This window comes from Arenimonas daejeonensis (assembly GCF_007993735.1).
In the GTDB taxonomy this organism is placed as follows: domain Bacteria; phylum Pseudomonadota; class Gammaproteobacteria; order Xanthomonadales; family Xanthomonadaceae; genus Arenimonas; species Arenimonas daejeonensis.
In genome coordinates this window covers 2511723-2623859 of the sequence record NZ_CP042453.1, presented here as the reverse complement: position 1 = coordinate 2623859, position 112137 = coordinate 2511723, and the positions used below count along the sequence as shown (strand labels likewise).

90 protein-coding genes, 1 tRNA gene and 37 pseudogenes (2 of these 128 running past the window's edge) are annotated in these 112137 nt (G+C 68.8%); 61 read left to right on the top strand and 67 right to left on the bottom strand.

Annotated elements, in window-relative coordinates; all coding sequences use genetic code 11:
• The 6 genes and pseudogenes from FRZ33_RS12805 to FRZ33_RS12780 form a co-directional block, all read left to right on the top strand.
• A pseudogene (locus FRZ33_RS12805) lies at positions 1-807 on the top strand (aminodeoxychorismate synthase component I); it begins 536 nt to the left of the window's first position.
• Positions 804-1664 carry an aminodeoxychorismate lyase gene (gene pabC / locus FRZ33_RS12800; protein ID WP_146910071.1) on the top strand — a complete coding sequence of 287 codons (861 nt, stop codon included), beginning with the start codon at positions 804-806 and terminating at the stop codon, positions 1662-1664. Before FRZ33_RS12805 ends, pabC begins: the two are co-directional and overlap by 4 nt.
• Complete coding sequence (mltG, locus tag FRZ33_RS12795; protein WP_227977882.1) at positions 1634-2665, top strand: endolytic transglycosylase MltG; 1032 nt, start codon at positions 1634-1636, stop codon at positions 2663-2665. The genes pabC and mltG overlap by 31 nt, the downstream gene beginning before the upstream one ends.
• Positions 2662-3301 (top strand): annotated as a pseudogene (gene tmk / locus FRZ33_RS12790) (dTMP kinase). Before mltG ends, tmk begins: the two are co-directional and overlap by 4 nt.
• Positions 3298-4292: pseudogene (locus tag FRZ33_RS12785) on the top strand (DNA polymerase III subunit delta'). Before tmk ends, FRZ33_RS12785 begins: the two co-directional pseudogenes overlap by 4 nt.
• Positions 4292-4647: pseudogene (locus FRZ33_RS12780) on the top strand (PilZ domain-containing protein). The pseudogenes FRZ33_RS12785 and FRZ33_RS12780 overlap by 1 nt, the downstream one beginning before the upstream one ends.
• A gap of 51 nt (positions 4648-4698) precedes the next feature.
• Here the strand turns inward: FRZ33_RS12780 and FRZ33_RS12775 are convergent.
• From FRZ33_RS12775 to FRZ33_RS12755, 6 genes and pseudogenes are all read right to left on the bottom strand, one after another.
• Positions 4699-5841 carry an RNA polymerase sigma factor gene (locus tag FRZ33_RS12775; RefSeq protein WP_146910070.1) on the bottom strand — a complete coding sequence of 381 codons (1143 nt, stop codon included), beginning with the start codon at positions 5839-5841 and terminating at the stop codon, positions 4699-4701.
• A 61-nt stretch (positions 5842-5902) separates the two neighbouring features.
• Positions 5903-6574 carry a hypothetical protein gene (locus tag FRZ33_RS15535; protein ID WP_174754924.1) on the bottom strand — a complete coding sequence of 224 codons (672 nt, stop codon included), beginning with the start codon at positions 6572-6574 and terminating at the stop codon, positions 5903-5905.
• Positions 6571-7158 (bottom strand): hypothetical protein, encoded by a 588-nt coding sequence (locus tag FRZ33_RS12770; RefSeq protein WP_158637229.1) that lies wholly within the window; start codon positions 7156-7158, stop codon positions 6571-6573. Before FRZ33_RS12770 ends, FRZ33_RS15535 begins: the two co-directional genes overlap by 4 nt.
• A 102-nt stretch (positions 7159-7260) precedes the next feature.
• Positions 7261-7656, bottom strand: coding sequence for a pathogenicity-like protein (locus FRZ33_RS12765; protein WP_146910066.1), 396 nt, complete (start codon positions 7654-7656; stop codon positions 7261-7263).
• Positions 7649-8536 (bottom strand): annotated as a pseudogene (gene tesB, locus FRZ33_RS12760) (acyl-CoA thioesterase II); the annotation flags it as partial. The pseudogene tesB and the gene FRZ33_RS12765, both read right to left, overlap by 8 nt.
• 73 nt (positions 8537-8609) lie before the next feature.
• Positions 8610-9185: an N-acetylmuramoyl-L-alanine amidase gene (locus FRZ33_RS12755; RefSeq protein WP_146910065.1), complete on the bottom strand. Its 576-nt coding sequence runs from the start codon at positions 9183-9185 to the stop codon at positions 8610-8612.
• A gap of 38 nt (positions 9186-9223) precedes the next feature.
• On the opposite strand from FRZ33_RS12755, the pseudogene FRZ33_RS12750 reads away from it, so the two are divergent.
• The 3 genes and pseudogenes from FRZ33_RS12750 (at position 9224) to rlmKL (ending at position 12378) form a co-directional block, all read left to right on the top strand.
• Positions 9224-9729: pseudogene (locus FRZ33_RS12750) on the top strand (MOSC domain-containing protein).
• A pseudogene (locus FRZ33_RS12745) lies at positions 9726-10243 on the top strand (alpha/beta hydrolase). Before FRZ33_RS12750 ends, FRZ33_RS12745 begins: the two co-directional pseudogenes overlap by 4 nt.
• The gene (gene rlmKL, locus FRZ33_RS12740; protein WP_146910063.1) at positions 10243-12378 is read left to right on the top strand and encodes a bifunctional 23S rRNA (guanine(2069)-N(7))-methyltransferase RlmK/23S rRNA (guanine(2445)-N(2))-methyltransferase RlmL; all 2136 of its coding nucleotides are present in this window, start codon (positions 10243-10245) and stop codon (positions 12376-12378) included. The pseudogene FRZ33_RS12745 and the gene rlmKL overlap by 1 nt, the downstream one beginning before the upstream one ends.
• Positions 12379-12385: 7 nt before the next feature.
• On the opposite strand, the gene FRZ33_RS12735 is transcribed toward rlmKL, so the two are convergent.
• Entirely contained in the window at positions 12386-12688 is a 303-nt protein-coding gene (locus tag FRZ33_RS12735; RefSeq protein WP_227978350.1) for a DUF6491 family protein, read from the bottom strand.
• Between the two features lie 200 nt (positions 12689-12888).
• On the opposite strand from FRZ33_RS12735, the gene FRZ33_RS12730 reads away from it, so the two are divergent.
• Positions 12889-13518: a class I SAM-dependent methyltransferase gene (locus FRZ33_RS12730; protein ID WP_146910059.1), complete on the top strand. Its 630-nt coding sequence runs from the start codon at positions 12889-12891 to the stop codon at positions 13516-13518.
• A gap of 71 nt (positions 13519-13589) precedes the next feature.
• On the opposite strand, the gene FRZ33_RS12725 is transcribed toward FRZ33_RS12730, so the two are convergent.
• Together FRZ33_RS12725 and FRZ33_RS12715 are read right to left on the bottom strand one after the other, a co-directional pair.
• On the bottom strand, positions 13590-14732 hold the full coding sequence (locus tag FRZ33_RS12725) for a polyamine ABC transporter substrate-binding protein (RefSeq protein ID WP_174754969.1): 1143 nt from the start codon (positions 14730-14732) through the stop codon (positions 13590-13592).
• A gap of 80 nt (positions 14733-14812) precedes the next feature.
• Positions 14813-15430: a GNAT family N-acetyltransferase gene (locus tag FRZ33_RS12715; RefSeq protein WP_146910057.1), complete on the bottom strand. Its 618-nt coding sequence runs from the start codon at positions 15428-15430 to the stop codon at positions 14813-14815.
• 178 nt (positions 15431-15608) lie between these two features.
• On the opposite strand from FRZ33_RS12715, the pseudogene FRZ33_RS12710 reads away from it, so the two are divergent.
• Both FRZ33_RS12710 and FRZ33_RS12705 read left to right on the top strand, forming a co-directional pair.
• Positions 15609-16457 (top strand): annotated as a pseudogene (locus tag FRZ33_RS12710) (pirin family protein).
• 29 nt (positions 16458-16486) lie between these two features.
• On the top strand, positions 16487-16885 hold the full coding sequence (locus FRZ33_RS12705) for an OsmC family protein (protein WP_146910055.1): 399 nt from the start codon (positions 16487-16489) through the stop codon (positions 16883-16885).
• Between the two features lie 55 nt (positions 16886-16940).
• Here FRZ33_RS12705 and aqpZ read toward each other — a convergent pair.
• The 6 genes and pseudogenes from aqpZ to FRZ33_RS12675 all read right to left on the bottom strand — a co-directional run bounded on the left by aqpZ (position 16941) and on the right by FRZ33_RS12675 (position 23609).
• Positions 16941-17647 (bottom strand): annotated as a pseudogene (gene aqpZ / locus FRZ33_RS12700) (aquaporin Z).
• A 116-nt stretch (positions 17648-17763) separates the two neighbouring features.
• A pseudogene (locus FRZ33_RS12695) lies at positions 17764-18610 on the bottom strand (pirin family protein); the annotation flags it as partial.
• Between the two features lie 84 nt (positions 18611-18694).
• Entirely contained in the window at positions 18695-19162 is a 468-nt protein-coding gene (locus FRZ33_RS12690) for a SixA phosphatase family protein (protein WP_158637228.1), read from the bottom strand.
• Between the two features lie 38 nt (positions 19163-19200).
• Positions 19201-19476 (bottom strand): hypothetical protein, encoded by a 276-nt coding sequence (locus tag FRZ33_RS12685; RefSeq protein WP_146910052.1) that lies wholly within the window; start codon positions 19474-19476, stop codon positions 19201-19203.
• Between the two features lie 63 nt (positions 19477-19539).
• Positions 19540-22991: pseudogene (gene mfd, locus FRZ33_RS12680) on the bottom strand (transcription-repair coupling factor).
• Positions 22992-23030: 39 nt separating this feature from the next.
• A complete protein-coding gene (locus FRZ33_RS12675; protein WP_146910050.1) occupies positions 23031-23609 on the bottom strand; it encodes a GNAT family N-acetyltransferase in 579 nt (192 codons plus the stop codon).
• Positions 23610-23747: 138 nt separating this feature from the next.
• Here FRZ33_RS12675 and chrA point away from each other — a divergent pair, with 138 nt between their 5' ends.
• From chrA to FRZ33_RS12660, 3 genes are all read left to right on the top strand, one after another.
• On the top strand, positions 23748-25016 hold the full coding sequence (gene chrA, locus FRZ33_RS12670) for a chromate efflux transporter (RefSeq protein WP_146910048.1): 1269 nt from the start codon (positions 23748-23750) through the stop codon (positions 25014-25016).
• A 253-nt stretch (positions 25017-25269) separates the two neighbouring features.
• Positions 25270-27657, top strand: coding sequence for a diguanylate cyclase domain-containing protein (locus FRZ33_RS12665; protein WP_146910046.1), 2388 nt, complete (start codon positions 25270-25272; stop codon positions 27655-27657).
• Between the two features lie 39 nt (positions 27658-27696).
• Positions 27697-29355 (top strand): isovaleryl-CoA dehydrogenase, encoded by a 1659-nt coding sequence (locus FRZ33_RS12660; protein WP_146910044.1) that lies wholly within the window; start codon positions 27697-27699, stop codon positions 29353-29355.
• Between the two features lie 30 nt (positions 29356-29385).
• Here FRZ33_RS12660 and FRZ33_RS17815 read toward each other — a convergent pair whose 3' ends face one another.
• Positions 29386-29673 carry a helix-turn-helix domain-containing protein gene (locus FRZ33_RS17815; protein WP_227977878.1) on the bottom strand — a complete coding sequence of 96 codons (288 nt, stop codon included), beginning with the start codon at positions 29671-29673 and terminating at the stop codon, positions 29386-29388.
• Positions 29674-30560: 887 nt separating this feature from the next.
• On the opposite strand from FRZ33_RS17815, the pseudogene FRZ33_RS12650 reads away from it, so the two are divergent.
• From FRZ33_RS12650 to fdhD, 3 genes and pseudogenes are all read left to right on the top strand, one after another.
• Positions 30561-32816 (top strand): annotated as a pseudogene (locus FRZ33_RS12650) (FdhF/YdeP family oxidoreductase).
• Entirely contained in the window at positions 32816-33052 is a 237-nt protein-coding gene (locus FRZ33_RS15285) for a hypothetical protein (protein ID WP_158637227.1), read from the top strand. Before FRZ33_RS12650 ends, FRZ33_RS15285 begins: the two are co-directional and overlap by 1 nt.
• A pseudogene (gene fdhD, locus FRZ33_RS12640) lies at positions 33031-33836 on the top strand (formate dehydrogenase accessory sulfurtransferase FdhD). The gene FRZ33_RS15285 and the pseudogene fdhD overlap by 22 nt, the downstream one beginning before the upstream one ends.
• 72 nt (positions 33837-33908) lie before the next feature.
• On the opposite strand, the gene FRZ33_RS12635 reads toward fdhD, so the two are convergent.
• Positions 33909-34100: a hypothetical protein gene (locus FRZ33_RS12635; protein ID WP_146910039.1), complete on the bottom strand. Its 192-nt coding sequence runs from the start codon at positions 34098-34100 to the stop codon at positions 33909-33911.
• A 31-nt stretch (positions 34101-34131) separates the two neighbouring features.
• On the opposite strand from FRZ33_RS12635, the gene FRZ33_RS12630 reads away from it, so the two are divergent.
• The 7 genes from FRZ33_RS12630 (at position 34132) to FRZ33_RS12595 (ending at position 38491) form a co-directional block, all read left to right on the top strand.
• A complete protein-coding gene (locus FRZ33_RS12630; protein WP_158637225.1) occupies positions 34132-34773 on the top strand; it encodes a hypothetical protein in 642 nt (213 codons plus the stop codon).
• Positions 34770-35339 carry a DUF2268 domain-containing putative Zn-dependent protease gene (locus FRZ33_RS12625; RefSeq protein ID WP_158637224.1) on the top strand — a complete coding sequence of 190 codons (570 nt, stop codon included), beginning with the start codon at positions 34770-34772 and terminating at the stop codon, positions 35337-35339. Before FRZ33_RS12630 ends, FRZ33_RS12625 begins: the two co-directional genes overlap by 4 nt.
• A 93-nt stretch (positions 35340-35432) precedes the next feature.
• Complete coding sequence (locus tag FRZ33_RS12620; protein WP_146910033.1) at positions 35433-35666, top strand: hypothetical protein; 234 nt, start codon at positions 35433-35435, stop codon at positions 35664-35666.
• Positions 35667-35809: 143 nt separating this feature from the next.
• Entirely contained in the window at positions 35810-36145 is a 336-nt protein-coding gene (locus FRZ33_RS12610) for a toll/interleukin-1 receptor domain-containing protein (protein WP_146910032.1), read from the top strand.
• 8 nt (positions 36146-36153) lie between these two features.
• Positions 36154-36717: a hypothetical protein gene (locus FRZ33_RS12605; protein WP_146910030.1), complete on the top strand. Its 564-nt coding sequence runs from the start codon at positions 36154-36156 to the stop codon at positions 36715-36717.
• Positions 36718-36722: 5 nt separating this feature from the next.
• Entirely contained in the window at positions 36723-38126 is a 1404-nt protein-coding gene (locus FRZ33_RS12600; protein ID WP_146910028.1) for a tetratricopeptide repeat-containing protein, read from the top strand.
• On the top strand, positions 38039-38491 hold the full coding sequence (locus FRZ33_RS12595; RefSeq protein WP_146910026.1) for an adenylate/guanylate cyclase domain-containing protein: 453 nt from the start codon (positions 38039-38041) through the stop codon (positions 38489-38491). The genes FRZ33_RS12600 and FRZ33_RS12595 overlap by 88 nt, the downstream gene beginning before the upstream one ends.
• A gap of 88 nt (positions 38492-38579) precedes the next feature.
• Here the strand turns inward: FRZ33_RS12595 and FRZ33_RS12590 are convergent.
• The 6 genes and pseudogenes from FRZ33_RS12590 to FRZ33_RS12575 form a co-directional block, all read right to left on the bottom strand.
• Positions 38580-40041, bottom strand: a pseudogene (locus tag FRZ33_RS12590) (efflux transporter outer membrane subunit).
• The gene (locus tag FRZ33_RS17810; RefSeq protein ID WP_425480637.1) at positions 40034-40567 is read right to left on the bottom strand and encodes an efflux RND transporter permease subunit; all 534 of its coding nucleotides are present in this window, start codon (positions 40565-40567) and stop codon (positions 40034-40036) included. The pseudogene FRZ33_RS12590 and the gene FRZ33_RS17810 overlap by 8 nt, the downstream one beginning before the upstream one ends.
• Before the next feature lie 73 nt (positions 40568-40640).
• A pseudogene (locus FRZ33_RS12585) lies at positions 40641-43203 on the bottom strand (efflux RND transporter permease subunit); the annotation flags it as partial.
• 157 nt (positions 43204-43360) lie between these two features.
• Positions 43361-44535, bottom strand: a pseudogene (locus FRZ33_RS12580) (efflux RND transporter periplasmic adaptor subunit).
• Between the two features lie 41 nt (positions 44536-44576).
• Positions 44577-44717: a hypothetical protein gene (locus FRZ33_RS15275; protein ID WP_158637223.1), complete on the bottom strand. Its 141-nt coding sequence runs from the start codon at positions 44715-44717 to the stop codon at positions 44577-44579.
• Positions 44708-45253, bottom strand: a complete 546-nt coding sequence (locus FRZ33_RS12575; RefSeq protein ID WP_146910025.1) for an SDR family oxidoreductase — start codon at positions 45251-45253, stop codon at positions 44708-44710. Before FRZ33_RS12575 ends, FRZ33_RS15275 begins: the two co-directional genes overlap by 10 nt.
• Positions 45254-45508: 255 nt before the next feature.
• On the opposite strand from FRZ33_RS12575, the gene FRZ33_RS12570 reads away from it, so the two are divergent.
• Positions 45509-46534, top strand: a complete 1026-nt coding sequence (locus tag FRZ33_RS12570) for a LysR family transcriptional regulator (RefSeq protein WP_146910023.1) — start codon at positions 45509-45511, stop codon at positions 46532-46534.
• A gap of 19 nt (positions 46535-46553) precedes the next feature.
• Here the strand turns inward: FRZ33_RS12570 and FRZ33_RS12565 are convergent.
• The 5 genes and pseudogenes from FRZ33_RS12565 to FRZ33_RS12545 all read right to left on the bottom strand — a co-directional run bounded on the left by FRZ33_RS12565 (position 46554) and on the right by FRZ33_RS12545 (position 50689).
• Positions 46554-47632 (bottom strand): annotated as a pseudogene (locus FRZ33_RS12565) (ABC transporter permease).
• Positions 47629-48558: an ABC transporter ATP-binding protein gene (locus tag FRZ33_RS12560; protein WP_146910651.1), complete on the bottom strand. Its 930-nt coding sequence runs from the start codon at positions 48556-48558 to the stop codon at positions 47629-47631. The pseudogene FRZ33_RS12565 and the gene FRZ33_RS12560 overlap by 4 nt, the downstream one beginning before the upstream one ends.
• 14 nt (positions 48559-48572) lie before the next feature.
• Entirely contained in the window at positions 48573-49412 is an 840-nt protein-coding gene (locus tag FRZ33_RS12555; RefSeq protein ID WP_227977874.1) for an HlyD family secretion protein, read from the bottom strand.
• Positions 49413-49523: 111 nt separating this feature from the next.
• The gene (locus FRZ33_RS12550) at positions 49524-50129 is read right to left on the bottom strand and encodes a TetR/AcrR family transcriptional regulator (RefSeq protein ID WP_158637222.1); all 606 of its coding nucleotides are present in this window, start codon (positions 50127-50129) and stop codon (positions 49524-49526) included.
• A gap of 134 nt (positions 50130-50263) precedes the next feature.
• Positions 50264-50689: a hypothetical protein gene (locus tag FRZ33_RS12545; protein ID WP_146910019.1), complete on the bottom strand. Its 426-nt coding sequence runs from the start codon at positions 50687-50689 to the stop codon at positions 50264-50266.
• A 270-nt stretch (positions 50690-50959) separates the two neighbouring features.
• On the opposite strand from FRZ33_RS12545, the pseudogene FRZ33_RS17805 reads away from it, so the two are divergent.
• A pseudogene (locus tag FRZ33_RS17805) lies at positions 50960-51382 on the top strand (aspartyl protease family protein); the annotation flags it as partial.
• A 682-nt stretch (positions 51383-52064) separates the two neighbouring features.
• The gene (locus tag FRZ33_RS12535) at positions 52065-52457 is read left to right on the top strand and encodes an OsmC family protein (protein ID WP_146910650.1); all 393 of its coding nucleotides are present in this window, start codon (positions 52065-52067) and stop codon (positions 52455-52457) included.
• A 60-nt stretch (positions 52458-52517) separates the two neighbouring features.
• Here the strand turns inward: FRZ33_RS12535 and FRZ33_RS12530 are convergent, their stop codons facing one another.
• From FRZ33_RS12530 to FRZ33_RS12505, 7 genes are all read right to left on the bottom strand, one after another.
• The gene (locus FRZ33_RS12530; RefSeq protein ID WP_146910018.1) at positions 52518-53225 is read right to left on the bottom strand and encodes a pirin family protein; all 708 of its coding nucleotides are present in this window, start codon (positions 53223-53225) and stop codon (positions 52518-52520) included.
• Positions 53225-53521 (bottom strand): DoxX family protein, encoded by a 297-nt coding sequence (locus tag FRZ33_RS12525; protein ID WP_322618998.1) that lies wholly within the window; start codon positions 53519-53521, stop codon positions 53225-53227. The genes FRZ33_RS12530 and FRZ33_RS12525 overlap by 1 nt, the downstream gene beginning before the upstream one ends.
• 299 nt (positions 53522-53820) lie before the next feature.
• Positions 53821-54447, bottom strand: coding sequence for a dienelactone hydrolase family protein (locus FRZ33_RS12520; RefSeq protein WP_227977873.1), 627 nt, complete (start codon positions 54445-54447; stop codon positions 53821-53823).
• On the bottom strand, positions 54381-54716 hold the full coding sequence (locus FRZ33_RS16445) for a hypothetical protein (RefSeq protein WP_227977872.1): 336 nt from the start codon (positions 54714-54716) through the stop codon (positions 54381-54383). The genes FRZ33_RS12520 and FRZ33_RS16445 overlap by 67 nt, the downstream gene beginning before the upstream one ends.
• A gap of 67 nt (positions 54717-54783) precedes the next feature.
• The gene (locus FRZ33_RS12515) at positions 54784-55284 is read right to left on the bottom strand and encodes a MerR family transcriptional regulator (protein ID WP_227978349.1); all 501 of its coding nucleotides are present in this window, start codon (positions 55282-55284) and stop codon (positions 54784-54786) included.
• A gap of 11 nt (positions 55285-55295) precedes the next feature.
• Positions 55296-55763 carry a hypothetical protein gene (locus tag FRZ33_RS12510; RefSeq protein WP_146910014.1) on the bottom strand — a complete coding sequence of 156 codons (468 nt, stop codon included), beginning with the start codon at positions 55761-55763 and terminating at the stop codon, positions 55296-55298.
• 68 nt (positions 55764-55831) lie between these two features.
• Positions 55832-56809 carry a polysaccharide deacetylase family protein gene (locus FRZ33_RS12505; RefSeq protein ID WP_146910012.1) on the bottom strand — a complete coding sequence of 326 codons (978 nt, stop codon included), beginning with the start codon at positions 56807-56809 and terminating at the stop codon, positions 55832-55834.
• A gap of 214 nt (positions 56810-57023) precedes the next feature.
• Here FRZ33_RS12505 and FRZ33_RS12500 point away from each other — a divergent pair, with 214 nt between their 5' ends.
• The 6 genes from FRZ33_RS12500 to FRZ33_RS12485 are packed head-to-tail and all read left to right on the top strand — an operon-like array spanning position 57024 to position 60869.
• A complete protein-coding gene (locus FRZ33_RS12500; protein WP_158637221.1) occupies positions 57024-57704 on the top strand; it encodes a YIP1 family protein in 681 nt (226 codons plus the stop codon).
• 25 nt (positions 57705-57729) lie between these two features.
• Positions 57730-57915: a hypothetical protein gene (locus FRZ33_RS16440; RefSeq protein ID WP_227977870.1), complete on the top strand. Its 186-nt coding sequence runs from the start codon at positions 57730-57732 to the stop codon at positions 57913-57915.
• Between the two features lie 20 nt (positions 57916-57935).
• Entirely contained in the window at positions 57936-58961 is a 1026-nt protein-coding gene (locus tag FRZ33_RS12495; RefSeq protein WP_265468633.1) for an efflux RND transporter periplasmic adaptor subunit, read from the top strand.
• Positions 58958-59653, top strand: coding sequence for an ABC transporter ATP-binding protein (locus FRZ33_RS12490; protein WP_146910007.1), 696 nt, complete (start codon positions 58958-58960; stop codon positions 59651-59653). Before FRZ33_RS12495 ends, FRZ33_RS12490 begins: the two co-directional genes overlap by 4 nt.
• Positions 59650-59835: an ABC transporter permease gene (locus tag FRZ33_RS16435; protein WP_227978367.1), complete on the top strand. Its 186-nt coding sequence runs from the start codon at positions 59650-59652 to the stop codon at positions 59833-59835. The genes FRZ33_RS12490 and FRZ33_RS16435 overlap by 4 nt, the downstream gene beginning before the upstream one ends.
• A complete protein-coding gene (locus tag FRZ33_RS12485; RefSeq protein WP_227978346.1) occupies positions 59817-60869 on the top strand; it encodes an ABC transporter permease in 1053 nt (350 codons plus the stop codon). The genes FRZ33_RS16435 and FRZ33_RS12485 overlap by 19 nt, the downstream gene beginning before the upstream one ends.
• 27 nt (positions 60870-60896) lie before the next feature.
• On the opposite strand, the gene FRZ33_RS12480 is transcribed toward FRZ33_RS12485, so the two are convergent.
• From FRZ33_RS12480 to FRZ33_RS12470, 4 genes are read right to left on the bottom strand one after another with little or no spacing between them, the layout of a single operon-like run.
• Positions 60897-61538, bottom strand: coding sequence for a PIN domain-containing protein (locus tag FRZ33_RS12480; RefSeq protein ID WP_146910004.1), 642 nt, complete (start codon positions 61536-61538; stop codon positions 60897-60899).
• Between the two features lie 20 nt (positions 61539-61558).
• Positions 61559-61825, bottom strand: a complete 267-nt coding sequence (locus FRZ33_RS16430) for a zinc-binding dehydrogenase (RefSeq protein ID WP_227977868.1) — start codon at positions 61823-61825, stop codon at positions 61559-61561.
• Positions 61794-62582, bottom strand: coding sequence for a zinc-dependent alcohol dehydrogenase family protein (locus FRZ33_RS12475; protein WP_227977866.1), 789 nt, complete (start codon positions 62580-62582; stop codon positions 61794-61796). The genes FRZ33_RS16430 and FRZ33_RS12475 overlap by 32 nt, the downstream gene beginning before the upstream one ends.
• Positions 62583-62585: 3 nt before the next feature.
• Positions 62586-63446 carry a 23S rRNA (adenine(2030)-N(6))-methyltransferase RlmJ gene (locus FRZ33_RS12470; RefSeq protein WP_146910002.1) on the bottom strand — a complete coding sequence of 287 codons (861 nt, stop codon included), beginning with the start codon at positions 63444-63446 and terminating at the stop codon, positions 62586-62588.
• Between the two features lie 86 nt (positions 63447-63532).
• Between FRZ33_RS12470 and FRZ33_RS17800 the strand changes: the two are divergent.
• Both FRZ33_RS17800 and FRZ33_RS12460 read left to right on the top strand, forming a co-directional pair.
• Positions 63533-65351: pseudogene (locus tag FRZ33_RS17800) on the top strand (DUF885 domain-containing protein).
• A complete protein-coding gene (locus tag FRZ33_RS12460; protein ID WP_146910000.1) occupies positions 65348-65947 on the top strand; it encodes a GNAT family N-acetyltransferase in 600 nt (199 codons plus the stop codon). Before FRZ33_RS17800 ends, FRZ33_RS12460 begins: the two are co-directional and overlap by 4 nt.
• Before the next feature lie 455 nt (positions 65948-66402).
• On the opposite strand, the gene FRZ33_RS12455 is transcribed toward FRZ33_RS12460, so the two are convergent.
• Positions 66403-66945: a phosphatase PAP2 family protein gene (locus tag FRZ33_RS12455; protein WP_425480591.1), complete on the bottom strand. Its 543-nt coding sequence runs from the start codon at positions 66943-66945 to the stop codon at positions 66403-66405.
• Positions 66942-68082, bottom strand: a pseudogene (locus tag FRZ33_RS12450) (glycosyltransferase family 4 protein). The gene FRZ33_RS12455 and the pseudogene FRZ33_RS12450 overlap by 4 nt, the downstream one beginning before the upstream one ends.
• Positions 68083-68331: 249 nt before the next feature.
• Here FRZ33_RS12450 and FRZ33_RS12445 point away from each other — a divergent pair.
• Together FRZ33_RS12445 and FRZ33_RS12440 are read left to right on the top strand one after the other, a co-directional pair.
• Positions 68332-70613, top strand: a pseudogene (locus FRZ33_RS12445) (TonB-dependent receptor).
• Positions 70614-71130: 517 nt separating this feature from the next.
• Positions 71131-71409 (top strand): hypothetical protein, encoded by a 279-nt coding sequence (locus tag FRZ33_RS12440; RefSeq protein WP_146909998.1) that lies wholly within the window; start codon positions 71131-71133, stop codon positions 71407-71409.
• Here the strand turns inward: FRZ33_RS12440 and ppx are convergent.
• The 5 genes and pseudogenes from ppx to FRZ33_RS12415 all read right to left on the bottom strand — a co-directional run bounded on the left by ppx (position 71396) and on the right by FRZ33_RS12415 (position 78892).
• Positions 71396-72915: pseudogene (gene ppx, locus FRZ33_RS12435) on the bottom strand (exopolyphosphatase). The gene FRZ33_RS12440 and the pseudogene ppx sit on opposite strands and share 14 nt — an antisense overlap.
• 3 nt (positions 72916-72918) lie before the next feature.
• Positions 72919-74998, bottom strand: a pseudogene (gene ppk1, locus FRZ33_RS12430) (polyphosphate kinase 1).
• A gap of 67 nt (positions 74999-75065) precedes the next feature.
• Complete coding sequence (gene phoR / locus FRZ33_RS12425) at positions 75066-76391, bottom strand: phosphate regulon sensor histidine kinase PhoR (RefSeq protein ID WP_322618997.1); 1326 nt, start codon at positions 76389-76391, stop codon at positions 75066-75068.
• A 19-nt stretch (positions 76392-76410) separates the two neighbouring features.
• Positions 76411-77103, bottom strand: coding sequence for a phosphate regulon transcriptional regulator PhoB (gene phoB / locus FRZ33_RS12420; protein ID WP_146909996.1), 693 nt, complete (start codon positions 77101-77103; stop codon positions 76411-76413).
• Positions 77104-77288: 185 nt separating this feature from the next.
• Positions 77289-78892, bottom strand: a pseudogene (locus tag FRZ33_RS12415) (M48 family metalloprotease).
• A gap of 173 nt (positions 78893-79065) precedes the next feature.
• On the opposite strand from FRZ33_RS12415, the gene grxC reads away from it, so the two are divergent.
• The 3 genes from grxC to FRZ33_RS12400 all read left to right on the top strand — a co-directional run bounded on the left by grxC (position 79066) and on the right by FRZ33_RS12400 (position 80903).
• Positions 79066-79311 (top strand): glutaredoxin 3, encoded by a 246-nt coding sequence (gene grxC, locus FRZ33_RS12410; RefSeq protein WP_146910647.1) that lies wholly within the window; start codon positions 79066-79068, stop codon positions 79309-79311.
• Positions 79308-79700, top strand: coding sequence for a carboxymuconolactone decarboxylase family protein (locus FRZ33_RS12405; RefSeq protein ID WP_146909994.1), 393 nt, complete (start codon positions 79308-79310; stop codon positions 79698-79700). The genes grxC and FRZ33_RS12405 overlap by 4 nt, the downstream gene beginning before the upstream one ends.
• Positions 79701-79871: 171 nt before the next feature.
• Positions 79872-80903, top strand: coding sequence for an isocitrate dehydrogenase (locus FRZ33_RS12400; RefSeq protein ID WP_146909993.1), 1032 nt, complete (start codon positions 79872-79874; stop codon positions 80901-80903).
• 43 nt (positions 80904-80946) lie between these two features.
• Here the strand turns inward: FRZ33_RS12400 and FRZ33_RS15530 are convergent, their stop codons facing one another.
• Together FRZ33_RS15530 and FRZ33_RS15525 are read right to left on the bottom strand one after the other, a co-directional pair.
• Positions 80947-81096 (bottom strand): CPBP family glutamic-type intramembrane protease, encoded by a 150-nt coding sequence (locus tag FRZ33_RS15530; RefSeq protein WP_174754922.1) that lies wholly within the window; start codon positions 81094-81096, stop codon positions 80947-80949.
• A complete protein-coding gene (locus FRZ33_RS15525; protein ID WP_174754967.1) occupies positions 81093-81593 on the bottom strand; it encodes a CPBP family intramembrane glutamic endopeptidase in 501 nt (166 codons plus the stop codon). Before FRZ33_RS15525 ends, FRZ33_RS15530 begins: the two co-directional genes overlap by 4 nt.
• A 103-nt stretch (positions 81594-81696) precedes the next feature.
• Here FRZ33_RS15525 and FRZ33_RS12390 point away from each other — a divergent pair, with 103 nt between their 5' ends.
• A complete protein-coding gene (locus tag FRZ33_RS12390) occupies positions 81697-82359 on the top strand; it encodes a TetR/AcrR family transcriptional regulator (protein ID WP_158637220.1) in 663 nt (220 codons plus the stop codon).
• Here the strand turns inward: FRZ33_RS12390 and FRZ33_RS12385 are convergent.
• From FRZ33_RS12385 to FRZ33_RS12345, 10 genes and pseudogenes are all read right to left on the bottom strand, one after another.
• A complete protein-coding gene (locus FRZ33_RS12385) occupies positions 82308-82787 on the bottom strand; it encodes a YdeI/OmpD-associated family protein (protein WP_146909989.1) in 480 nt (159 codons plus the stop codon). The two genes, FRZ33_RS12390 and FRZ33_RS12385, sit on opposite strands and share 52 nt — an antisense overlap.
• Before the next feature lie 90 nt (positions 82788-82877).
• Positions 82878-83444 carry a class I SAM-dependent methyltransferase gene (locus FRZ33_RS12380; RefSeq protein WP_227977863.1) on the bottom strand — a complete coding sequence of 189 codons (567 nt, stop codon included), beginning with the start codon at positions 83442-83444 and terminating at the stop codon, positions 82878-82880.
• A 92-nt stretch (positions 83445-83536) separates the two neighbouring features.
• Positions 83537-84293, bottom strand: a pseudogene (locus FRZ33_RS12375) (Bax inhibitor-1/YccA family protein).
• Between the two features lie 62 nt (positions 84294-84355).
• Positions 84356-85174 carry a bifunctional hydroxymethylpyrimidine kinase/phosphomethylpyrimidine kinase gene (gene thiD / locus FRZ33_RS12370; protein ID WP_146909985.1) on the bottom strand — a complete coding sequence of 273 codons (819 nt, stop codon included), beginning with the start codon at positions 85172-85174 and terminating at the stop codon, positions 84356-84358.
• A 49-nt stretch (positions 85175-85223) separates the two neighbouring features.
• A complete protein-coding gene (locus FRZ33_RS16425; protein WP_227978344.1) occupies positions 85224-85682 on the bottom strand; it encodes a sodium-independent anion transporter in 459 nt (152 codons plus the stop codon).
• A 159-nt stretch (positions 85683-85841) separates the two neighbouring features.
• A pseudogene (locus FRZ33_RS12365) lies at positions 85842-86809 on the bottom strand (SulP family inorganic anion transporter); the annotation flags it as partial.
• A 137-nt stretch (positions 86810-86946) separates the two neighbouring features.
• Positions 86947-87204 (bottom strand): helix-turn-helix domain-containing protein, encoded by a 258-nt coding sequence (locus tag FRZ33_RS12360; protein ID WP_146909983.1) that lies wholly within the window; start codon positions 87202-87204, stop codon positions 86947-86949.
• A gap of 108 nt (positions 87205-87312) precedes the next feature.
• On the bottom strand, positions 87313-88710 hold the full coding sequence (locus FRZ33_RS12355; protein WP_146909981.1) for a PhoH family protein: 1398 nt from the start codon (positions 88708-88710) through the stop codon (positions 87313-87315).
• 162 nt (positions 88711-88872) lie between these two features.
• The gene (locus tag FRZ33_RS12350) at positions 88873-89346 is read right to left on the bottom strand and encodes a peroxiredoxin (RefSeq protein WP_146909979.1); all 474 of its coding nucleotides are present in this window, start codon (positions 89344-89346) and stop codon (positions 88873-88875) included.
• Between the two features lie 7 nt (positions 89347-89353).
• A complete protein-coding gene (locus FRZ33_RS12345; RefSeq protein ID WP_227977861.1) occupies positions 89354-89914 on the bottom strand; it encodes a glycine cleavage system transcriptional repressor in 561 nt (186 codons plus the stop codon).
• Positions 89915-90029: 115 nt separating this feature from the next.
• On the opposite strand from FRZ33_RS12345, the gene dapA reads away from it, so the two are divergent.
• Both dapA and FRZ33_RS12335 read left to right on the top strand, forming a co-directional pair.
• Complete coding sequence (gene dapA, locus FRZ33_RS12340; protein ID WP_146909975.1) at positions 90030-90920, top strand: 4-hydroxy-tetrahydrodipicolinate synthase; 891 nt, start codon at positions 90030-90032, stop codon at positions 90918-90920.
• A gap of 74 nt (positions 90921-90994) precedes the next feature.
• Positions 90995-91540, top strand: coding sequence for a hypothetical protein (locus FRZ33_RS12335; protein ID WP_146909974.1), 546 nt, complete (start codon positions 90995-90997; stop codon positions 91538-91540).
• A 64-nt stretch (positions 91541-91604) separates the two neighbouring features.
• On the opposite strand, the pseudogene fdxA reads toward FRZ33_RS12335, so the two are convergent.
• A pseudogene (gene fdxA / locus FRZ33_RS12330) lies at positions 91605-91929 on the bottom strand (ferredoxin FdxA).
• Positions 91930-92043: 114 nt separating this feature from the next.
• Positions 92044-92119: transfer RNA gene (locus FRZ33_RS12325), tRNA-Glu, on the bottom strand.
• 112 nt (positions 92120-92231) lie between these two features.
• Here FRZ33_RS12325 and pcnB point away from each other — a divergent pair.
• The 6 genes and pseudogenes from pcnB to pgi all read left to right on the top strand — a co-directional run.
• A pseudogene (gene pcnB, locus FRZ33_RS12320) lies at positions 92232-93445 on the top strand (polynucleotide adenylyltransferase PcnB); the annotation flags it as partial.
• 153 nt (positions 93446-93598) lie between these two features.
• Positions 93599-94099: a 2-amino-4-hydroxy-6-hydroxymethyldihydropteridine diphosphokinase gene (gene folK / locus FRZ33_RS12315; RefSeq protein WP_146909972.1), complete on the top strand. Its 501-nt coding sequence runs from the start codon at positions 93599-93601 to the stop codon at positions 94097-94099.
• Positions 94100-94123: 24 nt separating this feature from the next.
• Positions 94124-94739: pseudogene (panB, locus tag FRZ33_RS12310) on the top strand (3-methyl-2-oxobutanoate hydroxymethyltransferase); the annotation flags it as partial.
• A complete protein-coding gene (locus FRZ33_RS17985; protein ID WP_484463044.1) occupies positions 94666-94947 on the top strand; it encodes a 3-methyl-2-oxobutanoate hydroxymethyltransferase in 282 nt (93 codons plus the stop codon). The pseudogene panB and the gene FRZ33_RS17985, both read left to right, overlap by 74 nt.
• A 6-nt stretch (positions 94948-94953) precedes the next feature.
• Positions 94954-95803 (top strand): annotated as a pseudogene (gene panC, locus FRZ33_RS12305) (pantoate--beta-alanine ligase).
• 40 nt (positions 95804-95843) lie between these two features.
• Positions 95844-97357 (top strand): annotated as a pseudogene (gene pgi / locus FRZ33_RS12300) (glucose-6-phosphate isomerase).
• A gap of 9 nt (positions 97358-97366) precedes the next feature.
• Here pgi and queG read toward each other — a convergent pair.
• A pseudogene (gene queG, locus FRZ33_RS12295) lies at positions 97367-98426 on the bottom strand (tRNA epoxyqueuosine(34) reductase QueG).
• Positions 98427-98437: 11 nt separating this feature from the next.
• On the opposite strand from queG, the pseudogene FRZ33_RS17980 reads away from it, so the two are divergent.
• The 8 genes and pseudogenes from FRZ33_RS17980 to FRZ33_RS12265 form a co-directional block, all read left to right on the top strand.
• Positions 98438-98940, top strand: a pseudogene (locus FRZ33_RS17980) (NAD(P)H-hydrate epimerase); the annotation flags it as partial.
• A 72-nt stretch (positions 98941-99012) separates the two neighbouring features.
• On the top strand, positions 99013-99915 hold the full coding sequence (locus FRZ33_RS17975) for an NAD(P)H-hydrate dehydratase (RefSeq protein WP_484463048.1): 903 nt from the start codon (positions 99013-99015) through the stop codon (positions 99913-99915).
• Positions 99912-100375, top strand: a pseudogene (tsaE, locus tag FRZ33_RS12285) (tRNA (adenosine(37)-N6)-threonylcarbamoyltransferase complex ATPase subunit type 1 TsaE). Before FRZ33_RS17975 ends, tsaE begins: the two are co-directional and overlap by 4 nt.
• Positions 100376-100483: 108 nt before the next feature.
• Positions 100484-101134 (top strand): AMIN domain-containing protein, encoded by a 651-nt coding sequence (locus FRZ33_RS16420; protein ID WP_227977857.1) that lies wholly within the window; start codon positions 100484-100486, stop codon positions 101132-101134.
• A complete protein-coding gene (locus FRZ33_RS16415) occupies positions 101020-101835 on the top strand; it encodes an N-acetylmuramoyl-L-alanine amidase (RefSeq protein ID WP_227978343.1) in 816 nt (271 codons plus the stop codon). Before FRZ33_RS16420 ends, FRZ33_RS16415 begins: the two co-directional genes overlap by 115 nt.
• A 52-nt stretch (positions 101836-101887) precedes the next feature.
• Positions 101888-103659 (top strand): annotated as a pseudogene (mutL, locus tag FRZ33_RS12275) (DNA mismatch repair endonuclease MutL).
• Positions 103659-104624, top strand: a complete 966-nt coding sequence (locus FRZ33_RS12270; RefSeq protein WP_227977856.1) for a DUF1684 domain-containing protein — start codon at positions 103659-103661, stop codon at positions 104622-104624. Before mutL ends, FRZ33_RS12270 begins: the two are co-directional and overlap by 1 nt.
• A gap of 23 nt (positions 104625-104647) precedes the next feature.
• The gene (locus FRZ33_RS12265; protein ID WP_227977855.1) at positions 104648-105526 is read left to right on the top strand and encodes a TraB/GumN family protein; all 879 of its coding nucleotides are present in this window, start codon (positions 104648-104650) and stop codon (positions 105524-105526) included.
• Between the two features lies 1 nt (position 105527).
• On the opposite strand, the gene rsxB is transcribed toward FRZ33_RS12265, so the two are convergent.
• The 3 genes and pseudogenes from rsxB to metG all read right to left on the bottom strand — a co-directional run bounded on the left by rsxB (position 105528) and on the right by metG (position 108789).
• Positions 105528-106076 carry an electron transport complex subunit RsxB gene (gene rsxB / locus FRZ33_RS12260; RefSeq protein ID WP_146909969.1) on the bottom strand — a complete coding sequence of 183 codons (549 nt, stop codon included), beginning with the start codon at positions 106074-106076 and terminating at the stop codon, positions 105528-105530.
• Entirely contained in the window at positions 106073-106660 is a 588-nt protein-coding gene (gene rsxA, locus FRZ33_RS12255; RefSeq protein WP_343195849.1) for an electron transport complex subunit RsxA, read from the bottom strand. The genes rsxB and rsxA overlap by 4 nt, the downstream gene beginning before the upstream one ends.
• Before the next feature lie 6 nt (positions 106661-106666).
• A pseudogene (metG, locus tag FRZ33_RS12250) lies at positions 106667-108789 on the bottom strand (methionine--tRNA ligase).
• An 89-nt stretch (positions 108790-108878) separates the two neighbouring features.
• On the opposite strand from metG, the gene apbC reads away from it, so the two are divergent.
• The 3 genes and pseudogenes from apbC (at position 108879) to dcd (ending at position 111346) form a co-directional block, all read left to right on the top strand.
• Positions 108879-109970 (top strand): iron-sulfur cluster carrier protein ApbC, encoded by a 1092-nt coding sequence (gene apbC, locus FRZ33_RS12245; RefSeq protein WP_146909967.1) that lies wholly within the window; start codon positions 108879-108881, stop codon positions 109968-109970.
• Positions 109971-110120: 150 nt separating this feature from the next.
• Positions 110121-110744 (top strand): DUF1287 domain-containing protein, encoded by a 624-nt coding sequence (locus tag FRZ33_RS12240; RefSeq protein ID WP_227977853.1) that lies wholly within the window; start codon positions 110121-110123, stop codon positions 110742-110744.
• Between the two features lie 34 nt (positions 110745-110778).
• Positions 110779-111346, top strand: a pseudogene (gene dcd, locus FRZ33_RS12235) (dCTP deaminase).
• A 33-nt stretch (positions 111347-111379) separates the two neighbouring features.
• Here dcd and FRZ33_RS12230 read toward each other — a convergent pair.
• The 3 genes in view from FRZ33_RS12230 to FRZ33_RS12220 are tightly spaced (at most 8 nt apart) and all read right to left on the bottom strand, a layout consistent with a single transcriptional unit that may run on beyond the window.
• Entirely contained in the window at positions 111380-111667 is a 288-nt protein-coding gene (locus FRZ33_RS12230; RefSeq protein ID WP_146909965.1) for a hypothetical protein, read from the bottom strand.
• Positions 111668-111675: 8 nt separating this feature from the next.
• Positions 111676-112101 carry an HIT domain-containing protein gene (locus FRZ33_RS12225; protein ID WP_146909964.1) on the bottom strand — a complete coding sequence of 142 codons (426 nt, stop codon included), beginning with the start codon at positions 112099-112101 and terminating at the stop codon, positions 111676-111678.
• Position 112102: 1 nt separating this feature from the next.
• On the bottom strand, positions 112103-112137 hold the 3' end of the coding sequence (locus tag FRZ33_RS12220) for a dienelactone hydrolase family protein (protein WP_146909962.1). Its footprint extends 628 nt past the window's final position; only the last 35 of its 663 coding nucleotides appear in the window; its start codon lies off the right edge, out of view — the gene reads right to left on this strand; its stop codon occupies positions 112103-112105.

Sequence of the window (112137 nt, the reverse complement as noted above, 5' to 3'; positions counted from 1 at the left end):
CCGCCGCAGCGTTTCCTGGACGGCGTGGCCCGAATCCACGACTACCTGCGCGCCGGCGACGTGTTCCAGGTCAACCTCTCGCGCGCCTGGCGCGCGGAATTCGACCGCGCTCCCGATCCCGCCGCCGTTTACGAGCAACTGCGGAAGGCCAATCCCGCTCCATTCGCCGGCCTGCTGCGCCACGGTGACGCGGCCCTGCTCAGTTCCTCGCCGGAACGGCTGGTTTCGGTACGCGGTCGCCGTGCCGAAACCCGGCCGATCGCCGGCACCCGGCCACGCTTTCCCGGCGACGACGAAGCCGCGCGCATCCGCGACCTGGTCGGCAACCCGAAGGAGCGCGCCGAACACGTGATGCTGATCGACCTCGAGCGCAACGACCTGGGCCGTGTCTGCAAACCCGGCAGCGTGCGCGTGGACGAGCTGATGACGGTTGAGAGCTACGCGCACGTGCACCACATCGTCTCCAACGTCGGCGGCCAACTGCGCGACGGCGTGACGCCCGGCGATGTCATCCGCGCCGTGTTCCCCGGCGGCACGATCACCGGCGCACCGAAGGTCCGTTGCATGGAGATCATCGCCGAGCTCGAGGGCGAAGGACGCGGCCCCTACACCGGCGCACTCGGTTACCTGAACCGCGACGGCGATCTCGACCTCAACATCCTGATCCGCAGCGCCTGGCTGCAGGGCAGGGAGCTGCAGTTCCGCACCGGCGCCGGCATCGTGGTCGATTCCGATGCGGCGCACGAACTCGACGAAACCCGGGCCAAGGCCCGCGGCCTGCTGCGCGCGCTGGGAGCGGCCGGGTGAGCGCGCTCGCGACAGTGATCTACCGCGGCCGCGAACGGGTGCCTGCGCCGGATCCCGCCGACCGCGGCCTGGCCTACGGCGACGGCCTGTTCGAAACCGTGCTCGTGCATGCGCGACGTGCCGTGTGGTGGCCGCAGCACTGGGAACGGCTGGCGCACGGTGCCGGCACGCTGGGCATCGGCCTGCCACAGCGCGAATGGCTGGAGGCCGAACTGGGCGTGCTGCTGCCCAAGGCGCCTGACCGCGCCGTACTCAAACTGATCCTCACGCGCGGCACCAGTGGCCGTGGCTACGCCGCCGATCCGCAGGCCGACCCGACCCTGGTCATCAGCATGCATGCGGTGCCGGCGACGCCGGTGGAGCCGCTGCGACTGCGCTGGTGCGAGACGAGGCTGGCGATCCAGCCGGCACTGGCCGGCCTGAAACACCTCAACCGGCTGGAACAGGTGCTGGCCCGCGCGGAATGGCAGGACCCCGGCATCCACGAGGGCCTGATGCTCGACACCGCCGGCCAGCTCGCCTGCGCCACGGCCGCCAACGTCTTCGTCCGCATCCAGGGGCGTTGGCTGACGCCACCGGTGTCGCGGCGCGGCGTCGCCGGCGTGACGCGTGCCTGGGTGCTGGCGAACGTGCCCGACGCGGCCGAGGCTGAGCTGGAGCGGGCCGACGTGGAGTCGGCCGAAGCGCTTTTCCTGTGCAACGCCGTGCGCGGTATCCTCCCGGTGGGCAGCCTGGGCGAGCGTCGCTGGGCTGCGCATCCGGCGCTGGACGAACTGCGCCGGCGGCTGGCCCGCTCCGAGCCGGCCTTTGATCCAGGAGTTAGGTTTTGGCGAAAAAATCCTCGCACCGGGTGCTAAAGGCACTGATCGCATTGACCCTGCTGGTGAGCGTCGCCGTCGGTGGCTGGCTCTGGCAGCGTTACCAGGGCTTCGCCAGCACGCCGATCGCGCTGTCCGGCACCGAACGCATCCTCAGCGTCGAGTCCGGCGACGGGTTCCAGGACATCCTGGGCAAACTGCGCGCCCTGGGCGTGCAGGAAGGCAGCGACCTGGAATGGAAGGCGCTGGCGCACGAGATGCAGGTCATTTCCCGGCTGCAGGTCGGCGACTACACCATCCGCCACGGCATCACTCCGCGCGAGCTGCTGCTCAAGCTCGAGAGCGGCAAGGTGATCCAGCACCGCTTCACCATCGTCGAAGGCTGGAGCCTGCGCGAGCTGCGCGCCGCGCTGGCGAAACACGAGGTGCTGGTGCAGAAGGCGCGCGACCTGGACGATGCCGCCCTGATGGCGGCGCTGGACCGCCCCGGCCAGCATCCCGAGGGCCGCTTCCTGCCCGAGACCTACCACTTCACCCGCGGCCAGTCCGACCTGGACGTGCTGCGCCGCGCCGCACTGGCGATGGACAAGGCCGTGGCCGACGTCTGGGCCATGCGTTCCGACGACGTGCCGCTGGAGACGCCGGAACAGCTGCTGATCCTGGCCTCGATCATCGAGAAGGAAACCGGCAAGGTATCGGAGCGTCCGGAGATCGCCGGCGTGTTCAGCCGCCGCCTGAAACTCGGCATGCGTCTGCAGACCGACCCTACCGTGATCTACGGCATGGGCAGTGCCTACGCCGGCAACATCCGTCGCAGCGACCTGACCACCGACACGCCCTACAACACCTACACCCGCGCCGGCCTGCCGCCGACGCCAATCGCGATGCCGGGCCGTGCCGCGCTGATGGCCGCCGCCAACCCGGCGCCAGGCGACACGCTGTACTTCGTTTCCCGCGGCGACGGCAGCCACGTGTTCTCCGCCACCCTGGCCGAACACAACCGCGCCGTCGCCTGCCACCAGCTGAGGCGCTGCCGATGAGCATTTCCAGCGGCGGGCTGTTAATCAGCATCGAAGGCGGCGAGGGCGCCGGCAAGTCCACCGTCATCGCGACGCTCAGCGACCTGCTGTCGGCCGATGGCCGCGAAGTGGTGCTGACCCGCGAACCCGGCGGCACGCCGGAAGGCGAGGCCATGCGCGGCGTGCTGCTGGACCCGGCCAACCACGTCGTGCCCGAGGCCGAACTTCTGCTGATGTTCGCCGCGCGCGCCCAGTTGGTGCGCCAGCTGATCCGACCGGCGCTGGCACGTGGCGCCGCGGTGGTTGCCGACCGTTTCACCGATGCCAGCTATGCCTCTCAGGGGCGGCGGTCGCGGCCTGGACATGGGCCGCATCGCCGAACTCGAACGCTGGGCGGCCGGCATCAAGCCCGATCTCACCTTTCTGCTGGACGTCGGCGTCGCCGAGGGACTGGCGCGGGCGCGTTCGCGTGGCGGCGAACCGGACCGGATCGAACGCGAGCGCGAGGATTTCTTCGAACGCGTGCGCGGCGTCTACCTGGCGCGCGCTGCTGCCGAGCCCGCCCGTTTCCGCGTGATCGACGCCAGCCAGCCGGCCGAGGCGGTACAGGCGGCGGTGCGTGCCGCGCTGGCCGACTGGCTGCAGGCGCGCCCGTGACGGCGCTCGCGCCCTGGCAGCAGCGTGTGCTCGACGGCGCCCTGGCGGCGTTGGGGAAGGCCGCCTGGGCCACGCACTGCTGTTCGCTGGCGCGCCGACGATGGGCAAGGGGCGCGTGGCCGGATTGCTCGCCCGTCGCCTGCTGTGCCGGACGCCAGGCGCCGATGGCCTGGCCTGCGGCCGCTGCCGTGGCTGCGAATTGTTCGCGGCCGGCACCCATCCCGACTTCAAGCCGGTCAGCTTCATTCCCAACGACAAGGGCGACAAGCTGCGCAGCGAACTGGTGGTGGACCAGATGCGCGAGCTCGGCCAGTGGTTCTCGCTGACGCCGCAACTGGGTGGCGCGCAGGTGGCCCTGATCACGCCGGCCGACGCCATGAACCTAAATGCATCGAACGCCCTGCTCAAGACCCTGGAAGAGCCGGCGCGCGAGCGTTACCTGCTGCTGGTCACCGACCGTCCCGGGCGACTGCCCGCGACCATCCGCAGCCGCTGCCAGCGGCTCGAATTCCGCCCGCCGTCGCAGGCCGAGGCCGTTGCCTGGCTGCGCAGCGAGGGGCATTCCGACAAGGCGCTGGAACCGGCGCTTGCCGCGGCCCGCGGCCATCCAGGACTGGCCGCGCAGTGGCTGGCCGAGGGCGGGCTGGGCTTGCGGCGCGAGGTGGTGGCGGACCTGAATGCCCTGGCGGCGGGAAAACAGCCGGCGGTCGAGTTGGCCCAGCGCTGGCTCGCCGATGACAATGCCGAACTGCGCCTGCGTTTCGCCGCCGAACTGGCCCTGGACGGCGCCGCGCACCGCCTGGCGGGCGCGCCGGCGCCGGGCTTGACCCTGCCGGAGGATTTCCAGAAGCTCAGCCTCTGGTTCGACGGCATGAACCGCGCACGGGAACAGTTGGCCGTGCCGGTACTGCGGCACGACCTGGCCCTGGCCGGTCTGCTGCTGGAATGGCGTAGCCTATTCATTGGTTCAGCGATGCAGGGAGCACGGTGATGGTCGGTGGCGCAGGCGCAAGGCAGGGCATCCTTTCCCTGGCGATCAAGGACAAGGCGGCGCTCTACAACGCCTACATGCCCTTCGTGAAGGGGGCGGCATCTTCGTGCCCACCACCAAGCGTTATGCGCTGGGCGACGAGGTCTTCATCCTGCTTTCGCTGATGGAGGAGAAGGACCGCCTGCCGGTGGCCGGCAAGGTCGTCTGGATCACCCCGGCCGGTGCGCAGGGCAATCGTGGCGCAGGCATCGGCGTGCAGTTCGCCGACACCGCCGAGGCCGAAGCGGTGAAGGGCAAGATCGAAACCTTCCTGGCCGGCACGCTCGAGGCCGACAAGCCCACGCACACGATGTAGATCGCGCTTCCGCAATCACCAGAATCCCCGCCCGAGCAGGGGATTCTGGTTTCAGCCCATCCGGCCACTCATCCACAGGCCCAGCGCCACGCCGCAGCTCGCCAGCACCAGGCCCGCGGCTGCGCCGATGCGTCCCAGCAGGCGCTCATGGCGTTGGCGCCGGGCCGCGCCGACCGGATCCATCGCCAACTCGTGCGCACGTCGGCGGGCGAGGATGCGCGGGAACCACCAGCCGCAGGCGAACACCATGCCCGCGGCAAATCCGACCGAGGCCGCCAGGTGCGGGATCCAGCCCGGCACACGGGCCAGCAGGGTGATGCCGATGCTGAAGCTCACCGTGAGTGCGCTGGTGAACAACGCATAGGCCATCACCCCGCGCCGTTCGCGCTCGTCGAAGGGCTGCCGCAGCAGCTTGCGTACGCCGAACCAGACGCCCCACAAGCCGCCGACGATGCCCGCGAACGCGCCGCCGAGGGCGCCGATGCCGAGCTTGGTCGCGCCATTCACCGCACCCAGCGCACCGGCGCCGAAAGCGGTGGCCGCGGCGGCCGGCGGAGCGCCGACCATCAGCATCGCCAGCACCGCGGCGCTGAAGCCGGCGCCGGGCGCGGTGGATTTGGCGAACTCGCCCAGGCGCTGCAGCAGTTCCTCGCGCACCCGTTCGCGCGCCCGTGACAGGCGCTTGCGCACCGCCGCGTCCTGCAGGCCCAGCAGGCCGGCGACCTGGCGCGAACTCTGGCCCTCGCGGTAATACAGCAGCAGCACTTCGCGCGATTCCTCGGGCAGGCTGTCTATGACGGCGGCGGCAATGGCGTGGTCCCGGGCGTCGCCCAACTGTTCGGCAGGACCCGGGTGCGGATCGGCCACCGAGGCGATCAGGGACTCGACGTCGCCGCCCGGCGGGGCGCGGCGATATTGGGAGCGGAGATGGTCGCGCGCCAGGTTGCGCGTGATCTGCCGCAGCCAGGGCAGGAAACTCGCGGCATTGTTGAGCTTGCGCAGGTTCTGCCAGGCGCTGAGGAAAGCCTCCTGGGCGATGTCCTCGCTGGCGTGCACGTCGCGCACGATGGCCAGCGCGATGCTGGTGACGGTGGACTGGCAGCCGGCGACGATGCGGCCATAGGCGTCCCGGTCGCCACGGGCGGCGGCCGGAAGCTGACTGTGGATCAGGGTTTCGAGGACTTCGGTGCTCATGGCGCGCTCCGGGGCATGGTATCCCGAAGACGCGCCGGGGCAGCGGATGTGACCGCCCGGATTACTCCGGCGCCGACTGGTACTTGGCCTTCATGAAGTTGTGGTAGATCCAGCCGTAGCGCTGGTACCAGTCGGTTTCGCCATAGTTCTCGGCCTCGCAGCGACCCAGCTTCTTCAGTGATCCCTCGAGGTTGCGCAGGTAGATCGCCGCCTTGTCGGTGTAGGTCTTCTTCAGGTCGCGCACCGCTTCCTCGATCTGCGGCTTGCCGCCCAGCGACCAGGACAGTCCGGTGACGCCGTGCACGCCGGAGCTGGAGTCGCCGAAGGCCATCGCCGAATTGGCCATCCTGATGTTGGCAGCGGTGATGCAGCGCGCCCGCTCGATGTAGTAGCGGTTGAAGTTGATGGCGGTGACGGCCTCGGTATAACACTCGCTGCAGCTTTCGTCCTCGGCGCAGTGCGAGGGCACGGTCGGGCCGGAGCTGTCGGAATAGGCGGAACCGCAGGCGGCTTCTTCACTGTCCAGGGCTTCCCAGTCGCGCAGGAACTGGTCGGCGTCGCGCGCGGGATCCAGCACCTCGCTGTCGGAGAAGATGTCGATAAGGTCGAGCGTTCCGGGGAGGTCGATACCGTCGCTGAAGCCCGTCCAGCCGGTGCCGGTGGGGCTTGCGAAGGCGAGGCCCGGCACCAGCAGCAGGGGCAGCAGGCAGCGGCCGAGAGTGATTCGGATCATGACGACTTCCTCCGGAAAGCGATGAAGGCGACCAGGCCGACCAGCAGCACCAGGGCGCCGGCGATGACCCACAGCACCAGCGAGCCCCCGCCGCCGCCTTCGCCCTCGAACTCGCTGGCCTTGACCACGACGGGCGCGAAATCGGGTTTGGTCTCGTCGCCCACCCATACCATCAGCCGGTAGTCGGTGCCGGGCTCGGGTGCGGTGACGCTGATCTGGAATTCGCCCTCGGTGCGGAAGCCGTAGCGCAGGATGTCGCCATCGGTGTCGCCCTGGCGCAGCGGGCTGTTCCAGGCGTATTTGGTGATCGCCAGCTCGACCCGGTTGCCCTTGTCCACGGGCCGCAGGGCCACGCCGACCGGGTTCATGAACGACAGGCCGTCCACCAGGAAGCGGTGCGCTTCCGGACCGGCCTTGCCCTTCACCACCACGGCCTTGCCGCGGTCCAGGCCTTCCATGGGTTTGGGTTCGAGCCGGATGATCCGCGGGCCGGCGTCGGGGGCCGGCGCCTGGGCCACGGCGGGTCCGGCCAGGCCCATGACGAGCAGGCAGGGCAGGGCGGAGCTGAGCAGGACTCGGGTCATCGCGGCCACCGGAAGGGAACGGACCACCAGGAGTATCGGCGTCTGCCCCTGCAGACGGCCACCGCAGTCTACCCCGGGTCCGGGCCCGGGGCAAGCGCCCGGTCAGGCCATGAAAATGCGCAGCAGCAGCAGGCCGCCACCCACCGCCACGGCGCCGAGCAGGATCATGCGGAAACGCGCCATGCGCGCCTGTGGACCGGCCGCCGGCGCGTCGCGGAACTTGAGCGCCTCGGGCACGTAGGAGTTGTCGCGGGTGGCTTCCAGCAGGCCGGCGTCGTGCAGGATTTCCCGCGCGCGCTTGAAGTCGTCGGGTTTGATCACCCACAGCGCCGGCTGCTGGCTGGGGTCGTGGTTCTTGTTGCTGTAGCTGAACTCGCGCCGGCTCACGCCCTTCCAGCTGCGGCCGCCGGTGATCTTGGTGGTGATGCCTTCCGCGTTGAGCAGGCGCTCGACGTTCTCGACGTTCTCCAGCCGCACCGATGTGAATACCTGGCGCATCAGCGGGCCTCCTGGTTTCGGGCAGAACGCGGATCAGGCCTTCCTGCGCGGTGGACGCCACCAGGCGGCCATCGCGGCTGTAGATCATGCCGCGCGACAGGCCACGTGCGCCCTGGGCGCTGGGGCTGTCGAGCGAATACAGCAGCCAGTCATCGGCGCGGAAGGGGCGGTGGAACCACATCGCGTGGTCCAGCGAGGCCATCTGCACGTTCGGCTGGTAGTAGCTGATGCCGTGCGGGAAGGTCGCCGTGCCCAGCAGGTGGAAGTCGGACGCGTAGGCCAGCAGCGCCTGGTGCAGGACCGGCGAATCACCGACCTCGCCGGTCAGCCGGAACCAGACATGCTGGAACGGCGGGCGTTTTGGCGGCCGCAGGTCGTCACGCGGGTAGACCGGGCGGATCTCGAACGGCCCCATCCGGCTCAGCCAGCGCTGCGCCTTGGGCGGCAGCTGCGCGAGCTGCTCTGCGCTCGGCGCCGGCACCGCCTCGATGTCTTCGGGCTGCGGCACCTCGGGCATCGACAGCTGGTGTTCGGCGCCCGGCTCCGGCTCCTGGAACGAGGCCGAGGTGAAGAAGATCGGCTGGCCGTGCTGGATCGCGGTGACCCGCCGCACCGAGAAGCTCTTGCCGTCGCGCGCCCGGTTGACGTCGTAGACGATCGGGTGGTCGACATCGCCGGCACGCAGGAAGTAGGCATGCAGCGAGTGCACGTGGCGGCCATCGTCCACGGTCTGCTGTGCCGCGGCGAGCGCCTGCCCCAGCACCTGGCCACCGAAGACGTACTTGGTGCCGATGTCGCGGCTCTGGCCGCGGAACAGGTTGTCCTCGAGGCGTTCGAGGCGTAGCAGGTCGACCAGTTCGGCGACGACGGGTGCGGTCATGGGGACTCCGGGTTTCAGCCGCCGATTATACCTGCCGCATCAGGGACGCCGTGGTCCGGCCCCGGCCCGCGGTTCAGGGGCGGATGCGGTCGAGCGGCACCGTGTCGAGCACGCGCGACCAGGGAAAACGCGGTCCGGGGTCGCGCTTGCGGAACACCAGCTGGTGCAGGTTGTCGCTCGACGGCACGCGGGCCTGGTCCAGGTCCTCGTGGCCGGCGATGAATTCCAGTGTCGGGATCTCGCGCCGTAAACGCTGCAGCAGGGCCAGCAGGGCGTCCACCTGGGCGTCGGTGTAGGGCTCGTCCATGGTCTGCCGGCGCGAGTCCAGCCAGTCCGGGTAACGGCCGGCGTTCACCAGTTCGATGCCGACCGAACGCTCGTTGTAGCCCTTGGTGTGGTGCGCGACGCGCTCGGGCTTCACGAACACATGGATGCTGCCGTCGCGGTCGATGTAGTAGTGGCCGCTGTTGCCGGTGCCGCTGTCGTAGAGCTCGCGCTGGCCGTATTCGCGTGCCAGGGCCAGGTCGGGCAGTTCGGTGCAGTGGATGACCACCAGGTCCACGGTGTCCAGCGGGCGCGCCTCCAGCCGCTGCTCGTAGGGCAGCGGCCAGTCGTTGATCGTGGGGTCTGGCGGCAGGTCCGGGCTCATGGCCGCATGCTAACATCGCGGCCTTCCCGGAGCCCCCGATGCCCTTTCCCGCCGACTCCGCGCTTGGCGCCCTCATGGCCACGCTGCCGCGTCCGGGCAGGTGCGCTGGATCGGCCTGCGTCCGGCGCGCGACGTGGCCATGGTGGACGTCGCCCGGGTCGAGGCGGTGGCGGGCAAGGGGCTGGTCGGTGACCGTTACACCAGCGGCAGCGGCAAGCGCGGCATCACCCTGATCCAGGCCGAACACCTGCCGGCCATCGCCACGCTGAGCGGTCACGATTCCATCGCCCCGTCGCTGCTGCGTCGAAACGTGGTGGTGTCTGGCATCCCCCTGATCGCGCTGAAGGGCCGACGGTTCCGGATCGGCCAGGCCCTGTTCGAAGGCACGGACGAGTGCGACCCGTGCTCGCGCATGGAAGCGGCATTGGGACCCGGTGGTTACAACGCGATGCGCGGCCACGGCGGCCTGTGCGCGCGCATCCTGGAAAGCGGGCTGATCGCGGTCGGCGACCCGGTGGTGCCGGTCGTGGAGGAGGGCGCATGAGCGGCCACATCATCATTTCCCATGGGCTCGACAGCGGACCGGACGCCACCAAGGCCACGGCGCTGGCCAAGGTCGCCAGCCAGATGGGCTGGACCCACGAACGCCCGGACTACCGCGACCTCGATGTGATCGGCCCCTTGGGCGACGTGCCCGGCCGCATCCTGCGCCTGGGCGCGCGTGCCCACGCCAATACCCGCAAGCCGCTGGTGCTGGCCGGGTCGAGCATGGGCGCCTACATCTCGGCGCATGTGTCGCGGGAAGTGCCGGTGGCCGGCCTGTTCCTGATGGCGCCGCCGATCGCGCTGGACGCGAACCCGCGTTATCTCAAGGCCGCGATGGTGCCCACGCGCATCGTGCATGGCTGGGAGGACGAACTGATTCCCGCCATGGACGTCGTGCGCTGGGCCCAGCGCCGCCAGGACACCTGGTGCTGGTGCCCGACAGCCACCGCCTGGCCGCGCACGTGGAGTTCTGCGCCGAGGAGTTCGGCCGCTTCCTGCAGATGCTTTCCTGATGCGGTTCTTCGTCGCCTGCGCCAAGGGCCTGGAATACCTGTTGGCCGATGAACTGGTGGCACTGGGCGCGGGCAAGGCCACCGCCGCACTGGCCGGCGCCAATGCCGAAGGCGAACCCGGGGCCGCCTACCGTGCGGTGATGTTCTCGCGCCTGGCCAGCCGCGTGCTGTGGCCGTTGGCCGAGTTCGACTGCGCCAACGAGAACGACCTCTACCACGGCGTGCACGCGATCGACTGGAGCACGCACCTGGATCCCGAAGGCACGCTGGCGGTGGACGCGCACGTCTCCGGTCCGGCGCTGACGCATGAACGTTACGCCGCGCAACGCGTGAAGGATGCCGTGGTCGACCGCCTGCGCGCCGCTCATGGCGTGAGGCCGTCGGTGGACACCGAGAACCCCGACCTGCGCCTGAGCCTGGTGGTGCGCAAGGGCAAGGCCATCGTTTCGGTGGACCTCGGCGGTGGCCCGCTGCACCGGCGCGGCTGGCGCCAGTCGCAGGGCGAGGCGCCGCTGAAGGAAAACCTGGCGGCGGCGATGCTGCTGCGCGGTGGCTGGCCGAAGATCCATGCCGAAGGCGGCGCGCTGCTGGACCCGATGTGCGGCAGCGGCACCCTGCTGATCGAAGGCGCGCTGATGGCCGCCGACGTGGCGCCCGGCCTGCAGCGCCTGCAGGGTGCGCTGCCGACGCGCTGGCGTGGTTTCGACGAGGTCTTGTGGAACCGCATCGAGCTCGAAGCACGGCAACGTGCGGAAGCCGGACGCGCCGCGTTGCAGCCGGTGTTCTTCGGTGCCGACTCCGACCCCGCGGCCCTGCATTCGGCCCAGGCCAATGCCGACCGCGCCGGCGTGGGCGACCTGATCCGTTTCGATCGCGCCGCGGTGAAATCGCTGCGGGCGCCGGGCCACGCCCGAGGGCTGGTCGTCTGCAATCCACCTTACGACGCGCGCCTGGCGGCGGATGCAGCGCTGTACCGCGAGCTGGGCGACGCGCTGCGCGGCGCCGTGCCCGAATGGCGCGCGGTGCTGCTCTGCGGCTCCGGGGAACTGGCCCAGGCCACCGGCCTGCGTGCGGCCAAGCGCTACGAATTCTTCAATGGCGCGATCGCCTGCACCTTGCTGCTCTGTGATCCGCTGCAGCCCCCGGCACGCGAACCGCGCGAGGCGAAACCGCTGTCGGAAGGCGCGCAGATGGTCGCCAACCGCCTGCGCAAGAACCTCAAGCGCTTCAAGTCCTGGCGAGAACGCGAGGGCATCACCTGTTACCGCGTCTACGATGCCGATCTGCCGGAATATTCCGCCGCCATCGACATCTATCGCGAGGACGGCGGCGAAGCGCGCGAATTCGTGCACGTGCAGGAATACGAAGCGCCGTCCAGCATCCCCGAGGCCGACACCCGCCGGCGTTTCGGCGAACTGCTGGACGCCACCCGCGAGGTGTTCGCGGTGCCGCCGGCCCAGGTCGCCATCAAGACCCGTGCCCGCGGCAAGGGCGGCAGCAAGTACGGGAAGATGGACAAGCGCGGCGAGTTCATCACCGTGCGCGAGGGCAAGGTGCGGCTGCAGGTGAACCTGCACGACTACCTCGACACCGGCCTGTTCCTGGACCATCGCCCGGTACGGCTGCGCATCGGCCGCGAAAGCGCCGGCAAACGTTTCCTGAACCTGTTCGCCTACACCGGCGTTGCCAGTGTGCATGCGGCGGCCGGCGGCGCGGCGGAAACTACCAGCGTCGACCTGTCGGGTACTTACCTGGAATGGGCCGGCCGCAACCTGGCGCTCAATGGCGCCACCGGCCGCCAGCACCGGCTGGTGCAGGCCGACGCGATGGCCTGGCTGGCCGCCGACCGCGGCCAGTACGACCTGGTCTTCTGCGACCCGCCGACCTTCTCGAATTCCGCCCGCGCCGAGGACTTCGACACCCAGCGCGACCACGTGCGCCTGCTGCGCGCGGCCATGGCCCGGCTGGCGCCCGGCGGCCTGCTGCTGTTCTCGAACAATTTCCGCCGTTTCCGGCTGGACGAAGCCGCGGTGGCGGAGTTCGCCGTGTGCACTGAAATCAGTCCGCGCACGATCGACCCCGACTTCGAACGCAACCCGCGCATCCACCGCTGCTGGGAACTGCGGCGGACCTGACCCGGGTTCAGTCGGTCGACGCGGACGTGGAGACCTCGCCCTTCCGGCCGTCGGTGCTGGCCTTGTAGGTTTCCGCATCGATGATCTCGATGCGTTCGATCCGGCAGCTCATGCTCTTGACCTTGACGGCCTCGGCGACATTGCCGCAGACGCGGCCGCCGATGCTGTCGCCCTTGAAGCTGATCTCGGCGCCGTAACCGAGTTCGGTGCAGTACTCGGCCAGCGTGATGCGATATTTCCGGCGCCCCGCATCCACCAGCAGCTCCGTGCCCGAGACATAGTCCCAGGTCCGCGCCGAGGTCGGGTCCAGGCAGTCGGCCCCCGCAGTGGCGTACGCGCCGGCGCGTCGGGGTTTTCATCGGCCGCCGACCCGGCGACCGGCATCAGGACAAGTGCTGAAAGCAACAGGACAGCGCGCATGGGCCGGGCCTCGGGCGGGGCAAGGGACGCCAGTCTTGCGCGATAGGGCTTAACCCGCGCGAAACACGTCCGGGGCATTATGCTGTCGCCATGGCACCCCAGAACAACAACGCCCTCGCACATGGTTGGACCTTCTTCCGGCAATGGTTGAAGAACCCGCTCGGCGTGGCGGCGATCTCGCCGTCCAGCCCGCAGCTGGCGCGCCAGATGATGTCGGAACTGCCGCGTGGCGCCCGGCGCGTGATCGAACTGGGTGGCGGCACCGGCGTGTTCACCCAGGCCCTGCTCGACCACGGCATCGCGCCGGCCGATCTGCTGGTGCTGGAGCTCAACGAGGAACTGCACCAGCACCTGCAGAAACACTTCCCTACCGTGCAGGTGGCCTGCGCCGATGCCCGCGACCTGGGCGACGTTGCCGCGGCGCGCGGTTTCGGCCCGGACGCGCCGGCGGACGCGGTGATCTCCGGCCTGGGGCTGCTGTCCATGCCCAAGGCGACGCAGCAGGCGATCCTCACTGCAGCCTTCGATGTCATGCAGCCGCAGGGGCGTTTCGTGCAGTTCACCTATGGGCCGGCCAATCCGGTGGCCAAGGAAGTGATCGAGGCCCTGGACCTGAACGCACGCCGTGGCAGTTTCACCTGGTGGAACGTGCCGCCGGCCACGGTGTACGTATATTCGCGACGTGTCTCGCGGGCCATCGCGCCGCGCTCCATGCGCTAGCAGCCGCGGGCATGCCGTGAACAAAAAAGGCGCCCCGAAGGGCGCCTTTTCCATGGTTCCCGGTCCGGGCTTCAGCGCCCGGTCTTGATCGTGGTCCAGGCGCGCACGCGTTCGCGCGTGACCTCGGGCGCGAAGGTGGCCGGGTCGACCAGCTTGGCCATGACCTCGGCCGGCGGATAGATGGCCGGGTCGCCCGAGATTTCCGGGTCCACCAGCGGCGTCGCGGCGGTGTTGGGGTTGGCGTAGGCGACGTAGTCGGTGATGCTTGCCGCCACTTCGGGCTCGAGCAGGTAGTTGATGAAGGCGTGCGCGTTGTCGGCGTGCGGCGCGTCCTTGGGGATCGCGATCAGGTCGAACCAGCGCACGGCGCCTTCCTTCGGGATCACGTACAGGATCTCCATGCCGTTCTCGGCTTCGGCCGCGCGGTCGCTGGCCATGAAGACGTCGCCCGAATAACCCATGGCCAGGCACAGGTCGCCGTTGGCCAGGTCGTCGATGTACTTGGACGAGTTGAAGTAGCGGATGTGCGGGCGGATCTTCGCGTAGGCGTCGGTGACCACCTGCACCTCATCGCCACCGGTGGCGTTGGCGTCACGGCCGGCATGGATCAGGGCGGCCGCGAAGGCTTCCTGTTCGTCGTCCAGCACGCTTATGCCGCAGGCGGCAAGCTTCTCGGCGTTGGCCGGGTCGAACAGCAGCGACCAGGAGTCGAGCGCGACGTCTTCGCCCAGTGCTTCCCTGACTTTGCCGACGTTGATGCCCAGGCCGGTGGTGCCCCACATGTAGGGCACGGTATGGGCATTGCCGGGGTCCACGTCCTGCAGCGCGGTGAGCAGCCCGGTGTCGAGGTTGCCGTAGTTCGTCAGTTTCGACCTGTCCAGCGGCGCATACACCCCGGCGGCGATGTGGCGCTGGGCGAAGGGCCGGGCCGACGGGAACACCACGTCGTAACCGGAGGCGCCGGCCATGAGCTTGGCCTCGAGCAGCTCGTTGGCGTCGTAGACGTCATAGACGACCCGGATGCCGGTGGCCTTCTCGAAGTTGGCCAGCGTGTCCTCGGCCACGTAGTCGGACCAGTTGTACACATAGACCATTTTTTCGCCGTCGGAGGCCGGTGGCGTGGCGGCGGTGCCGCCCTCGGCGGCGGGTTCGGAGGGACCGCCGCAGGCGGCCAGCAGCAGGGCGGAGGCGATCAGGCTCAGGCGCGGCGACATGGCGGGCTCCAAGGGGTCGGGGCTGCCATGTTCGGCGTGGTGCCGGGGGCTGTCAACGCGATCGGGAAGTCAGCCCGGCCTCAGCGCGGCGCCTGCCAGTCGCTGGCCAGCAGGCCCATCATCACGCTGTCCTGCAGTTCACCGGCGACCTGCCAGCGTTGCCGCAGGTAACCCTCGCGCCGGAAGCCCAGGGCTTCGAGCGTGCGCAGGGAAGCCTGGTTGCGTGGATCCACGTCGGCCTCGATCCGGCGCAGTTCCATCACGCTGAAGGCGTGGTCGAACAGCACGGTCAGCGCCTCGCGGGCGTAGCGGCGGCCCCAGTGCTCGCGCGACAGCGCGAAGCCGAGTTCGGCGCGTCCCTGGGCGTGGTCGATGCCGTACAGCGTGGTCGTGCCGATGATGCGGTCGTCGCCGCGCAGGGCGATGCCCCACTGGAACAGGTTGCCCTGGTCGTAACCACGCTGGATCGCTTCCAGGTAGATGCTGGCCTCGTCGCGGTCGCGCCAGGCGCTGTGGCTCCAGAAACGGGTGACGTCGTTGTCGGCGAACACCGCGTAGAGGTCGTCCAGGTCTTCGGATTCCAGCCAGCGCAGTTGCAGGCGCGGGGCCACCAGGCTGGGCAGCCGGGCACCGGTCGGGGCAACGGCGGCACCATCGGTCCGGCGGCGGCGCAGGTTGGGCATGGGGCTCAGGACCATGGGGCACCGGCGGAGGGGATCATCAAGCAGAACGCAATCGCGGGTCCGGACCGGCCTCGGCTGGTGTCATCGCCGACCCCATGCAACCCTGCGTTGCGGGCCCGGCGCTGTGGATCGCCGTGCCGGGCCTTACGTTATGCCCAGGGCGCATCCGGCGCCATGCTTACAGGAGACTGACATGTCCACCCCGATCCGCCAGGTCGTCCGCAAGCTTCGTGGCCAGGCCGCCAGCGATGGCGCCGGGGTCCGGCTCACGCGCGTCATCGGCGGGCAGTCGCTGCCCGACCTCGATCCTTTCCTGCTGCTCGACGAATTCGGCACCGACCGGCCGGAAGACTACCTGGCGGGCTTCCCCTCGCATCCGCACCGCGGCTTCGAGACCGTGACCTACATGCTCGACGGCCGCATGCGCCACAAGGACAACCATGGCAACGAAGGCGTGCTGGTGCCCGGCAGCGTGCAGTGGATGACCGCCGGACGTGGCATCGTGCATTCGGAAATGCCCGAGCAGGAAGAAGGCCGCATGCGCGGTTTCCAGCTGTGGGTGAACCTGCCCTCGGGCGAGAAGATGACGGCGCCGAAGTACCAATAATACGGTCCCGACCGGTTTCCCGAGATCGATGCGGCGCCCGGCGTGCGTGCCAAGGTGATCGCCGGCCGGGTTCGCGACACGGTGGGTCCGATCTCGCAGCCCGCCACCGATCCGACCTACCTCGACCTGCGTCTCGCGTCCGGTGCCCGCTTCGAACAGTCCCTGCCCGTCGGGCATTCGGCCTTTGCCTATGTCTACGAGGGCGCGGTGGATTTCGGCGAAGCCCAGCAGTCGACGACGGTGGTGGCGCAGGAGCTGGCGGTGTTCGGCCCGGGTGAGCGCATCGTGCTCGAGGGTCGCGACGCCGATACGCGCCTGATCCTGGTCGCCGGCCGCCCGCTGCGCGAGCCGGTGGCGCGTTATGGCCCGTTCGTGATGAACACCCAGGCCGAACTGCGGCAGGCGTTCGAAGACTTCCAGGCCGGGCGTTTCTGAGCCCGGCCCCACCGCACCAGGAGCACGCCATGACCCGTCCCGCCACCGTCCGCATCGGCGCCACATATCCGCCTTACGCGACCCAACTGGTCGTCGGCCACCACCACACGGTCGCCGACGAGCCGGTGGACGCCGGTGGCGGCGACACCGGCCCGGCGCCCACCGAGATCCTGCTCAGCGCATTGGGCGCCTGCACGGCGATGACGCTGCGCATGTACGCCGAACGCAAGCAATGGCCGCTGGAAGGCGTCGAGGTGAAGCTCGACTACGCCCAACGCGACAAGGAACGCACCGTGATCACGCGCAGCGTCGAACTGCGTGGAACGCTCGATGACGAACAGCGCGAGCGCCTGCTGCAGATCGCCAACGCCTGCCCGGTGCACCGCATCCTCACCGGCACGGTCGAGATCCCGACCACGCTGGCCTGAAAACGACGGAGGCCGGGTAACCCGGCCTCCGTGGAGCACGCTTGCAACGGCGGGTTCAGTCCGCGTCGTCCTGCAGCCAGCGCGAAGCCAGCCCGGCAAGCACCGCACCGACGATCGGCGCCACCCAGAACAGCCACAGCTGCGACGCCGCGGCGGTCTCCGCGAAAAACGCCACGCCGGTGGAACGCGCCGGGTTCACCGAGGTGTTGGTGACCGGGATGCTGACCAGGTGGATCAGGGTCAGCCCGAGGCCGATGGCGATGGGCGCGAAGCCGGCCGGCGCCCGCTTGCTGGTGGCGCCCAGGATGATCACCATAAGAAGAAGGTCATCACCACTTCGGTGATCAGGGCCGCGTGCATGGAATACCCGCCGGGCGACAGTGCGTCGAAGCCGTTGCTGGCGAATCCGCCAGGCGCGAAGCCGGCGACGCCGCTGGCGATCTGCAGCAGCACGAAACCTGCCGCCAGGCCGCCGATCACCTGCACGGCGACATAGGGCACGACGTCCTTGGCCGGGAACTTGCCCGCCGCCACCAGGCCCAGCGTCACCGCCGGGTTGAAGTGCCCGCCCGAGATGTGGCCGACCGCATAGGCCATGGTCAGCACGGTCAGGCCGAAGGCCAGGGACACGCCGACGAAACCGATACCCAGCGGATTGCCGTCGCCGCCGAAATTCGCGGCCAGCACCGCACTGCCGCAGCCGCCGAACACCAGCCAGAAGGTGCCGAAGAATTCGGCACCGAGTTTCTTTCCGATTGCCATGTCTCTCTCTCCCCAGGGGTCCAGGATCGGGGCCCGCCTGGCGGGCCTGCCGCCGACGGCGACCCGGCCTTTATGCACCCATTCGCCCCGGACCGGAAGGGATCAGGATTCCGGCAGGGGATGAACTCGGTTTCGCCGGGGACCTGGCCGATGCGGCCTTCACGCCAGTCGGCCTTGGCCTGCTCGATGCGTTCGCGCGAGCTGGACACGAAGTTCCACCAGACGTGCCGGTTGCCGTCCAGCGGCGCGCCGCCGAGCAGCATCACCCGCGACGCCGTTTTCGCGCGCAGCAGGGGCTCGGTACCGGGGTCGAGTACCGCGAGGTGTTCCAGGGGCAGCGCTTCGCCGTCGAGTTCGAGCTCGCCGGCGACCGGATAGAGCGCACGTTCGGCGTGTTCGGCGGGAATGGGCAGGGCGCAGCCCGGCTCGAGATCGATCGAGACGTACAGCGTGTCCATCAGCACGGCCACCGGCGCGCGTTCGCCGAAGGCATGGCCGGCGACGATGGTGAGCGTGGCGCCGGGCAGTTCGATCACCGGCAGTGTCGCCTTCGGATGGTGCGCGAACGTGGGCGCGTGCTCTTCGTGCGCCAGCGGCAGCGCCACCCAGGTCTGCAGGCCGTGCATGCGCTGTGGTTTGCCGCGCAGGCGGTCGGGCGTGCGTTCGAGTGCACGATGCCGCGGCCTGCGGTCATCCAGTTCACGTCCCCGGGTTGATCTCCTGCACCGAGCCGACACTGTCGCGGTGCATGATCGCGCCTTCCCACAGGTAGGTGACGGTGGCCAGGCCGATGTGCGGATGCGGCCGCACGTCGAGCCCCTGGTCGGGGCCGAGTTCGGCCGGGCCGATGTGGTCGAAGAACACGAACGGGCCGACGCGGCGCGCCTTGGCATGCGGCAGCAGGCGCTTGACGGTGAAACCGCCGCCCAGGTCGTGTACGCGCGGCGGGATGGACAGGGTCATGGCGGGCTCCGGGGGCGAGGTGCCGATAGCATGCCACGCGGCCCAGGGCCGGGAAGGTCCGCACCGGAAACCCAACGTTGCGGATCAGTAGCGGCTGGTGCTGACGCGGGCCTTGCCGTCGGCGTCGAGCGTGATCACCGTGTAGCGGTCGAATTCCGACTCCGGCATCGGCTCCGCCGCCAGCCCCGAGATCGCCTGCACGAGTTCGGGCACGGTGTTGCTGTGGCCGACCACGAGCGCGGTGCTGCCGGCGGGCAGGGCGCGCAGGTCGCGGGCCAGGTCGGCGGCGTAGGTGGCGGCGTTGTTTCCGTCGATGGGCCGCACCTTCACCTCAAGTCCCGCCGCCTTCGCGGCCGGCTCTGCCGTCAGACGCGTGCGTCGGTACTGCGTGCTGTAGACGGCGTCGAGGCTGGCGTGTTCCAGCGCCCTTGCCAGTGCCGCCGCGCGGGCCTGGCCGGCTTCGCTCAGCGTCGGGTCGCGCGGGTCGTTGGCGGCCTTCTCGGCGTGGCGGACCACGATCACGACGGTGCTGGACTGGGCGAGGGTGGTCATGGGCAGGGCCAGGGCGAAAAGCATCCAGAAAACGCGCATCACATCTGCTCCATCGTTCCCAGCAGGCCGACAAACAACACCAGCCCGATCAGATACACGATCGGCGACACGACCAGGCTGCACACCAGCTGGCCGATGCCCTGCGCGGTTTCACCTTTCGACATCACGATGATGGACAGGATGAAGGCGACCAGGTTAACCACCCAGCCCAGGATGCCGAAGCCGGGGAAGGGGATCAGGAACAGCAGCCATGCCGCGCCCAGCGAGAGCCAGCCCGCCATCACCGGTGCCTTGCCTGCCACTGCATCGTTCATTGTCCGCCCCTGTGCCGATGTGGCCAATGTAGCCGGCGCAGTGCCCCCGGCCAAGCGGATCGATCAGCCCTTGGCCAGAAGGGACAGCAGGCCCTTGGCGGTGCGCAGGCGCGAGCTGGCGTCAGGCAGTTCCATCCGCAGGCGCAGTTTGTCCGGGCCTTCCATCGCATAGACCTTGGGCTGGCCCTGGATCAGGCGGATCACCGACATCGGGTCGATGGTGGGCTGGGGCAGGAAGATCACGCGGCCGCCGGTGGGGCCGAGTTCGAGCTTGCGGATGCCGAGCGGGGTTGCGGCCAGTTTCAGTTCCGCGACGGCGAACAGCTGCTTGGCGGGATCGGGCAGCACACCGAAGCGGTCCACCATTTCCACCTGCAGTTCCTTGAGGCGGTCCTCGTCGCGGGCGCCGGCGATGCGCTTGTACAGCGTCAGGCGCGCATGCACATCGGGCAGGTAGTCGTCGGGGATCAGGGCCGGCAGGTTGAGTTCGACCTCGGCGCCGTGGCGCAGGGTCGGGTCGAGGTCGGGGATCTTGCCGGACCTGATCGACTTCACCGCGCGCTCGAGCAGCTCGGTGTACAGCGAGAAGCCGATCTCGGCCATCTGGCCGCTCTGGTCCTCGCCCAGCAGTTCGCCGGCGCCGCGGATCTCCAGGTCGTGCGTGGCCAGGGTGAAGCCCGCGCCCAGTTCCTCCAGCGAGGCCAGTGCTTCCAGCCGTTTCTCGGCATCGCCGGTCATCGCCTTCTTGTTCGGCACCACCAGATAGGCGTAGGCGCGGTGGTGCGAACGACCGACGCGGCCGCGCAACTGGTGCAACTGCGCCAGTCCGAACCGGTCGGCCCGGTGGATCACGATGGTGTTGGCGCTGGGGATGTCGATGCCCGACTCGATGATGGTCGTGCACACCAGCACGTTGAAACGCTGGCGGTGGAAGTCGAGCATCACCTGTTCCAGCTCGCGTTCGGGCATCTGGCCGTGGGCGACGCGGATGCGCGCCTCCGGCACCAGTTCGCCCAGCTCGCGCGCCATCCTGTCGATGGTGTCGACCTCGTTGTGCAGGAAATAGACCTGGCCGCCGCGCGCCAGTTCACGCTGGAAGGCTTCGCGCAGCAGGTTGGCGTCCCAGGGCGTGACCACCGTCTGCACCGCCAGGCGGTGCGCCGGCGGCGTGGCGATGATCGAGAGTTCGCGCAGGCCGCTCATGGCCATGTTCAGCGTGCGCGGGATCGGCGTGGCGGTGAGCGTGAGCAGGTGCACCTCGGCGCGCAGCGCCTTCAGCGCCTCCTTCTGGCGCACGCCGAACCGCTGCTCCTCGTCCACGATCACCAGGCCCAGGTCGTGGAACTTCACGTCGCCCTGCAGCAGCCGGTGGGTGCCGACGATCACGTCGATCTTTCCTCCGCCAGCTGCGCCAGCGCCGCCTTGATCTCCTTGGCGGACTTGAAGCGGCTCAGCACCTCGACGCGGATCGGCCAGTCCGCATAACGGTCCCGGAAATTGCGGTAGTGCTGCTCGGCCAGCAGGGTCGTCGGCACCAGCACCGCGACCTGCTTGCCGGCGGTGGCGGCGACGAAGGCGGCGCGCACCGCGACTTCGGTCTTGCCGAAGCCGACATCGCCGCAGACCACGCGATCCATCGGCTGCGACTTGCCCAAGTCGGCGATCACCGCGTCGATGGCGGTCAGCTGATCGGGCGTTTCCTCGAACGGGAAGGTCGCCGCGAAGGGTTCGTACATCGCCCGGTCCAGCGGCAGCGCCAGGCCCTGGCGGGCCTGGCGGCGTGCCTGGATCTCCAGCAGCTCGGCGGCCACGTCGCGCACCTTCTCGGCGGCCTTGCGCTTGGCCTTTTCCCACTGCTCGCCGCCCAGCGAATGCAGCGGCGCCAGCTCGGGCGAGGCGCCGGAATAACGGCTGACCAGCTGCAGCTGCGCCACCGGCACGTAGAGCTTGTCGCCCTTGGCGTATTCGATCTGCAGGAATTCGCCGCGCACGCCGCCGGTGTCGAGCACCACCAGGCCGTGGTAGCGGCCGACGCCGTGGTCCTCGTGCACGATCGGCGAGCCGAGCTGGATCTCGCTGAGGTCGCGCAGCACCGTGTCCGGGTCGCGCGCGGCCTTGCGGCGGCGGCGCGACTGTTCGGCGCGTTCCGGGAACAGCTGGCGCTCGGTCAGCACCGCCAGCGGCGGCGCGTCGAGCGCAAAACCTTCCTCCAGCGGCGCGACGGTGATCGCGAATTTCTCATTGCCGGCGAGGAAGGCATCCCAGCCGGCGACCGCCGCGGGCTTGAGCTCGGCCGAGGCCAGCAGTTCGATCAGCGCCTCGCGCCGGCCGGCGGAATCGGCGGCCATCAGCACGCGGCCCGGATAGGCGCGCAGGAAACCGTGCAGGGCGGCGCCCGGGTCGCCGCCCTTCTGGCTCCAGGGCAGCGTGGGCGCGGGCTGTTCCGCCATCGCCACGGCCTTGTCGCGCTGGGGATGCGCCTGCCCGCAGACTTCGATGCGTGCGGTCTTGTTCAACGATGCGCGCAATTCTTCCGGCGGCAGGAAGATCTCGGCGGGCGCCAGGATCGGCCGCTCGATGTCGTGGCGGCGTTGTTCCCAGCGATTGCTGGTCTGTGCCCAGAAGGCTTCGGCGGCTTCGGCCACGCCGTCGCCCAGCACCACCAGCGTGTCGCCGGAGAGGTGTTCGAACAGCGACGCGGTCCTGTCGAAGAACAGCGGCAGGTAATACTCGATGCCCGCCGGCGCGCCGCCTTCCTTCAGGTCCTGGTACAGCGGGCAACGGCGCGGGTCGAATTCGAATCGTTCGCGCAGCAGCTCGCGCACGCGTCTGGCACTGTCGGCATCGAGCGGGAATTCGCGCGCCGGCAGCAGGCGCACCGATTCGACCGCGTGGTCCGAGCGCTGGGTCTCGGGGTCGAAGCTGCGCAGCGAGTCGATCTGGTCGTCGAACAGCTCGATGCGATAGGGCTGGTCCGCGCCCATCGGATACAGGTCGAGCAGGGCGCCGCGCACCGCAAAATCGCCCGGGTCCAGCACCTGCGGCACATTCCGGTAGCCGGCTGCTTCGAGCCGGCGCTTCTCGGCGTCGAGGTCCAGCTTCTGGCCGCGCGTAAGGTCGAGCGTGTTGCCGGCGATCCAGGCCGGCGGCGGCAGCCGCTGCATCAGGGACGCGACCGGCACCACCAGCACGCCCTTGCGCGTCGTCGGCAGCCGGTACAGCGCCGCCACGCGCTGGGACACGATGTCCGGATGCGGGCTGAACAGGTCGTAGGGCAGGGTTTCCCAGTCGGCGAAATGCAGCACCGGCAGCCCGCCGGCCAGCACGCGCAGGTCGTGTTCCAGCGACTGCGCGGCGTGGCTGTCGCGGGTGATCGCCAGCACCAGGCCATCGTGTCCGCACGCGGCTTCGGCCAGGCCGAGCGCCAGCGCGCTGGCACTGGCGGGCGCGCGCCACAGGGCGCGCTGCTGGCCGGCCTTGGGGCGCGGCGCGGAGGGAAGGTGGGGGCGGGTCATGGGGCCGCGGAGTTTACCGCAGGCGGTGGCCGGGCCGGGTCAGCGGCGACGCGTTTTCTTCGGCGGAGACAGTTCCAGCACGATACGCAGCAGGTTGGGCGACTCGGGGCTGGTGTCGCGCCGGAAGCCCATGACCTGGGCCAGGGCGATCATCGCGGTATTCTCGTCCAGCACGTCGCCCCAGATGCGGCGGATGCCGTTCGCCTCGGCCCATTCGACCAGCCGGCGCATCAGCGCGATGCCCAGTCCCTGGCCGGACACGAAATGCGAGACCAGGATCGCGAACTCGGCGCTGTCGCGGTCGGGGTCGCGGCTCAGGCGCGCCAGGGCGCCGACCAGGGCTTCGCCCGGCGGCAACGGTTCGGCCGCGACCACGGCGAAGGCTTCGCCGGGAACAGGGCGCACCAGTGCGTCCAGGTATTCAGGGTTGAGCGCCTTCACCGGGTGCAGGTAGCGGCGCCGGACCTCGTCTTCGTCCAGCAGTTCGAACGCACCGGCGATCGGTCCGGCATCGGCCGGGTGCACCGGACGCAGCCACAGCTCGCGGCCGTCGGCCAGGCGCAGCGCTTCGGTGCGTTCCGGGCGCGGGTCGGGCCGGGTGGGGCGGCGGGCTTTCATCGCGGGCAGGGTGGCAGCAAGGGGCTGGGGGCGTGCTCTAATCGCGGCGAGAAACGTTCACAAAACAGCCATCCGGGTGGCCATCATGGACGAAGCTGCCGAAAAGACTACAGCGTGAACCCTGAGCTGGCTGAGCCGATGAAGCCCACCTTCGCCCAGGCGCTGAAGTTCTGGTGGACGCTGGGCTGGATCAGCTTTGGCGGCCCGGCCGGGCAGATCGCGGTGATGCACGCGGAACTGGTCGAACGCCGACGCTGGGTGGACGAGGCGGGATTCCTGCACGCGCTCAACTACTGCATGCTGCTGCCCGGTCCGGAGGCGATGCAGCTGGCGACGTACCTGGGCTGGCGGCTGCACGGTTTGCGTGGCGGATTGGCGGCCGGCGTGCTGTTCGTGCTGCCGGCGACCCTGCTGCTGGCCCTGTTGTCCTGGGCCTATCTGCGCTTCGGGGCGCTGCCGGTGGTCGGCGGCATCAGCCTTGGATTGTCGGCGGCGGTGCTGGCCTTGCTGTTGCAGGCGGTCATCCGGCTGGGAAGACGCGTGCTCAAGCGTGGTTTTGCACGCATGCTGGCGATGCTGGCCCTGATCGGACTGGGCGCAGGCCTGGCCTTTCCCTGGATCGTGCTGGGGGCCGCGTTGCTGGGCCTGTGCGCCGGCCGGTTCCGGCCCGGGTGGCTGACGGTGGAACTGCACCAGGATGCCTCGCCATCCCTGCCGGGCACCGGGAGGGCCGATCCCGGCAAGCGCCGCGCACTGATGCTCGCGGTGGCGCTGTTGGCGGCTTGGTGGCTGCCGCTGCTGGCGGTTCGTGCTGCGCTGGGTGCCGACAGCACCGCCTGGGCGCAGGCGGTCTTTTTCAGCCAGGCCGCGATGGTGACCTTCGGCGGTGCCTATGCGGTGCTGCCGTACGTGGCGCAGTTGGCGGTCGAACAACACCAGTGGCTGACGACGGGGCAGATGATGGTTGGCCTGGGGTTGGCCGAAACCACGCCCGGTCCGCTGATCATCGTGCTCGAGTTCGTCGGCTTCGTCGGCGGCTGGCAGCATCCCGATCTTGCTTCGCCGCTCGCCTCGGCCCTGCTGGGCGCAGTGGTGACGGTGTGGGCGACCTTCCTGCCCAGTTTCCTGTTCGTGCTGCCGGTGGCGCCCTGGATCGAAAGCCTGCGCGACCGCCCGCTGCTGGCGGCGGCGATCGGCGGCATCAGTGCGGCGGTGGTGGGCGTGATCGTCAACCTTGCGCTGTGGTTCGGGCTTCATCTCTATGCCGGGCGTCGTCCTGCCGAGATCGTTTTGATCACGGCCGTGGCGCTGCTGGCCTGGTTCGCGCTGGCGCGTGGCCGGCATGTGCTTGCCGTGGTGGTCGTGGCTGCGCTCGCGGGTGGCCTATGGCAGGTGTCCGGGGCCTGAGGGGTTCGGGTTGCGCCACGGGCGCGGGTTTGGGCTAGGCTGGGGACAGGAGTCCGTCGCACAGGAATGTCACGCATGACGGAATATCGCGGCCGCGGGATATCCGGGTTCATCCTGGCCGCCGTGCTGTGTCTGTCGCCATGGTCCGTGCCGGGGCCCCGACCACCAGCCCGGTGCCGCCGGCCCCGCCGATCTCGCCGACACGGTCGAACGCGATCCATTGGAGCTGCGCGCATTGCTGGAGCCGGAAGCCGTGCTCCGGGAACTGGTGCCGGCCATCCGCGACGCCCGCATCGCCGGCGACCACCGGCGCCTGTCCCTGCTGTTCCTGGCGCAGGCCAATGCCTGCCGCGTGGTGGCGGACTGGAGCTGCCAACGGGAAGCGGGCATCGAGGCCCGCAAGGAGGCCCGCGCGGCGCAGTCACCGCATCTGGAGGTGCGCGGCCTGATCGCCGAAGGCCGCGCCCGCATGGCGATGCAGGACTACACCCGTGGCGAGCGCCTGCTCGGCGAGGCCGAGGTGCTGCTGAAGGATGCACCGCAGGCGGAGCTGCTGGCCGACATCTACCTCGCCTATTCGTCCATGAGCTATTCGCTGGGCAAGCACGACCTGGCCGCCCAGTACGCCGAGCGCGGCCTGGCCCTGCTCCGGGAAGGCGAAGGGCTGACCGTGCACGCACGGCTGCAGCGCAACCTGGCGCGGGCGCTGGCGCAGACCGGCCGCATCGAAGAGGCGGGCAGGGCGCTGGAAAGCGCGACCCGGCTGGCCGAGCGGCTGTCCGATCCAAAGCTTCGCGCCGAGCTGTATCTGGAAGCGGCCAGGCTGGCGCGCATCGCCGGTGATGGTCCGACCCAGCGGCTGAACGGGCGACGGATACTGGAGTTGGCGGAACGGTTGCAGAATTCGCAGCTGGCGGGGTTGGGGCATGAGGTGTTGGGGTTGGCGGCGGCGGATACGGGCGATTCAACACTCGCGCTCCGGGAGCTGAGGGCGGCGCAGCAGTCCTTCCATTCGCTGGAGTTGGTCAGCGACGAACTGCGCGTGCTGCGGGAACTGGTGGCCTTCATGCTGCGCGTGCAGCCCACCAGCCCGGAGTTGCCGCCGCTGTTCGAACGTTTCCTGGCGCTGGACAACACCCTGACCCTGAACGAACGCGCGCAGGCGGCCGACGATTTCGATGCGCGCCTGAAATATGCCGAGCGCGAGAACGAGCTGCTGCGGCTGCAGGCCGAAACCCAGATGGCACAGGAGCGCGAGAGCGCCCTGGCCCAGGCGAACCGGCTCAGCGGCATCCTGATGGTGCTGGGTTTCGCCACGCTGGCGGTGCTGGCGGCGTTTTTCCTCGCCCAGCGCCGCAGCAACCGCCGCCTGCGCACCGTGCTGGCGCAGCTTGGCGACAGCGAGATGCAGTACCGCACGCTGGCCGAGAACGCCAGCGACATGGTGATGCGGATGCGGCTGGACGGGACCCCGCTGTACCTGTCGCCCTCGAGCCGCGAACTGCTGGGCTTCGAACCGGAAGAGCTGATGCAGCCGCGCTGGGACCTGATGCATCCCGATGACCGCGTGCGCCTGCAGCAGCAGCTCCAGGCCCTGGCGCGCGACGGCGGTTCGGCCACTGTCATCTATCGCGCGCAGCATCGACATGGCCATTACGTCTGGATCGAGGCGCTGGCGCGCCGGGTGACCGGACCGGATGGCCAGCCCGAGATCCTGCTCACTGCCCGCGACATCTCCGCCCGCGTGCGCGCCGAACAGGTGCTGGCCGCCACCCAGTCGCGGCTGCGTGCGGTCACCGACAACATCCCGGCGATGATCGCCCACGTGGATACGCAGGAACGCTACACCTTCGTCAACGGCCACAGTGGCCGCATCCTGTCCAGCGATCCGGCCGACGTGATCGGCCGCACGGTGCGCGAGGTGCGTGGCGAAGCCATCTACAGCGAGATCAAGGGTCACATCGCCGCGGTGCTGCGTGGCGAGCACGTCACATTCGAGGGCCAGGCGCAGGTGGACGGCCGCGAATACCACTACCAGACCAATTATGTTCCCGACCTGGGTCCGGACGGGCAGGTGCAGGGTTTCTTCTCCTTCATCTTCGACATCAGCCAGCTCAAGAGCGCCGAACGCGAGCTCGAACGGCAGGCGCGGATGGACGGCCTCACCGGCGTGGCCAACCGCCGTTATTTCGACGAACGCCTGTCCTCGAGCCTGGCACGCGGACGCCGCCGCGCCGCGCCGATGGCGCTGCTGTACCTGGACATCGACCGGTTCAAGGCGATCAACGACGGCCACGGCCATGCCGCCGGCGACCAGGTGCTGCGCGAATTCGCGCGCCGGGTCACGGCCTGCGTGCGCGAGGGCGACCTGGTGGCGCGCATCGGTGGCGACGAATTCGTGGTGCTGGTCGAGGGCGCCGATTCCCTGGCCGGCGCCGAGGCCATCGCCGCCAAACTGATGCAGCAGATGCAGCAGCCGTTCGAAGTGGCCGATGGCACCATTGATGTCGCCACCAGCATTGGCCTGGGCTACAGCCGCGCTTCCGTGGACGCCAGCCGCCTGCTGGCCGCCGCCGACCAGGCGCTGTACGCCGCCAAACAGGCCGGCCGCGGCACCTGGCGCACGGTCGAGCTGGACTGATCGCTTGCGCGCCTGCCGCGCCTGGGCTCAACTTCCGTCATGGACCTGCGCGAACGTTTCCTGACCCACGCCGTCGAGAACCAGCCGCCTGCGCTGGCGCCGTACGACGCCTGGAACACCGACCTGCCGCTGCGCGAGGCCCTGGCCCGCGAAGGCGGCGGCTGGGCCGAGGCACAGGTGGCCGAGTACGGAAAATTCGCCGGCGGCGAACTGGTGGAACTGGGCCGGCTGGCGAATGAACACCGGCCGCGGTTCGTGCCGGTTGACCGGTACGGTCATCGCCTGGACGAGGTCGAGTTCCACCCCGCCTACCACCGCCTGATGGCCACCGCCGTGCGACACGGCGTGCCGGGCTTCGCCTGGCGCCACGCCGACCGGCCCGGCGCGCATGTCGCGCGTGCGGCGCTGATGTTCCTGCACAACCAGGCCGACCAGGGCACCAGCTGCCCGCTGACCATGACCTACGCCTGCGTGCCGGCGCTGCGGCACCAGCCGGAGCTGGCCGCGTCGTGGCTGCCGCGCATCGTCGCGCCCGACTACGATCCGCGGCACGTGCCGGCCTGGGACAAGGTCGGCAACACCATCGGCATGGGCATGACCGAAAAACAGGGCGGTTCGGACGTGCGCGCCAACACCACGCGCGCGTTTCCCGTCGCGACCGCGGGCCCGGGACAGCTGTACGAACTGGTGGGGCACAAGTGGTTCTTCTCGGCGCCGATGTGCGACGCCTTCCTGGTGCTGGCGGCGCAGGCCGCCGGCGGTCTGAGCTGTTTCCTGCTGCCGCGGTTCGCTCCGGACGGCAGCCGCAACGCCATCCGCATCCAGCGCCTGAAGGACAAGCTGGGCGACTGGAGCAATGCCAGTTCGGAGGTGGAGTTCCACGGTGCCACCGCCTGGCTGGTCGGCGAAGAAGGGCGGGGCGTGGCGACCATCCTGCAGATGGTCGCGCTGACCCGACAGGATTGCCTGATCGGCTCTGCCAGCCTGATGCGCCAGGCCCTGGTGCAGGCGCTGCACCATGCACGCCACCGTTCCGCTTTCGGCAAGCCGTTGCTGCAGCAGCCGCTGATGCGCAACGTGCTGGCCGACCTGGCGCTGGAATCGGAAGCCGCCACGGCGCTGACGTTCCGGGTCGCACGCGCCGTGGATGCCAGCGTGCGCGACCCGCGGGAAGCCGCCTTCGCGCGCCTGGCGACGGCGCTGGGCAAGTACTGGGTCTGCAAACGCGCGCCGGCCTTCGTCAATGAAGCGCAGGAATGCCTGGGCGGCGCCGGTTATGTGGAGGAATCGGGCCTGCCGCGGCTGTACCGGCAGGCGCCGCTCAATTCGATCTGGGAAGGCAGCGGCAACATCCAGTGCCTGGACCTGCTGCGGGCGCTGGGCCGCGAGCCGGCCAGCGCCGAAGCGTATTTCGCCGAGCTGGAAGCCGCACGTGGCGGACATGCACTGCTCGACACAGAGATCCCGCGGCTGCGCGCGCAGCTGCAGGCCGAACCCGCGGTGCTGGAAGCCGGTGCCCGTCGCCTGGCCGAACGGCTGGCGCTGGCGCTGCAAGCGGCCCTGCTGGTGCGAAGTGGCCACGCCGCGCTGGCCAACACCTTCTGCGAACAGCGGCTGGGCAGTGAACGCGCGCTGGTTTACGGCGGCCTGTCCGGCGCGGCGGCGGTGGCGACCCTGATCGAACGCGCCGGCCCCTGATCCGCCCCGCCCCAGGGCGCAAGCATCGACTCAGGCGCGGGGACGGTCGGACTGCAACATGCGCCGCATCGAACCGAAACGCCGGCGGTAGTGCAGCGGGCTCAGGCCGACCTTGCGCTTGAACAGCCGGCTGAAGAAGCCGGGATCCTGGTAGCCGACCGCTTCGGCGACCACCTCGATGGCTTCTTCACCGGCCTCGAGCATCTGCTTGGCTTCCTCCAGCCGCAGCGTGTGCACGTATTCCAGCGGCGACAGGCCGGTGGCCTTCTGGAACCGGCGGGCGAAGGTGCGTTCGGGCAGGGCGCTGCGGCGGACCATCTCGGCCACCGGCGATGCCCCTGGTAGTTCTCGGCGATCCAGACCTGGCAGCCGGCGATCAGCGCGTCCTCGCTCTGGCGGGCGCGTGCCAGGTGCGCGTAGGGCTGCTGGCCCGCGGCGTGCCAGTCGATCAGGTTCACGCGCGCGGTCTGCATCGCCACCTCGACGCCGGCGATGCGTGCGATCAGGTACAGGGCCAGGTCGAACCAGCTGGCGCCACCGCCCGCCATCACCAGCCGCTGGCCTTCGCCCGAGGCCACCAGCGCATTGCGCGGACGCATCTTGATGGTGGGGTGCCGCGCCTGGAGCGTTTCGCAGAAGGCCCAGTGCGTGGTCGCCTCCTCGCCGTCCAGCAGGCCGGCTTCGGCCAGCAGCAGCGCACCGGAACAGGCCGACGCCAGGATGGCGCCCTGGGCATGACAGCGCTGCAGCCAGGCGATCTCGGGCGTGAAGCGGCCGTCGATGGTGTCGTCCGGCGCCAGGAACACCTCGGGTACGCAGACGATGTCGGGTGCGGTGACGTTGTCGAAAGTGTCGTGCGGCGTCAGCCGGACGTTGTTGGCGATGTCGAAGGTGGCGGCCTGGCGGGCCACCACGATCGGGTTCATCAGCGGTTTGCCGGCGCAGCCGGTCACCATCAGGTCCCAGTCGCGGCCGGCGGACTTGAACAGGTCGTACATGCCATAGACGACGGACGCACCCGCTTCGGGCAGGGCGAGGATGGCGATGGTGGGCAGGGCAGAGGTCATGGTGAGGCAATGCTTTCGGTGGATATCCCTTAATACGCAGTAGGGGCACCATGTTGTCCACGCCGCGGCACAGTCGTTTCAGGCCCCCGGACGCGACAGGTGCTTGCCGCGGCTGCGGCGCAGTCCTAGCCTTGCCCCATGCCCACCAAGATCAAAGCCTACGAGGGCGCCGCCGGCGGCTGGGATGCGCTGGCCAGTTCCTTCCGGCATGTGCGCGAGCAGGGCATCGTCGGCCTCGGCGCGCGCACGATGCTGCGCGCCAACCAGCCCCAGGGTTCGACTGCCCCGGCTGCGCCTGGCCGGACAAGAACCATCATTCGTCGTTCGAGTTCTGCGAGAACGGGGTCAAGGCGGTGGCCGCGGAAGCCACGCACCGGCGGGTGACACGCGAATTTTTCGCGGCGCATCCCGTCGATTGGCTTGCGCACCAGGACGACTATTTCCTGGAATCGCAGGGACGGCTGACCGAACCGATGTTCTACGACGGCCGCGACGACCACTACCGGCCGGTGTCCTGGGAAGAGGCCTTCGCCATCATCGCCGGGCACCTGAACGCGCTCGACCATGCCGACCAGGCGCTGTTCTACACCTCGGGCCGCACCAGCAACGAGGCGGCCTTCCTGTACCAGCTGTTCGCGCGCGAGTTCGGCACCAACAACCTGCCGGACTGTTCGAACCTGTGCCACGAGCCCTCGGGCCTGGCAATGGGCGAGCAGATCGGCGTCGGCAAGGGCACGGTGACCCTGGCCGATTTCGAACGGGCCGAGGCCATCTTCGTGTTCGGCCAGAACCCGGGCACCAACCACCCGCGCATGCTGGGCGAACTGCGCAGCGCCGCGAAACGCGGCTGCCGGATCGTGGTGTTCAACCCGCTGCGCGAACGCGGGCTGGAACGTTTCGCCGACCCGAAAACCCGGTGGAGCTGCTGGGTGGCTCCACCGCCATCGCCAGCCACTACTACCCGCTGCGCATCGGCGGCGACCTGGCGGCGGTGAAGGGCATGATCAAGCGCCTGGTCGAACGTGGCGCCGTGGATGCCGGGTTCATCGCCGAACACACCCAAGGCTTTGAAACCTTGCGAGACGATGTGCTGGCGACTGGATGGGCCGAGATCGAGGCCGCGTCGGGTCTGTCGCGCGCACAGATCGAGGAGGCGGCCGATGTTTACGCCGGGTCGCGGGCGACCATCTGCTGCTGGGCCATGGGCATTACCCAACACCGCGACGCCGTCGCCACGATCCAGATGCTGGTCAACCTGCTGCTGGTCGGCGGCAACTTCGGCAGGCCCGGCGCCGGTGCCTGCCCGGTGCGCGGGCATTCGAACGTGCAGGGCGACCGCACGATGGGCATCTACGAAAACCCTCGCTGGCCTTCCTGGATCGCCTGGGCGCCGAGTTCGGGTTTTCGCCGCCGCAGGCGCACGGTCACGACGTGGTCGGCGCCATCGGCGCGATGGCGCGCGGCGAGTGCAAGGTGCTGTTCGCGATGGGCGGCAATTTCGCCGCGGCCACGCCTGATACGGAAGTCACGGCGCAGGCGCTGCGGCAGTGCGCGCTCACGGCCCATGTCTCCACCAAACTCAACCGCTCGCACTTGGTGCACGGACGGCAGGCATTGATCCTGCCCTGCCTGGGTCGCACCGAAATCGACCTGCAAGCCGGCGGGCCACAGGGCGTGACGGTAGAGGATTCGATGAGCATGGTGCATGTGTCCACCGGCATGAACCCGCCGGCTTCACCGCAGCTGCTTAGTGAACCGGCCATCGTGGCGCGGCTGGCGCAGGCGACGCTGCCGGACTCGACCACGCCCTGGGCTTTCCTCGTCGAGGACTACGACCGCATCCGCGAGCGCATCGCCCGGGTCATCGACGGTTTTGCCGACTTCAACGCCAGGGGTGCGGCAGCCGGGTGGTTTCCATCTCGAGAATCCCGCGGCGCAGCGGCGCTGGCTGACGGCCTCGGGCAAGGCGCGCTTGCATGCGCATGCGATCCCCGCGCCCGTGTCCGCCGGACCGGGGCTGATGACCCTGATGACGATCCGCAGCCACGACCAGTACAACACCACGATCTACGGTCTCGAGGACCGTTACCGCGGCGTGTCGGGCGAGCGACGGGTGTGTTTCATCAGTGCGATGGACCTGCGACGCCTCGGACTGGAAGCGGGGCAGTGGGTGGACCTGGTGTCGGTCTGGCACGACGGTGAGCGCGTGGCGCGCCGCTTCCTGCTTGTCGAATACGACATCCCCCCGGATGCCTGGCCGCCTATTACCCGGAAACCAATGCGCTGGTGCCGCTGGGCCACCATGCCGTGGGGGCCCGCACGCCGGCTTCGAAATCCATACCGGTACGGCTGCGGCCGGCCGCCGACATCCCCTTGGCCCTGGGCGCGCCCTGATGGAGCAGCAGCTCGCCGGTCTCCTGCAGTTCCTCGCCGCGAACGACGGCGTATCGAACGCCCGCGCCTGCAAACAGCTGGGGCTGGCGCGCAGCGAACTGCAGCGGCTGCTTGTCGTGCTGGGCGACGATGCCGCGCTGGGCGGCCTGGGCCTGGTGGCGACGGAGGTCGCCGGCGAACGTGTGCTGCTGCGCCTGACGCCGCGCGGACGCGACTGGCTGGAGCGCCACGCGTGACTTTGCCGCCCAGCCACCGCGAATGGCGCGCCCGCCGCGTGGACGACGGCGTCGGCCGCGACCAGATTGAAAGCCTGGCGGAAGAAACGGCTATCGCCCTGGTCTACAACGGCCGCCCGCACGCGGTGATGATGGCGACACCGGCCGACCTGGACGATTTCGCACTCGGCTTCAGCCTCACCGAAGCGATCGTGGCTTCCCGGATGAACTGCGCGTCGTGGACCGCCTGATCACGGCGCACGGCATCTCGCTGCAGATGCACCTGCCGCAGGCACGGTACGACGCCCCGGAGCAGCGCGGCCGCAGCCTGACCGGCCGCACCGGCTGCGGCCTGTGCGGCACCGACAGCCTGGAAGCGGCGATCCGCCCGGTGCGCCCGGTGCCGGCCTGCGGCCTGGATCCCGGCGCGCTGGCGCCGTATTTCGCCGAACTGCTGTCGCAGCAGCCCTTGAACGCACGCACCGGCGCCGTGCACGCGGCCGCCGTGCTCGATGCCGACGGGCAGTTGCACGTACGCGAGGACGTCGGTCGCCACAACGCGATAGACAAGGCGGTCGGCGCCACGTTTCGCGCCGGGGCCACGCCGCGTGCGCTGCTGGTCACCTCGCGCGCGAGTTATGAGGTGGTGCACAAGGCCGCCGAGGTCGGCATCGGCCTGGTCGCGGCGATCTCCGCGCCGACGGCGCTGGCGGTGCGGTTGGCGCAGGAGGCGGGCGTGGCACTGGTGGGCTTCGCGCGCGGTTCGCGCTTCACCGTGTACTGCGAGCCCACTGCCGGGGCCTGAAACATGCCGGCGCAACCCTTCATTCGCGGAACAGCAGGGCCGCCTGTTCGTTGAGCGTGCCATCGGCTTCGATCACCGCGAACCGGTGGGTGTCCGATTCAGGATCACCGCCGTCGGTTCCTGGAAGGGCGGATGACGGACGAACTTCAGTGTCCAGCCGAAGCGTTCGAGCTGCGTCAGTGTGTCGCGCTGGTCGTCGGTGAGGTCTCGCTTGAGCGCGCTGATCAGCTCGTGTTCGGTCTTGCGGCGTTCGCGGTCGGGCATGGCCGGGTCTCCGGAGGGGGCTGCCGGTGCCATGGCGATCGGGCACGGCTCCCGTATTGTTGTACGGCCTTCCATCGGGCTGTCGGACATCACGAAGGACCGGGGCGTGGCGGGGATGGCGCCGGAAGGGCGTATTGGACAGTGCCGCCGCCCTGGCGCGGTTTCACGGCCTTGCCGGTTAAACCCGGGAGCCCGTGACGGCATCACAACGCGCACCCCCCTGGAGATCCCCATGTCACGTGTCCTTTTCAAGGCTTTGGCCTTCACGGTGGTCTTGCTGCTGGCCGGTTCGGCATCGGTCGCCAAGGCACAGCCCGTCACCAACACCGATCCGGACGCGGCGCGGCTCGTGACCGAAGACATTCCGCGGTTCTGGGCCGCCTACGACGCGGCCGCCGCCGAAGACAGCGCCGACGCGCGTGCGGAAAGTTACCAACGTCTCTACCTGGCGCCCGGTAGTGCCGGTCTGCGCGCCTTCCTCGAATTCCGTATCAGTGACGCGGGGAAGCTGGTGGCGACCATCGACAAACACCCCGCTACTACGCATCACTGCGAGCGCATACCGACGGCGTGCAGCGCTATGAAGCGCCGATCCGCGCCGCGATGCACCGGCTCGCGGACATCCATCCGAAAGCCGTTTTCCCGGACGTCTATTTCCTGGTCGGGCGCATGAACTCGGGCGGTACCATCAGCCCGACCGGCCTGCTGATCGGCCTGGAGATGTACGGCCGATACCCGCACACTCCCGACGCCGAACTCGGCGACTGGCATCGCGCGGTGCTGCGCGACATGGACGGCCTGCCGCACATCATGGCGCACGAGCTGGTTCACTACCAGCAGAAATACGAGATTCCCGGCGAACCGAACCTGCTGCAGAAATCCATCTACGAAGGCACCGCCGATTTCCTCTGCGAGCTGATCAGCGGCCAGCACATCAACCCGCAGGTGCACGCCTGGGCGGAACCCCGGGCGCATGCGCTCTGGCTGGAGTTCCAGGCGGCCATGCACGGCACGTCACACGAGGGCTGGCTCTACGGCGCGGTTCCCGGCAGCGACCGGCCGGCGGACCTCGGTTACTGGATGGGCTACCGGATCGCCAAGGCCTATTACCAGCAGGCCCCGGACAAGGTGCAGGCGGTCAGGGACATGCTGACGATCCGGGATTTCGACGCTTTCCTGGCCCGGAGCGGGGTGGCCATGACCTTCGGCACCCCTGAACAGGTTCCTGCAAAGCATTGATATAAATAATTTTATCGGGCATTACTTCCGGCCCATGGCGGACCCCCTTAGGTGTTGTAGATTACCAGCACACCAACTCACAAGGCCCCAGCCATGAAGACCCTGTCCGACTTCTACCGCCTCTTCCCGAGCCGCCCGGTTCCGGCGGTGAATGCGGCCCGTCCCATGCCGGCCCCGGTCCAGACGGTCATCGTTCCTGACGAACCCGCCCGCAACGCGCCGCGTTACCAGACGCGCGATTACGGCACCGGTTACGGCCGCAGCAGCGGTTACGCCCGCGCCGGTTACACCGCCGGCCGCGGCGACCGGATGCTCCGCGTCGGCTGATCCCCCGGCTGGTCCGCGGCCGCGCATCTCCCTCTCCCGGATGCGTGGACGCGGGCCGGCGCCGTGCCAAGCGGCCGCCGCCGCGCTGGCGGCGGCCGGTCCGCCTGCATAGACTGGCCCGGGCCTCATCACCGGGATCGCCGATGGCGGATGTCTTCGTCAGCTACGCCAGCGCCGACCGCGACGTCGCGTTCCGCATCGTCGCCTACCTCGAAGAACAGGGCATCCGCTGCTGGGTCGCGCCACGCGACGTTGGCCCCGGCGTGGAATATGGCCAGGCCATCATCGATGCGATCGGCGAAGTCCGCGCCCTGGTGCTGGTGCTTTCGGACCAGTCCAACGAATCACAGTTCGTGCGCAAGGAAGTCGAGCGCGCGGTCAGCAAGACCAAACCCGTACTGCCCGTGCGCATCCGCGAGGTGACGCCGTCCGGCGCGCTCGAGTTCTACATTTCGTCGGCGCAGTGGGTGGATGCCTGAAGTCGCCGATGGAGCAGCATCTGCTGCCCCTGGTCGCCGCGATCAAGGCGATGGCGGCGCCGGGGTCCCCGCCGGTCAGGTCGAACACGCCGGCCGCCGCAGCTTCCAAACCGTGGTACCAGCGGCCACCGATCTGGGTGGCGATCGCCGTCGTCGTGATCCTGCTGGCGGTGAACTTTTTCATGGCGCTCCGGCACCCCATTGTCGTGGACCTGCCCCAGCGAACCTCGACGGCGCCGGCCAAGCCCGAACGCAGCGATGTCGCCTTCTTCGCCGGCACCTTATGCCAGCCCTACAACGGCCTGACCATCGTTTACGAAGTGGTACGCACCGGAACCGATACCGTGCTGACGCGCGTTGACCACCCGCAGGCCTCGCCCTGGGACGTGGCCGCGCGCATCGTGCCGATCGCCGGTGGTTTCGAGATGCAGCCGCTCGATGAACCGGTGAGCGATGACAACGTCGCCCGCTTCGAGATCATCGACGAAAACATGATGAAGCTGGTGTTCGCCAACGGCGCAGCCGAGGACGGCTCGATCCTGCGCATGCGCTGCGACGGCCGGAAAGATTGAGCGTCATGAGCGGCGCCGCCGACTGGCTGGCGCGCGTCCGCGGGCACGAGGCACGCGGCGAGCTTCTACTGGCCTACGACACGGCCCTGCAGGGCCTGTCCGAACACCCCGACGACGTCTGGCTGGCGCACCGTGCGGTGCTTAACCTGGCCAAGGCCGGCGCCACGCTGCGTGCCGAAAGCGAGTTCCTGCGCCTGGGTCTCGCGCGTTCGCAGGAACCCGAGATCGCGGCGCTGGCTGCGCGCATCGCCAAGGACCGCGCGCTGGCCGCGCCCGCCGACAAACGTGAAGTCCTGCTGGCCCGCGCTGCCGACCTGTACGAAGCCGTGCACCTGCGCGGCGGTGGTTATTACCCGGCGGTGAACGCCGCCACCCTGCGCCTGCTGTCCGGGCATCCCCAGGCCGCGGAGGCGCTGGCACGCGACGTCATCGCACTTTGCGAAGCGGGGCAGGACGAGGCGTACTACCGCGCGGCTTCGAAAGCCGAAGCCGCGCTGGTGCTGGGTGACCCTGAACTGGCCGCGCAGGCACTGGACCGTGCCGCGGCGGCCGGCGGCGACCTCGCCGCACGGGCCGCCACCCGCCGGCAACTGCGCCTGGTCTGCGCCGCACGTGGCCTGCCCGATGGCGTGCTCGACGTGCTGGCGCCGCCGACGGTGATCCACTACACCGGCCACATGATCGCCGCGACCGGGGCCACGGGCCGCTTCCCGGCGGAGCGCGAAGCCGCGGTCGCCGCGGCTGTCGGCGCGCAGCTTGAACAGCACCGGGTCGGCTTCGGCTATGGCGCACTGGCCTGCGGTGCCGACATCCTGTTTGCCGAAGCGCTGCTGGCGCGCGGCGCCGAGCTGCACGTGGTGCTGCCGTTCGAGCTCGAGGAATTCATCGCCGTGTCGGTGGCACCGGCCGGTCCGGACTGGGTGGCACGTTTCCATGCCTGCCTGGAGCGCGCGACCTCGCTGACCTACGCCACCGAGGACCGGCAGCTGGGACATGAGTGGATCTTCGCCTACGGCTCCTTCCTCGCGATGGGGCTGGCGGCGCTGCGCGCACGTTTCCTGGATGCGCCGGTGCGACAGATGGCGGTCTGGGATGGGCAGGAAAGCGCAGGTGTGGCGGGCACGGCTTTCGACGTGCGGACCTGGCGCGAAGCCGGCCGTCCCCTGGACGTGGTCACGCCTGACTCCGGCGCAGTACCGAAGACGCCTGCGGCGGCGCCACCTGCTCGTGCCGGCGAGCGCGAACTAAAAGCCATGCTGTTCGGCGACATCCAGGTTTCAGCCGCCTCAGCGAAACCCAGGTCACCGCCTTCGTCACCCACGTGCTGGGCGCGTTCGGCGGCGTGCTGGCGCAGTACGGGGCGCAGGTGCTGTACCGCAACACCCGGGGCGACGGCCTGTTCGTGGTGATGGCCGACGCCGGCCTGGCCGCACGCTGCGCGTTGAAACTGCAGGCGGCCATGGACGCCATCGACCTGGCCCAGTGCGGCCTGCCGGATTCGCTGGCGCTGCGGCTGGGCGGCCACTTCGGTCCCGTGTACGAGGCGGTGGACCCGGTGCTGGGACTGACCAATTATTTCGGCGCGCACGTCAGCCGCACGGCGCGCATCGAACCGGTGACGCCACCGGGCGAGGTGTATGTCACCGAACAGTTCGCGGCGCGGCTGGCGCTGGACCGCGACGGTTTCGACTGCGACTACGTCGGCCTGGTACCGGCGGCCAAGGGTTACGGCAACCTGCGCATGTACCACCTGCGCGCCGGCGGCGGCGACTGAGCCGCGGAAACGGCACCCGGCGCAGGCCGGCCGACGAGGGTGGCCGGGGCTGCGCCGGAAGCACGGGACCCGCTATGGAAACCGCATTTCAGTCGCGCGCGGCCAGGTGTTCGCGTTCCGGCAACTGCTCCGGCCAGCCGCCGGCCAGCGCACGGTAGACGGCGACCAGCGAGTTGGCCGTGCGCGCCTGGCTCTGCGCCAGCTGGTCCTGGGCTTCCAGCCGCGTGCGCTCGGCATCGAGCACCTGCAGGAAATCCACCAGTCCGCCTTCATACCTCAGGCGCGCCAGCTCGGCGCCGCGGGCACTTGCGACGGCTGCCGCTTCCAGGTGCGTGAGTTCGCTGCGCGCATGCTGGTAGCGCACGAGTGCAGTCTCGGTTTCCTCCAGCGCACGCAGCACGGTCTGCTGGTAACGCGCCAGGTGTTCTTCGGCGCCGGACTCGGAGGCGGCGATGCGTGCGCACGCGGCCGACATCCAGGAAGGACCAGTCCACGCCCAGCGCAACCAGGCGGGTTTCGCTGTCGCGCGAGAACAGGTCGTTGCTGTCGATCGCCTGGCTGCCGATCAGGCCGCCCAGCGTGAAGCGCGGAAACAGGTCGGCGGTGGCGACGCCGATGCGCGCGGTCGCGGCCTCCAGCCGGTGTTCGGCGGCGGCGATGTCGGGGCGGCGGCGCAGCAGCTCGGCCGGCGCACCGGCGGCGACCGGGTCCTGCAGCACCGGCAGGGCCTGCGAGGACTCCAGCTCGGCGACCAGGGCTTCGGGCGTGCGTCCGGTCAGCACCGCGATGCGGTGCATGTTCGCGGCGACTTCGGCTTCCAGTGCCGGAATGCGGGCGAGGGTGGACTGCCATTGGGCGCCCGCGCGCGCGGTATCGAGCTCCGTGCCACGGCCGGCCTCGTACTGCACCGAAACCAGGTCCAGCGAACCCTTCTGGTTGTCGGCGTTGCTGCGGGCCACCGCCAATTGGGTCTGGCGGCCGCGCAGCTCGAAATAGCTCTGCGCCAGCTCGGCCACGACCGACACCTGCAACGCGGCCAGGTCGGCTTCGGCCGCGTCGCTTTCCGCACGTTGCGCCTGCACGCCGCGGCGGACACGGCCGTAGAGGTCGATCTCCCACGACAGCACCGCGGCGGCGCTGTGGCTTTCGATGTCGCGCTCGTCGCGCGACAGGCCCGGCGCCTGGTCCAGGCTGCTGCGTGATTCGCTGGCGCGCGCTTCCGCGGTGACGGTCGGCGCCAGGTCGTAACGCGACTGCCGCGACAATGCGCGCGCCTGGTCCAGTCGGGCCAGGCCGATGCGCAGGTCGTGGTTGGCGCGCAGCGCGTCCTCGACCAGCCGGGTCAGCAGCGGATCCTCGAACCGCTGCCAGAACGCGACTTCGGTACCGGCGGCGATCGTCGTCGCGGGGCTGGCGGACGCGGTGGCGACTTCATCGCGCAGGAAGCTGTCGCCGGTGGCGATCTCCGGGCGCACGTGGTCGGGCCCGACCATGCAGCCGCTCAGGAACAGCGACAGTGCGACCGCGGCGGACAGGGTGGAATTACGCATGGGTGGTCTCCAGGGCGCCACCGGCGGCGGCGCGGGTTTCGCCGCGCGACACCAGCTTGCGCAGCGCGACGTAGAACACGGGGGTCAGGAACAGGCCGAACAGCGTCACGCCCAGCATGCCGGCGAACACGGTGATGCCCGTGACCGAGCGCACTTCGGCGCCGGCGCCGGTGGCGAACAGCAGCGGCACGGTGCCGGCGATGAAGGCGATCGAGGTCATGATGATCGGACGCAGGCGCAGGCGGCAGGCCTCGAGCGCGGCTTCGACGATGCCCTTGCCCTGCATTTCGAGTTCGCGGGCGAACTCGACGATCAGGATGGCGTTCTTGCAGGCCAGGCCCATCAGCACCACCAGGCCCACCTGCACGAACACGTTGTTGTCGCCGCCGGTCAGCCAGACGCCGAACAGCGCGGACAGCAGGGTCATCGGCACGATCAGGATCACCGCCAGCGGCAGGGTCCAGCTTTCGTACAGTGCGGCCAGCACCAGGAACGCAAGCAGCACCGCAAGCGGGAACACCACCATCGCGGCGTCGCCCCAGGGTCGCTTCCTGGAAGCTCAGGTCGCTCCAGTCGTAGGCCATGCCGGCCGGCAGCACCTGCCCGGCGAGCTCGTCCACCTTGGCCATGGCCTGGGCCGACGAGAACTGGCGCGGATCGGCTTCACCGAGGATGTCGGCGGCCGGATAACCGTTGAAGCGGATCACCGGGTCTGGCCCGTAGGTCTGCTTGATCGTCACCACGCTGCCGACCGGCACCATCTCGCCGCGGTCGTTGCGGGTGCGCAGGTTGGAGATGTCCTGCACGTCGTCGCGGAAGGGCGCGTCGGCCTGCGCGATCACCTGCCAGGTGCGGCCGAACAGGTTGAAGTCGTTGACGTAGGCCGAACCCAGGTAGGTCTGCAGGGTGTCGAACAGTTCGGTCAGCGGCACGCCCCAGGCCTTGGCCTTGACGCGGTCCACTTCGGCGTCCAGCTGCGGCACGTTGGCCTGGTAGCTGCTGATCGGATAACCCATGCCCGGTGTCTGCGACACCGCGCCCTTAAGGCGTTGACGGCGTTCTGCAGCTCGCCGTACCCGAGACCGGCGCGGTCTTCGATGAACAGCGAGTAGCCCGAGCCGTTGCCCAGCCCCTGGATCGGCGGCGGCATGAAAGCGAAGGCGAAACCTTCCTCGATGCCGGCGATCTTCTGGTTGAGCTCGGCCGTGATCTCCTCGGCGCTGCGGTCGCGCTGGTCGAAGGGCTTGAGCGTGAAGAAGGCCACGCCGCTGTTGGGGGTGTTGGTGAACTGCAGCGGGTTCAGGCCCGGGAACGCGACCTCGCTTTCCACACCCTCGATCGACTGGGCGATCTCGGCGATCTTCTTCAGGGCCCGGTCGGTGCGCTCGATCGAGGCGCCTTCCGGCATCTTCACGCCCGAGATCAGGTACAGCTTGTCCTGCACCGGGATGAAACCACGCGGCACTGCCGAGAACACGGTCAGGGTGCCGACCAGCAGGGCGGCGTACACCGCGAACACCGCGCCGCGACGGCCGAGGGTCTTCTTCACCGCGTGTTCGTAACGCTCGGAGTTCTTGCCGAAGAATCGGTTGAACGGGCGGAACACCCAGCCGAACAGGCGGTCGATCAGGCGGGTCGGCGCGTCCGGCGCGGCGCCGTGCGGCTTGAGCAGCTTGGCGGCCAGGGCTGGGGACAGGGTCAGCGAGTTGATCGCCGAGATCACCGTCGAGATGGCGATGGTCACCGCGAACTGCTTGTAGAACTGGCCGGTCACGCCGTCCAGGAAGGCCATCGGCACGAACACGGCGCACAGCACCAGCGCGATCGCGATGATCGGGCCGGAGACTTCCTTCATGGCCTGGTGCGCGGCGGCCAGCGGGGCCAGGCCCTCGCTGATGTTGCGCTCCACGTTTTCGACCACGACGATCGCGTCGTCGACGACGATGCCGATGGCCAGCACGAGGCCGAACAGGGTCAGCGTGTTGATAGAGAACCCGAGCAGGTAGAGCACGGCGAAGGTGCCGACGACCGACACCGGCACCGCGATCAGCGGGATGATCGAGGCGCGCCAGGTCTGCAGGAACAGGATGACGACCAGAACCACCAGCAGGGTGGCCTCGAGCAGGGTCGCGACCACCGCGTTTATGGAGTCGCGGACGAAGATGGTGGTGTCGTAGATGGACTTGATCTCGACGCCCGGCGGCAGGCGCTCGGAGATCTCGTCCATCTTGCCGATCACGGCATCGCGGATCTCCAGCGCGTTGGCACCAGGGGCCTGGAAGATGCCGATGGCCGAGGCGTTCATGCCGTTCAGGCGCGAGCGCAGGGTGTAGTCGCCGGCCGCCAGTTCGATGCGGGCGACGTCGGACAGTTGGACGATCTCGCCGTCGGTGCCGGCCTTGAGCACGATGTCGCCGAATTCCTCGGCGCTCTGCAGGCGGCCCTTGGCATTGATCGGCAGCAGGAAGTCGCTGCCGTTGGGCATGGGTTCGGCGCCGAGCTGGCCGGCCGAGACCTGGATGTTCTGTTCACGCACGGCGCGCAGCACGTCGCCCGCCGTCATTCCACGGGCGGCGATCTTGTCGGGGTCGAGCCAGATCCGCATCGCATAGTCGCCGCCGCCGAAGGCCTGGGCGTCGCCCACGCCCGGGATGCGGGCCAGTTCGTCCTGACGTGCAGGCGCATGTAGTTGCGCAGGTAGAGCGAGTCGTACTTGCCGTCGGTGGACACCAGGTGCACCACCATCAGGAACACGGGCGACTGCTTCTGGGTGGTCACGCCCTGCCGGCGCACGTCCTCGGGCAGCCGGGCCAGGGCCTGGCTGACGCGGTTCTGCACGCGCACCGCGGCCTCGTCGGCGTCGGTGCCGGGACGGAAGGTGACGGTCATCTGCATCACGCCGTCGGAACCGGCGACGGACTTGACGTACATCATGTCCTCGACGCCGTTGATGGCTTCCTCGAGCGGTGTCGCCACCGTCTCGGCGATGACCTTGGGATTGGCGCCCGGATAGACGGTGCGCACGACCACGGAAGGCGGCACGACCTCGGGGTATTCGCTGATCGGCAGCCGCGGGAGCGCGATCAGGCCGGCGGCGAAGATCACGATCGACAGCACCGCCGCGAAGATCGGCCGGTCGATGAAAAAGCGGGAAAAGTCCATGGATGACTCCGTTGCGGCGTGGCCGCGGGAATAGTTCGGCGTGGCGCGCGTCCTGCGCACCCCGGGTGTGTCGGGGGCCCGACGTGCGGCGCCGGCTACGAGGGGGAGGCGTAGCGGGGCGCCGCACGTTGGGCGGCAAAGCGGAAAGCTCAGGCGGTCACGGCGAGCTGGCGACGGCGTTGGCGATCACGGCTGCTTCCTGCGGCTTGGCGTCCAGCGGCATGCCGGGGAAGAAGATCTTCTGCACGCCGCTGACCACGACCTGGTCGCCGGCGGCCAGGCCGGTCTCGACCACGCGCAGGCCATCGATGATCCGGCCCAGGGTGATGTCCTTGCGCACGGCGGTGTTGTCGGCGCCGAGCACGTACACATACTTGCGGTCCTGGTCGGTCAGCACGGCCTTGTCGTCGATCAGCAGCGCCGAATCCGGCTCGCTGCCGATCAGCTGCACGCGGGCGAACAGCCCCGGGGTGAACACGCGGTCGGTGTTGTCGAGCACGGCGCGGGCGCGGATGGTGCCGGTGCTCGGATCCACCTGGTTGTCCATAAGTCGACCACGCCGGCATGCGGATAGCCTTCCTCGCTGGCCAGGCCCACGCGCACCGGGTTACGGGCGTCGCGGGAGCTGGGGCGGCCACCGTCGCGGGCCATCTCGTTGTAGCGCAGGTAGGTCTGCTCGTCGCCTTCGAAATAGACGTGTACCGGGTTGAGCGAGACCACCGTGGTCAGCACCGTCGCATCGGGCGAGGCCAGGTTGCCGGTGGTGACCATCGCGCGGCCGGCGAGGCCGTCGATCGGCGCGCGCACCTGGGTGAATTCCAGGTTCAGGCGTGCGACCGCGGCCTGCGCCTCGGCGGCGCGCACGTCGGAGACGGCCTGCGAGGTGGCGGCGCGGCGCTGTTCCAGTTCCTCGGTGGAGATGGCGCGGGCGTCGGCCAGTTTCCGGGCGCGGGCCAGTTCGCTTTCCGACAGTGCGGCGCGGCTGCGGGCGCGGCTCAGTTCGGCTTCGGCGCGGTCGAGTTCGGCACGATAGGTGCGGGCGTCGATGACGAAGAGTACCTGGCCCTTCTTCACCTCCTGGCCCTCCTCGTAGTTGACACGTTCGATATAGCCGCCGACGCGCGGACGCAGCTCGACCGTTTCCACCGCGGCGACGCGGCCGGTGAACTCGTCCCAGTGCGCGACCTTCTTCGCGAGCACGGGCGCGACGCTGACCTGGGCGGCCGGGATGCTGCCGTGTTCCTGGGCTTGGCTGCCGCAGGCGGCCAGCACGGCGAGGGTCAGCGCGAAGGTCGCGGCACGGGCGGCGTGGGTGAGGGGATGGCGGGTCATGGCGTTGCCTCTTGGCGTGAATGTGGGAAAGGGAAGCGGGTTCAGGCGGGGCGGCGGCGGCGGTCGAAGCGCACCACCGGCTCTTCGCCGGCGTGGGCGACGAGGTCCACCACGCGACTGGCGAGTTCTTCGGGCAGCGGCCAGTCCGGACAGGCGTTCTCGCGGTTGGCGGTCAGGCACAACGGCGCGCATACGGCCAGCTGCTGCACACGCACCGGACCGTCGCGGGTTTCTTCGCGCAGGGCGCGCGCCAGCATGCGCAGCGCCGCCGACGACACCGACATGTGGCCATATCCGGCCCAGGAGATTCCGCGGCCGGACCACCGATCAGCAGGTAGGGGCCGGGGCCGCCGGTTTCGGCCAGCAGCGGCAGCAGGTGGCGCGCGGCCACCAGGTGCGGGAACAGGTCTTCGTCGAAGGTCTCGCGCAGGCGTTCGACCGGCTGGTCGAGCAGACGGCCCGGCGTGAACTCGCCGCCGACCATCGCCACCACCGCACCCGGCGGGCGCCGCAGCAGGCGCACCGCATTGGCCAGCGCGGCGCCCGCGGTTTCGGTGCGGGTATTGCCCGGCACCCGCACCAGCTCCGGGCCGTTGCCGGCCGGACGGGTGAGGGCTTCGAGCTGGGCGCGTTCCGGCGCCACCGCGATCACCGGATGGTGGGCGGCCAGCAGGGCGTCAACCACGGCCTGGCCGACCTCGCCGATCGCGTCCAGCACGAGTACGGGTTTCTTGATTGTCCCGCTGGCGGGACGGTATGGCCCATTATTCGGGTAAATCGGGACAGTCGACATGGCGGTACTTCGGGAGGGAGGGGAGCCCAAGCCTCCTGACCGGGGGAGGGGATGCGGGAAGCCTGGGCTCAGGGCGCACAATCTATGCCCACAACCGGCACTTGATAAGCCGGCAAAAGAGGGAATAATTGTCCCGCCTGCGGGCCAATGGCCTGCGCCTCTCCCTCGGAGTCCTTACCCATGTCCCGCGATCTCAACGACACCCTGATCTTCGCCAAGGTGGTGGAACAGGGCAGCTTCACGGCTGCCGCGAAAGCGCTCGGCCTGCCCAAGACGACGGTCAGCCGCAAGGTGCAGGAGCTGGAGGAGCGCCTCGGTGCGCAGCTGCTCAACCGCACCACCCGCAAGCTCGGGCTCACCGAGGCCGGTGCCGTCTACCACGACCACAGCGCCCGCATCGCGCGCGAACTCGAAGAGGCGGAAAGCGCCGTCGGCCAGTTGCAGAGCGGGCCGCGTGGCTGGCTGCGAGTCACCGCGCCGTATTCGATAGGCATCCTGTGGATCGCGCCGCTGCTGAGCGAATTCCACCAGCGCTATCCGGAAGTGCGCATCGACCTGAACCTGGGCAATGAAAAGCTCGACCTGATCGCTTCGGAAACGGATGTCGCCCTGCGCATCGGCAACCTTCCCGATTCGTCCCTGGTCGCGCGCAGGCTCGAAAGCTTCCGGACCCAGATCTATGCCAGCCCCGAATACATCGAGCGCCACGGCGAGCCGCTGCACCCGGACGACCTTCAGCACCACCGCGTGATGGCCTATTCCAAGCACCGGCACGGCAACCGTTATTACTGGCCGCTGGTGGCCACGGGTGGCAACCAGCAGGTGGTGGACTACCTGGTCAATCCGATCTTCGTCGCCAACGACCCGGCGCCGCTGCAGGGTGCGATGCTGTGCGGCGAAGGCCTGCTGATCGCCACCGACGTCAGCATCAAGCCCTTCATCGAAAGCGGCCGCGCCGTGCGCGTGCTGGCCGGCTGGACCGGGCCGCAGGTGGATTTCAACGCGGTGTTCACCCGTGGCCGGGTGCCGTCGCCGAAGGTGCGCGCCTTCGTTGACTTCCTGGTCGAGCGCCTGAGCTTCGACGCCAGCTACATGATGAAGACCTGCCCGCAGGAAATGTGCCAGGAAGGGCGCGCGCTCGAACTGCCGGTGGTGGACGAGGTGCCGCGCAAGCTGGCGGCCGTACCGGATCCGGTCGCGGCCTGAGCCGCGGCTCTGGTCCGACTCAATCCAGCCGCTTGCTGAACTTCAGGATCGCCACCGTCATCATCACCGCGGTGAAGGCGCACAGCGCCAGCACCGACGGCAGCAGGTCGCCCAGGTCGGCGCCGCGAAGCATCACGCCGCGGATCAGGCGCATGAAGTGGGTCAGCGGCAGCAGCTCGGCCAGCCACTGCGCCAGCACCGGCATGCCCGCGAACGGGAACATGAAGCCCGACAGCAGGATCGAGGGCAGGAACACGAAAAAGGTCATCTGCATGGCCTGGAACTGCGACTTTGCCTGGGTCGAGATCAGCAGGCCCAGGCTCAGGCTGGCGGCGATCAGCAGCAGCGCCGCCACATAGACCGAGGCCAGCGAGCCACGGATCGGCACCTGGAAGATCCACATGCCGAGCAGCAGCACAACGGTAGTCTGGACCAGGCCGATTCCGACGTAGGGAAGCACCTTGCCAATCATCAGTTCGGCGCTGCTAACCGGGGTGGTGATCAGCAACTCCATGTTGCCGCGCTCGCGTTCGCGCACGATGGCCACGCCGGTGAACAGCACCATGGTCAGGGTCAGGATCACGCCGATCAGGCCGGGCACGATGTTGACCGCCGAACGCCGTTCGGGATTGTAGAAACTCACCACGCTCACCAGCTGCTTCGCGGTGACCTGGCCTTCAAGCGGGATCCGGGCCAACTGCCCGGCGCTGGCCTGCACCACGGTGTCGCTGCCGTCGACCAGGATCTGGACCGATTCGCGGCCGTCGATGCGCCGGCGTTCGTAGTCGTGCGGGATGGCGATGCCGACACTGATGCGTCCGCTGCGCAACAGGTCCATCAGGTCGGCCGGTGAGCGTGCGGAGGCCGTTGGCACGATCACGCCCGTCGCCAGCAGGTCCTGAACCAGCGCGCGTGATCCCGCCGTTTGCGCTTCGTCAGCCACGGCCGCGGGCAGGTTGCGCACGTCCATGTTGATCGCGTAGCCGAACAGCAGCAGCTGCAGCACGGGAATGCCGACGATCATGCCCAGGTCATGCGGTCCCGGGCCAGCTGCCGCAGCTCCTTGACCATCACCGCGAGCAGGCGGCGCGGACTCATGCCGCTTCCCCGCGGGCCGCGCGCCGGCCGTGGGTCGCCGCCACGAACACGTCCTCCAGGCTCGGCGCCACCGGCACGATGCGCGCTTCCGGATCCTGCGCCTGCAGGGCCGCGCGCAGGCCGTCGAGGTCGCGGAATCCGGGTTCGGCCAGCACGCGCAGTTCATTGCCCACCTGGGCGACGCTGGCGATGCCGTTGAAACCCGACAGCAAAGCCGCGGCGCGACGCGGATGCGTGCTGGTGGCCAGCAGCGTGCGGTCCACGAGTTCCGCGCCCAGCTCCGCGGGCGTGCCATCCGCCACGAGTTCGCCCTGGTCGAGGATCGCCAGTCGATGGCAGCGTTCGGCCTCGTCCATGTAATGGGTGGAGACGAGCAGGGTGGTGCCGCCGTCCGCCAGTTCGAAAAGTTTTTCCCAGAAGTCGCGCCGCGACTCCGGATCCACTGCGCTGGTGGGCTCGTCCAGGAACAGCAGCTCCGGGTTGTGCACTACCGCGGCCGCCAGCGCCAGGCGCTGCTTCTGGCCGCCGCTCATCGTGCCGGCCAGCTGTTTCTGGCGATCGGCCAGGCGGTAGTCGACCAGCAGTTCGTCCACCCGTGTGCGCATCCGCCTGCGCGGCAGGTCCTGTACGGTGGCCATGAATTCGAGGTTCTCGCGCACGCTCAGGTCCTCGAACAGCGAGAACTTCTGGGTCATGTAACCGATGCGGCGCTTGAGCGCTTCGGCCTGCTGCGGCACCTTCAGCCCCAGTACCTGGATCTCGCCGGCGCTGGGCGTCAGCAGCCCGCACAACATGCGGATGGTGGTGGACTTGCCGGAGCCATTCGGGCCGAGGAAGCCGTACACGCAGCCGCGCGGCACGGTCAGGGCCACGTCGTTGACCGCCACCAGCGCACCGAAGCGCCGGGTCAGGCCTTTCGTGCGGATGACGATCTCGTCGTTCATGGTTTCGTGGCCTGGAACTCCGCGCGCACCGGATGCCCGATCGGCAGCGCGTCGGCGGCTGTGTCAAGTTCGATCTCGGCCAGCCATGAAAGCCGCGACGCGTCCTCGCCGGACAGGGCGTAGTAGGGCGTGAAACTGGGTTCGCTGCGGATGGCGCGCACACGGCCGTTGAAGTGGATGTCGGTGCCGTGCAGGCGCACGGTGGCGGTCGTGCCCACCTGCACCGAGGCCCGCAGCGGCTGCGGGATGTAAACGCGCGCATAAGGACGATCGCCCACCAAGAGGATCGCCAGCGGCGTGCCGACCGGCACCTGGTCGCCGAGCCGGTAGGGCAGGCTTTCGACGAAACCGGCGCGCGGCGCCGTGATGCGGGTGCGCGCGAGGTCGACCTGCAGCGATTGCACCTCGGCTTCGGCGGCCGCAAGCGCGGCCTCGGCCTGCACGATCTGCTCGCTGCGGGTGCCGTTCTCGAGCAGGGTCAGCGACTCGCGCGCGGCCAGTTCCTGGGCATCGGCGCTGGCGAGCGCGGCGCGGGCGAAGTCCAGGTCGGAAGGCGGCAGCATTTCGCGTTCGACCATGCGGCGCACGCGGTCGAAATCGCGGCGGGCGGTCAGCGCCACGCCCTCGGCGCCGCGCAACTGGGCGCGTGCGGCGGCGATGGTTTCACCGCGCGGGCCGGCGCGCGCTTCGTCCAGGGCCGCGCGCAGGCGCATGGCGTCGGCGCGGGCGGCGTCGAGGCGGGCGCCGGTGCGTTCGGGCTCCAGCACCAGCACGGTGTCGCCGGCGGCCACGGTCTGGCCTTCGCGCACGACGATTTGTGCGATGCGTTCCGACACCGGTGCCGGCAGCGTGATCCGGTCGCGCTCCAGGTGTGCCCAGGGCGTAGTCCGGTTCGGGACTGCAGGCGGCGAGCAGTGCCGCCAGGGGGATCAGCAGGGCGGGATTCTTCATGGGCTCTTCGCGATGCCGGCCATCAGCACGGCGAGATGGTGGGAAATCAGGGCATCCGCATGCTTCGGGCTGGTGTCGATGCCCAGCGCCATGTTGACCAGCGGCGCGGCGAGGAAGGGAAAGATGCAGAGCGAGAGCACGGACATGGCGACCTCGGACGGGTCCAGGTCGGCGCGGAAATCGCCGCGTTCCTGTCCTGCCTGCACGACCCCGCGCAACATCGCTGCCATGCCGCCCGCGAAACGTTCCGGGAACGTGGTGCGCAGCGCGCCACCGTCGCTCAGGACCTCGCGAACGATCAGCCGGGGCAGCCACGGGTTTTTCGAAGCGGTCGTGGTGTAGGCGTGCACGAAGGCGCGCAGCGCCGCGACCGGATCGGGCCCGGCCGCCTTGACCGCCACGCCGAGTCCCTGCGCCAGCGGCGCGACCCGGTCTTCGACCACGGCGTCCAGCAGGCCGGCCTTGTCCTTGAAGTAGTAGTGGGTGAGGGCCGGCGTCACCTTCGCGGCGAGCGCGATCTGGCGCAGGCTGGTCGCGGCGAAACCGTGTGCGGCGAACTGCTCGCGCGCGGCGTCGATCAGGGTCTCGCGATGGTCGTGCAACCCTGCCGCCGGACGGCCGGGGGTACGGGTGCGGCGGGCGGTGGTCCTGGCAGGAGTCCGGGGCATGGCGCGGACATTAATTTATGGGGTAATTAAATACAAGTGCCGGGCTGGAACCCTCGCCTGGCCGGTCTTCAGTCCTCATTGCCAGATCGCTGCGAGCCGCGTCGGCCGGGCTTGGCGGGCAGCGGTGCCAGCACGAAGGACAGGCTGACCAGTTGGTCCCGGCCGGCCCGCCGAGGTCCCTGCAGCAGCTGCTGCAGCCGGATCAGCAGGCGATTGGCTTCGGCCAGGTCGCGCGGGTTCACCCAGCCCTTGTTGCGGCCGGCCCAGAGCTCGCGTTCCGGACCGTCCTTCACCGTTCCGGGATCCTGCAGCGCGGCGCGGAAATCACGTCGCGCCGCCTGCAGCAGCTTGTCGACGACGCGGCCAACGGCATCGCTGCTCTCCGCGTCCTTGCCGTAATCGAGTTTGAGTGGCGCGCCGCGTCCTTTGCCAAGGCGGTAACGGCGGGCGTTGCCCGCGGTTTCCACACGCTGCAGCAGGCCGGCCTTGGCCAACAGGTCGAAGTGGTAGTAGAGGCCGTCGGGTGGTCGCCCGAGCTGCGCGGCGACCGCCGCGACATCGGCTTCGCCGCCCAGCGCCTCCAGGTGTCGACCAGGTCCTGCCGGACCGGACTGGCCAGAAGGGCGATCTGTTCTGGGCCGCTGACGCGCTGGTATCTCCGTGCGCGGGTGGGGGAGGACTTTCGGGAGGGTGCCATGAGTTGGCTTGCCTGTGTTGAAAAACGAGTCTAGTTTTCAACACAACATCCACCGAGGGCAAGTGCCATGAATGCGTCCCGTCCGTCCCGTCCCCTGGCCCGCGTCGCCGCCGCGATCGGCCTGGCCCTGTGCCTGGCCGCCTGCGACCAGATCACGATGGCCCGGCTCTATTTCGCCAACAACGGCACCGAGGTGCAGTTGAAGCAGGCGTTGCCGCTGACCCTGCCGTTCCGTGAGAACAACGGCTGGGTGATCGTTTCGGCCCACGTCAACGGTGCACCGGCGGACTTCGTGCTCGACACCGGTGCGTCCATGCTCGCCATCCTCACCAGCGACAGGACCGAGGGGCTGGGCCTGGACATGAGCAACGTCCAGCGCATCGGCGACGCCGACAGCCTGGCGGCGATCAACGCCGCGGTGCAGCCGTCGGTGGACATCGATTTCGGCCCGCTGGTGCTGCCGGACCAGACCGTGCTGGCCATTCCGGTGCAGACGCTCAAGTGCGCCGGCGAGATCCCCGAGCCGCCGTTCCAGGGGGTGATCGGCCACGAGCTGTTCCATCGTTATGTGGTCGAGATCAATTACGACCGCGGCGAAGTGGTGCTGCACGATCCGGAAACCTACCGGTACACCGGCAATGGCGAGATCGTCCCCGCCGACATCAGCAGCCGCCAGCCCTACGTGCAGGCGCGGGTCACGGCGCCCGACGGCGCGGCCTACGAGGCCCGGCTGCATGTCGACAGTGGCGCCGGCATCGACCTGAGCCTGTTCCCGCAGACGCACGAGGGCATCGTGGTGCCCGCGGGCGGTTCGACCAAGAACGGCTGTTTCGTCGGCGGCCTGGCCAAGTACCAGACCGGCACTTCGGTGGAGGTCGGATTCGGCGGTGGCCATGCCGTGTCCACGCCGGTCGACTATTCGATCGGCGACGAGGTCATCGACACCGGCCAGAACGGCCGGATCGGCTCGCGTTTCCTGCGCCGGCACAACGTGGTGTTCGACTACTCGCGCGGGCAGATGATCCTGGAGCCGCGGGACAACGCGGCTACCACGGAAGTTGCGGCAGCGGCCGGGGCCGGATCCGGGGATGAGTCCGTTCGACGCCGTGGACCAGCGGCGCCGGCGTGGCAAAGTGCCCCTGTCCGTCATCCCAGAGGAGCCCGCCATGGCCATCGCCGGCGCCACCATCGTTTCCACCGGCACCAACTACGTGCACGACATCGTCACCGCCGGCTTCGGCCTGATCGCCGACGAGCCGGAACGCGCGGGCGGCACCGGCGCCGGCCCCGCACCCTACGACTACTACCTGGCGTCGCTGGCGGCCTGCACCGCGATCACCCTGCGCATGTACGCGCAGAAGAAGGGCTGGGAACTGGGCCGGCTGACCGTGGACCTGGTGCTGCGCAAGGACGAGGCCGGCCACGCGACGGTGCAGCGCACCCTGCGCAGCGATGCGGCCCTGGACGAGGCGCAGTGGACGCGCCTGCTCGAGATCGTCGCCAACACGCCGGTCACGAAGACAATGCGCGAAGGCGCCGACATCCAGACCGTGCGCGGCGCCTAGGCAATAAAACGCCGGCCGGGGAGTCCCCGGCCGGCGTCGGTCAGCAAATCGCCCGCCGCATCACTCCATCGGCGGCAGGTCGAACACCAGTACCTCGGCGTCGCGGCCCTGTTCGATCACGATGCGCGGCTCGTCCTTGAACTTGAGCGCATCGCCGGCCGCCAGGTGCTGGCCGTTCACCACCAGCCGGCCGCGCACCAGGTGCACATAACCCAGGCGGCCCGGCGTCAGCGCCAACTCGGCACGCTCGTCGCCGTTGAACAGGCCGGCGTACATCCGTGCGTCCTGGTTGATCGACACCGAACCCTCGGCGCCGTCCTGGCTCACCACCAGCCGCAGGCGGCCACGCTTTTCCTCGTCCGTGAAGGTCTTCTGCGCGTACGAGGGCTTCACGCCCATGAACTTCGGGATGATCCAGATCTGCAGGAAGTGCGTGGTGCCGCTGGCGCTGTAGTTGAACTCCGAATGGGTGATGCCGGTGCCGGCGCTCAGGCGCTGCACTTCGCCCGGAACGATGGACTCTGTGTTGCCCATCGAGTCCTTGTGGCCGAGCGAGCCCTCGAGCACGTAGCTGATGATCTCCATGTCCCGGTGGCTGTGCGTGCCGAAACCCTGGCCCGCGGCCACGCGGTCTTCGTTGATCACCCGCAGCGGACCCCAGTGCACGTGCCTGTCGTCGCGGTACTCGGCGAACGAGAAGCTGTGCCACGAGTCCAGCCAACCGTGGTTGGCGTGGCCACGTTCATTCGCTGGACGCAGGGCGATCATTACGCACCGCCCTTCGCGCGGCGCGCGGCGATCAGGCCATCAACGCTGAACTTGCCGGCGCCATGCGCGGCGAGCACCAGGAAACCACCGGCGATGGCGATGTTCTTGAAGAAGTTGATGAACTGCATCTGGTCGGCCAGCTGGAAGTGGAACAGGAAGGCGCTGGCGACCGAGAACACGGCCAGGCCGAGCGCGGCCCAGCGGGTGAACAGGCCGGCGGCCAGGGCGAGGCCACCGACGATCTCGGCGAAGATCACCAGCGGAAGCAGGCCGCCCGGCACGCCCATGGCTTCCATGTAGCCCCTGGGTGCCTTCGTAACCGGCGCCCAGCTTGGCGAAGCCGGACAGCACGAAGATGGCGGACAGGCCGAAACGGCCGACGAGGTTGGAAAGGTTGTTCATGACGTGGCTCCTTTGGCAGGCGGACCGGGTCGGCGGGATGCCGTTCCTGCGGGGCGTCTGTCGTGGGGCGAAGTATGGGAGCCTACAAAACGGCATCAATTAGCAGTTGTGTACATCTATCGTTGCAATATGAGCAACGCCGGAGAGGCAGGCTCCGGGGATTCGGCACCGGAGTCGCCATCGGATCAAGCACTTAGGCTTTCAATCGCCGCCCGAACAGCGCCAGCGCCGCCTCCCAGGCCTGTTTCGCCGCCGCTTCGTGATACCGCGGCGTGGTGTCGTTGTTGAAGCCGTGCTGGGTGCCGGGCGGCTGCAGCAGGGTGTAGGTGACGCCGGCCTGTTCCAGCGCCGCCTCGTAGGCGGGCCAGCCGGCGTTCACGCGCTCGTCGTTCTCGGCCAGTACCACCAGCAGTTCGGCCTTGATCTTCGGCACGTCTTCGAGCGACGGGCCGCTACCGTAGAAAGGCGCCGCGGCGCTCAGGCCGGGCAGGCGCGTGGCCAGGAAATTGGTGATCGCGCCGCCGTAGCAGAAGCCGATCGCGCCGAGCCGGCCGTTGCCCGACGCATGCGCCTGCAGCCAGGCCGCGGCGGCGAGCATGTCCTCGCGGGTTTTTGCCTGGTCGAGCTCGCCGAACTTCGCACGGGCGCTGTCCTCGTCGCCCGGATATCCGCCCAGCGGGTACAGCGCGTCCGGCGCGAAAGACAGATAACCCTCGAGCGCCAGGCGTCGCGTCACGTCCTCGATGTGCGGGTTCAGGCCACGGTTCTCGTGCACCACCAGCACCACGGGCAGCGGGCCGGTCGCGTCGGCGGGACGCACGAGGTAGCCGCGGCCTTCGCCGTATCCCTTCGGCGACGGAAGGTCACGTACTCCGTCTTCAGGCGCGCATCGGCCGGCGCGATCTGCTGCGCGGCGGCGAAATCCGGCGTGAGTGCCGCGAGCAGGCCGGCGGCGCCGGCGCTGCCGGCGAACGCGGCGGCCCCCTTGAGGAAACCGCGCCGGTCGATCAGCCCGTGCACGTACTGGTCGAACAGGCGCATCACTTCCGGCGGGAAATCGTCCGCGGTCCTGCGGTGGCGTTCGCGCATGGCGGGGCTCCAGGCTGGGGTTGTGGCGATGATTCCAGAACCCGCGTATGGAAACGTGAAACCGATGTCAGCCGGTGTCGTTTCGGGACCAGGCGCGGATCTTCCCGATCTCGTCCTCATCCAGACCCAGCGACACCAGGAAATCCCGGTGCGCCTCCGGCTGCCGCGCCTCGAACGCGACGTGCCAGCGCCGCATGCCCTCGTCGTCCAGGCCGATGGCGCGGAACATCGTGGTCCATGCCGCCTTGTCCAGGCCGCGTGCAGGCGCCGGCTGCCCCAGCATGGCGCACAGCACGCGCTGCTGTTCCTGCATCTGCCGCATCTGCCCGTTGAGCGCGACCAGCTGCTGTTCCAGCACGGCCGTCAGCGACGAGCGGCTGTCGAGCACGGCACGGATGCCGTCCAGCGGCAGGCCGCCGGCGCGCAGGGCGACGATGCGCTGCAGACGCGCCACGTCGTCGGCCGAATACAGCCGGTACCCGGCGCCGCTGCGGGCACCGGGCGACAGCAGGCCGATGCGGTCGTAATACAGCAGGGTGCTGCGCGACAGGCCGAAGCGCCGGCCCATCGCGGTCACCGTCAGTGGTTTTTCCGTTGCGCGAACCATTGGTTCATCAGTCCTTCCCACGTTTCCATCATGGCCAGCCAGGCCTCGGCGGTGAAGCCGCGCACCGTGGCCGTGCCCGCGTCGGACGTGGCCGTGAAACGGTAGCGCACTGCGACTTTCGAATCATCCGGGCCATCGGGTGCGACATCGATGCTGATGTCCACCACCACGCCTTCGGGATGGAAGCGCACGAAGCGCACATGGCGGTCGGGTTCGTGCGCGGCCGTGTACCACACCGTCTCGCCCGTGCCACGCGGCGAGGCGAACACCGCGCCGGCCTCGGCCAGCCCGGAGCGGCTGTGGATCATCCGGGCTTCCCAGTCCGGCATCCATTCCTTTTCGCGCACCGGGCATAACAGGGGGAACACGTCGTGCGGCGGCGCGTGGATGGTCTGGACGTAGTGGTGGTCGACGTGTTCGGCGATGACGGGCGGGTGCATGGCGGGTCTCCTCGGGTCGGGGGAGGCCAGCGTGAAGGGTGAAGCGATGGACGGGTCAAGCGCCTGCACTATTCGCTGTCGATGCCGGCCAGGTCGAGCACCCAGCGTGGCGTCCGTGGTTCGCCGGCGAAAAATTCCGGCGGCTTGTCCTCGCCGATCGCCCAGCGGTGCAGCCAGCTCGGGCCCCAGCGGCCGGTATAGGCATCTGCGCGCGCGTAGGCCGGGTCCCGCATTGCTTCGGCCAGCGGCACCACGCGGTAGCCGCGGGCGTGCACGCCGGCGAGCAGGGCCGGGTAGGTGTCGGCATTGATCTGATTGGCGTGCAACAGCCAGGTCTGGGGCAGGGCATACCCGAGCAGGGCGATGGAAAAACGTTCGTAGTAGTCGAGCTTGGCCAGCATGTACGGCACGTACTCTTCGCGCAGGCGCTGCAGCGTGGCCACGTCGCCGCCCTGTTCAAGCACCTTGCGATAGGCCAGGGCCCAGATCCAGTCGCTGTTGTCCACCGTCACCGGGGCGATGCGGTAGCCGTGTTCCGCCAGGAATGCTGCCAGTGCGGCCTTGTCTTCGGCCGTGCGGCCGGCGCGCAGGTAGGGATGGCGGAACCACTCCGGTGCTGCGCCGCGTTCGGCCAGCAGCGGACGCAGTTGGCGCTCACCCTTGAGGATGTCGTCCTGGTAGGCGGGCAGCCCGACGGCGTGCAGGTCCACGTGGCCGTGGGTGTGGTTGCCCAGTTGCGCGCCGGCGTCGAGCCAGTCGCGCAGCATCTGCAGGCGTTCGGGCACGACCTCGCCGTCCACTTCGAGCTTGATCTCGTTGACGAAACCGGTGACCGGAGCGTCTGCGGCGCGGATCGCCGCCACCAGACGGTGGTGGCCCGCCAGCAGTTCCGGCGCGGGTATGCGCGGCGGGTGGCTGCCGAGGCCGGCCCAGGGCAGGTCATCCACGGTGATGGCGATGCGGCGGTCGGGTTCGACCGGTGTCAGTGCGGCGGCGGGCATGCACGACAGCAGGCTCGTGCACAGGACCAGGATCGGCAGGCGCATGCGGAATCAGCCCGGGGTCGAAAGAACGATCAGGATAGCCTGTCCGTCGGCCACCGGTCCGGTGACGGTTTGTCACGTTTCGCCCTGTCGCGCCGTCCATGCATTCGTCCGCTCCAGGACGGGATTCGTCACAAGGGCCCCACGGACCCCGTCGAGGCCCTATCCTCCACCGGCCGACTGGGGAGTCGGCCACCACCCGCAAAGGAAATCCTGCATGTCGCACCTGATCAACATCTACCTCGAGCCCGTCAAGGTCTTCACCGACCTGCGCGAGAAGCCCACCTTCCTGGTGCCGACCTTGCTGGCGCTGCTGGTGGCGACGGTTGCGATCCTGGCCTATCACCTGCACGTGGATCCGCAGTGGTTCGTGGACCACCGCAACCAGGCCATGGCCGGGCAGATGACCAAGGCCGAGCTTGAACAGGTCAGCGCGATGCTGCCGGGCGCGCGCGTGTCGGGCTATATCGGGGTCGCGATGGTGGTGGTGATGACGGCGGTGATCTACCCGCTGCTCGCGCTGTACTACCTGCTGGTGGGCAAGATCACCGGCAAGGCGGTCGGTTTCCGCCACGGCCTGGCGCTGACGGCCTGGGGCGGCATGCCGATGCTGTTCGCCAGCGTCATCGCGCTGATCGGCACGTTCACCAGCTCGCCGCAGACCTCGTTCGAATCGCTGCAGCTGCTGAGCATCGACCCGCTGTTCGTGCAGCTGCCGCTGGACCATCCCTGGAGCACCCTGGCCAAGTCGGTCAACCTGCTGTGCTTCTGGGTGATGTTCCTGGTGGCGCTGGGCTGGAAGACCTGGTTCCGCACCGGCTGGGGCCAGGCGCTGGCGATCGCGGTGTTCCCGTGGCTGCTGTATTTCGGGGCGCTGAGCATCCCCGCCCTGGTCTGACCGTCGAATCCGCCTGGAACCACGCATGAAACCCAACAAGAAGTTCATCGTCGCCGCGGGCATCGTGGCCCTGATCGCGATCCCGCTGGTCATCAAGGCCATGCGCGGCGAATCCAGCAAGGAAATGGACATCGCCGCCGCCGCTGCGCAGGAAATCCGCCCGACCATCCTGGCCTCGGGCGTGCTGGCTACCTCAACGAGGTCAACCTGACCTCGGAGCTGGTCGCCAAGGTGCGCGACATCAAGGTGAAGGAAGGCGACCACGTCGAAGCCGGTCAACTGCTGCTGACCCTGGACCCGGAGACCTACCGCAACGCGATCGAGCGCGAGGAGGCCAGCCGCCGCCAGAGCGCGATCAACATCGACCGGCAGCGGCTGGCGCTGGCGCTGGCCGAGAAGCGGCTGGCGCGGGGCGCGCAGCTGATCGAGCAGAAGATGATCGGCCAGAGCGAATACGACGACCTGCGCAATGCCCGCGACCTGGCCCGGGTGGAGCTGCAGAGCAGCGAGGAAGCGCTGCGCCGCGCCGACGCCATCCTCAGCGAGGCGCGCGAGCAGCTCAGCAAGACCGACGTGCGTGCGCCGATCACCGGCACCATCGTCGACCTGCCGATCAAGATCGGCGAGACCGCGATCGCCTCGACCAATGCCTTCGCCGGCGCCAGCCTGATGAAGATCGCCGACACCTCGGCGATCCAGGCCGAGCTGAAGGTGGACGAAGCCGACATCGCCCGCGTCAGCGTCGGCCAGTCGGTGGACGTCTATGCCACGGCCTTCCCGGAGACCGCGTTGAAGGGCAAGGTGCAGCGTATCGCGCTGGCGCCGACCCTGGAGAACCAGGCGCGCACCTACGAGGTGGTGGTGCTGATGGAGCCACCGGAAGACCTGGCCCTGCGTTCGGGCATGAGCGCGCGCGCCGACATCTTCCTCGGCGATGGCGCCAGCCGCCTGGCCGTGCCGGTGGAAGCCGTCGGCAGCGAGGAGAGCGAGGACAAGAAGACCGAACGTTTCGTCTGGGTGGACCGGGATGGTTACGCCCGGCGCGTGGTCGTGCAGGTCGGTCAGTCCGACGACCGCTGGGAGGAGATCACCGACGGCCTGACGGCAGGTGATCGGGTCATCACGGGCCCGGCCAAGCTGCTGCGCGGCCTGATGGACGGCGACCGGGTGCGCGCCAGTGCGCCGGCGGACAAGGCCAAGGCGCGGATGGATGCGGACGCCGTGGCCGCCACCGATGGCGAGGCCGCCGCGGAATGATCCGCCTCACCGGCATCACCAAGCATTACCTGATGGGCGACGAGGAAGTGCGCGCGCTCGACGGCGTGGACCTGCACATCGGCCGCAATGAATACGTGGCCCTGATCGGTCCGTCGGGTTCGGGCAAGTCCACCCTGATGAACCTGATCGGCTGCCTCGACAGCCCGACCTCGGGCAGTTACGTGCTCAACGGCCGCGACACCTCGCACATGGACGACAACGAACTGGCGAAAGTGCGCAACCAGGAGATCGGCTTCGTGTTCCAGAGTTTCCATCTGCTGCCGCGGCTGACCGTGCTCGACAACGTCGCCCAGCCGCTGGTCTACCGCGGCATCCCGCGCGCCGAACGACAGCGCCTGGCCACCGCGGCGCTGGAACAGGTCGGCCTGGGCAATCGACTCGGGCACCGGCCGAACCAGCTGTCCGGCGGCCAGCGCCAGCGCGTGGCGGTGGCCCGCGCCCTGGTCGGCAAGCCGTCGATCCTGCTCGCCGACGAACCCACCGGCAACCTCGACTCACGCACCTCGCTGGAGATCATGGCCCTGTTCGACGAACTGCACCGCAGCGGCCAGACCGTGGTGGTGGTGACCCACGAACCCGACATCGCCGCGCACTGTCGCCGCACCCTGCGCGTCAGCGACGGCCGCATCGTCGAGGACACCGTCAACCCACCGCGAGAGGCACTTGCATGACCGCCTACCTCGAAGCCTTCCGCGCCGCCCTGACCAGCCTGCTGGCGCACCGCATGCGCAGCTTCCTGACCACGCTGGGCATCCTGATCGGCACCGCGTCCGTCATTGCCGTGGTGTCGCTGATCCAGGCTTTTCGGCCTTCGTCACCGAACAGTTCGCCGACATCGGCGGCAGCACGCTGACCCTGCAGGCGCACACGCCCTTCAATGAGGCCGTGCTCGGTCGCGAGAACTTCCTCACCTTCCAGGACGTGGAGACGCTGCGCCACCGCGTGCCCGGCATCGAGAAGGTGGTGCCGACCATGATGGTGCCGGTGGTCGGCATCTCCGTGCGTGGACGCACCGCCGCCGCGCAGGTGCTGGCGAGTTCCTCGGAATTCACCGCCGTGCAGGGCCTGTACCCGGACATCGGCCGTTTCCTGGTCGCCAGCGACGACCAGAGCCGGCGCAAGGTCGTGGTGATCGGGCCGAAGGTGCGCGATGACCTCGAGTTGCCGGAGGATCCGGTCGGCCAATTCATCCGCATCGGCAGCGACTGGTTCAAGGTCGTGGGCGTGATGGAGAAACGCGGCGAGATCTTCGGCATGAGCCAGGACAACTACGTCGTGATCCCGTTCGACGTCGGCCGGGCGATGACCGGCAGCACCAACAAGCCGCGCATGTCCATTTCGTTCACCGCCAGCAACCTGGGCGAAATCGATGCGCTGCGCGAGCGGGTGAAGCGGGCGATCCGGCAGTCGCACAAGCTCAAGCCGGCGCAGGACGACGATTTCCGAATCCAGACGGCGGAGTCGGCGGTCAAGAGTTTCGAGGAGTTCGCGGCGATGACGACGGCGGTGCTCGGCGGCATCGTCGGCATCTCGCTGCTGGTCGGCGGCATCGGCATCATGAACATCATGCTGGTGTCGGTGACCGAGCGGACGCGCGAGATCGGCATCCTCAAGGCGCTGGGCGCGACGCGGCGCGACATCCTGGTGCAGTTCCTGGCCGAAGCCGGCCTGCTGGCGCTGCTGGGCGGCCTGATCGGCATCGTGCTGGGCTGGCTCACCGGACTGGGCGTGGCCGCGCTGATCCCGAACTTCCCGCCGGCCTCGGTGCCGATGTGGGTTGTCGTGGCGGCGGCCGGTTTCTCGGCCCTGGTCGGCGTGGTGTTTGGCATCATGCCGGCGTCCAAGGCCGCCGGCCTCGACCCCATCGAAGCCCTCCGCTACGAATAACAAGTGCGGGGACGGATTGTGGCTGGTTCAGCCCAGCGTGTAGGCGACCTTGCTGCCGTCCACCTTGATCTTGCCGGCCTTGGCCAGCTGGTCGAGCAGGGCGGCCAGGGCCTTGTCGTCCAACGCCGGCTTGAACCAGCTGCGCACGCTGGCGCCAAGTGTCTTGAGCGTGCGCGGGCGGCTGGCCTTCATGTTGCCCAGGTTTTCCAGCACCACGGCCAGGCGCGGGTCGGGCGGCACGGGTTTGACGGCCTCGCGGGCCGCGGTGCGCTTGGGCACGGAAGGCGTTTTCGCCGGCGGCACGGTCTTGCCGGCATCGCCGATGCTGGCGCTGCGGCGGCAGGCGATGCCCTTGCCCGCGAGGTGTTTTATCAGCGGGTCGAAACCGGTGTCTCGCGAGATGATGGTGAAGGTCGCGCCCGGATGCTGGGCCGACAGCCGGCCGATGTAGAAGGCGATGTGGAAGTCGAGCGCGTTGCTGCCGTTGCCCGAGACCTGCACGTATTTGGCGTCGGGCCCGAAGGCCTGCAGCGACTGCGCCAGCTCCAGCGTGATCTTGGTCTGGCTGGCGCCAAGGAACACCCGCACCTGGTGCTGTCCGCCCTGCAGCGAAGCCAGTGACTTCGGCTGCACGTTCTCGAAATCCACCAGCACGAAATGCGGTTTCATGTCGGATACTCCTTCAGGGGTCAGATCGCCGCGCGCGGCGGCCCGTTGGGTTCGATCACGATCTTGCCGTCGCGGGCGTTGCTGGCCGCCGCGGCCACGGCTTCCTTGATGTGGTCGAGTGAATAGGTGGCCTGCACCCGCGCCGACAATTTGCCCTCGGCGATCAGGCCGCCGATCTCGGCGAACACGGCGCGGCGCTGCTCGGCGCTGGCCTTCTTGAACCACTGCGACAGCCAGAAGCCGCGCAGGGTGATGTCACGGAACACGAAATAGCGCGGCGAGATCATGCAGCGCTCGCCGCTCATCGCGCCGTAGTTCACCAGGGGTGCCGCCCTCGGCCAGGCAGCGCGCCAGGTTCTCGGTGGACACGCCGCCGACGCAGTCGATGCCCAGCTTGATGGCGACGTCGCCGACCTTCTCGCGCACGCGCTTGGGCAGGTCCTCGGCGTCCACGATCACGTGCTCGGCGCCGGCGGCCTGCACCGCCTCGATCGCCGAGGCGCGGCGCACCACGTTGATGGTGTTGATGCCGCGCAGTTTTGCCAGTTGCACCAGATAACCGCCGACGGCGGAGTTGGCCGCGTTCTGGATCACCCAGTCGCCGGGCTGCAGGTCCACGAAATCGCGCAGCATCAGCAGGGCGGTGGGCGGGTTCACCGTGAGCATGGACACCTGCACCGGGTCGACGCCGTCGGGCAGCGGCACCAGGGCCTTGGCGGGCAGGTCCAGATGCGTCGTCCAGGTGCCGCAGCCGACCGGCAGCAGCACCATCGTGCCGGGCGCCAGGCCGGCGACGTCGCCGGAGACTTCCAGTACGCGGCCCACGCCTTCGTTGCCGCCGACCGCGGGCAGCGGCGGCAGCAGGCCGTATTCGCCGGTCAGGGTCAGCACGTCGGAAGGATTGATCGGCGCGGCCAGCACCGCCACCCGCGCCGTGCCCGCGGGCAGCGGCAGCGGCGGCAGTTCGAATTCGACCGCCGAGATCACGTCCTGCGGCACCGGGCCGCGCTGGCTGTACTGGGCTCGTTTGTGCGGTGTGCTCATGGGTCAGGCCTTGTCCTGCTTCAACCAGGTGAGGCGCCAGGAGGCGCCGGCTTCGCCCATGGCCTGGGCGAGGGGTTTGAGCGCGGGTTCGATCGCTTTCTCGATCTGCCAGGGCGGGTTGAGCAGCAGCATGCCGCTGCCGTTCATGCGCAGCGGCGAATCGTCCGGGCGCACCAGCAGTTCGATCGCCAGCGCGGATTTCGCCGGCAGGCTGGCGACCTTGCGGAAGAAGGGGTGCAGGCTGGGCCGCTGCTTGATCGGGTACCAGACGGCGTAGGTGGCCTGCGGGAACTTCGACAGCGCGTCGTTCAGTGCCGCCAGGATCAGCGGGTACTCGCCTTCCTGCGCCTCGTAGGGCGGGTCGATCAGCACCAGGCCGCGGGCGAAGCGGGTGGCGCCGTCCTTCGGCGGCAGCAGGGCCTTGAGCGCGGCGTAACCGTCGCGCGCATGCACGTGCACTTTGGGGTCGCCGGCCAGCACGGCCTTGAGCGCGGCCGCCTCCTCGGGCAGCAGTTCGCAGGCGGCGGCGCGGTCCTGGTCGCGCAGGGCGTGTGCGACCAGCAGGGGTGAGCCCGGGTAGGTGCCGGGTGCGAGTTCCTGGGTTTCAGCCACGGCCTCGAGGTAGCGGGCGAAGGCGGGTGGCGTGCCCGGCCCGGCGGCCGGCAGGCGCAGGAACCCTTCCCGGGCCTCGCCGGTGCGGCTGGCCTGGCTGCCGGACAGGTCGTACTGGCCGCGGCCGGCGTGGCTGTCGAGCACGTAGAAGGCGCCCTCCTTGCGTTTGAGCGCATCGAGCAGGGCGACCAGGACCAGGTGCTTGAGCACGTCCGCGTGGTTGCCGGCATGGAATCCGTGGCGATAGTTCATGCCGGCAGTCTATCGCTCATGACCCGCGGCAGGGTGGACGCCGGTCCGGCCTCTGCTATGTTCCGGGCTTCGCCTGGAGACCCCGAATGAAGACTCTGTTCCGACTGACCGGTTGGCTGGTGTTCGCCCTGATGGTGATGGCGACCGGCCTGGCCCTGCATACCCTGTACGCGCGGCCGGCCAAGATCGACTGGTTCTTCGAGCGGGTGTTCATCGAATACGCGGTAGACGACCCCGAGATGCTGACATCGCTGGGCATGCTGCCGTCCTGGATGGACTGGTACAGCGACGAACTGACCGACCGTTCACTGGCGCGCGAGCGCGAGATGCAGGAGAAACTGCGGGACGACCTCGCCACCCTGCGTGAATACGACCGCGAGGCGATGGACGAGAACACCCGGCTGTCCTACGACATCCTCGAATACTTCCTGGCCATCCAGGCCGAAGGCGAACGGTTCGCCCACCACGACTACCCGCTGAACCAGCTGTTCGGCGTGCAGAGCAACTTCCCGACCTTCCTCGCCACCCAGCACGGCGTGTCTTCGGCGGCCGATGCGGAGAACTACATCGCCCGGCTGCACAAGACGCCGGTGATGGTGGAACAGGTGCTCGAGGGCCTGCATGCCCGGGAGAAGGCCGGCATCCTGCCGCCGACCTTCGTGGTCGAGAAGGTGCTGGCCGAAATGCGCGGCTTCACCGGCGCGGCGGCGAAGCAGAACATCCTCTACACGTCCCTGGCACAAAAGCTGGACAAGCTGCCCGCCGGCACCCTGGGCGAAGGCGAACGCGACAGCCTGCTGGCCCAGGCCGAAGCCGCGATCACGGACCAGGTGTATCCGGCCTATGGCCAGTTCATCGCCTACTACGACGGCCTGCTGCCCAGGACCACCGGCAACCACGGCGTCTGGGCCCTGCCCGATGGCGCGGCCTTTACGCCTGGTCGGCGCGCCAGCACACCAGCACCGACATGACGCCGGCGCAGATCCACCAGTTGGGCCTGGACGAAGTGACGCGCATCGAGGCCGAGATGAACGCCATCCTGATCGGCGAAGGCCTCGAGGAAGGCACGATCGGCGAACGCGTGCAGTTGATCGCCCAGCGTCCCGACCAGCTCTATCCCGACACCGATGCAGGCCGCGCGGCGATCATCGCCGACTTCACCACCATCATCGGAGAGATCGATGCCGGCATCGGCGACTACTTCAATGTGCGGCCCAAGCAGGGCGTGAAAGTCGAACGCGTGCCGGAGTTCCGCGAGAAGACCGCGCCGGGCGCCTATTACAATCCGCCGGCCTTCGATGGCTCGCGGCCGGGCGTGTTCTACATCAACCTGCGCAATACGGCCGAAGTGGCGCGTTTCGGCATGCGCACGCTGGCCTACCACGAGGCCATCCCCGGCCATCACTTCCAGACCACGATCCAGCAGGAACTGACCGGCGTGCCGACCTTCCGCAAGATCCTGCCGTTCACGGCGTTCTCGGAAGGCTGGGCGCTGTACACCGAACGCCTGGCCTGGGAGATCGGTTTCCAGGACCAGCCACTCGACAACCTGGGTCGGCTGCAGGCAGAGATGTTCCGCGCCGTGCGCCTGGTGGTGGACACCGGCATGCACGACAAGCGCTGGACCCGCGAGCAGGCGATCGCCTACATGCTGGAAAAACCGGCATGCCGGAAACCGACGTCGTCGCCGAGATCGAACGTTACCTGGTGATGCCGGGCCAGGCCCTGGCCTACAAGGTCGGCATGAACAAGATCCTGGCGCTGCGCGAGAAGGCGAAGTCGTCGCTGGGCCCGAAGTTCGACATCAAGGCCTTCCACGACCTGGTGCTGACGGGCGGTGACCTGCCGCTGGCGCTGCTCGAGCGCCGGGTGGATGCCTGGATCGGGGAGCAGGCCGGCAGGTGAGCACGGCGATCACGGTGAAGCGGGCCTGCGGAGCCGCGATCGGTCCGTGGCTGGACGACGTGGCGCGGCTGCGGGTGGTGGTGTTCCGCGACTGGCCGTATCTGTACGACGGCGATTTCGGCTACGAGCAGGACTATCTGCGGGCCTACGCGCGTTCGGCCGACAGTGTGTTCGTGCTGGCCTTCGATGGCGGGCGGGTGGTGGGTGCATCCACGGGCCTGCCGCTGGCGGACGACACGGTGGAATTCCAGCGGCCTTTCCTGGACGCCGGTCGTCCGGTCGCCGATGTTTTCTATTTCGGTGAGTCGGTGTTGTTGCCCGCCTATCGCGGACGTGGGCTGGGCCACCGATTCTTCGACGAGCGCGAAGCCCACGCGCGTTCGTTCGGCCGTTTCGCCTTCACTGCCTTCTGCGCGGTAGACCGCGACCCCGACGATCAGCGCCGCCCGGCGCATCACCGTGGCAACGAAGCCTTCTGGACCAAGCGTGGCTATGTGCGGCAACCCGGACTGACGATGCGACTGTCCTGGAAGGAGATCGGCGCCGCCGCGCCCTCCGAAAAGCCCCTCACGTTCTGGCTCCGCGCTTTGTCGTGAGCCTTGCTGCGCAAGCAGGTCAAGTACTCGTGCTCGGTTGGTTCGGTGCGCCGGGAGCGTTCCTGGCGATAGGCCGCCGTACGTGAGGTCTCTTTCCGGGGACGCCGTGAACCCATCCATGGGGGCTCTTCGAAAACGTCCATGTTTTCGAAGCCCCGGAAAGAGACCTCACGCACGACGACCTGCGGACCGTCCGGGCCGGGATGCCGATTTAGCGCAAGAGCTCGCTTGCCTTGGCTTCTGGCAGACAGTCCGGCCCAGATCGACCACAGGCCGTCGTGCGAGGGAACTTTTTCCGGACCTTCAGCGACATGGACGTCGCTGAAGAGCCTACATGGACGTACTTGCGGCGTGTCCGGGAAAGTTTCCTCGTGCGGCGGCCTATCGCCAGGAACGCTCCCGGCGCACCGAACCAACCGAGCACGAGCCCCTGACCTGCTTGCGCAGCAAGCGCTTCAGAAGAGGCCGACGCCGGGCACCAGCCAGAGCGAGAACGAGGCGAGCGCGCAGCCGATGCCCGTGGCGGCGATGACATCGCTGGGATAGTGCAGGCCGAGCACGACCCGCGACACCGCGACCGAAGCCGCGAACGGCACCAGCAGCCACGCCAGCACCGGATAGTGCGCCAGCGCCACCACCGTGAACGACACCGCGTGCAGCGTATGGCCCGACGGGAAACTGAACTCGTCCAGCGGCGCGATCCACGGCTGGATGCGACCGTCCGCCGCATATGGCCGCGGACGCTTCGTCCAGCGCTTGAGCTTGCGGTAGAGGACCAGCGCGATCACGCCGGTGGCCGCCAGGTGCGCCGAGGCACTCAGGCCGCGCCACCCGTCGAACAACACCAGCGCCGCCATCAGCGCATACCAGAACGCGCCATCGCCGAGCCGGCTGATCAGCCGGAAATAGGCGCGCACCGCCGCACGCGCGCCCCAGCGGTTGGCGGCCAGGCACCAGCCGTGCTCGCGGGACACGAGCCGGCGGGTGCGGGCGTTCACGCCGCCTCCCGCCGTTCGGCCAGGCCGGCCAGCAGGCCGGCGAAATCCTCGGCCACCCGGTCCGGGTGCAGGTGCAGCACCGCCTGCCGGGCTGCCGATCCCATGCCGGGCAGATCGGTGGCCAGGGCCGTGGCCAGGAAGGCGCGTTCGAAGCCCGCCTCGTCGCCGAAGGCGGCGGTGGCGCCATGCGCACCGTCGCACAGATGCTCGCGCGCGGCGCCGTAGTCGAAGGCGACCGTGGCGATGCCGCTGGCCATGGCTTCCAGCGTGACGTTGCCGAAGGTCTCGGACAGGCTGGGGAAGCAGAACAGGTCGGCGCTGGCGTAGGTGCGCGCCAGTTCGTCACCGCGCTGGATGCCGGTGAAGATGAAGTCGGGGTTGGCCGCCTGCAGGTCAGCCCGCGCCGGGCCGTCGCCGACCCAGACGAAGCGTGCCTCGGGCTGCTGGCGCTGCAGCGCCCGGAAGCAGCGCACGGCCAGCGGCAGGTTCTTTTCCGGGGCGATGCGGCCGACGTGGACCACCACCGGGGCGCCTTCGACCGCGCCCCATAATCCCGCAGCGACAGGTCGCGGAAGCCGGGATGGAAGGCGCGGGTGTCCACCGCGCGACCCAGCCGCAGCACATGCCGGAAACCCTGTTGGGCCAGCGTGTCCTGCAGTTCGCGCGTCGGCACCAGGGTGGCGTCGGCACGGTTGTGGAAGCGGCGCAGCCAGGAGAACACCCAGGGGCTGAGGAAGGCGGCGCCGTAGCGGCCCACGTAGTCGTCGAAACGGGTATGGAAGCCGGTGGCGACCGGGATGCCCAGGCGACGGCAGGTGCGCAGGGCCGACCAGCCCAGCGGGCCTTCGGTGGCGATGTAGACCGCATCCGGGCGCTGGGCGGTCCAGCGGGCGGCGAGGTGCCGGCCGGCCGGCAGGCCGAAGCGCAGGCCGGGATAGCGGGGATGGGGGCCCCCTCGACCAGCAGCAGGTCGGCGTCCGGCCGGCCGCTGTCCTCGTCGCGCTGGGGCCGGACCAGGCCGACCGGGTGGCCGAGCCGGCGCAGGCCGGTTTCGAGCGCCTGCACGGTCAGGGCGACGCCGTTGACGTCGGGCGGGTAGGTCTCGGTGACGAGTTCGAATCGGCGGCTTCGGTTCATGGCGGCCAGCATCGCCGCGGCCCGTGCCAGCGGCATGACCGGGGAATGACGGGGCCATGACGGCGGACCCGCAGGGGTTAGCTTCACTAAACGGCGGCGTATGGCTAGGATAGGCGCGCTTCGGGAGTCATGAGCCGGTAACACCCATCAGGCAGGGGAGCCTGGCGCGCCAGCGCGGGTGCACAAGGATTTTCCATTTCGCCGCCCGCTTTCCGGTCGGTGCCCTCATGTGTCGCTCCATAAACCACCATGCCCAAGATCGCCAATGCCCGGCGTGCCCGGCCCAGCCGCGGACTGCTCCCGCTCGCCATCGCCCTCGTGCTCAGCACCCAGGCGCAGGCCCATAAAACGACCACCGCCGAGAGCACGGACTACGACACCACCCAGCTCGATGTCATCGAGGTGACCACCCAGCGCCGCGTCGAGAACATCCAGGACGTGCCGGTGTCCATCACCAGCCTGGGCGGCGAGAAACTCGACGTGCTCGGGTCCGGCGGCGAAGACATCCGTTTCCTGTCCTCGCGCCTGCCCAGCCTGCAGATCGAATCCTCGTTCGGCCGCGCCTTCCCGCGTTTCTACATCCGCGGCCTGGGCAATACCGACTTCGACCTCAACGCCTCGCAGCCGGTGTCCTTGATCTACGACGACGTGGTGCAGGAGAACCCGATCCTCAAGGGTTTCCCGCTGTTCGACCTGGACCAGGTCGAGATGGCGCGCGGCCCCCAGGGCACCCTGTTCGGCCGCAACTCCCGGCCGGCGTGCTCAAGTTCGGCTCGGCCCGTCCGGAACATGAGTTCGGCGGCTATGGCCAGGTCTCCTACGGCCGCTTCAACAGCATGAACCTGGAAGGCGCCGTGACCGGCGGCATCAGCGATGGCATTGCCGCGCGTCTGTCCGTGCTGCACCAGCGCCGCGACGACTACGTGGACAACACGCTCAACGGCCCGGGCGAAGACCTCGAGGGCTACCGCGAGTCGGCCGCGCGCCTGCAGTTCCTGTTCGACGGCAGCGACGACTTCGAGGCGCTGGCCAATGTGCACATGCGCAGCCTGGACGGCACCGCACGCCTGTTCCGCTCCAGCATCATCGTGCCGGGCACCAACGACATCCAGCCGGACTTCCGCCGCGAGTTCATCAGCATCGACGGCCGCAACGAGCAGGACCTGGACCAGATCGGCGGCAACCTGCGCATGCGCTGGGATTTCAACCGCGTCAGCCTGTACTCGGTCACCGGCTACGAGAGCGTGGACACCTACAGCCGCGGCGACATCGACGGCGGCTACATCTACGGCAACTTCCCGCCGAACGAGCCGGGCGAGGCGCTGTTCCCGGCCGAGTCCGCCGACGGCCTGCCGCACCACCGCCAGCTGAGCCAGGAGTTCCGCCTGGAATCCAACGAGTGGGGCCGTTTCGACTGGCAGGCCGGCCTGTTCTGGTTCGACGAGTCCATCGACGTGGACAGCTTCTCCTATGACGGCTTCGGCGGCGCCGAGAACGGTTACGCCGTGCAGCGCCAGGACAACACCGCCTGGGCGGTGTTCGTTTCCGGCGAATACGACCTGACCGACCGCTGGATCCTGCGCGGTGGCCTGCGCTACACCGACGACCAGAAGGATTTCGTCGCCGAGCGCGTCACCGGTCCGTTCGGTCCGCCGATCGCGCCGATCGCGGTCAGCCCGGAAGACACCAACGTCAGCGGCGACTTCAGCGCCACCTTCAAGGTGAACGACGACGTCAACGTCTACGGTCGCATCGCCAGCGGCTTCCGCGCGCCCAGCGTGCAGGGCCGCCTGATGTTCGCCGACGCCTCGCTGCCGGCCGACGAGCTGGTGACGGTGGCCGAGACCGAGACGGTGCTGTCCATCGAGGCCGGCGTGAAGGCCGACCTGCTGGACAACCGCGTGCGCCTGGGCTTCTCGGTGTTCGACTACACGGTGGACGACCAGCAGCTGACCGCCGTGGGCGGCAACGCCAACATCGCCCGGCTGGTGAACGCCGACGAGACCAAGGGCCGCGGCTTCGAGGTGGACCTGGAGGCCTATGTCACCGAGAACCTGCTGGTGACCTTCGGCGCGAGTTACAACGACACCGAGATCAACGACCCGGACCTGAGCGTGATCCCGTGCGCGGTGAACTTCTGCACGGTGCTCGATCCGGTGGATCCGGGCAATCCGGCGGCGGTGCTGATCGACGGCAATTCGCTGCCGCAGGCGCCAAAGAACGTCTACAACCTGACGGCTCGTTGGGGTGTGCCGATGGGCAATGGCGAATTCTTCATCTACACGGACTGGGCCTATCGCAGCGAGGTCAATTTCTTCCTGTACGACTCGGTGTCGTTCACGGGCAAGTCGTTGCTGGAGGGAGGTCTGCGGGTGGGCTACAACTGGAACTACGGTGATTACGAGGTGGCGATGTACGGCCGCAACATCACGGACGAGGAAGTGGTGGTCGGCGCGATCGACTTCAACAACCTCACCGGCTTCCTCAACGAGCCGCGCCTGTGGGGTCTGGAGTTCACCGCGCGCTTCTGATCGCGGGGTCGCCTTGAAAACCGAGCCGCCCTTCGGGGCGGCTTTTTCTTGCTCGCGGTTTATTGGTCTGGCGCCGTCATCACCGTGGAAGCGAAGGGTTCTTTCTGCTCAGTGAAGCCTTTTATTTCGCAGAAAGAACCCTTCGCTTCCCCGGCGCTGCCGGTGCGAATTGTCCGGGTCGCTGATTGGAGGGCCGGTGTGGCATCGGCGCTTTGCATGCGCGTGCGGCCTGGCGGGCTTCCGCATGTGTGATCTTTCCCGCGCAGCACGTTTGGCTAAGTCGGGCAACGCGAAAAACCAGCGACACGTCTATCGCGGGCGCGTTCCCCTGAATGCGTCTGGTGCCGTCGGGGCAAGGTTGGGTCGTAGGCGAGTGTGCTGTTGCTGGCGAAAATCGGGCAGGTGTGTGCGGCGCATCGCGCCGCCCGCTTTCGCCGCTGTGCGGCGGGTACTCCTTCCGGCCTTGCTCCGAAGGCACCAGACGCGTTCAGGGGAACGCGCCGCGACGTGACGCGTGGTGGAAAAGGGCCTCGGCACGTTTAACCGCCAGATCCGCAAGAAAGATCTCGCACGCGGAAGCCCGCCAAGCCACACGCGTATGCAATACGCCTATGCCAGTAAGAACTCCGTCACGAAACCACGTCGACACGACCGGCGGCGCCGGGAAGTGAACACCTCTTTCTGCGAAATAAAAGGCTTCACTGAGCAGAAAGAGGTGTTCACTTCCCCGGTGACGACGGCCCAGATCCCCACGCTGCGCTCCAGAATCAAGAAGCAGCCGATCAGACAGCCTTGAGCTGAAGTTTGCGGTCCACGTCCCGGAGATAGTCGATCTCGGTGTCGAGGTCGGCGCGGGTCAGGGATGGCCATCCAGCCAGCGCTTCGACAGCTTCAGCGTCATGTCGTTGCCGACCACCTCCAGCACCGCCTCGGGCGCCGGATCGCGGTCGTGGCTGCGGTGCAGCAGCACCGCCAGGCGCAACAACAGCGCACAGCGCAATGCATTGGGCACCAGTCGGTCGGGCAGCTTGTCGAAACTGGGCAAGTGCACCGCACGCCGCTGGTTGCGCACCAGCGCCGCCAGGATCTGCTGCTCGGTGCGGGAAAAACCCGCAATGTCCGAGTGCTCGACCAGATAGGCACCGTGCTGGTGGTACTGGCTGTGGGCGATCGCCAGACCGATCTCGTGGATGCGTGCCGCCCACGACAGCCGCCGCCGGTCGTCCGCGTCCAGGCTCCAGTCCTGCTCGGCCTGGTCGAACAGCGCCAGGGCGGACTGTTCTACCCGCGTGGCCTGCTCCGTATCGACACCGTAGCGGTTGCACAGCGCCACGATCGAGGCCTCGCGCGGGTCCGACTGGCTGGCACGGCCGATCAAGTCGTACAGCGCGCCTTCGCGCAGGGCGTTCTCGCTGACGTACATGCGCTCGATGCCGAGCTCGGAGAAGGCGGCGTCCAGCACCAGCAGGCCGCCGGCGATGATCGGCCGGCGCTCCGAAGACAGGCCGGGCAGGCGGATGTCCTCCAGCCGGTCGAAGTCGAGCAGCTTCTCGCGGATGCCGGCCAGGCTTTCGGCGGTGATCGAAGCCTTGGTCAGCTTCATCGCGATCGAGATGTCGCAGATGGCCTTGATGGTGCCCGACGAGCCCATGGACTCGTGCCAGCCGCGGCCGCGATAGGTGTTGGCGAACTGCTGGAACTCGGCTGTGATCTCGGTGCGGGCTTCCTTCCAGCGCTTGCGCGAAAGCTTGCCGTCGGCGAAGAAGCGCCGGGTGGTGGCGATGCAGCCCATCTGCAGGCTTTCGCGTTCGATCGCCTCGAACCCCTGGCCGATGATGAATTCGGTCGAGCCGCCGCCGATGTCCATCACCAGCCGGCGCTTGCCTTCGGGAGGCGGGTTGCCGTGGGCGACGCCGAGGTAGATCAGGCGCGCCTCCTCGCGGCCGGCGACCACGTCGATGCCGTGGCCCAGCGCGGTCTCCGCCGGCATCAGGAAGGCCTGCGGGTTGGCCAGGGCGCGCACGGTATTGGTGGCGATGGCGCGCACGCGTGACGGTGGCACGGTGCGCAGGCGCTGGCCGAAACGCGCCAGGCAGTCCAGCGCGCGCGGCATCACGTCCGGGTTCAGGCCGCCGCGGCCGTCCAGGCCTTCGGCCAGACGCACCGTTTCCTTGATGCGGTCGATGATGCGCAGCTGGCCAAGCACGTAGCGGGCCACGACCATGTGGAAGCTGTTTGAGCCCAGGTCGACCGCCGCCAGCAGGTCACCGTCCTTCAGTGGCTGCTCGGCTTCGGTCGGCATCGGTCATCCGCAGAGTTTGGCGAGGAGCGCGCCCTGCGCAGAATAAGGCATCTCGCCCTCGTGCGGCGATACCCGCGCGTAGCTGCCGTCGTGCTGCAGCAGCCAGGCGTTGAGGTTGTCGGCCAGGTAGTTGGCCAGCTCCTCGTCGTACACGCGCTCGGCCAGCCTCGGGTCCAGGATCGGGAAGCAGGTCTCGACCCGGCGCATCAGGTTGCGCTCCATCCAGTCGGCGCTGGAACAGTAGATCTCCGGCGCGCCGCCATTCCGGAACCAGTACACGCGGCTGTGCTCGAGGAAGCGCCCGATCACCGAGCGTACCGTGATGTTCTCGGATACGCCCGGCACGCCCGGGCGCAGGCAGCAGGCGCCGCGCACGATCAGCTCGACCTTGACGCCGGCGCGCGAGGCTTCGTACAGCGCACGGATCACCGTCGGTTCGTTGAGCGCGTTCATCTTGGCGATGATGTGGCCGCCCTTGCCGCTGCGGGCGTTCTTCGCCTCGCGTTCGATCTTCTTCAGCAGGCCCTTGTGCAGCGTGAACGGCGACTGCAGCAGGCGGCGCAGCTTGATGGTCGGCGCCAGGCCGGAAAGTTGCTGGAAGACGTCGTGCACGTCGGCGGCGATGTCCGGGTCGGCGGTCATCAGGCCGATGTCGGTGTACACGCGGGCGGTTCCGGCGTGGTAGTTGCCGGTGCCCAGGTGCACGTAGCGCTGCAGCTTCTTTCCCTCGCGGCGCACGATCAGCATCATCTTGGCGTGGGTCTTGTAGCCCACCACGCCGTACATCACCTGCACGCCGGCTTCCTGCAGCTGGTCGGCCAGGCGGATGTTGGCTTCCTCGTCGAAACGCGCGCGCAGCTCGACCACCACGGTCACGTCCTTGCCGTTGCGCGCGGCCGTGATCAGGTGGTCGATGATCTTGCTGTCCTTGCCGGTGCGGTACAGCGTCTGCTTGATCGCCAGCACGTCCGGGTCGTTGGCGGCATGCTGCAGCAGGTCCAGCACGGTCTGGAAGCTCTGGTAGGGGTGGTGCAGCAGCACGTCGCCCTGGGCCAGCGACTGGAACGGCGCTTCCTCGTCGATGCTGGCCGCACGCGGCTTGAAGGCCGGGAACTTCAGCTCCGGGCGGTTCACCAAGGTCATAGACCTGCGTGACGCGGTTGAGGTTGACCGGGCCATTGATGCGATAGACCGCATTTTCGGTCAGGCCGAAGTTCTGCAGCAGGATCTTCACGATCGGCTTGGGGCAGTGTTCGGCGATCTCCAGCCGCACCGCCGGACGGAAACCACGGCTGGCCAGTTCGTCCTTGAGTGCGCTGGCCAGGTTTTCCACTTCTTCCTCGTCCACGAACAACTCGGAGTTGCGGGTGACGCGGAACTGGTAGGCGCCCTTGACCCGCATGCCGGTGAACAGGTCGTCCACGAAGGCGGTGAGCACCGCCGACAGCAGCACGAAGTCGTTCTGGCCGCCGGACACCTCGGGCGGCAGCTGGATGATGCGCGGCAGCGAACGCGGCGCGCGCACGATGGCCATGCCGCCGTTGCGGCCGAACGCGTCCTTGCCTTCCAGCACCACAACGACGTTGAGCGACTTGTTGAGGATGCGCGGGAACGGATGCACCGGGTCCAGGCCCAGCGGCGACAGCACCGGCAGCAGCTCGTCCTGGAAATACTTGTGCAACCAGCGCTTCTGCTTCGCGTTCCAGGCGTGGTGGGCGAGGATGCGGATGCCGGCGTTGCTCAGTTCGGGCCGCAGGGTCTCGTTCCAGTAGCGGTACTGCGCCTCGACCAGCTCGCCGGCCTTGTCGTGGATCAGCTCCAGCGCCCGGGTCGGCGCGATGCCGTCGGGTGGCAGCGGGCCGCCGAACTGCTGGGCGGTGCGCACGGTGGCGGCGCGGATCTCGAAGAATTCGTCGAGGTTGGTGCAGCTGATGCACAGGTACTTGAGGCGCTCCAGCAGCGGCACCTTCGGGTCCTGCGCCTGCGCCAGCACGCGGAAGTTGAACTCCAGCTGCGACAGCTCGCGGTTGAGGTAGAGCTCGGGGGCCAGCAGGTCGGGCGTTTCGGGGCTGTCGGGGCTCATGGTCCGTGCGGTGCGTTCGGGGCGGCAGGTGGGGGGCCCGCGCCAAGGGGGTAGTGTAAGCCGGGTCTCAGGCCACGACCGCCTGGCGGGCGCGCACCCGCGCCGGGCCGAACACGCAGGCGAAGGTGCTGCCCTTGCCGACTTCGCTTTCGATCTCCAGCCGGCCCTGGTGCAGGCTGAGCACGTGCTTGACGATGGACAGGCCCAGGCCGGTGCCGCCGGACTCGCGCGAGCGGCTGGTGGAGACCCGGTAGAAACGTTCGGTGATGCGCGGCAGGTGCTGGGCCGGGATGCCGTAGCCGCTGTCCTGCACCGCCAGCCGGGCGCCGCTGTCGGCGGTGCGGTCGAAGCGGATGACGATGCGGCCGTCGGTCGGTGTGTAACGCACGGCGTTGCTGACCAGGTTGGAGAAGGCGCTGTGCAGTTCCTTGGTCGAGCCGGTCAGGTCGCAGCCGGCCAGGTCCTCCACCACGATCTGGTGCCGGCCCTGGCTGAGCGCCTCGGCCTCGCGGCGCAGCGTCACCAGCATCGGCGCCATCGCCAGCGGCTCCTCCGGCAGGTGTTCCTGGGCTTCCAGGCGCGACAGTGTCAGCAGGTCCTCGACCAGCTGGGTCATGCGCTGCGATTGCCGGCGCATTTCCTCGACCATCACCGCCAGGTCGGGATGCTCCTCGGGCTCGATCATGTCCAGGTAACCGTGCACCACGGTCAACGGCGTGCGCAGTTCGTGCGAGACGTTGGCGACGAAGTCGCGGCGCACCTGTTCCAGCCGCATCAGCTTGGTGACGTCGCGCACCACCACCAGCCACTGGGTGCTGGAGTAGGGGATCAGGCGCAGGCTGATCCGCACCAGCGGGTCGACCGGGCTGGCGAGGTCGGTCAGTGGTTCGTCGGTGTGGGCGGCGGCCAGCCAGTCGCGCACGCGCGGCTGGTTCGGGAAGAAGTCCACCAGGGGTTCAGTCAGGCTCTGCGGGTAGCGCAGCCCGACCAGGTGCCGTGCAGTCTTGTTGAACCAGACCAGGCGGCCGTCGCGGCGGCTGATCACCAGGGCACCGTCGGGCATGGCGGTGGCGGCCTGGCGGTAGGCGCGCAGCAGGCGCACCAGGCGCCGGCTGCGGGTGCGGTTTTCGGTCTGGCGGCGGTGGATCAGCGTTTCCAGCGCCGCCCACAGGCCCTGGCCGTCCACCGTGCGCAGCTGTTTGCGCCAGTCCAGGAAGCGCAGCACGCGGTACAGGCGCCAGTAGGCGCGGGCCGCCAGCAGGGCGGTAGCGATGCCCAGGCCCCACCAGAGTTCATCCAGCGCCAGGCCGATGCCCACCGCCAGGGCGTAGAACAGCAGCAGCCGGATCAGGGACTGGCGCCAGGCCAGCCGCAGCAGCATCGAGACGCTCATGACCGGCGTTTGTCCATGCTCAGGCCATGGCCGCCGAGAAGCGGTAGCCCGAGCCGCGCACGGTCTGCACCATCTCGTCGAGCCGGAAGGGTTCCAGGGCCTTGCGCAGGCGGCGGATGTGCACGTCCACCGTGCGTTCCTCCACGTACACGTTGCCGCCCCAGACATGGTCCAGCAGCTGGGTGCGGGTGTACACGCGGTCGGCGTGGGTCATGAAGAAATGCAGCAGGCGGTATTCGGTGGGGCCGACGTGCACCGACTGGTCGCCGGCGAACACCCGGTGGGCGGCGCCGTCGATGCGCAGGCCGCCGACCGTCACCGAACCGTCATCTTCGTCCTCGCGCGAACGGCGCATCACGGCGCGGATGCGCGCCAGCAGCTCGCGGGCCGAGAAGGGTTTGACCACGTAGTCGTCCACGCCCGATTCCAGGCCGCTGACGCGGTCGTTCTCCTCGCCGCGGGCGGTGAGCATGATGATCGGGATGTCGCGGGTCAGCTCGTCCTTGCGCCAGCGCCGGGCCAGCTCCAGGCCGCTGGACCCGGGCAGCATCCAGTCCAGCAGGATCAGGTCGGGCACCTTCTCGGCGATCGCCGTCTGGGCCTCGCGGGCATCGCCGGCGTGCACGGGTTCGTATTCGCCCTTGCGCAGGGCATAGGCCACCATCTCGCGGATGGCGGGCTCGTCGTCAACGATAAGGATGCGTTTTTGCACAGGTTTACCGTGTCACCGGGAGGGGCCTGTGTGCAAGTAGATAAAACTTTTGTGACCGGGTGGTGACAGCGCCCTCTCCCCGCAGGGGGAAGCCCTCACGTGGCTCCTCCCCCTGCTTGCAAGGGGAGGCCCTCGCGTGGCTCCTCCCCTGCTTGCAGGGGGAGGCCGGGAGGGGGTGCTCTGGGCTACTGGGTATCCGGCCGCTGTTCGTAGGCCCGCATGCCCTGGCGCTCCATTTCGAGCACGACCGGAGTGATCGCGGCTATCCGGGCCTCGATGCGCGCGCGCTGGTAGTAGTCCAGGTCGTCCCGCTGCTTCAGGGCCTCGAGCTGGTTCAGGGCGTCCACGGCGCGCCCGTTCAGGAAGGCGGTTTCGGCGTAGGCCTCGCCGGCCCGGACCATGTCGCCGGCCAGTTCACTGGCGCGGGCGAAATTGCGCTGGAACAGCGGGTCGCTGGCGCCATCGGCCAGCAGCGGCCGCAGGACTTCCTGGGCCCGCCGACCCGCCGCGGGCGTGGCCAGCTCGCCCAGGACCTGGGCGTAGGTCAGGCGGATGGCGCGGTTTTCCGGGTGTTCCAGCAGCAGGGTATCGAAACGCTGGCGGGCCAGGTCCTGTTTCCCGGCCCTGGCGGCGCATTCGGCCCTGGCCAGCTCCAGCCAGAGCTGGCCGGGGTGGCGGGCCAGCAGGTCATCCAGGGTTTTTCCGCTTCGGCCGGGTAGCCGGCGCGCAACAGGGCCAAGGCCAGGCCGTAATCACGGCCGTCGTCGGGCCTGGCCCCGGGCGCGCGGGCCAAGGCACGGTACTCGCGCAGGCCGGCGGCGGGGTTGTCGGCACTCAGGGCCCGCAGGCGGTCGCGGGCCCACATGAACTGTTCGCCGTTGTCACTCGCGTAGCCGCTGCCCAGGCTGTACAGGCCGGGCAACAGCGGATTGCCCAGGGAACGGGGTGTCGGGGTTGCGGCCGGACCCGACAGGGCCAGCTTCTGGGCCAACTGGCGGGTTTCGCTGATGCGGGTGGTGGTGACGGGGTGGCTGCGAAGGTAGTCGGGCAGCTGGTAACCACCGCTGTTGCCGCGGGTCACGCGCTGCATGCGCTCGAAGAAGTCGGCCATGCCGTCTGGCTTGTAGCCGGCCCGCGCCATGGTGTTGATGCCGACCCGGTCGGCCTCGGATTCGTTCGAACGGGTGTAGTCGATCTGACGTTGCTGCATCAGCGCCATCGCGCCGGCGATGGCGGCGGCGGTGGCATTGGATCCGGAGTCGTCGCCACTGTTGCTGGCGTTGCTGACGGCCTGGGAGGCGGCGATGGCGCCGATCATGGCCAGCAGGATCGGGATCTGGTCTTTCTGCGCGCGCTCCACAGACCGCAGCACGTGGCGCTGGCTGACATGGGCGATTTCGTGCGCCATCACGCCGGCGACCTCGGCTTCGCTTTCGGCGGTCAGCACCAGGCCTGCGTTCATGCCGATGTAGCCGCCCAGGGTGGCGAAGGCGTTGATGTTGCGGTCGCGCAGCATGAAGAAGGTGAACGACTGGCGCGGCGTGTCGCTGGCCGAGGCCAGGCGGTAGCCCATGGCCTGCAGCCAGGAATCGATCAGTGCGTCGTCCAGCACCAGGCCCATGCGCCGCAGCTCGTAGAGCATGTACGCGCCGTAATTGGCCTCCATGCTTGGATCGATCACTTCGCCCGCGGATGAGCCGATGTCGGGCAGCCGGGAGTCCTGGGCATGCGCGCTGCAGGCCAGGCCGATGGCCAGGCTGAGGACGGCGGCGGGAAGCAGGGTGCGCACGGCGGCTCCGGACGGGGGACGGCTCAGGATAGCGGCTAGCCTGCGCCGCGGGGTGAATCGGCCGTTAATACGGACGGCCGGCATTCCGCAGCGTTGCAGGGCCGTGCTGGAAAAGCCGGCGCCGGCCCCCAGACTTGCGCATCTCCCGGAGGTATCCCGTGTCCGACGTCCTGATGTACACCACCGCGATCTGCCCCTACTGCGTCGCGACCAAGAATTTCCTGAAATCGCGCGGCGCCAGCTGGACCGAGGTGCGCGTGGACACCGATCCGGCGCGCCGGGCCGAGATGATGGAGCGCACCCGGCGCACGTCGGTGCCGCAGATATTCATCGGCGAGCGCCATGTGGGCGGTTACGACGAACTGGTGGCGCTGGACCGCGCGGGCGAACTCAAATCCCTGCTGGAGACGCAGGCATGAGCGCGGACGAGCAGGATCGGATCAAGGAGTTCACCGAGTTCAGGCAGCGCATGAACGAGCGCATCCTGGGCCAGGACAACCAGGTGGTGCGGCGTTTCTTCGCGCTGGACACGCAGACCTACAAGGCCGGCGCGCTGGACGTGAAGACCAAGGAACTGATGGGCCTGGTGGCCTCGATGGTGCTGCGCTGCGACGACTGCATCAGCTATCACATCGCCCAGTGCAAGGAAGCGGGCGTGGACCGCGACGAGTTCTTCGAGGCCTTCAGCGTGGCCCTGGTGGTGGGCGGTTCGATCGTGATCCCGCACCTGCGCCGTGGCGTGGATTTCCTGGATCAGCTGGAAGGCGAGGGCATGCACGCCCCGGCCCAGCCCCAACACGACCACTGACCTGTTCGGGCCTGAAGGCCCTCCTGCATGGGATTCCCTGTAGGAGGGCCTTCAGGCCCGACCGACCCCGCGACCAAGGTCCAGTGGGCAGGAGGGGCGGGGGTTCTGGCATAATACGGCGCCTTCGGCGGCCGTCCGGCCGGCCAGAACCTCTTGGAAGAACAACACCTTATGACCCAGACCATCGCGGTGATCCGTGGCGACGGCATCGGCCCGGAAATCATGGATGCCACCCTGCAGGTGCTCGACGCGCTCAAGCTCGGCCTGCAGTACGACTTCGTCGAAGCCGGCCTGGCCGCCTACGAAAAGCAGGGCGAACTGCTGCCCGCCGCCACCCTCGATGCCATCCATCGCCACCGCGTGGCCCTGAAGTCGCCGCTGACCACGCCGGTCGGCGAGGGCTTCTCGTCCATCAACGTCGAGCTGCGCAAGCGCTTCGACCTGTACGCCAACGTGCGCCCGGCGATCAGCTTCCCGAACACCAAGTCGCGCTACGAGAACATCGACCTGATCACGGTGCGCGAGAACACCGAGGGTGCCTACATCGGCGAAGGCCAGAACCTCACCGCCGACGGCGAGACCGCCACGCTCACCCAGAAGGTCACCCGCCGCGGTTCCGAGCGCATCGTGCGCTACGCCTTCGACCTGGCGCGCCGCGTCGGCCGCAAGAAGGTCACCGTGGTGCACAAGGCCAACATCCTGAAGTCGACCTCGGGCCTGTTCCTGAAGGTGGCGCGCGGCGTCGCCGCCGAGTACCCCGACATCCAGTGCAACGAGATGATCGTGGACAACACCTGCATGCAGCTGGTGATGAAGCCCGAGCAGTTCGATGTCATCGTCACCACCAATCTGTTCGGCGACATCATCTCCGACCTCTGCGCCGGTCTGGTCGGCGGCCTGGGCCTGGCCCCGGGCGCGAACATCGGCACCGAGGCGGCGATCTTCGAGGCCGTGCACGGCTCGGCGCCGGACATCGCCGGCAAGGGCATCGCCAATCCGGTGGCCCTGCTGCTGGGCGCGGTCCAGATGCTCGAGCACCTGGGCAAGGTCGAAGAGGCCGGCCGCCTGCGCAAGGCCATCGTCGACACGATGGCGGCCAAGGACAACCTCACGCCGGACCTCGGCGGCACCGGCACCACGCAGAGCTTCGCCCAGGGCGATCGCCGCGCGCGCCGCCGGCTGAAGTCCTCTTCCGGGACATGAAAGGGCGCCTTCCGGCGCCCTTTTTCGGACCACGGCGGCGTCCTCAGGCCGGCATCAGCCCGGCATACAGCGCCACCAGGCCAATCGTGTCGACCAGGCCGTGCGCGATCACCAATGGCCACAACGAACGCAGGCGCAGGTACAACAGCCCGAACACCAGGCCGATGCAGCCGGTGACCACGATGCCGGTCATTCCCGGTAGGCGTGCGCCAGCCCGAAGGCCAGGGACTGCACCAGGACGGCCAGCAGGCCGGCCCGCTGCCCGCCGCCCCACATCGCCTGGAGCCGGCCCTGCAGGAATCCGCGGAACAGCAGTTCCTCGCCGAGGGCCGCCGTGCTCCAGGCGATCGCCAGCATGCCCAGCAGCAGCGGCAGGTTGTCCTGGATGGCACCGAGCCGGCCCGATTGCATCGGCGGCCAACCCAGCACCTGGGTCGTCACCACGACCGCGACCGCCGCGGTGAGGTAACCCAGCACGGCGCCGCCGAGCGCCGTGAGCAGTGTGCGCGGCAGGGACGAACGCACCAGCCCCAGCGACGGCCAGTCCTCGCCGGTCGAACGCAGCGACAACACGGCCGCGATACAGGCCAGCACCACCGCGATCGGCCCGGACATCGGCACTCCGATGGCGCGAAGGCCGAACAGGGCGGCGAGGAACACGGCGGCGACGATCAGGATCTGGCGTGGCATGGCGGGCTACAGGGACGGGGAGTGGCCTGCAGCGTGCCGGCGGAGAAAGAGAACGGCCATATACTTTTCCGCGACCGCATCCGCGGCGCTTCCGGACCCGACCATGGCCAGACGCGAAAGCCAGGCTGTCTTGCCGGCAAGGCAGCCACGCAGCCTGCTGACCCAGGAACGCATCCTCGCCGCCACCCAGGCGCTGCTCGCCGAGGGGCCCGTGGAGGCGATCACCATGGAGCAGATCGCCGAGCGCGCCCATGTGTCCATCGGAGCCATCTACAAGCGTTTCCAGGGCAAGACGTCGCTGCTGCCGCTGGTGCTCGAGCGGGTACAGGCACAGCAGTTCCAGCGCTTGAAGGGATTCTTCGCCGAGCCGCAATGGCCAGGCACCGACCTGGCCGGCCGCATCCACGGGTTGCTCGGCGTGTTCGCCGAGGCGCAGGTGCAGCAGCGGAAGCTGATCCGCGCCCTGGTCATCGGCCACTGGCAGTCGTCGGACCGCAGCGCGAATGAAGCGCAGGCCGCCGAACTGCTGGGGGCGATTCACGCCTGGCTGGCGGAGCGCCAGTCCGAGATCCGCCATCCGGCGCCGTCCCTGGCCTTGTCGCTGGGCTTGTTCACCACCCTGCAGACCCTGCAGACCGCGATCCTGATGGATCGCATCCCGCCCGGGCTGGGCGTCGAGCGTTTCACCGCTGAAATGGCGACGCTGTTCCAGCGTTATCTGGGGCTGGATTCCGCCGCCTCGGGTGCACCGAGGGCCTTGCTGTAGAACCCTGACCGGTCGAAGCAGCACACGCGCTTCTTGCCGGAGGCCAGCATGTCGCAGGCGTTGGCGACCCGCCGCGCGCGCGTTTCCGGCTTCCTGGCCGAGGTGATCCAAAGTATCCAGTCCCGCCGCGCCACCGGCGTGATGTCCTTCCACAGCGCCTTGGCCGGCGGCGCGCCAGCCAGTGCCTTGCGCAGGTCGGCCGGAACTTTCGCTTCCATTTCCTCTGCCGCCGGGCGGATCTCCAGCACCACGGTGTCGCCCACTTCGGCGCCAGCCGCCTCGCGCAGTTTCCGGTCCACCTTCAGCCAATGACTTTTCTGGCCGTCGGGTTCGAGCACGGCCCGGAAAGGCTGGCCGTTGAGATGTCCTTCGACGGTGGTCGAGCCTCGCGTGGGCAGCCTGGCGCTGGCGGCCGCGGGCAGGACCATAAACTCCAGGCCACCCTGCCAGCCGGCGCCGCCGGCTTGACGAGCCTTGCCTTGAATCCGATGGCAGGATCGGTCTTCCTCATACCCGTTCTACGCTGGCAACCCGAACAGGCGACGGGTTTCCGCATCCGGTTCCCCGTTGAATGCCAGCATGTTGACCTCAAGATTCCCCAGCCCGCTGAACGTCCGGGTGAACCCCGCCTTCTGCACGGCCTTCTGCAGCGACTTGTTGGTGAACCCGGTCTTGTGGGCGTAGTACTCGTTGCCGCTGCGCTCGATCTCGGCGCCATAGCCGTAGAACACGTCCAGCACGCTGATCGGTCCCGAGGGCGAGGTGTAGAGCGTGTCCTCGATGTCCAGGCCCTTCTCGAGGGCCATCTTCATCACGGCATGCATGTCCGGCACGCGGATCTGGGCGAAGCCGCCGGGCTTGAGCACGTGCTGGAATCCGGCCAGGACCCGGGGTACGTCGTGCGCGTAGTAGTGCTCGAGGTTGTGCGAGCAGTAGATGGCATCGAATTGCCGGGGCTCCAGCGTCGTCAGCAGCCGGGCGTCGCAGAGGATGTCCGGGGATCCGGAAGGGTCGATGTCGAGCAGCAGGTGTTCGAAATCAGCGTACTGGGGCGGCAGCGCGATCGCCTTGGTGTTGCCGCCCACGTTCAGGACTTTTTCATTGCGTACTCAAAGCGGTGCATGCATCGGAGCGAAGGCCCGGCATGTGCCGGGCCCCGCCGGGTGCACCTTCGGGTTCAGTCCCGCGACTGCAGCTTGGCCAGCAGGCGCAGGATTTCCAGGTACAGCCACACCAGCGTCACCACCAGGCCGAAACCGCCGTACCACTCCATGTACTTGGGGGCGCCGGCTTCGACGCCGGACTCGATGAAGTCGAAGTCCATCACCAGGTTCAGCGCGGCGATGATCACCACGAACACACTGAACAGGATGCCGAAGGTGCCGGATTCATGGATGAAGCCCATGCCCCAACCCGAACATCTGCATGCCGAAGTTGATCAGGTAGAGCACGGCGATGCCGCCGGTGGCGGCGACCACGCCCAGCTTGAAGTTCTCGGTGGCCTTGATCAGGCCGCTCTTGTACGCCATCAGCAGCGCGGCCAGCACGCCCATGGTCAGCATGACGGCCTGCATGACGATGCCCGGGAAGCTGGCTTCGAACATCGCGGAGACGCCGCCCACGAACAGTCCCTCGAGCGCGGCGTAAAGCGGTGCGGTGACCGGCGACCAGGTCTTCTTGAACACCGTGACGATGGCGACGATCAGACCGCCGATGCCGCCGACCAGCAGCCAGGGCATCACGGCACCCGGATTCTCCGGCGTGTACAGGCTCCAGGTGTAGGCGGCCATGGCCACCAGCAGGAGCAGCATGAAGCCGGTCTTGTTGACCGTGCCGTTGAGCGTCATCACTTCGCCATCGGCGCGCGAGACGACCTGGCCGCTGCCGACGTCGAGGAAGGTGTTCTGGTTCAGGGCCGGGTTGCCGCTGCGCATCGGGGTGGCTCCACGTGGATGTTGGAACCGATGCTAGCCCAGGCCGCCCCGGGTCGGCCAGTTCAGTCTGGCGGTGGCTCGACGTGCTTGCGCCAGAAGTGGTCCAGGACCGCTACCTTGCCCTTGCCGGGACGGTAGGCGTGCACCAGCGCGCCGTGCACGTAGTCGGTGGCGCTGGCGCAGGCTTCGCGCAGGGGCAGGCCGCGGCACAGGTTGGCGGCGATCGCGGAGGCCAGGGTGCAGCCGGTGCCGTGGCCTTCCAGGTCCAGGCGCGGATGTTCGAACTCCAGCAGCGCCTCGCCGTCGTCGTAACGGTCCACCATGGCGCCGGTGCCGGGCAGGTGGCCGCCCTTGAGCAGCACCGCCTTCGGATCCAGGGCCAGCAGTTCGACCAGGGCGGCTTCGGCGGCCTCGTCGTCGGTGATGGCGTGGCCCAGCAGCAGCTCGGCCTCGGGAATGTTCGGGGTGAGCACGGTCGCCAACGGCAGCAGGCGTTCGCGCAGGGCTTGCAATGCATCGTCCGCCAGCAGCTTGGCACCCGACGTGGCCACCATCACCGGGTCGAGCACGACGAAGGACGGTCTGTGGGCTTCCAGCGCATCGGCTACCGCGTGGATGACTTCGGCGTTGGCCAGCATGCCAAGCTTCACCGCGCCGACCGGGAAGTCGTCGAAGCAGGCGTCGATCTGTGCGCGCAGGAAATCTACCGGTGGCACGTGGACGGCGGTCACGCCGCGGGTGTGCTGGGCGGTGAGCGCGGCCAGCGCGCTCAGCCCGTGCACGCCGTGCGCGGCGAAGGTCCGGAGGTCGGCCTGGATGCCGGCGCCGCCGCCGGAATCGGAGCCGGCGATGGTGAGGGCGCAGATCGGTCGGGTGTTCATCCGCCGCATTCTGCCCGCCGGAGGCCGGGCTGGCGACTCCCGCCCGGGCTCAGACCCCGGCGACGTCCCGGATCAGGGAACTCCCGCCCAGGGACTCGGCCAGGGCGCGGGCCTGTGCGAAGTCGGCCACGAAGTGAAGTTCGCCCGGGCGTTCGACAACACCCATGCGCCGGATCACTTTCAACGGCTGCGGCTGCAGGCCGGAAACGATCAATATGATTCCCATGCGCCGGCAACGTTCGGCCAGCGATTGCAGTGAGTGCACGCCGCTGGCGTCGACCAGCGGGACCTGGCGCATGCGCAGGATGAATACGCGCGGCTTGGAATACATCTGGTCCAGCAGGTTGTCGAGCCGGTTGGCGGCGCCGAAGAACAGGGGTCCGCTGATCCTGAAGACTTCGACGCCGGGTGGCAGCTCGGCTCGCTGGTCCTCTTCGGGAACCGCAACACCGGCATCGTCATCCGCCTCGTCGTTGATCAGTTTCACGCCCGAGCTGACCTCGACCATCTGCGCCATCCGGTGCATGAAGGCGAACGCCGCCACCACCATTCCGACCTCGATCGCGACCGTGAGGTCGACGAATACGGTGAGCAGGAACGTGAGCACCAGCACCAGGCGATCGCCGCGCGGCGCCGCCCGCAGCGTGTGGCGGAAGTGGCCGTGTTCGCTCATGTTCCAGGCCACCACCACCAGCACGCCGGCCAGCGCCGGCATCGGCACGTAGCTCGCCAGGCCTGCCGCCCACAGCACGAAGGCGAGCAGGAAGAGCGCATGCAGCATTCCGGCCACCGGCGTGCGGCCGCCGGCGCGGATGTTGGTCGCGGTGCGGGCAATCGCGCCGGTGGCGGGCAGGCCGCCGAACAGGGCGAACCTGTGTTGGCCAGGCCCTGGGCGATCAGTTCGGTGTTGGAACGGTGGCGGCGACCGGTCATGCCGTCCGCCACCACCGCCGACAGCAGTGATTCGATGCCGGCAAGGAAGGCGATGGTGAGCGCGGCGGGCAGCAGTTCGAACAAACGCGCGAAGCCGATGTCGGGCACGGCGAACGTGGGCAGGGCGCTGGGGATGCCACCGAAGCGCGAGCCGATGGTGTCCACCGGCAGCCCGAACGCCACGGTGGCGATCGCGCTGATGACCACGGCGAACAGGAAACCCGGTGCGGTGGGCGCCAGCCGGCGTGTGCCGACAATGATGACCACGCAGCCCAGGGCCATGGCCAGCGCCCACGGGTTGAAGCTGTCCAGGTGCTGGCCGATCGCCGCCAGCTTGGGCAGGAACTCGGCGGGCAGTTGGGGCGTCTGCAGCCCGAGCAGATCCTTGATCTGGCTGGCGAAGATGATGACCGCGATGCCGGCGGTGAAACCGGTGACCAGCGGTTGCGGCAGGTATTTCATCAGCGTGCCGATACGCAGCAGGCCCGCCGCCACCAGGATGACGCCAGCCATCAGCGTCGCGAGCACCAGGCCGTCGAAGCCGTGGCTGACGATGATCGCGTACACGATCGGGATGAAGGCGCCGGTAGGCCCACCGATCTGGAACCTCGAACCGCCCAGTGCCGAGATCAGGAAGCCGGCGATGATGGCGGTGACCAGGCCCGTGCCGGGATCCGCGCCGCTGGCCACGGCCAGGGCCATCGCCAGGGGCAGCGCGACGATGGCCACGGTGAGGCCGGCGATGCTGTCGGCGCGAAGGTCGCCGAGCCGGTAGCCCTCGCGCAGCACGGTGGCCAGTTTCGGGTGGAAATGTTGTGCCACCCGTTCGCGCCAGAGGCTCATGGGCCGAGGTCCTTCAGGCGCACGCCGCGGCCCTGGCCCTGGCTGGGTTGTGCATTGCCGATCAGTTCGACGCCGGCAGCATCCAGCGCCGCGACGATCCGGGTCAGCGAATCCACCTTGCCGCCGACGGTGCCGGCGGTGCTGGCTTCCATGCGCTGGATCGTGGGAAGGGACAGGCCGGCGAGGGCGGCCAGGGTTCGCTGGTCGATGCCGAGCAGGGCGCGCGCGGCACGCAGTTGGGCGGCGGTGATCATGGTGGCGGCACCTGAGGGGCTCCAGGCGTCATTTGACGCCTGGAGCCCCTGTGCTGCAAGTACCGTACATCTATCGTGATGTTCAGTACATCATTAAGACTACTGGCCTCAGAGCACTTCCGAAGCGTAGTCGGCCAGTCTCGAACGCTCGCCGCGACGCAGGGTGATGTGGGCCGAATGCGCCCAGTTCTTGAAGCGGTCCACCGCGTAGGTCAGGCCCGACGTGGTTTCGGTCAGGTAGGGCGTGTCGATCTGCTCGACGTTGCCCATGCAGATGATCTTGGTGCCCGGGCCGGCGCGCGTGATCAGGGTCTTCATCTGCTTGGGCGTCAGGTTCTGCGCCTCGTCCACGATCACCCAGCGGTTGAGGAAGGTGCGGCCGCGCATGAAGTTCATCGAGCGGATCTTGATGCGCGACGCCAGCAGTTCGTTGGTGGCGCCACGGCCCCAGCTGCCGTGGTCCTCGGTGTGGGTCAGCACTTCGAGGTTGTCGGTCAACGCGCCCATCCAGGGGGTCATCTTTTCCTCTTCGGTGCCGGGCAGGAAGCCGATGTCCTCACCCACGCTCACCGTCGCGCGGGTCATGATGATCTCCCGGTAGCGCTGGATGTCCATGGTCTGCGTCAGGCCCGCCGCCAGCGCCAGCAACGTCTTGCCGGTGCCGGCGGTGCCGAGCAGGGTGACGAAGTCGATGTCCGGGTCCATCAGGGCGTTGAAGGCGAAGTTCTGCTCGCGGTTGCGGGCGTTGATGCCCCAGACCTGGTGCTGCGGGTTGCGGAAGTCGTCGACGATCTGCAGCACGGCGCGCTGGTCGTCGAGCCTGGCGACCTTCATCTCCACTTCGTCGTCGCCGGGCATGTACAGGAACTGGTTCGGGTACCAGCCGTCGTCCTCGGTGCGGCGCACTTCGTAGAAGGTGCGGCCCTTTTCGGTCCAGCTGCGCAGGCTGCCTTCGTGGCGCTCCCAGAAATCCGCCGGCAGCTCGTTGGCGCCGGTGAACAGCAGGTTGAAGTCGTCGATCGCCTTGTCGTTTTCGTAGTCCTCGGCCTTGACGCCGGCGATGGAAGCCTTGATGCGCAGGTTGATGTCCTTGGACACCAGCACCACCGGCACGCCGGGGTTGTCCTCGATCAGCTGCAGGATCGACGACAGGATCAGGTTGTCCGGCATGACCTTGCCGAACTTCTTGCCGCCTTCGACCGGTTTGAGCTGGAACAGCAGGCGGCCGACGCTTTCCTGCGCACGCAGCTGCAGGCCCTTGGGCTGTTCCAGCTTCACGCCCTGTTCGAGGTTCTGGCCGCCGTGCGCCTCGATGATCTCGTTGAGGAAGCGGCTGACCTGGCGGGCGTTGCGGCTGGCTTCGCTGTGGCCCTTCTTGCCGTTGTCCAGCTCCTCCAGGACCATCATCGGGATGAAGACATCGTGCTCCTCGAACTTGAACAGCGAGGTCGGGTCGTGCATCAGCACGTTGGTGTCCAGTACGTAGATCCGCTTGCTTCTAGTCATGGGGTTCTCGGCTAGGTTGGACACGGACAACAGACTCACATCCCTGTGTGACCGCAAAGGCGCGTCCCGCGCCCGCGGCTTTCGGTCTTCCTTGGAACGCACGGCAGCGGACCGCCGTGGCTCGCGGGGCGAGACGGCGGTGCGGAATTTCGCGGGGGTGGGTCACTTTGCCTTGGCGGCCTTCTGCAGGGCCGCGAGGACTTCCTCGGCGTGGCCGGCCACTTTCACCCCGCGCCAGCTTTCGGCGACGCGGCCCTTGGGGTCGATCAGGAAGGTGCTGCGTTCGATGCCGACGTATTCGCGGCCATAGAGCTTCTTGGGCTTGATCACGCCGAAGGCGCGGCATAGTGCTTCATCGGCGTCCGAAACCAGGTCGAACACGAAACCATGTCTGGTGCAGAAGTTGGCGTGCGAGCGCACCGAGTCGCGCGACACGCCGAGCAGGTCGCCGCCGGCCTTGCGGATCTTCGGGTAGACGGCATTGAACTCCATGCCTTCGGTGGTGCAGCCCGGCGTGTTGTCCTTGGGGTAGAAGTACAGCACCAGCCAGCGGCCCCGGTAGTCGGACAGGTTGGCGGTGCGGCCACTGCCCAGTGCCAGGGGGAGGTCGAAGATGCGGTCGCCGGTGTCGATCATTCCGTGCTCAGAACTTCATCGGGTCCATGATGGCGTCGAGGTTCAGGTGGTCGCAGAACTCGAGGAAATCGTCGCGCAGGGCCGCGATGTGCATGTTGGCCGGGATGCCGATGGTGACCTGGGCCGAGAACATGTCGGCGCCGGTCTGCATGGCGCGATAGCGCGAGCTGTGCAGGCTTTCGATGGTGATGCCCTGGCGGTCGAAGAAGTCGGCCAGCTGGAACAGGATGCCGGGCTTGTCGGCGGCGACCACTTCGACGATGTAGGGCAGCAGGTTCGACTGCAGGGCCTTGGGGCCGGTGCGGTACCAGACCAGCTTGTAACCTTCCTCGCGCTCGAGCCGGGTCAGCATGGCCTCGAGCTTGGCCACGGCATCCCAGGAACCCACTGCCAGCGCGGTCACGGACACGTCGCGGCCGACCGTGGACAGGCGGGCGTCCACCATGTTGCAACCACTGTCGGAAATGCGGCGGGTGACGGCCAAGAGCGGCGACTGCGGATGCGTGGTGTAGGCGCTGATCAGCAGGTGGTTCTCGTTGGCGGTCGGGCGTGCGGCAGGGTCGGTCAATTCGGTGTTCCGTGGCGGCGCGACTGAAGCTGCGCGGAATGTTCGCAGCCAGCATACTTGCCGCCGCTTTGAGCCCGCAAGTAACATCGGCCCCAGTCCCTGCAAGGCCCTTCCTTTGCACCTTTCCGGCAGCATCACCGCCCTGGCCACCCCGTTCACGCCGGCCGGCGACCTCGACCTCGACGCCTGGCAGCGCCTGATCGACCTGCAGCTGCGTGGCGGCAGCCGCGGCATCGTCGTCGCCGGTTCCACCGGCGAAGCGGCGGCGCTGTCGGACGACGAATACACGACACTGCTGCGCGCGGCGGTGGCCCAGGCCGGCGGCAGGCTGGTCGTGCTGGCCGGCACCGGCCAGTCCAACACCGCCAAGACGATCGCCCAGACCCGGTTGGCCCGCGACGGCGGTGCCGACGCGGCCCTGGTCGTGACGCCACCCTATGTGCGTCCGACCCAGGACGGCCTGGTGGCTCATTACACCGCGGTAGCCGAGCAGGGCGGCCTGCCGGTGGTGCTCTACAACGTGCCGGGCCGCACCGGCTGCGACCTGCTGCCCGAGACCGTCGCCCGGCTGTGCCGGCACCCGGGCATCGTCGGCCTGAAGGAAGCCCGTGGCGACGAAGCGCGCTGGAGTGCGCTTTATCCGCTTGCCGGTGCTGATTTCGCCCTGTTGAGTGGCGACGACCCGACGTTCGTGCGGGCAATGCGCGGTGGTGCCGCAGGTGTCATCTCCGTGGCCTCGAACATCGTGCCGGCCACTTTCCGCCGGCTCTGCGAACGGGTCGCTGCGGGGCAGGGCGACGCGGCTGCGGCGCTGGATGCCCGGCTGGCCGAGTTGTACGACTTCCTCGGCGTCGAATCCAACCCGATCCCGGTCAAGGCCGTTCTGGCCCGCCAGGGCATCGGCCACGGCCTGCGCCTGCCGCTGCTGGCGCTGTCGCAAGCACACCATGGCCGGGCCGACGCCATGGCCGGGCTCTGCGACCGCCTTGAACACGAAACCCCTTAAGCCGTTTACCCTATCGGCCATTCACCCTATCGCACCGAGCCCGCGGCGCTGCCGCGGTGCCACCCGAGATCACCATGACCGCGTCCCCGTTTTCCTTCCGCCCGCTGCTGATCGGCGCCATCGCCGTCGCCCTGCTTTCCCAGGGCGGCTGTGCCTGGACCCGGTCCAAGCTGGGCATGGACGCCGATTACGAAAACAGCGTGCAGAACCGCCCGCTGGAAGTGCCGCCGGGCCTGGACCTGCCGTCCACCGCCGGCGCCGTCACCGTGCCCGAAGTGACCGCGAACCCGAACGTCGCCGCGCCCGTGGCCGGCGTGCCCTCGTCGACGGCGTCGGGCGTGGCCGTCGCCGGCATCGATTCGTTCACCATCGACGACACCGTGGACAGCGCCTGGCGCCGGCTCGGCCTGGCCCTGGCCAAGATCGACGGCGTGACCCTGGGCGACCGCGCCCAGTTGCTCAACAGCTATGAGGTGACCTACCAGGGCACGGCCATGCTGATCCGCGCCGAAGCGGTGGGCGAGCAGACCCGGGTGGTGGCCCTGGGCGCCAACGGCCAGCCGCTGACCACCGGCCCGGGCCCGCAGCTGCTGGCCCTGCTCAAGGCGCGCCTGGGCTGAGCCGCGGGAACCGCGAAACAAAAAGGCGCCGCGAGGCGCCTTTTTTTCATGGTTGCGCCGGGCTTCAGCGCTGGAGTTCGTCGAGCTTGCCGGTCTTGCCGTCCCACTCGGCGGCGTCGGGCAGCGGGTCCTTGCGGGTGGTGATCACCGGCCAGGCCTTCGACAGTTCGGCATTGAGGGCGATGAAACCTTCCTGGCCCGCGGGCACGTCATCTTCCGGGTAGATCGCCTTGGCCGGGCATTCGGGCTCGCACAGGGTGCAGTCGATGCATTCTTCCGGGTCGATCACCAAGGAAGTTCGGGCCCTCGTGGAAGCAGTCCACCGGGCAGACCTCGACGCAGTCGGTGTATTTGCAGCGGATGCAGTTCTCGATGACGACAAAGGGCATGGCCGGGACTCGCGGGCGTTCGGATGGCGTGGATTCTAGCCGCAGCGCGATGCTGCGCCCAGCGCCGGTGTCCGGAAAGAAGAAGGCCCGGCAATGGCCGGGCCTTCGGAATGATGGCGCTCCCTAGGGGACTCGAACCCCTGTTCCAGCCTTGAGAGGGCCGTGTCCTAGGCCACTAGACGAAGGGAGCGCGGATGGCGAAGCTGCAGGACGGGCGCTAGTATAGCCGGCTTGACCGCCGCCGGGAAGCAATCCGGCCCGCCGCCCGCCGCCGCGCAAGGACCCCGCGCCGCCTCGCCCCCATGACGGACACCCGTATCGCCATTCCGACCCAACCCCTGATCGTGCCGCGCGCCGAGCACGGCATTTCCCGCAAGGACATCAGTCCGAACGCGTTGCGCGTGCTCTACCGCCTGCGAGAGGGTGGTTTCCAGTTACCTGGTGGGCGGCGCCGTGCGCGACCTGCTGGTCGGCGGGCATCCCAAGGACTTCGACGTCGCCACCGACGCCACGCCCGAACAGGTGAAGGCGCTGTTCCGCAATTGCCGGCTGATCGGCCGCCGGTTCCGGCTGGCGCACGTGGTCTATGGCCGCGAGATCATCGAGGTGGCCACCTTCCGCGCCAACATCGACGACGGCAGCGGCGACCGCGAGACCGAGGACGGCGGCCGCCTGCTGCGCGACAACGTCTACGGCACGATCGAGGACGATGCGGTCCGTCGCGACTTCACCGCCAATGCCCTGTATTACGCCATCGAGGATTTCTCGGTGCGTGATTATGTCGGCGGTTACCAGGACTGCCAGGACCGCGTGCTGCGCCTGATCGGCGACCCGGTCGAACGCTACCGCGAGGATCCGGTGCGCATGCTGCGCGCGGCGCGCCTGGCCGCGAAGCTCGGTTTCAGCATCGCGCCGGATGCGGCCGCACCGATACCCGAACTGGCGCCCCTGCTGTCGGCGGCGCCGCCCGCGCGCCTGTTCGACGAATGCCTGAAGATGTTCCTGGCCGGCCACGCCGAAGCCAGCTTCACGACGCTGGAAGACCACGGCCTGCTGCCGGCGCTGTTCCCCGAGACCGCCGTCGCGCTGGAGACCAACCGCAGCGGCGCCCTGCGCGCCATGCTGCTGCAGGCCCTGCGCAATACCGACAAGCGCATCGCCGAGGACAAGCCGGTGACGCCGGCCTTCCTGTTCGCGGCCCTGCTGTGGCCGGCGTACTGCCGCGAGCTGGCGGTGCTGCAGAAGGGCGGCACCGACCCGCTGGTGGCGCAGCAGCGCGCCGCCGACCGCGTCACCCTGCACCAGGCCCAGCGCATCGCGCTGCCGCGGCGCTTCTCGATGCCGATGCAGGAGATCTGGCTGCTGCAGCCGCGTTTCAACCAGCGGGTGAAGAAACGCGTGTTCCGCCTGTTGTCGCATCCGCGTTTCCGCGCCGCCTACGATTTCCTCGAACTGCGCGCCAGCGCTGCGCCCGATGTCGCCGATGACCTGGCCTTCTGGCGCGAGGCCCAGGCCCAGGCACCGGAGCAGCTGGCCGAACGCCTGAGTCGAAAGCGCCGCGTCGCGCCCGCGCCGAAGGCGAACCCGCCGGCAACGACAACACGTCCGCCGATGCCCCGCGCAAACGTCGCCGCCGCCGCAAACCCGGCGGAGGCGAGGGCGCCGCGGAATGAGGCCGGACGCGCCGATCCGCGCCTTCGTCGGCCTCGGCGGCAACGAGGGCGATGTCGAGACCACGCTCACCGAGGCGCTGTGGGCGGTGGACGCGTTGCCGCAGACCACCATCCGCCGCCAGTCGGCGCTCTATCGCACGCCGGCCTGGGGCCGCACCGACCAGCCGGACTTCCTCAACGCCGTGGTTGAACTGCAGACCCGCATGGTCGCGCGCGTGCTGCTGGATTCGCTGCTGGAGATCGAACAGCGTTTCGGACGCGTGCGTCGCCCGGAAGACCGCTGGGGCCCGCGCGTGCTCGACCTCGACCTGCTGCTGTACGGCGACGAGGTGATCGACGAGGCCGGCCTGAGCCTGCCGCACCCGCGCCTGCACGAACGCGCCTTCGTGCTGGTACCGCTGGCGGAAATCGCACCCGGGCTGACCGTACCCGGTCGCGGCGTGGTCAGGGACCTGCTCGCGGCGGTGGATACCGCAGGCATCGAAGCGATACCTTAGGCGTCCCCACCCCGGGCCACCGCCATGTACGCGAACGACCCCAAGACCACGGCGCGCACGCGCCTGACGGTACCGGCCCTGCGCCAGATGAAGGCCGAAGGCCGGCGCATCGTCTCGCTGACCGCCTATGACGCCGGCTTCGCCCGCAGCGTCGACGAGGCCGGCATCGACCTGGTGCTGGTCGGCGACTCCTGGGCATGGTCTGCCAGGGCCACGACAGCACGCTGCCGGTGACGGTGGACGACATCGTCTACCACACGCGCTGCGTCGCGGCGGGCCTGACCTCCGCCTTCCTTATGTCGGACCTGCCGTTCCAGGCCGATGCCACGCCGGAGCGTGCACTCGAAGCCTCCACGCGCTGCCTGCAGGCGGGCGCGGCGATGGTCAAGCTGGAAGGTGCCGACCACAAGCTCGCCGTGATCCGCTTCCTGTCCGAGCGCGAGATTCCCGTCTGCGCCCATCTGGGCCTGACGCCGCAGTCGGTGCTGCGCCTGGGCGGTTACAAGGTGCAGGGCAAGGAAGCCGCCGCGGCGAAAAACTGCTGGCCGACGCCAGGGCGGTCGCCGATGCCGGCGCCGACCTGCTGGTGCTCGAATGCGTACCCTCGGCGCTGGCGGCGGAAATCACCGCGGCCATCGCCATCCCCACCATCGGCATCGGCGCCGGGCCGGCCTGCGATGGCCAGATCCTATGTGATGCACGACCTGCTGGGCATGAACAGCGGCCATCGCCGGCCGCGTTTCGTCAAGGATTTCCTGGCCACGGGCGGCTCCGTCCTGGGCGCTTTCCAGGCCTATGCGGCCGCCGTGCGCAGCGGCGAATTCCCCGGTCCCGAACACGGATACTGAAGACACATGCAGACCCACACCACGCTGGCCGCGTTGCGCGCACAGATCAGGCAATGGCGGCGCGAAGGCGCCAGCGTCGGTTTCGTACCGACCATGGGCAACCTGCACGCCGGCCACCATGCGCTGATCGACCTGGCGCGCCGGCATGCCGATCGCGTGGTCGCCAGCATCTTCGTCAATCCGACCCAGTTCGGGCCGAACGAGGACTACGCGCGTTACCCGCGCACGCCCGACAGCGACATCAACGGCTTGGCCGAACGTGGCTGCGACGCGTTGTTCCTGCCACCGGTCGAGCAGATGTATCCCTACGGCACCATGGCCTGCGTGCAGATGCACGTGCCGGGCATCACCGACATCCTCGACGGCGCGTTCCGGCCCGGCCATTTCAATGGCGTGGCGCAGGTGGTGGCGCGCCTGTTCAACATGGTGCAGCCCGACCTGGCGGTGTTCGGCCGCAAGGACTACCAGCAGCTGCAGGTGATCCGCTACATGGCCCGCGAGATGAGCTTCCCGGTCGAGATCATCCCGGCACCGACCCTGCGCGAATCCGATGGCCTGGCCATGAGTTCGCGCAACCAGTACCTGCAGGGTGACGAGCGCCAGACCGCGACGCGCATCCACCAGACGCTGCTGTTCATGCGCGACGCCGCACGCCCAGGGCCTGCCGATCGCCGGCATCGAGGACGAGGCCACCGCACGGCTGGAGGCGGCGGGCTTCAGCGTGGACTACACCGAAGTGCGGCGCGCCGACCTGTCGCGGCCAAAGTCGCCCGACGAGACCGGCCTGCTGGCGTTGATCGCCGCGCGCCTGGGCCGCACCCGCCTGATCGACAACCTCGAGTTCGACGGCCCCTGACGCGGGCGCCGGATTTCGCCCCCAACGGCAAGGATTCCGAATGCTGACCCCCAGCCACTGGCAGATGCTCAGGCGCGAAGCGCAGCGCAGCTCGGCGACGACGCTGCGGCAACTGAACCTGGATACGCCCGGCCGCAGCGCCGATTTGTCGCTGCGGGTCGGCCCGATCCATGCGAACTTCGCGCGCCAGCACTTCGACAGGGAAGCGTTCGGAATGTTGCTCGACCTCGCGCGCCAGGCGGAGGTGCCGGCGGCGATCCGGGCGCTGTTCGACGGCGCGGACGTCAACGTGTCGGAAGCGCGGCCGGCCCTGCACACCGCGTTGCGCGGCAACCTGGGCATCGGCGCCCTGGCCGAATCGGCGCACCGGGACGCACTGGCGGTGCGGGTGCGCATGGACGCCCTGCATGACGAACTCGCGGCGAGCGGTGTCACCGACATCGTCAATGTCGGCATCGGTGGGTCCGACCTCGGGCCGAGGTTGGCGGTGGATGCGCTGAAGGACTACCACGACGGCCGTTTCCGCATCCATTTCCTCAGCAACGTGGACGGCAGTGCCGTGCAGCACCTGGTGCGCGGCCTGGATCCGGCGCGCACGGCGGCGATCCTGGTGTCCAAGAGCTTCAGCACGCAGGAAACGCTGCTCAACGGCGCCTTGCTGCGCGAGTGGATGGGCGGCGGCGAGCGCTTGTACGCGATCAGCGCCAATGTCGACCGGGCCGGCGCGTTCGGCGTCGCGGCGCGACGCGTGCTGCCGATGTGGGATTGGGTCGGCGGCCGGTTCTCGCTCTGGTCGGCGGTGGGTTTCGCCCTGCAGCTGGCGATCGGTCGCGAGGGTTTCGCCCGGCTGCTGGACGGTGCGGCGGAGATGGACGCGCACGTGCTGCAGTCGCCGCCCGAGGCCAACCTGGCGGTCTGGCATGCGCTGGCGGCCATCTGGAACCACAACGGGCTCGATTACGTCAGCCAGGCCGTGCTTCCCTACGACGAACGCCTGGCGCTGTTGCCGGCCTATCTGCAGCAACTGGTGATGGAAAGCCTGGGCAAGTCCGTGCACGCCGACGGCAGCCCGGTGGCGACGGCGACCGTGCCGGTGCTGTGGGGTGGGGCGGGCACCACGGTCCAGCACAGTTTTTCCAGGCGCTGCACCAGGGCTGCGATCCGGTGCCGTCCGATTTCATCGGCGTGGTGCGCCCCAACCACGGTTACGCCGAGAACCACGCCGTGCTGCTGTCCAACCTGCTGGCGCAGGCGGAGGCGCTGGCGAACGGCGCCGGCTCGAGCGACGGCAACAAGCGCTATCCCGGTGGGCGGCCTTCCACGCTGTTCCTGCTCGATGAACTGAGTCCGCGTTCGCTCGGCGCGCTGCTGTCGCTGTACGAGCACAGCGTCTACGTGCAGTCGGTGCTCTGGGGCATCAACGCCTTCGACCAGTGGGGCGTGGAGCTGGGCAAGCGCATCGCCAACGAACTGTTGCCGGCGGTCGCCGGCGAGACCGAGCCGGCCGATCCGGTCACCCGTGCCCTGCTCGCGGAGATCCGCGCCCGGCGTTGAACGCCGGGATCAATGCGCGTGGCGGGCCAGCGCCCAGGCCACGTGCTCGCGCACCAGCGCGCTGGGATGGTCACGGCGCGAAGCCAGCGCTTGCAGCACCTGCGGCGTGCCGGCGGCATTGCCCAGGCCACGGCGATATTGCGCAGCCAGCCTTCGTAGCCGGTGCGGCGGATCGCCGAGCCTTCCGTGTTGCGCAGGAATTCCTCTTCGCTCCATGCGAACAGCTCGACCAGGCTGGCCTGGTCCAGCCCGTGCCGGACCCGGAAATCGGACTCGTCGCTGCGCACGGCGAACTTGTTCCAGGGGCAGGCCAACTGGCAGTCGTCGCAGCCGAACACGCGGTTGCCGACCAGCGGCCGCAGTTCCTCGGGAATCGATTCCCTGAGTTCGATCGTCAGGTAGCTGATGCAGCGGCGCGCATCCACGCGGTAGGGCGCGACGATGGCGCCGGTCGGGCACACCTGGATGCAGCGCGTGCAGGTGCCGCAGTGCGCGCTGGCCGGCGTATCCACCGGCAGCGGCAGGTCGGTGTAGATCTCGCCCAGGAAAAACCAGCTGCCGGCGTCCTTGTTGATCAGGCAGCTGTGCTTGCCGATCCAGCCCAAGCCGGCGTCGCGCGCCAGTGCACGCTCCAGCACCGGCGCCGAATCCACGAAAGCGCGATAGCCGAACGGACCGATGTCGGCGGCGATCCGGTCGGCGAGTTTCTGCAGCCGGTTGCGCATCACCTTGTGGTAGTCGCGTCCCAACGCGTAGCGGGCGACGTAGGCGCGTTCGCCGTCTTCCAGCGTCGCCCAGGCCGCGGCATCGTCGCCGGTGCCGTAGTCCATGCGCACCGAAATCACGCGCAGGGTGCCCGGCACCAGCTGATCGGGCCGCGTGCGTTTGTCGCCGTGGCGGGCCATGTAGTCCATGTCGCCGTGCTGGCCCCTGGCCAGCCAGTCGCGCAGGTGCGCCTCGTCCTCGCCCAGGCTATGCCGGCCACGCCGGTCTGCTGGAAGCCCAGTTCCCGGCTCCAGCGTTTGATGCGTTCGGTCAGGGCGGCGAGGTCGTGCACGGGGGCAAGTATAGAATCCCGCCATGAGCGAACTGCTGCCGCTGTACCGCCCGGCCCAGGTGCGGGCCATGGACGACCACGCCATCGAGGTGCTGGAGCTGTCCGGCTACGAGCTGATGACGCGGGCCGCCTCCGCCGCCTGGCGCCTGGTGCAGCAGCGCTGGCCGGCGGTGCGCCGCATCGGCATCGCCTGCGGTCCGGGCAACAATGGCGGCGACGGATACGTGCTGGCGCGGCTGGCGCATGCGGCCGGCTGCAGCGTGCACGTGGTGACGCCGCCGGGCGCCACGCCCCGCAGTCCCGAAGCGCGACAGGCCCTGGCCGATTGGCGCGCGGCCGGGGTGCCGTGGCCAGCTTCGACGGCCTGCTGCCCGAAGCCGGGCTCTGGGTGGACGCGCTCTACGGCACGGGCCTGGCGCGGGCGCCGTCGGAGGCGTCGCGGGCGATGATCGAACGCATCAATGCCAGCCGCGTGCCGGTGCTGTCGCTGGACGTGCCCTCGGGCCTGGATGCCGACACCGGCCACGCCGCGGGCGTTGCCGTGCGCGCCGACGTCACGCTCAGCTTCATTGCGGCCAAACGCGGCCTCTACACCGGCATGGCCCGCGACTTCGACGGTGAGGTCCTGCTGGATCGCCTCGACCTGAAGTTCGGCGTCTTCGACGAGTTCGTGCCGGCGGCCTGGTTGTGCCGCCCGGACGGCCTGGCCCGCTGGCTGACGCCCAGGCATGCGAACGCACACAAGGGCGAACACGGCCATGTCCTGTGCATCGGCGGTGAAGTGGGCATGGGCGGGGCGGTGCGCCTGTGCGCGGAGGGTGCGTTGCGCACGGGGGTCGGCCTGGCCAGCGTGGCCACGCGCAGCGCCGGTGTCGCGGCCCTGGTCGCGGCGCGCCCGGAAGCGATGACGCACGCGGTCGAAAGCGTGGAGGCGTTACTGCCACTGCTGGAGCGCGCCACGGTGCTGGCGGTCGGGCCCGGGCTGGGGCAGGGGGCGTGGGGCCGCAGTCTCTATCGCGCCGCGCTGGCGGCGGACAAGCCGCTGGTGCTGGACGCCGATGCACTCAATCTGCTCGCCGAGGAACCGCACGCCGTGCCTGGTGCGGTGATCACGCCGCATCCGGGCGAGGCCGGGCGCCTGCTGGGCAAGGACAAGCGTGAGGTGCAGGCCGACCGTTTCGGTGCTGCCGAGGCGTTGGCGCAGAAGTTCCGTTGCGTGGTGGTGCTCAAGGGCGCCGGCACGATCGTCGCCGCGCCCGGTGAAATCCCGGCGGTGATCGCCGCCGGAAATCCCGGCATGGCCACGGGCGGCATGGGCGACGTGCTGTCGGGCGTGATCGCGGCGCTGCAGGCGCAGCACTTGCCGGTGTTCCAGGCCGCGGTGGCCGGTGCGCTGCTGCATGCGGCGGCCGGGGATGCCGCCGCCCGCATCGGCGGCGAACGCGGCCTGCTGCCTTCCGATCTGTTTCCCCACCTGCGCCGCATGGCCAATCCCGAATGAACCCCGACCGCCTGCTGCCCGACCCGGACGCCACCGAAGCCCTGGCCACCGCCCTGGCGCGGACGCAGCCGGAGCGCGCCGTGGTCTGGAAGGCGAGCTCGGCGCCGGGAAATCCACCCTGGCCCGCGCCTGGTTGCGCGCGCTGGGCGTAACGGGGGCGATCAAGAGCCCGACCTACACCCTGATCGAGCGTTATCCGGTCCCCGGCGGGGAAGCCGCGCACCTGGACCTGTACCGCCTGGCGGGCGCCGCCGAACTGGACTTCCTGGGCCTGGACGACCTGGCGGCCGACGCCACCCTGTGGCTGGTGGAATGGCCTGAGCGTGGGGCCGGCAGCCTGCCGGCCCCGGACCTGCGGCTGCAGCTGGCGACCGAGGGGGCAGGGCGCCGTGCCCGCCTCCAGGCGGGGACCGGGGCCGGCCGGGCCTGGCTGGACAGGCTCGGCCGGGGCCCGGAATGACAGCTTCTCCGGGCGTCTTCTGAACCGAATCCGAGGAAGGTTTGGCAGGTCCCGGATTCCAAAGGAAATTTCTTGCTTTTGCCGTGGCCCGGTGGTTCAATCCCGCCCATGCGCCGGAATCTTGCCCTGCTGCTGATCGTTTCGACCCTGCTGGGTCTGGCCGCGTCCGGCGCCCAGGCGGCCCAGCTCAAGGGCGTGACCCTGGTCGAAGGCGAGACCGGCACCCGGGCGGTGCTCGAGCTCACCGATACCGCCGACTACAAGCTTTTCACCCTATCCAATCCCGATCGCCTGGTGCTGGATCTTTCCGGCAGCTCGCTGGCGGGCGGTTACAAGGCGCCGGCGCCGAACGGCGTGGTCGCCGGCGTGCGCACCGGCAAGCCGGCCGACAACCAGTTGCGCGTCGTGCTCGACCTGGGCCGAGAGGTGAAGCCGCGCAGCCGCATCGAGCGCCATGGCAACAGCGCGCGCCTGGTGCTTGAACTGTTCACCGACACCGACACGGTCGCCGGCAAGCCGGCGCCGGCGCGCACCGTGCAGGACGTCATCGGCACCGGCCAGCGCAAGCTGATCATCGCCATCGACGCCGGCCACGGCGGCAGGACCCGGGCGCGATCGGCCCGACCGGCAAGTACGAAAAGAACATCACGCTGGCCGCGGCGCGCGAACTCGCCGCGCAGATCAACGCCGACCCGGGCATGCAGGCCTTCCTGGTGCGCGACCGCGACGTGTTCATCCCGCTGGACCAGCGCTACATGATCGCCCGCGAAGCGCAGGCCGACCTGTTCATTTCCCTGCACGCCGATGCCGCCCACAACCGCGCCGCCAGCGGCGCGTCGGTGTACGTGCTGTCGCTGCGCGGTGCTTCCTCGGAAGCGGCGCGCTGGCTGGCCGACCAGGAAAACGCGGCCGACCTGGTCGGCGGCGTCGAACTCGATGCCCGCGACAAGAACCTCGCCGCTGTGCTGCTGGATCTTTCACAGAACGCCACGATGCGCGTATCCGACGACGTCGCCAGCGAAGTGCTGGCCGCACTCAAGCAGGTCGGCAAGGCGCACAAGCCGCAGATCGAACGCGCCAACTTCGTGGTGCTGCGTTCGCCCGACGTGCCCTCGATGCTGGTCGAGGCCGGTTTCATCTCCAACCCGGGCGAAGAGGCCAAGCTCAGCGACCCGGCGTACCGCAGCCGCATGGCCGCGGCCATCGTCAGCGGCGTGCGCGGCTATTTCGCCAACCAGGCGCCTCCGGGCACCTGGTATGCCGCCCACCAGGGCCAGTTCGGCGGCAGCCGCCAGCACGTGGTCAGCCGCGGCGAGACCCTGAGTCTGATCGCGGCCCGCCACGGCGTGCCGATGAACACCATCCGGACCGCCAACAAGCTCAAGGGCGACACCGTGCGCATCGGCGAGCGCCTGACCATCCCGATGGCCGCCACGACCGTCGCCTCGCTTCCCGAGTAAACCGGCCGCCGCTGCTATCATCCGGTCTCGTTGCCCCGAGACCCGCCAGGCCGTGCCGATCCAGCAGCTTCCCGACACCCTCGTCAACCAGATCGCCGCGGGCGAGGTGGTCGAACGCCCGGCCTCGGTGGTCAAGGAACTGGTGGAGAACGCGCTCGACGCCGGCGCCACCCGCGTGGACATCGACCTGGAGGAAGGCGGCATCCGCCTGATCCGGATCCGCGATGACGGTGGCGGCATTCCGGCCGACGAACTGCCGCTGGCGATCTCGCGCCACGCCACCAGCAAGATCGGCTCACTCGACGATCTCGAGGAAGTCGCGACGCTGGGCTTCCGCGGCGAGGCACTGCCTTCGATCGCCTCGGTCAGCCGTTTCGCGCTGAACTCGCGCACGTCGGCGCAGGAACATGGCGTGCGGCTGGAAGTGGAGGGCGGCAAGGTCGCGCCACCGCAGCCGTTCCCGCATCCGGTCGGCACCACGGTGGAAGTGCGCGACCTGTTCTACAACGTACCCGCGCGGCGCAAGTTCCTGCGCGCCGAACGCACCGAGCTGGGCCACATCGAAGAGTGGCTGCGCTCGCTGGCACTGGCGCGTCCGCACGTCGAACTGCGCATCAGCCACAACGGCCGCCTGTCGCGTCACTACAAGCCGGTGCGCGACGGTGCCGAACGCGCGCGGCGCGTGGCCGAGGCGCTTGGCGAGGAGTTCACGGCGCAGTGCCTGCAGATCGAACATGCCGGTGCCGGGCTGCGGCTGCACGGCTGGGTCGGGCTGCCGACCGCGGCGCGCTCCAGTGCCGACCAGCAGTATTTCTACGTCAACGGCCGCGCGGTGCGCGATCGCACTGTCGCGCATGCGGTGCGGCAGGCGTATGCGGACGTGCTGTTCCATGGCCGGCATCCGGCGTTCGTACTGTTCCTGGAATGCGACCCGCGGCAGGTGGACGTGAACGTGCACCCGGCCAAACACGAGGTGCGTTTCCGCGAACAGCGGCTGGTGCACGAGTTCATCTACCGCACGCTGCACGAGGCGCTGGCGTCGACCCGGGCCGGGCTGGCGGCTGGACACGATGTCGGTCTGCCGGTGACCGGGGCTTCTTCGCCGCCGGGCTGGGGCGCTCCGGCCCAGGTGGCCTGGGCCTGCCGGTGCGCGACACCCTGGCCGGCTATGCCGCGCTCTATGGCGGTCCGTCCTCCGGGCCGGCGTCGGCGCCGATACCGGCGGCCAATGAGGCCGAAGCGCCGCCGCTGGGCTATGCGCTGGCACAACTTCACGGCATTTTCGTACTCGCCGAGAACGCCCAGGGCCTCATCCTGGTGGACATGCACGCCGCGCACGAACGCATCACCTACGAACGCCTCAAGGCCGCCCGCGACGGCGAGGGCATCCGCTCGCAGCCGCTGCTGGTGCCGCTGTCGCTGGCGGTGTCCGAGCGCGAGGCCGACCTGGCCGAACAGCATGCCGACACTCTCGCCGGCTACGGCTTCGAGCTGCGTCGCGCCGGCCCGCAGGCCCTGAGCGTGCGCAGCGTACCGACCCTGCTGGCCGACCTCGACCCGAAGGCGCTGGTGCTGGACGTGCTTTCCGACCTGCGCGAGCACGGCAGCAGCCGCAAGCTCGAGGAGGCCCGCAATGAACTCCTGTCCACCCTGGCCTGTCACACCTCGGTGCGCGCCAACCGCCGGCTGAGCCTGCCGGAGATGAACGCACTGTTGCGCGACATGGAATCCACCGAGCGCAGCGGCCAATGCAATCATGGCCGGCCGACCTGGGTGCAGTTGACCAAGGCCGAACTGGACCGCCTGTTCCTGAGGGGACGTTGATGAAGCTGCGAGTGCTGATGATGACGATGACCACGAGCCTGGTGCTGGCCGCCTGCGGCGGCGGTGGACAGGAAGCTGCCCAGGCCGAAGCCGAAGCCCGCGCGGCCAAAGCCGCACGCCTGCAATACGAAGGCGAGATCCTGGCCTGGCGCGACGAGCGCCTTGCGCGCCTGCAGCGCCCCGACGGCTGGCTGTCCCTGGTGGGCATGCACTGGCTGGCGCCAGGCGCCACCTACGTCGGCAGCGCGCAGGACAACGGCACGCGGCTGGCGGTCGGCCCCGCGCAGCTGGGCATGCTCAGCCTGGGCAAGGACGGCTTGGCGACGCTGAAGCTGCACCCCGGCGTCGAGACTGAAGTCACCATCGACGGCCAGGTGCCGGAGGCCGAGGCGCTGGTCACGCTGGTGCCCGATACCCGCGGCACGGCGACGGTGGTCGCCTTCAACAAGGGCGACGCCAGCTTCATCCTGATCGAACGCGCCGGCCGCTACGGGCTGAGGGTGCGCAACGCGTTCGCACGCACCCGCACGGCCTTCCCGGGGCTGGACTATTTCGACATCAATCCGGACATGCGCATCGTCGCCCGGTTCGAGGCGCATCCGCCCGGCCAGACGGTCGAGATCGTCAACGTGCTGGGCATGATCGAGAAATTCGCCAACCCCGGCACGCTGAGCTTCGAGAAGGACGGCAAGTCGTTCCGCATGGAGGCGGTGGACGAAGGCGATGGCCGGCTGTTCTTCACCTTCGCCGACCGCACCAGCGGCCACGAGACCTATGCCGCCTCGCGCATGGTCTATGCCGACCCGGCCGGGTCCGACGGCACCACCGTGCTCGACTTCAACAAGGCCTACAACCCGCCCTGCGCCTTCACGCCGTTCTCGACCTGCCCGATGCCGCTGCCGGAGAACCGGCTGGACCTGCGGGTCGAGGCCGGCGAGAAGAAACCGCGTCCTTTCCCGGAATGATTCCTCCACCCAAGGAACCGAGCATGTCCAAACGCTGGATCGCCGCACTGTTGTCCCTCTCCCTCGCCGGCACGGCATGGGCCGAGCCGCCGCGTCCGCTGCTGTGGAAAGTCAGCGACGGCGACAACTCGATCTACCTGCTCGGTTCCTTCCACCTGCTCAAGCCCGCCGACTACCCGTTGGCGTCCAGCACCGACGCCGCCTTCGATGATGCCGAACAGGTGGTGTTCGAGTTGTCGCCCGCCGAGATGGCAGATCCGGCCGGGCCTGCCCGCATGGCCCAGGCGGCGATGCGCACCGACGGCAGCACGCTGCAGCAGTCCCTGCCGCCCGACGTCTGGAGCAAGCTGGAGGCCTACGCGGCCCGCCGCAGTATTCCTCTGGAAAACTTCCAGCCGATGGAAGCCTGGTTCGTCAGCCTGGTGGTCAGCATCACGGAGATGCAGATGCTGGGGCTGAACCCGGAACTTGGCCTGGACAAACATTTCGCCGACCGCGCCGGCGAGGCCGGCAAACCCACCCGCGGCCTCGAGACCTTCGACCAGCAGATCGCGCTGTTCGACGGCATGAGCGCCGAGGAACAGCGCCAGGCGCTGGAAGACACGCTGGAAGAGGTGGCCGAGATGCAGGGCGAGATCGAACGCATGCACGCGCTGTGGCGTGCGGGCGACGACGAGGCCCTGTTCGAGGAAACCGGCGCGGAGCTCAAGGCCGAATACCCGGCGCTGTACAAGCGCCTGAACCACGACCGCAACCTGGCCTGGTTGCCGCGCCTGCAGGCCATGCTCGATGACGAGGCCGAGGACGAAACCCTGGTCGTGGTCGGTGCCCTGCACCTGCTCGGCGAGGATGGCGTGGTGGAGCTGCTGCGCGACAAGGGCTACAAGGTCGAGCGCCTCTGAATCAGCCCGCGGTCCCGCCCCTTGCCGGGCGGGGCCAGCGGATCTCGCCCGGCCTGGGCACCGGCGGCACCAGCACGATGCAGTCCACCGGGCAGGGCGGCAGGCAGAGTTCGCAGCCGGTGCACAGTTCGGCGATCACCGTGTGCATCAGCTTGGGTCCGCCGACGATGGCGTCCACCGGGCAGGCCTGGATGCACTTGGTGCAGCCGATGCAGTCGTCCTCGACGATCAGCGCCACCACCGGCGGTTTTTCGGTGCCGTTCTGCGGGTTCACCGGCTTCGGTTCGCGGCCCAGCAGCTCCGCGAGTGCCCTGACGCCGGCTTCGCCGCCGGGCGGGCACTGGTCGATGTCGGCTTCGCCGGCGGCGATCGCCTTCGCATAGGGTTTGCAGCCCGGGAAACCGCATTGTCCGCACTGGGTCTGCGGCAGCAGGCGGTCTATGCGTTCCACCATCGGGTCGGACGCGACCCGGAACCGGCGCGCAGCCCAGCCCAGCAGGGCGCCCAGCAGGGCCGCCAGCGCCACCACCACCAGCACCGCGGTGGTCATGTCAGGCCGGCACCAGGCCGGAGAAGCCGAGGAAGGCCAGCGACATCAGGCCCGCGGTCACCCGGGGCGATCGGTGCGCCACGCCAGGCGGCCGGCACGTCGGCGGTTTCCAGCCGCTCGCGCATGGCCGAGAACAGCACCAGCACCAGACCGAAACCCAGTGCCGCGCCGAAGCCGTACAGCACCGACTCGAACAGCGTATGCCGCGCCTGCACGTTCAGCAGGGCCACGCCCAGCACCGCGCAGTTCGTGGTGATCAGCGGCAGGTACAGGCCCAGTACGCGGTACAGGCGCGGGCTCTGCCGGTTCATCACGATCTCGGTGAACTGCACCACGGCGGCGATCACCAGGATGAAACCCAGCGTGCGCAGGTACTCCAGCCCCAGCGGCAGCAGCAGCCAGTGGTGCACCATCCAGGCCAGCGCCGAGGAAAGCGTGAGCACGAAGCCGGTGGCCAGGGCCATGCCGTAGGCGGCGTCGAGCTTGCGCGACACGCCCATGAACGGGCACAGCCCGAGGAACTTCACCAGCACGAAGTTGTTGACGAAGACCGCGCCGACCAGCAGCAGGGCGATTTCGTCCATGCGCGCTTACCGCACCGGCATGCCGGGCAGCGCGCCGGCGTCGGCATCGAGCAGGGCGAGCTCGCCACCGTCGAAACCGGCGGACAGGATCATGCCCTCGCTCAGGCCGAAGCGCATCTTGCGCGGCGCCAGGTTGGCGATGAAGACGACCTTGCGGCCGACCAGCTTCTCCGGCTCGCCGTAACTGCCGCGGATGCCCGAGAAGATCTGGCGCTGGCCGAGTTCGCCGGCGTCGAGCAGGAAACGCAGCAGCTTGTCGGAACCGTCGACGAAGCCGCACTCGAGCACGGTGCCGATGCGCAGGTCGAGCTTCGCGAAATCCTCGATGCCGATGAAAGCTGTGGGAGGGACTTCAGTCCCGACCGTTCCGGCGGCCTTGTTCGGGACTGAAGTCCCTCCCACAGGCTTCGTCGGTTGGGTCAGGGGTTCGGCGGGCTTGAGGTCTTCCTTGCTGGCATCGGTCATGGTTTCGATCTGCTTGGGGTCGATGCGCGTCATCAGCGCTTCGAAGGGGCGATGGTGTGGGCGGTCAGCGGCTGGGCGATGTCGTCCCAGTGCTGCACGGGTGCGCGCAGGAAGGATTCGGCGCGCGCGACGGTGTCGGGCAGTACGGGCTTGAGCGCGGCGGCCAACAGGCGGAACAGGTTCAGGCCCTGCGTGCATACGGCCTGCAACTCGGCGTCGGCGCCTTCCTGCTTGGCGATCACCCAGGGCTTGCGCTCGTCGATGTAGCGGTTGGCCTCATCGGCCAGCGCCATCACCTGGCGCATGGCCTGGCCGAACTCGTCGCGGGAGTAGCTGGTGGCGATCTCATTCACGCCGGTGACGAAACGCGTGTACATCGCCGGGTCCGGCAACGCTGCTGCCAGTTGCCCGTCGAAGCGCTTCGAGATGAAACCCGCGCAACGGCTGGCGATGTTGACGAACTTGCCGACCAGGTCGGAGTTTACGCGCGCGACGAAATCGTCGAGGTTCAGGTCCAGATCCACCACGCCCGCACCGGTCTTCACCGCGAAGTAGTAGCGCAGGTACTCGGGGTTGAGCCCGGCGTCGAGGTAGGTGCGCGCCATCACGAAGGTGCCGCGCGACTTGCTCATCTTCGCGCCGTTCACCGTCAGGTAGCCGTTGACGTGCAGCGCGGTCGGCTCGCGGAAGCCGGCGCCGTGCAGCATCGCCGGCCAGAACAGGCCGTGGAAGTTGATGATGTCCTTGCCGAGGAAGTGGTGCATCTCGGTCTCGCCGGTACGGTTGCGCGCACCGTCGGTGAAGGTGGCGAAATCGGCGCGGCCGCTGTCGCACAGGGCCTTGAACGAGGCCAGGTAACCGATCGGCGCATCCAGCCAGACGTAGAAGAACTTGCCCGGCGCGTCCGGGATCGGGAAGCCGAAATAGGGCGCGTCGCGGCTGATGTCCCAGTCGCGCAGGCCGCCTTCCAGCCACTCGGCCAGCTTGGCCTTCACCGCCGGGTGGGCGACGTCGCCGGCCAGCCAGTCGCGCAGGAACGACTCGAACTTGCCCAGTTCGAAGAAGTAGTGCTCCGAGTCGCGCAGCTCCGGCACCGCACCCGAGACCACCGAGCGCGGGTTCTTCAGGTCGGTCGGCGAATACGCCTTGCCGCAGACCTCGCAGTTGTCGCCGTACTGGTCCGGGCTGCCGCAGTTCGGGCAGTCGCCCTTGATGTAGCGGTCGGGCAGGAACATCTGCCGCTCGGGATCGAACAGCTGCTGGATCGAACGGCGCGCGATCGCATTCACGCCATGCGTGCCGTCGCGCAGCCGGGTGTAGATCAGCGAGGCCAGCTCGCGGTTCTCGTCCGAATGGGTCGAGTGGTAGTGGTCGAAGGCCACGCCGAAGGCCGCGAAGTCGGCCTCGTGGCTGGCCTGCATGCCGCGGATGAAGTCCTCGGGCGACAGGCCGGCCTTTTCCGCGGCCAGCATGATCGGCGTGCCGTGGGCGTCGTCGGCGCAGACGAAATGCACGGTTCCACCGGCGAGGCGGCGCGCGCGCACCCAGATGTCGGCCTGGACGTAGCCCACCAGGTGACCCAGGTGCAGCGGGCCGTTGGCGTAGGGCAGGGCGGTGGTGACGAGGGCGGGGGCCGGCGTCGGGGTCTGTGCGGTCGAAGTCATGGCGCGATTATCGCAGAGCCGACCGGCCGCGGGCGGGCCGAGGCCGATGCGGATACAATTGGCCGGCTTTCTTCCGAGGTTTCCAGCGCATGAGCAACCCCAGCCAGGACAGCGTCCGCGCCTGTCTCTCCGGCATCCACGACCCCCACACCGACACCGATCTGGTCAGCAGCCAGGCCGTGCGGGGCATCGGCGTGGATGGCGACCGTGTCGCCATCGAGATCCAGTTGGGTTACCCCGCGGCCGGCTGGCATGCCGCCCTGGCCGACCGGGTGCGCCTCGCCGTCGAAGCCCTGCCGGGCGTGGCCAAAGCCACGGTGTCGGTGACCTCCCGTGTCTTCGCGCACCGCGTGCAGAAGGACCTGACCCCGCTGCCGGAAGTAAAGAACATCATCGCCGTCGCCTCTGGCAAGGGCGGCGTCGGCAAGTCCACGACGGCGGTGAACCTGGCCCTGGCGCTGCAGGCCGAAGGCGCCACGGTCGGCGTGCTCGACGCCGACATCTACGGCCCGTCCATCCCCAAGATGCTGGGCCTGGAGGGCCGGCCCGACAGCCCGGACGGCAAGTCGATCGAACCCAAGCGCAATCACGGCCTGCAGGCGATGTCGATCGGCCTGCTGATCGGCGAGGACACGCCGATGATCTGGCGCGGCCCGATGGTCACCCAGGCGCTGCAGCAGCTGCTCAACGACACCCGTTGGCAGGGCCTGGATTACCTGGTCATCGACCTGCCGCCGGGCACCGGCGACATCCAGCTCACACTGGCCCAGAGGGTGCCGGTTTCGGGTGCGGTGATCGTCACCACGCCGCAGGACATCGCCACGCTCGATGCGCGCAAGGCCCTGCAGATGTTCGGCAAGGTCGAGGTGCCGGTGCTCGGCATCGTCGAGAACATGGCGGTGCACGTATGCACGAACTGCGGCCACAGCGAGCACGTGTTCGGCGCCGGTGGTGGCGAGAAGATGGCCGCGCAGTACGATGTGCCACTGCTGGGTGCGCTGCCGCTGGACATCCGCATCCGCGAACAGGCCGATTCGGGCGCGCCGACCGTGGCCGCCGACCAGGAATCGCCGCTGTCGCTGGCCTATCGCGACATCGCCCGGCGCACGGCGGCGCGACTTTCGCTGCAGGCGCGCAACAAGGCGATCTCGTTCCCGAACATCGTGATCCAGAACACCTGATGGGCCGCGGCGAGTGCACGCCCCCTCCCGGCCTCCCCCTGTCAGCAGGGGGAGGGGCCAATGCTCCCTCCCCTGTTTGCAGGGAGGGCTGGGGAGGGGTGCTCTTGCTCCTCCCCCTGCTGACAGGGGGAGGCTGGGAGGGGTGAGGCCTTGCGTCGCTGGTTCATGGCGGCCCTGCTGCTCCTGCCCACCCTGGCCCAGGCCCAGCCCCCCGAAATCACCCAGGTCCTCAAGGCCGCCCATGCCCAGGTCGGTGTGACCCGTCACTACGACGGCAGCTACGTGCGCCTGGACTACCCGGGCGGGGACGTGCCGGCCGACCGGGGCGTCTGCACCGACGTCGTGATCCGGGCCTACCGTGCCGCCGGCCTGGACCTGCAGCTGGCGGTGAACGAGGACATGCGCCGGAACTTCGCGGCCTATCCGCAGCTGTGGGGCCTGTCCCGGCCCGACCGCAACATCGACCACCGGCGGGTGCCGAACCTGGAGACCTGGGCCCGCCGGGCCGGCCACGCCCTGCCAGTCACGACCGATCCCGCCGCTTACCGGCCGGGCGACCTGGTCAGCTGGCGCCTGCCCAACGGCTTGCCGCACATCGGGGTGGTTTCGGACCGCCGGACCTTCGACGGCTCGAACCGGCCCCTGATCGTGCACAACATCGGCGCCGGGGCCCGGGTCGAGGACGTGCTGTTCGCCTGGCCGCCGGTCGGCCACTTCCGGATCTTCCGCGACCCGGAGCCGGCGGCATCGCCGCCAGGCCGGGCCAGCCAGTAGAATCGCCGCTTTCGCCCCGGAGCCTCCGCCCCGCATGAGCATCAAGTCCGACAAGTGGATCCGCCGCATGGCCGAAGGCCAGGGCATGATCGAACCCTTCGAGCCCGGCCAGGTCAAGCACGCCGCCGACGGCCACCGCATCGTCAGCTACGGCACCTCCAGCTACGGCTACGACGTGCGCTGCGCACGCGAGTTCAAGATCTTCACCAACATCAACTCGACGATTGTTGATCCGAAGAATTTCGACCCGACCAGCTTCGTGGACGTGGTGTCGGATGTCTGCATCATCCCGCCGAACTCGTTCGCGCTGGCGCGCACGGTCGAATTCTTCCGGATCCCGCGCGACACCCTTATGGTCTGCCTGGGCAAGAGCACCTACGCGCGCTGCGGCATCATCGTCAACGTCACGCCGCTGGAGCCCGAGTGGGAAGGCCACGTGACCCTGGTTCAGCAACACGACGCCGCTGCCGGCCAAGATCTACGCGGGCGAGGGCGTGGCCCAGATGCTGTTCTTCCAGTCCGACGAAGTCTGCGAGACCTCGTACAAGGACCGCGGCGGAAAGTACCAGGGGCAGACCGGGGTCACGCTTCCGAGGACTTGACGCATTCGCGTCAGGTCCTCCCGGCGATCCGCATCAGCCTGCCTTGCGGCGGTAGGTGACGAAAAAGCCCAGCAGGTCGCCGTTTTCGATGTGGTCGGTCACGGACACCGGTTCGAAGCCCCGGTCCGAGAAGGCCTTGTGCGCATCGTTGAGCTCGCTGGCGGCCACGCGCTTGCGCATCCCGAAGGTCACGTCCACGTAGACCGTGTAACCGGCCGAGCCGCTGGTGTAGGCCTCGGCGGCATGTTTGTCGTAGTTGGCGGAAAACGCCGGGGACGAGGCCAGGACCAGACCCAGGACAAGTGTGCGGGGATAACGCATGGGCTACCTCAGGATTCGATCAGCGAATCCATATGCTGGCGCAAGCGCGCCACCAGGGCCAGCCTCGTCGTTTCGTCGTAGCGCAACGCAGCCCCGGAACCCCAGGCCGGCCCGGGCCACGCGGCATCACCTTCCTGCCGCGCCAGCACATGCACGTGCAGCTGGCGCACGATGTTGCCGAGTGCACCGATATTCAGCTTGTGCACCGGGCCGAGGGATCGCAGCAGTTTCCCGGCCAGATTGACCTCGGCCAGCAACAGGCGCTGTGCGCCGCCATCCAGGTCCAGCCATTCGACCGCGCCCGCCAGGCGCGGCACCAGCACCAGCCAGGGGAAACGGGCGTCGTCCATCAGGCGCAGTTGCGACAGCGGGCCGTCGGCGACCAGCACGGAGTCGGCGGCCAGCCGCGGGTCGAGCGCGAAACCTTCGCTCATCTCAGCGCAGGGTCTTCTGGAAGAAACCCAGGGTGC

Excerpts from the sequence above, each read along its gene's own strand:
- grxC (WP_146910647.1), top strand. The coding sequence starts at position 79,066 with ATGTACACCACCGCGATCTGCCCCTACTGCGTCGCGACCAAGAATTTC.
- FRZ33_RS12675 (WP_146910050.1), bottom strand. The coding sequence starts at position 23,609 with ATGAAAGCCCGCCGCCCCACCCGGCCCGACCCGCGCCCGGAACGCACC.
- FRZ33_RS12715 (WP_146910057.1), bottom strand. The coding sequence starts at position 15,430 with ATGGTCCTGAGCCCCATGCCCAACCTGCGCCGCCGCCGGACCGATGGT.
- FRZ33_RS12510 (WP_146910014.1), bottom strand. The coding sequence starts at position 55,763 with ATGCACCCGCCCGTCATCGCCGAACACGTCGACCACCACTACGTCCAG.
- FRZ33_RS15525 (WP_174754967.1), bottom strand. The coding sequence starts at position 81,593 with ATGCCACGCCAGATCCTGATCGTCGCCGCCGTGTTCCTCGCCGCCCTG.
- FRZ33_RS12690 (WP_158637228.1), bottom strand. The coding sequence starts at position 19,162 with ATGACCACCCTCGCCCAGTCCAGCACCGTCGTGATCGTGGTCCGCCAC.
- FRZ33_RS12500 (WP_158637221.1), top strand. The coding sequence starts at position 57,024 with ATGTCGCACCTGATCAACATCTACCTCGAGCCCGTCAAGGTCTTCACC.
- FRZ33_RS16425 (WP_227978344.1), bottom strand. The coding sequence starts at position 85,682 with ATGGTCGAGGTCAGCTCGGGCGTGAAACTGATCAACGACGAGGCGGAT.
- FRZ33_RS12385 (WP_146909989.1), bottom strand. The coding sequence starts at position 82,787 with ATGGTCCTGCCCGCGGCCGCCAGCGCCAGGCTGCCCACGCGAGGCTCG.
- FRZ33_RS12610 (WP_146910032.1), top strand. The coding sequence starts at position 35,810 with ATGGCGGATGTCTTCGTCAGCTACGCCAGCGCCGACCGCGACGTCGCG.
- rlmKL (WP_146910063.1), top strand. The coding sequence starts at position 10,243 with ATGCGGTTCTTCGTCGCCTGCGCCAAGGGCCTGGAATACCTGTTGGCC.
- FRZ33_RS15285 (WP_158637227.1), top strand. The coding sequence starts at position 32,816 with ATGGAGCAGCAGCTCGCCGGTCTCCTGCAGTTCCTCGCCGCGAACGAC.
- FRZ33_RS12515 (WP_227978349.1), bottom strand. The coding sequence starts at position 55,284 with ATGGGCCGGCGCTTCGGCCTGTCGCGCAGCACCCTGCTGTATTACGAC.
- FRZ33_RS12635 (WP_146910039.1), bottom strand. The coding sequence starts at position 34,100 with ATGCCCGACCGCGAACGCCGCAAGACCGAACACGAGCTGATCAGCGCG.
- FRZ33_RS12405 (WP_146909994.1), top strand. The coding sequence starts at position 79,308 with ATGAGCGCGGACGAGCAGGATCGGATCAAGGAGTTCACCGAGTTCAGG.
- rsxB (WP_146909969.1), bottom strand. The coding sequence starts at position 106,076 with ATGACCACCGCGGTGCTGGTGGTGGTGGCGCTGGCGGCCCTGCTGGGC.
- FRZ33_RS12725 (WP_174754969.1), bottom strand. The coding sequence starts at position 14,732 with ATGTCGCCGCGCCTGAGCCTGATCGCCTCCGCCCTGCTGCTGGCCGCC.
- FRZ33_RS12265 (WP_227977855.1), top strand. The coding sequence starts at position 104,648 with ATGTCCAAACGCTGGATCGCCGCACTGTTGTCCCTCTCCCTCGCCGGC.
- apbC (WP_146909967.1), top strand. The coding sequence starts at position 108,879 with ATGAGCAACCCCAGCCAGGACAGCGTCCGCGCCTGTCTCTCCGGCATC.
- FRZ33_RS12350 (WP_146909979.1), bottom strand. The coding sequence starts at position 89,346 with ATGATCGACACCGGCGACCGCATCTTCGACCTCCCCCTGGCACTGGGC.
- FRZ33_RS12390 (WP_158637220.1), top strand. The coding sequence starts at position 81,697 with ATGGCCAGACGCGAAAGCCAGGCTGTCTTGCCGGCAAGGCAGCCACGC.
- FRZ33_RS12525 (WP_322618998.1), bottom strand. The coding sequence starts at position 53,521 with ATGGAAGCCATGGGCGTGCCGGGCGGCCTGCTTCCGCTGGTGATCTTC.
- FRZ33_RS12770 (WP_158637229.1), bottom strand. The coding sequence starts at position 7,158 with ATGACCCGAGTCCTGCTCAGCTCCGCCCTGCCCTGCCTGCTCGTCATG.
- FRZ33_RS12225 (WP_146909964.1), bottom strand. The coding sequence starts at position 112,101 with ATGAGCGAAGGTTTCGCGCTCGACCCGCGGCTGGCCGCCGACTCCGTG.
- FRZ33_RS17975 (WP_484463048.1), top strand. The coding sequence starts at position 99,013 with ATGGCCCGCGACTTCGACGGTGAGGTCCTGCTGGATCGCCTCGACCTG.
- FRZ33_RS12270 (WP_227977856.1), top strand. The coding sequence starts at position 103,659 with ATGAAGCTGCGAGTGCTGATGATGACGATGACCACGAGCCTGGTGCTG.
- FRZ33_RS12660 (WP_146910044.1), top strand. The coding sequence starts at position 27,697 with ATGGACCTGCGCGAACGTTTCCTGACCCACGCCGTCGAGAACCAGCCG.
- FRZ33_RS12475 (WP_227977866.1), bottom strand. The coding sequence starts at position 62,582 with ATGAGCACACCGCACAAACGAGCCCAGTACAGCCAGCGCGGCCCGGTG.
- FRZ33_RS16440 (WP_227977870.1), top strand. The coding sequence starts at position 57,730 with ATGAAACCCAACAAGAAGTTCATCGTCGCCGCGGGCATCGTGGCCCTG.
- FRZ33_RS12630 (WP_158637225.1), top strand. The coding sequence starts at position 34,132 with ATGGCGATCGGGCACGGCTCCCGTATTGTTGTACGGCCTTCCATCGGG.
- FRZ33_RS12730 (WP_146910059.1), top strand. The coding sequence starts at position 12,889 with ATGGCACCCCAGAACAACAACGCCCTCGCACATGGTTGGACCTTCTTC.
- FRZ33_RS12620 (WP_146910033.1), top strand. The coding sequence starts at position 35,433 with ATGAAGACCCTGTCCGACTTCTACCGCCTCTTCCCGAGCCGCCCGGTT.
- FRZ33_RS16435 (WP_227978367.1), top strand. The coding sequence starts at position 59,650 with ATGACCGCCTACCTCGAAGCCTTCCGCGCCGCCCTGACCAGCCTGCTG.
- FRZ33_RS12490 (WP_146910007.1), top strand. The coding sequence starts at position 58,958 with ATGATCCGCCTCACCGGCATCACCAAGCATTACCTGATGGGCGACGAG.
- FRZ33_RS12600 (WP_146910028.1), top strand. The coding sequence starts at position 36,723 with ATGAGCGGCGCCGCCGACTGGCTGGCGCGCGTCCGCGGGCACGAGGCA.
- FRZ33_RS16430 (WP_227977868.1), bottom strand. The coding sequence starts at position 61,825 with ATGATCTCGCCGCGCTATTTCGTGTTCCGTGACATCACCCTGCGCGGC.
- FRZ33_RS12570 (WP_146910023.1), top strand. The coding sequence starts at position 45,509 with ATGTCCCGCGATCTCAACGACACCCTGATCTTCGCCAAGGTGGTGGAA.
- FRZ33_RS15530 (WP_174754922.1), bottom strand. The coding sequence starts at position 81,096 with ATGACCGGCATCGTGGTCACCGGCTGCATCGGCCTGGTGTTCGGGCTG.
- FRZ33_RS16420 (WP_227977857.1), top strand. The coding sequence starts at position 100,484 with ATGCGCCGGAATCTTGCCCTGCTGCTGATCGTTTCGACCCTGCTGGGT.
- thiD (WP_146909985.1), bottom strand. The coding sequence starts at position 85,174 with ATGAACACCCGACCGATCTGCGCCCTCACCATCGCCGGCTCCGATTCC.
- FRZ33_RS12605 (WP_146910030.1), top strand. The coding sequence starts at position 36,154 with ATGGAGCAGCATCTGCTGCCCCTGGTCGCCGCGATCAAGGCGATGGCG.
- FRZ33_RS12230 (WP_146909965.1), bottom strand. The coding sequence starts at position 111,667 with ATGCGTTATCCCCGCACACTTGTCCTGGGTCTGGTCCTGGCCTCGTCC.
- FRZ33_RS12625 (WP_158637224.1), top strand. The coding sequence starts at position 34,770 with ATGAACTCGGGCGGTACCATCAGCCCGACCGGCCTGCTGATCGGCCTG.
- FRZ33_RS17985 (WP_484463044.1), top strand. The coding sequence starts at position 94,666 with ATGCCGGCGCCGACCTGCTGGTGCTCGAATGCGTACCCTCGGCGCTGG.
- rsxA (WP_343195849.1), bottom strand. The coding sequence starts at position 106,660 with ATGGACGAAATCGCCCTGCTGCTGGTCGGCGCGGTCTTCGTCAACAAC.
- FRZ33_RS12480 (WP_146910004.1), bottom strand. The coding sequence starts at position 61,538 with ATGAAACCGCATTTCGTGCTGGTGGATTTCGAGAACGTGCAGCCGAAG.
- FRZ33_RS12685 (WP_146910052.1), bottom strand. The coding sequence starts at position 19,476 with ATGAACGATGCAGTGGCAGGCAAGGCACCGGTGATGGCGGGCTGGCTC.
- FRZ33_RS12775 (WP_146910070.1), bottom strand. The coding sequence starts at position 5,841 with ATGAGCACCGAAGTCCTCGAAACCCTGATCCACAGTCAGCTTCCGGCC.
- chrA (WP_146910048.1), top strand. The coding sequence starts at position 23,748 with ATGAAGCCCACCTTCGCCCAGGCGCTGAAGTTCTGGTGGACGCTGGGC.
- FRZ33_RS16445 (WP_227977872.1), bottom strand. The coding sequence starts at position 54,716 with ATGCGCGAACGCCACCGCAGGACCGCGGACGATTTCCCGCCGGAAGTG.
- FRZ33_RS12505 (WP_146910012.1), bottom strand. The coding sequence starts at position 56,809 with ATGCGCCTGCCGATCCTGGTCCTGTGCACGAGCCTGCTGTCGTGCATG.
- FRZ33_RS17810 (WP_425480637.1), bottom strand. The coding sequence starts at position 40,567 with ATGGTGGTGTTCCCGCTTGCGGTGCTGCTTGCGTTCCTGGTGCTGGCC.
- folK (WP_146909972.1), top strand. The coding sequence starts at position 93,599 with ATGAGGCCGGACGCGCCGATCCGCGCCTTCGTCGGCCTCGGCGGCAAC.
- FRZ33_RS12360 (WP_146909983.1), bottom strand. The coding sequence starts at position 87,204 with ATGATCACCGCCGCCCAACTGCGTGCCGCGCGCGCCCTGCTCGGCATC.
- FRZ33_RS15535 (WP_174754924.1), bottom strand. The coding sequence starts at position 6,574 with ATGATCCGAATCACTCTCGGCCGCTGCCTGCTGCCCCTGCTGCTGGTG.
- FRZ33_RS12400 (WP_146909993.1), top strand. The coding sequence starts at position 79,872 with ATGACCCAGACCATCGCGGTGATCCGTGGCGACGGCATCGGCCCGGAA.
- FRZ33_RS12765 (WP_146910066.1), bottom strand. The coding sequence starts at position 7,656 with ATGCGCCAGGTATTCACATCGGTGCGGCTGGAGAACGTCGAGAACGTC.
- FRZ33_RS12755 (WP_146910065.1), bottom strand. The coding sequence starts at position 9,185 with ATGAGCCCGGACCTGCCGCCAGACCCCACGATCAACGACTGGCCGCTG.
- FRZ33_RS12355 (WP_146909981.1), bottom strand. The coding sequence starts at position 88,710 with ATGACTAGAAGCAAGCGGATCTACGTACTGGACACCAACGTGCTGATG.
- FRZ33_RS12530 (WP_146910018.1), bottom strand. The coding sequence starts at position 53,225 with ATGATCGCCCTGCGTCCAGCGAATGAACGTGGCCACGCCAACCACGGT.
- FRZ33_RS12705 (WP_146910055.1), top strand. The coding sequence starts at position 16,487 with ATGACCCGTCCCGCCACCGTCCGCATCGGCGCCACATATCCGCCTTAC.
- FRZ33_RS12470 (WP_146910002.1), bottom strand. The coding sequence starts at position 63,446 with ATGAACTATCGCCACGGATTCCATGCCGGCAACCACGCGGACGTGCTC.
- FRZ33_RS12335 (WP_146909974.1), top strand. The coding sequence starts at position 90,995 with ATGACCGCGTCCCCGTTTTCCTTCCGCCCGCTGCTGATCGGCGCCATC.
- phoR (WP_322618997.1), bottom strand. The coding sequence starts at position 76,391 with ATGAGCGTCTCGATGCTGCTGCGGCTGGCCTGGCGCCAGTCCCTGATC.
- FRZ33_RS17815 (WP_227977878.1), bottom strand. The coding sequence starts at position 29,673 with ATGGTCCGCCGCAGCGCCCTGCCCGAACGCACCTTCGCCCGCCGGTTC.